The sequence below is a fragment of the Enterococcus ureilyticus genome (assembly GCF_001730315.1).
Taxonomy (GTDB): domain Bacteria; phylum Bacillota; class Bacilli; order Lactobacillales; family Enterococcaceae; genus Enterococcus_L; species Enterococcus_L ureilyticus.
In genome coordinates this window covers 57,672-173,014 of the sequence record NZ_MIKC01000041.1, presented here as the reverse complement: position 1 = coordinate 173,014, position 115,343 = coordinate 57,672, and the positions used below count along the sequence as shown (strand labels likewise).

Here is a 115,343-nt window from a genome sequence, read left to right as displayed (position 1 = left end):
CAATACCAGTGAAGAAGTTGCCTCTACTCAATTAGATAATGGCTTCAAAGTCACGGAACCAACGGTCGTCTTAGTTGATGAAGGAAGTGCCAGTGCTTCGGAAATTTTCGCAGCAGCATTAAAGGAATCAGGAGACAAAACAATTATTGGTACGAAAACATTTGGTAAAGGAACGGTTCAAACCGTTAAAAATCTTAATGGTAAAAGTGAAATCAAATTAACTGTTTTAAAATGGCTAACTCCAAACGGTGAATGGATCCATGAAAAAGGCCTAGAACCAACGATTAAAGTCGACTATCCTGACTATGCATACCTGTCTCCAATTTCTAGAGATAAGACTTTAAAACAAGGAGATTCTTCTCCTGTTGTCAAAAATGTCAATGCCTTATTAAAGGCACTCGATTATGAGGTCGATGGTCAAAGCAGTGAATTTTCTGAACAAACGAAATTAGCAGTCGAGTCCGTCCAAAAAAATAGTGAACTGCCAATTACAGGTGAGATAGACAATGAAACAGCAACTCTAATCGAAATAGCAATTGGCCAGAAAATCAAAGATAACGATGCTTTTTATGAAGCTTGTATAAAAGAACTAAAAAAAGAAAACAAATAGATTCGTAAAATTGATATAGCAAAAGTTACACGTGTATGACAATTTTAAATTTTTCACAGACAGATTCAATTTTTCCTTTAAATTAGTCGCTTTTTCTATCGTGTTTCCTTTATAATAGAATCAGTGAAAGAAAGGGAGAGAAAAAGAGTGGAAAAACGAAATTTTTATATAGGTTGCTTTATTTCTTTCATGAAATTACTCGTTCCTTCCTTAGTCTTTTTATTTATATTAAGAGGTTTTATTTTGATTCCTGTTCAAGTTGATGGTAATTCAATGGAAAAAACGCTTAGTCAAGGTGACATGATCGTGATGGAAAAGTTCTCAGCAATCAAGCGTTTTGATGTCGTGGTATTTAAGTTGCCAACAGGAGCTATTTATATCAAACGAGTCATTGGAATGCCTGGAGAGGCTGTGCGCTACGAAGATGATCAGCTCTATATAAATGAAAAGCCAATCGAAGAAGCTTTTTTAGAAAAAAATATAAAAAAGGACCACGAGCTGGCTCCTTATACAACGAATTTTGATTTAAGCAACCTTATTACAGAAGATGTTTTACCACAAGATAGTTATTTTGTATTGGGCGACAATCGACGAATGTCAAAAGACAGCCGCTCTTTTGGCGCTGTTGAAAGTAAGTATATCTTAGGCAAGGCACAATTCGTTTACTATCCAATACCACATATGAAATTTATACCAAGATAGGTGATAGAATGACAATACAATGGTTTCCAGGGCACATGGCGAAAGCCCGAAGAGAAGTATCTGAAAAAATAAAATACGTTGATATCGTTTTTGAGTTGATTGATGCTAGATTACCTCTTTCTTCTAGAAATCCAATGATGGATCAAATCGTACAGCAAAAACCACGTTTGATCTTGTTAAACAAAGGTGATTTAGCTGACAAAGAACAAAATCAGAAGTGGCAGCACTATTTTCAAGAAAAAGGCTACCATACTTTAGTAATCAACGCTCAACAAAATAAAGGTGTCAATAAAATCATACCCGAAGCGAAAAAAGCCCTAAAAGAAAAACTCGATCGAGAACGTTCAAAAGGCTTGAAGCCGCGTGCAATCCGTGCAATGTGCATTGGAATTCCTAATGTAGGAAAGTCCACATTGATGAATCGTTTAGTTGGTAAAAAAATTGCCCAAACTGGCAACAAACCCGGAGTGACAAAAGGACAGCAATGGCTTCGATCTGGAACGGATTTAGAATTACTTGATACTCCAGGAATCTTATGGCCTAAATTTGAAGATCAAGAAATCGGTAAAAAGTTGGCTTTAACTGGTGCGATTAAAGATCAATTACTTCACTTAGATGATTTGGCTATTTACGGATTAACTTTTTTTTCACGTTTTTATCCACAGCGTTTAGTTGAACGCTATCAGTTATCAAAAGAGGATACCTTTTTACCCGGAGCTGAACTTTTGATGTTGATCAGTCAAAAACGAGGATTTCGTGATGATTACGATCGTGCGAGTGAAATGATCATCCAAGAGATCCGCAGCAGCAAATTGGGACCCTATACATTAGATCGTTGGGAAGAATTAGGAGCTACAAAAGATGAAAACTGAATCAATTCAACAAATCAAAGCTCTACTGGCCACTATTGATAAAAGAGATGATGTACGGATATCGTTATGGCAAGCTGATGAACGTAGTGGGGTTCAACAAGCTCTTGCTCAATGGGATCGAAGGCTACAACGACACGAAAAAGAAGTAGCATTATTTGAAGAAATGCAACTGTTTGAAAAAAGAGCACGTGCAACCGGCCATCGATTAATTGTAGGTATAGATGAGGTAGGACGCGGTCCTTTGGCGGGACCGGTTGTTGCTGCAGCAGTGATCTTACCGGAAAATTTTCAATTACTTGGCGTAAATGATTCTAAAAAGTTATCTGCTAAAAAAAGAGCGGAACTTTATGATGAAATCCAAAACCAAGCTATTTCAATTGGAATTGGTATGGTAGATCACACTAAAATCGATGAAATCAATATTTATCAAGCCTCAAAACTAGCTATGGGTATTGCATTGGAAGACCTTTGCTTCATTCCCGATTATTTATTGATCGATGCGATGAAATTAGATGTCGACATCCCACAAGAAAGTATCATTAAAGGTGATGCGCGTTCCATATCGATTGCAGCAGCAAGTATCGTTGCTAAAGTCATTCGTGATCGATTAATGGAAGACTATGCTAAAAAGTATCCAGGCTATGGCTTTGAAAATAATGCTGGTTATGGAACCAAAGAACACTTATTAGGACTAGAGCAACACGGAATATGTACGATCCATAGAAAAACCTTTGCTCCTATCAAAGATATGTATTAAAAAATGAAAAACCCCTTTTTTTGCGGATACTTACTATAACAAGTATTTGCGAAAGAAGGTTTTTTTATGGATGTAAGACAACGAACCCTACTATTTAAATTGACAGTTTGTAACGGTATTGGCAACTTAGGTATACTAAAAGTTTTGGATTTTTCAATGAAGTACAACGACTGTACTGATTTAACGAAAGAAGAAATTATTCAGATTGCTGGTATCACAACCTACCAAAAATTATTTTCTGATTCATGGGATTACTGGACAACCAATCCTGATAAGTTGAAAAAATATCAATCTCAACACAGGTTTATTACGATTTTGGATCCCAATTACCCCTATCACTTAAAGCAAATTTATAATTGCCCAGTAGTATTATTTTATAAAGGAGATATCAAGCTATTAGAAAAAAATTGTTTATCCTTTATCGGAGCAAGAGCGGCTTCTATTTATGGAATAAATGTTGTTCGAAAACTACTTCCAGAGATAATCTGTAATGAGTTGACAATTGTAAGCGGGTTAGCTAAAGGAATCGATAGTGTCAGCCATCAAGTCACAATGCAAAATGGTGGCAATACGATCGGAGTCATCGGAACTGGTCTAGATATTTGCTATCCAAAAGAAACTGCACATATTCAACGAAAAATGATGGAAGAGCAGCTAGTCATTAGTGAATATCCTAACGGGGCAGGACCTAGAAAATATCACTTCCCGATGCGAAATAGAATTATCGCTGGTATGAGTTTGGGTACCTGTGTAATTGAAGCACGTAAAAAAAGCGGGTCTTTAATCACCGCACAGGCAGCTTTAGAGTATGGACGAGAAGTATTTGCAGTCCCTGGCAATCTATTTGATACACAATCTGACGGCTGCCATCGCCTTATTCAAGAAGGAGCAAAATGTACTATTTGTCCTCAAGATATATTAGAAGAAATTCAACTTTTTTCGATTTAACTGCATCTATCCTTGACAAACCTGTAACGAATAGATATGATGAAGTACGATTTGTGAGTTCTCTACATTTTGATATATATAATAGAAAAAACACAAAAACCGAAAGGAGCCACACGTTGAATGGCGTATAAATATCTTGTTATTGTGGAATCACCAGCTAAAGCAAAAACGATTGAAAAATACTTAGGGAAAAACTATAAGGTTGTTGCCAGTGTTGGGCATATTCGCGATTTACCAAAAAGTAAAATGGGCGTAGATACTGAAAATAATTATGAGCCACACTATATCTCTATTCGTGGTAAGGGCGACGTTATTAAAAGTTTAAAAACGGCTGCTAAAAAAGCCGAAAAAGTCTATCTCGCAGCCGATCCAGACCGAGAAGGAGAGGCTATTGCTTGGCATTTGTCTTTCCTTCTCGGCTTGGATTTAAATGATAAAAATCGAGTTGTTTTTAATGAAATTACAAAAGAAGCAGTGAAATCTGCATTTAAAGAACCACGTACGATTAATTTAGATTTAGTAGATGCACAGCAAGCGCGTCGTATTCTAGATCGTTTAGTAGGTTATTCACTAAGTCCAATTCTTTGGCGCAAAGTGAAAAAAGGCTTAAGTGCTGGTCGAGTACAGTCTGTAGCACTTAAAATTATCATTGATCGTGAAAATGATATTCGCAAATTTATTCCAGAAGAATATTGGAGCATTGATGGTAATTTTCAAAAAGCAAAGAAAAAATTTAAGGCTAATTTCTGGGGGCTGGATGGTAAAAAGAAAAAATTACCGAATGCTGAAGCAGTAAAAGAAGTAACTACTCGAATCAATGGCAAAGAATACGATGTGACAAAAGTTGAAAAGAAAGAGCGGAAACGTAATCCTGCGTTACCTTTTACAACCAGTAGTTTACAACAAGAAGCAGCCAGAAAATTAAATTTCAGAACACGAAAAACCATGATGGTTGCACAACAACTGTATGAAGGTATTGCTTTAGGCAAGCAAGGAACTGTAGGTTTAATTACCTATATGCGTACAGATTCCACTAGAATTGCAGATTCAGCGAAAGCAGAAGTAGCCGAATACATTGAAAAAAATTATGGCTCTGAATTTTCAGCACACGGCGGACGGAAAGTGAAAAATGCTCAGGGCGCTCAAGATGCCCATGAAGCCATTCGTCCTTCTAGTGTTTTACGTGCACCAAATGAAATCAAACAATACTTGGATAAAGATCAATTAAAACTCTATACGTTGATTTGGTCACGTTTAGTTGCTAGTCAAATGACACCTGCTGTTTTGGATACAATGAAAGTGACATTGGAACAAAATGGTGTGATTTTTATTGCAAATGGTGCCAAAGTGAAATTTAAAGGATTTATGCAGGTTTATGTTGAAGGCCGCGATGATGGTAAAGAAGACAAGGAAAATATTTTACCTGATCTAGTTGAAGGCGATAAAGTCAACGCTCTTGATATTGAACCAAAACAACATTTCACTCAGCCGCCAGCAAGATTTAGTGAAGCTACATTAATTCGTTCGTTAGAAGAAAATGGTGTCGGTCGTCCATCAACTTATGCGCCGACTTTAGAAACGATTCAAAGACGTTATTATGTTAAACTAACGAATAAACGATTTGAACCTACTGAATTAGGTGAAATCGTCAATTCATTGATCGTTGAATTCTTCCCACAAATTGTAGATGTTCATTTTACTGCTTCAATGGAAGGTGATTTGGACAAAATTGGTATTGGACAAGAAAAATGGGTTGAAGTAGTCGATCGTTTTTATCGTCCTTTCGAAAAAGAATTGACGAACGCAGAAGAAAAAATCGAAAAAATCCAAATCAAAGATGAACCTGCTGGTTTTGATTGTGATCTATGTGGCCATCCGATGGTCATCAAGTTAGGACGTTACGGCAAATTTTATGCATGTAGCAATTTCCCAGAGTGTCGCAATACTAAAGCAATCGTCAAAGAGATTGGTGTTACTTGTCCCGTATGTAAGGAAGGTCAAGTCATTGAACGTAAATCAAAGAAAAATCGCTTATTCTACGGCTGTAGTCGCTATCCAGACTGTGATTTCACCTCTTGGGATAAACCAATCGGGCGTCCGTGTCCCAAATGTGGGCAATATCTTGTTGAGAAGAAAGTCAAAGGTGGAAAACAAGTCGTCTGTATCAACGGTGATTATGAAGAAAACGTTCAAAAATAATAAAATTAAAAACCAGCGGACAACCCCGTTGGTTTTTTAAAGAAATGAGGAAATAGATGATTACTCCTGTAACAGTTATCGGTGCTGGCTTAGCCGGCAGTGAAGCCGCTTGGCAAGTCGCCCAAGCGGGTGTGCCAGTCACACTTTATGAAATGAGACCAGTAAAAAATACGCCTGCACATCAAACAGAAAATTTTGCTGAATTAGTTTGTTCAAACTCTCTACGAGGAAATAATTTAACGAACGCGGTTGGCGTTTTAAAAGAAGAAATGCGACGTTTAAATTCGATCATCATTAATAGTGCAGACAAAACAGCTGTTCCTGCTGGAGGGGCATTAGCTGTTGATCGTGATGATTTTTCACAAGAAATCACTGAGAAGATAAAAAATCATCCACTAATTACTGTAAAAAATGAAGAAATCACAACAATCCCTGAAGGAATCGTAATCATCGCAACAGGTCCACTAACCTCAGAAGCGTTAGCTGAACAAATCAAGGAGTTCAACGGCTCGGATGGTTTCTATTTTTATGATGCAGCGGCACCGATCGTTGACAAAGCAACGATCGATATGGATAAAGTATACTTAAAATCTCGTTACAATAAAGGAGAGGCGGCTTACTTAAACTGTCCAATGACCGAATCAGAATTTAAAGCATTTTACGAAGCCTTGATTTCAGCTGAAGTTGCACCACTCAAGTCTTTTGAAAAAGAGAAATTCTTTGAAGGATGTATGCCTATTGAAGTAATGGCTAAACGTGGAATCAAAACAATGCTATTTGGTCCCTTAAAACCAGTTGGCTTGGAAGACCCTAAGACAGGTAAACGTCCCTATGCTGTGATTCAATTACGTCAAGATAACGCAGCAGCTTCTCTATACAATCTTGTAGGATTTCAAACTCATCTAAAATGGGGAGAACAAAAGCGTGTTTTCCAAATGATTCCAGGTTTAGAAAACGCTGAGTTTGTTCGTTTTGGTGTAATGCATCGAAATAGTTTTATGAACTCACCAGAATTACTAAAACCGACATATCAGTCTCAAAAAAGAGAGAATTTATTTTTTGCTGGACAAATGACAGGTGTTGAAGGGTATGTAGAAAGTGCAGCTAGTGGTTTATTGGCCGGCATTAATGCTGCTCGTTTAGCAAAGGGAGAAGAAACGATCATTTTCCCAAGAGAAACAACTTTAGGTAGCATGGCTTATTATATTACCCATGCTGAGGGAAAACATTTCCAACCTATGAATGCTAACTTTGGACTATTCCCTGAAATGCCTGAAAGAATTCGGGATAAAAAAGAACGCTATGAAGCCATTGCAAATAGAGCATTAACGGCATTAGCACGTGTCATTGAAGAACAAAATATTATAGATCAAACAACTTAATCAAAAGACCGAAGTAAGCACAACTGTTTACTTCGGTCTTTTGATTAAGTAACAAATAAGAGGATAAAAAAATTAAATTACACCTATAATTTATGAGGATTTAAAGGCAAATATGAATAAATTGTTACCAAATTTGAAAATATTGATTAAATTCTGACAATTCATTTGTCTTTTCAAAAAGGTTATGCTAAAGTTACTTTGTAATTTATTGGAGGATGCCTACTATGCAAGAAAAAAACTGGCCTGAACTATTTTTAAGTTACTTGATCGTTGAACGAGGCTATTCTGAAAAAACCAAAATTGCTTACGAAGAAGATATCCTCAATTTCTTTGATTTTCTAAAAGATTCAGGTGAAGCAGACTATTTAAACGTCGATCATTTAGATATTCGGACGTACCTCAGTTTTCTTTATGACAAAGAATATAGTCGAAATTCTATTAGTAGAAAAATTGCCAGTCTACGATCTTTCTATCAATTTTTACTAAAAAACGAAGTAATGAAAGAAAATCCTTTTTCCTATGTACATATGAAGAAAAAGCAATTACGACTTCCACGTTTTTTCTATGAAAAGGAAATGGATGCCTTATTTGAAAGTGCGAAAGGAACAAAACCTTTAGAGCTAAGAAATCAAGCACTTCTAGAAATTCTTTATGGAACGGGGATACGTGTCAGTGAATGTACGAATTTAACCTTACAGGCAATTGATTTTTCTGCTAATGTATTACTGATTCACGGGAAAGGTAATAAAGATCGGTATGTTCCTTTTGGCTCTTTTGCACAAGATGCGCTTAAAGAGTATTTGGAAAATGGTCGAGCAGTTTTGATGAAGAAGTACCAACAAGAACATGCTTTTGTTTTTGTGAATCATCATGGTGAGCAAATCACACCAACTGGAATCGAATATGTCTTGAATCAACTTATAAAAAAAAGTTCATTGACCAGCGATATCCATCCGCATATGTTACGCCATACATTTGCGACTCACTTATTGAATCATGGTGCTGATATGCGAACTGTTCAAGAATTATTAGGTCATTCAGATTTATCGACCACACAAATTTACGCTCATGTAACAAAAGAAAGTTTACAAAAAAATTATCGAACGTTTCATCCTCGTGCATAAAAAATGATCAGCGACCCAAGCTATCTGAAAACGAGTTTGTTTTATTTTTTTAAATTATCTAGCGAAACAAATCTTTCACAATCGATTTGTTTCGCTTTGAAATCAGGAGGAATGGTAATGGTAGAATCACAATTTCATTCAACAACGATTTGCGCTGTTGAAAAAAATGGGAAATTTGCGATGGCTGGTGACGGACAAGTAACGATGGGAGAATCTGTTGTTATGAAAGGCACAGCTAAAAAAGTTCGTAGAATCTATAACGATGAAGTAGTTGTCGGCTTTGCGGGTAGTGTAGCAGATGCATTTACACTCGAAGAAAAGTTCGAAGGAAAACTAAATGAATATAACGGAAACTTAACTCGGGCGGCAGTTGAATTAGCTCAAGAGTGGCGTACTCAGCAATCTATGCAAAAATTAGAAGCAATGCTGATCGTAATGAATGATAAAGAAATGCTTTTAGTATCAGGCACGGGTGAAGTAATCACGCCTGACGATGGCATCTTAGCGATTGGCTCAGGTGGTAATTTTGCACTATCTGCGGCACGAGCAATGAAACATTATGGTGACAAAGAAATGTCAGCCAAAGATATCGCAAAAAATGCATTGAACATCGCAGCTGATATTTGTGTCTTTACCAATCACAATATCATTGTAGAAGAATTATAAATGGGGGACAACAACCATGAACGAACTAAATAAAACACCAAGAGAAATCGTTAAAGAATTAGATGACTACATTATTGGACAAGAAACAGCGAAAAAATCTGTTGCGGTAGCCTTGAGAAATAGATACCGTCGTCTACAACTCGACGAAAAAATGCAGCAAGATGTAACGCCTAAAAATATGTTGATGATCGGACCTACTGGTGTAGGGAAGACAGAAATTGCTAGACGACTAGCTAAAATCGTCAATGCTCCTTTTATCAAAGTAGAAGCAACGAAATTTACCGAAGTTGGTTATGTGGGTCGCGATGTCGAATCGATGGTCCGTGATCTTGTGGAACAAGCCATTCAAATCGTTGAGAAACAACAATATAGCCGTGTTTATTCACAAGCTTTGAAAAAAGCGAACAATCGCTTGGTAAAAGTGTTAGTACCTGGTATCAAAAAAGAGAAAAAACAAGCATCAAACAATCAATTTGAGCAAATGATGCAAATGTTCAATAGTGCACAACAACCGCAAGAAGCACAAGAAGAGGTAACGGAAGAAATCAAAGTAAACCGCAAAACGATTCTTGACCAGTTAGAAAAAGGCTTATTAAATAATCGCGAAGTTACAATTGAAATAGAAGAACCAAAAAAGACAATGCCTGCAATGAATAACGGGATGGAACAGATGGGTATTGACTTAAACGAAACGTTAGGTGCGTTATCTCCCAAGAAAAAAGTAGAGCGAACAGTAACCGTTAAAGAAGCACAAGAATTATTAGTAAAAGAAGAGTCGGCAAAAATCGTCAAAGATGCGGATATCCATAGCGAAGCCATTCGTTTAGCAGAAAGTAGTGGGATCATTTTTATCGATGAGTTTGATAAAATCACATCAAAAAGTCAGCAAAATTCCGGTGAAGTTTCTCGCGAAGGTGTTCAACGTGATATTTTGCCGATTGTAGAAGGGTCACAGGTCAATACAAAATATGGACCAATCCAAACAGATCATATTTTGTTCATTGCATCAGGTGCGTTCCATTTATCTAAACCTAGTGATTTGATTCCAGAATTACAAGGTCGTTTCCCAATCCGTGTGGAATTAGATGATTTGACAGCTGAAGATTTTATACGGATTTTAACTGAGCCAAATAACGCATTGATCAAACAGTATATTGCATTGATCGGAACTGAAAATGTCACAGTAATCTTTACTAAAGAAGCCATCGAGCGAATTGCCAATATTGCTTTCAATGTCAATCGCGACACAGACAATATCGGTGCTCGTCGTTTGCATACAATTTTAGAACGTTTATTGGAAGACTTATTGTTTGAAGCACCAGATATGCAAATGGGTGAAATAACAATCACAGAAGCATACGTAAATGAAAAATTAAACAGTATTGTTCAAAACGAGGATTTAAGCCGCTACATTTTGTAGGATGATCTGACAGTTCTTTCAGTGGTTGCTTTGAAATAGGCCGAGAAACACAACGAAGAAATGAGTGGATGTTAATTGGTAAGAGGGGAAGCAAGGTGTCATGGTATTACCATGTGTTATCTAGCTACACGAGCTACGCTTTTAAATTAGGAGGAGTAAAAATGGCTACTTTATTAGAAAAAACGCGTCAAATCAATAAGCTTTTACAACAGAAAAATACATTTGATCAAAAAGCAGAGTTACCCTACGACAAGATGGCAGTCATTTTAGGGGATGTCTTAGACAGTAATGCCTACATCATCAGTAACGAAGGAGTTCTGCTAGGGTATAACGAAAAATTAGATGTAAATAATGCACGTGTTAAACACATGTTTGAAGAAAAACGTTTTCCCCAAAGCTATACAGATGCAGCTGACAATTTAACTAAAACAGAAGCGAATATTTCAATCACCAGCGACTTAACTGCTTTTCCAGTTGAGTTACGTGAAAAATATCCCTTTGGCTTAACTACGATCGTACCAATGTTTGGTGCAGGTGAACGGTTAGGCACGATTATTTTGGCAAGAGTAGAACAATCCTTTGACGATGAAGATTTAGTTTTAGCTGAATATAGCGCAACAGTTGTTGGAATGCAAATCCTTTATCAACAATCTAGAAACATCGAAGCCAATGTTCGCAGCGCAACTGCTGTTCAAATGGCGATCAATACATTATCTTACAGCGAATTAAAAGCTGTTCAAGCAATCTTTAAAGCCTTGGACGGAGAAGAAGGTCGCTTGACTGCGTCAAGTATTGCTGATGAAATAGGGATTACTCGTTCAGTTATCGTTAATGCCTTAAGAAAATTAGAATCAGCGGGTATCATAGAATCAAGATCTCTTGGAATGAAGGGAACTTATTTGAAAGTCTTAAATAAACAATTTATCAAAGAATTGGAAAAAGATAACAAATAGGAGGCAGCAAATATGACTGTACAAATTGAAAATGAATTTCTGATTGCAACAATCGCAGAAGATGGTGCTGAATTAGTCAGCTTGAAATCAAAGAAAAATAATATTGAATACATCTGGCAAGGAGACCCAGCTTTTTGGGGACGTCATGCACCTGTCTTATTTCCAGTCGTTGGCCGTCTTAAAAATGATCAATATACTTATGAGAATCAAACGTATCCCATGGGACAGCATGGATTTGCTAGAGATGCTCTTTTTGAAGTAATCGAGCATGGAACAGAACTAGTCTCGTTATCTTTAAAAAGTAATAAAGAAACGAAGAAAGTTTATCCTTTTGATTTTGAGTTGATTCTTTCTTATGCTTTAGAAGAAGAGAGCCTAGTGGTTGGTTACCAAGTTGAAAATACAGGATCTAATGATATGTACTTCTCAATCGGTGGACATCCGGCATTCAATGTTCCACTAGAACAAGGATTAACATTCGATGATTATTATTTAAGCTTTTCACCTAAAAAATCTCGTACTCAGATCCCACTAGTTGGACCGTTTGCCGATTTTGAACACAAAACGTTGGGTCAAACAAATACAAGCCTTGATATTCGAAGAGAATTGTTTAAAGAGGATGCCATTATCTTCGAAACCAAAGGGGCCAATGCGATCACTATTGAAACTGATGAAAGCTCCCACAGTATTAGCTTAAGCTATACTGACATGCCTTATGTAGGTATTTGGTCTCCTTACCAAAAAGATGCACCCTTTGTGTGTATTGAACCTTGGTGTGGTATTGCAGACGAAGTAAATGCAACAGGAAATATTGTGAATAAAAAAGGGATCAATACATTAGCTGCATCAGAGGTATTCAAAACCCATTACACACTTACAGCTAAATAAAAATAAAAAAACTAGAACGTGAGATGTCGAAACCTCACATTCTAGTTTTTTTATTTTTTGTTTCTTTTTCAGGCTTAGAGCCTAGTCCAAAAGGTACACGACTTTCTGTGCCATCTTTGATCCGTTTTATATTATCCTTATGGCGAATAAAAATAAAAATGGTCAAAGCTAAAGCAATCGTGGTCAATAACCAATCAAATTTAGGCAATATCGCTGGAATAGCAAAGGGTAAAACGACTGTTGACAAAGTGATCAATACTGCGCTGATCATGCTAGTTAAGCTAACCATACTAGTAATGTATAACATAATAATAAAAATTAAGGCAGAATAAACAAAAAATGCTGGATTGTAAGCTAAGATCATCCCTGCACTCGTAGCAACCGCTTTTCCTCCTTTGAAATGTGCAAAAACTGGAAATGTGTGACCTAAAACAGCTGCAACACCAAATACCAACGGATTGACATTTAAAGAAAATAGAAAGGGTAAACTAGTGGCTAAAGTGCCTTTTAAGATATCCATAAACAAAACTGCAATACCAGCTTTTTTTCCCAATACTCTAAATGTATTTGTCGTTCCTGTATTGCCACTACCAAATTGACGAAGATCTTTTTTAAAAAATAGTTTTCCGACCCAAACACCGGAAGGGATAGAACCGAGTAGATAAGCTATAATCAATAACACAAAGAATTTCATTGAGCAACCTCTTTCTGTTCAAACTAGCATTTATTTTATCACGAATAGAAACAGCTAACAATAATTAAATATTCGTTGTATAATGAAAGTAAGAGAAATTAGAAAGGATGATCAAAATGCCAATAGAAAACCCATCACAAAAACAAATTTTTAATTACTTAAAACAAGCCAAACGAATCGCAGTCGTTGGACTAAGTGCCAAAGAAGACCGCACAAGTTATAAAATTGCTAGATTACTACAAGAATATGGCTATGAAATCATTCCTGTAAATCCGATTTTAGCTGGGCAAGAAGTCCTTGGCGAAAAAGTCTATGAAAAATTACAAGATGTACCAGGTCAAATTGACATTGTCGATATTTTCCGTCGAAGTGAATTTTTACCTGAAGTAGCACATGATTTCATAGAAACTGATGCAAAAGTCTTTTGGGCCCAATTAGGTTTGGAAAGTGAAGAAGCTTCGGAAATATTGAAAAATGCAGGAAGAAATGCTATTATAATGAATCGTTGCATAAAAATTGAATTAGCCGAAATGCCTAAATAGATGTAAATAATCTTAAGAAAGAGTGGCCGTTTAGGAAAGCTCTTTTTTTTTGAGAGCTTTTAGAGTATTATTGTAATGATGTGGCCTTTGGCCCTATAATTCAAGTATAAGGAGTTTTTTCTTTGGCGAAAAAAGTAAACAATGAATACAATGACGCCTCCATCCAGGTTTTAGAAGGATTGGAAGCTGTAAGAAAAAGACCAGGAATGTATATCGGCTCCACAGACAGCCGTGGATTACATCATTTAGTCTATGAGATCGTTGATAACGCAGTTGATGAAGCATTATCCGGTTATGGAAATGAAATCAGTGTCACGATCCAAAAAGACAATAGTATCAAAATCACTGACTCTGGCCGCGGAATGCCAGTTGGAATGCACGCATCTGGAATCCCAACCGTAGAAGTGATCTTTACCGTTTTACATGCAGGAGGAAAATTCGGCCAAGGCGGTTATAAAACTTCTGGCGGACTGCATGGTGTAGGTGCCAGCGTAGTAAATGCGTTATCTAGTTGGTTAGAAGTGCGCATCGTCCGTGACGGTGTTGAATACATGGAACGTTTTGAAAATGGCGGAAAACCCGTTGGAACTTTAAAAAAAGTAGGAAAAACGAATAAAAAAAATGGGACTTCTGTAATTTTTCTTCCCGATGATACTATTTTTTCTACTATCCATTTTTCATACGATACATTAGCAGAGCGATTAAGAGAATCTGCATTTCTATTAAAAGGTGTCAAAATTTCTCTAACAGATCTTAGAGGAGAAGAACCAAAAGAGGAAGTCTTCCATTATGATGAGGGAATCAAAGAATTTGTTGCCTACCTTAATGAAGAAAAAGATACATTAACACCTGTTGTTTATTTTTCAGGGGAAAAAGATGGCATCGAAGTTGAGCTTTCTTATCAATATAATGATGGCTATTCAGAAAATGTCCTTTCATTTGTCAATAATGTCCGCACAAAAGATGGTGGTACTCATGAAGTAGGGATGAAGTCTTCAATGACAAAAGCTTACAATGAGTATGCAAGAAAAGTCGGTTTGCTAAAAGAAAAAGATAAAAATCTAGAGGGTAGTGACTTCCGCGAAGGATTAGCTGCTGTATTATCGATTCGCGTTCCGGAAAACTTATTACAATTTGAAGGTCAAACCAAAGAAAAACTTGGGACGCCAATGGCGCGTAATGCAGTGGATAATGTCGTTGGAGAGCAAATGGGCTTTTATCTGCAAGAAAACAGCGAAATGAGTCAACAATTGATCCGTAAGGCGATCAAGGCTCGTGAAGCGCGTGAAGCAGCACGCAAAGCCCGTGAAGAAAGTCGAAATGGCAAAAAACGGAAAAAAGGCGAATCTCTTTTATCTGGAAAACTAACACCGGCTCAATCACGAAATCCTAAAAGAAATGAATTATATTTAGTCGAAGGAGACTCTGCCGGTGGTTCAGCTAAACAAGGACGCGACAGAAAATTCCAAGCGATTTTACCTTTACGAGGAAAAGTGCTAAATACTGAAAAAGCCAAAATGCAAGATATTTTAAAAAACGAAGAAATCAACACAATGATCTACACAATCGGTGCGGGTGTTGGTCCAGAATTTTCAATTGAAGACTGTAATTATGACAAAGTCATCATCATGACCGATGCGGATACCGATGGAGCACATATCCAAGTCTTACTGTTAACCTTTTTCTATCGCTATATGAAACCACTGATTGAAGCTGGCAAAATCTATATTGCGTTACCGCCACTTTATAAAGTATCAAAAGGAGTTGGCAAAAAAGCAGTAACAGAATATGCTTGGACAGATGAAGAATTATCTAACGTGACGGAACAAGTCGGTAAAGGCTATATGCTTCAACGCTACAAAGGTCTAGGGGAAATGAACGCTGATCAGCTGTGGGAGACTACAATGGACCCTGAGACACGTACGTTGATCCGAGTTAGAATAGATGATGCTGCACAAGCAGAACGCCGTGTAACGACACTCATGGGCGATAAAGTAGAACCAAGAAGAAAATGGATCGAACGCCATGTACAATTCACACTAGAAGAAGATGGTAGTATCTTAGATCGAAAAGATGGTGAGACGGAGATTTCTCCATCCATTTCAAATGAAGTATTAGATGAAGAAAAAAAAGAAGAAACTGAACGTAAAAATGCAGAGACAGACGCAGCAGCAGAAATCAGTTTATTCGACTTAGAGTAGGGAGTGACGAATTTGGAAAAACGCCAAGATATTCAAGAATTAACACTTGAAGAAGTAATGGGCGATCGTTTTGGAAGATATTCCAAATATATCATTCAAGAACGTGCCCTACCAGATATTCGTGATGGGTTAAAACCAGTACAACGTAGAATTTTATTCTCCATGAACAAAGATGGTAATACGTTTGAAAAAAGCTTTAGAAAATCCGCTAAATCTGTCGGAAATATCATGGGGAATTATCATCCCCATGGTGATAGCAGTATTTACGAAGCGATGGTGCGCTTAAGTCAAGACTGGAAACTTCGAGAAGTTCTGATCGAAATGCACGGAAATAATGGGAGTATGGATGGGGATCCGCCAGCTGCGATGCGTTATACAGAAGCTCGTTTATCTGAATTAAGCGGCGAGTTACTGAAAGACATCGAAAAAGAAACGGTCGATTTTGTTTGGAACTTTGATGATACGGAAAAAGAACCTACTGTTTTACCAGCGAAATATCCTAATCTACTAGTCAATGGTTCTACAGGGATTTCAGCAGGGTATGCAACGGAAATTCCGACACATAATTTAGCAGAAATCATCGATGGTACGATTTATTTGATTGATCATCCTAATGCAACCTTAGATAAACTGATGGAATTCATTCCAGGACCTGATTTCCCAACAGGTGGTATCTTACAAGGAAAAGAAGAAATCAAAAAAGCCTATGAAACAGGTCGTGGAAAAGTGATTCTGCGCTCAAAAACCAGAATCGAATCTTTAAAAGGCGGCAAACAGCAAATTATTGTGACCGAGATTCCTTATGAGGTCAACAAAGCTACCTTAGTTAAAAAGATGGATGAAGTTCGCTTAAATAAAAAAATCGACGGTATTGCTGAAGTTCGCGACGAGAGTGACCGTACAGGCTTACAGATTGCTATCGAATTGAAAAAAGATACCAACGCTGAAGGGATTCTAAATTATCTTTTCAAAAATACCGAGCTTCAAATCAATTATAATTTCAATATGGTTGCAATCGATAATATGACCCCCCAACAAGTTGGGTTAAAACGAATTTTAGACAGCTATATTGCTCACCGTAAACAAGTGATCACAAACCGAAGTCAATTTGAACTGAACAAAGCCAAAAAACGGCAGCATATTGTTGCAGGCTTAATCAAAGCGTTGTCAATTTTAGATAAAGTGATCGAAACAATACGCGGTAGTAAAGATAAAAAAGATGCGAAGATGAACTTAGTGAAAGCCTACGCCTTCACAGAGGAACAAGCTGAAGCCATTGTAACATTACAATTGTATCGTTTAACCAATACAGATATCACTCAACTTGAAAAAGAAGCTGATGAGCTAAATCAGCTCGTTACTGAATTAACTAAAATCCTAAGCGATGAAAAAGAATTATTCAACGTAATGAAAAAAGAATTGCGTGAAGTCAAAAAACAATATGGCAATCCTCGCTTAACTAAGATCGAAGATGAGATCCAAGAAATCAAGATTGATACCAAAGTTTTGATTGCCCAAGAAGATGTAATTGTTACTGTAACTCATGAAGGATACATCAAACGCAGTAGCTTACGTTCCTATAGTGCATCAAAACCAGAAGAAGTCGGGATGAAAGAAGGAGATTTCCTTCTTTATACTGGTGAAGTTAACACGTTAGATCATATTTTATTAATTACAAATAAAGCCAATGTGATCTATCGACCAATCCACGAACTTCCAGATCTAAGATGGAAGGAAATAGGAGAACATATTTCTCAAGCCATTTTAAATCTTTCAGTAGATGAATCAATCATCGCTGTTTATACTTACAAAGAACTTTCACCAACGAAAACGTTTGTCTTTATGACAAAAGAAGGTATGATCAAGCAAAGTAAGATGACTGATTTTGAACCTTGGAGAACCTATAAGAGTCGTCCAACTAACTGTATGAAATTGAAATCTGATTCCGATGAAATCGTAAATGTTTACCTAACGAATGAACAGAAAGTTTTAGATGTCTTTTTAGTTAGTCATCGTGGTTTTGGCTTACGATATCCACTAGACGAAGTACCCGTAGTGGGCGCAAAAGCAGCAGGTGTCAAAGCGATGAATCTAAAAGATCAAGACTATGTAGTCAATGGATTGCTTGTTCATGAAGACGGAGATACACCGATTGTGATTTTGACTCAACGAGGAAGCATCAAACGGATGCTTGCCCAAGAATTACCGCAATTAGGTCGTGCTAAACGTGGCCTAATGGTTCTTAGAGAATTGAAAAAAAATCCCCATCGTGTAACCTTTATGTCAGAAAGTAGCCCGTTAGAATTATTAGTTACGACACAAAACGGCAAACAATACACACTTGATTCTGAAAAGTATCCAATTAATGATCGAACATCCAATGGTTCTTTCATGCTTGATGAAAAACAAGACGGTGAAATTTTAGAAGTTCATGAGATGCATACTGCTGAATTAGAACAAAAATCAGCAGAAAATTCTAATTAAACAAGTAAGCTGTTCTATAGAATTAGCAAAAAGAGGTTTCTGTACTAGTACAGAAACCTCTTTTTATATTACAGATTTCTTACTATTTATCTTTTTATATAATAAATTAGTTAAATAGATCACAAAGATAAAACGCTGTTAAATAGGTTTTTCTGATGTATTTTAATGAAAAAATCGCTAATTAGCTCAAAAATTATTAAGGAAAGGCTTGCATAAAAATGACTATGTGTTATACTAATCACATAAAGCTGTTACAATAGATTTCAGCATACTAAGGAGGCCCCAAAATGGAGCAATGGAAAGGCTTTAAAGGCGAAAAATGGCAAACATCAGTAGACACGCGTGACTTTATTCAAAGAAACTACACTGAGTACACAGGTGATGATTCTTTTCTAGAGCCAATCGCACCTAGCACAGACAAGTTATGGACAAAATTACAGGAATTATTTGAAGTACAACATGAAAAAAATGGCGTGTACGATATGGACACAAATATTCCTGCAACAGTAACTTCTCATGAACCTGGATATTTAATCAAAGAAGAAGAAACAATCGTAGGTTTACAAACAGATGTACCATTGAAACAAGCATTCATGCCTTTTGGTGGCATTAACATGGCTAACAACTCTTTGACTTCAAATGGTTACGAAGTAGACCCAGAAATGTCTAAGATCTTTTCTGAATGGAGAAAAACTCACAACCAAGGTGTTTTTGATGCCTATACTCCAGAAATGAGATCCGCTCGTAAAAACAAAATCATCACAGGTCTTCCAGATGCTTATGGTCGTGGCCGTATCATCGGTGACTATCGTCGTATTGCATTATATGGTATGGATTTCTTGATTACTGAGAAGAAAAAAGACTTAAGTAATACTGGTAATAAAGTAATGACAGATGACGTGATTCGCTTAAGAGAAGAAATTTCTGAACAAATCAGAGCGATGGCCGATCTTAAAGAAATGGCTTCAACTTACGGTTTCGATATCTCAAAACCAGCAGCAAACGCTAAAGAAGCAATTCAATGGTTATACTTTGGTTACTTAGGTGCCATCAAATCACAAAACGGTGCAGCGATGTCTATCGGACGTATCTCTGCATTCTTAGATATCTATATTCAACGTGATTTAGAAGCAGGTGTGATCACTGAATTTGAAGCACAAGAAATGATCGATCACTTAATCATGAAATTACGTATGGTTAAATTTGCTCGTACACCTGAATACAACCAATTATTCTCAGGTTATCCAATTTGGGCTACATTATCAATCGCTGGTATGGGCTTGGATGGACGTTCATTAGTAACTAAAAATGATTTCCGAATCTTACACACACTAACAAACATGGGCCCATCTCCTGAACCTAACTTGACTGTGTTATATTCTTCACATTTACCAGTTGGATTTAGAACGTTTGCCTCTAAAATCGCAAAACAAAGTTCATCTATCCAATTCGAAAATGATGACTTATTACGCGCTAACTGGGGATCTGACGACTGCGCAATCGCATGTTGTGTGTCTGCAACAGTGATGGGTAAAGATATGCAATTCTTCGGTGCTCGTGCGAACTTAGCAAAAGCGGTTCTTTACGCAATCAACGGTGGTGTAGACGAAAAAACTAAAATGCAAGTAGCTCCTAAATTCCGCCCAATGACAGGTGATACTTTAGACTATAACGAATTCATTGATCGTTATAAAGATATTATGGATTGGTTAGCTGAATTATATGTAAATACTTTAAATGTTATCCACTACATGCATGATAAATATTCTTATGAAGCAGCACAATTAGCCTTCATGGAAAGCAACTTACAACGCACATTTGCAACTGGTATTGCAGGGATTTCACATGCTGCTGACTCAGTAATGGCAATCAAACATGGTAATGTACAAGTAATTCGTGACGAAGATGGTTTAGCAATTGATTATGTTCCTCAAAATGAGTTCCCAACTTATGGTAACGATAATGAAGAAGCAGATGCAATGGCTAACTGGATTCTTGAATACTTTATGACTCAAATCAGACGTCAACATACGTACCGTAATGCGAAACCTACAACATCACTATTAACAATCACTTCAAACGTTGTTTATGGTAAAGCAACTGGTAACACACCAGACGGACGTCGCGCGGGTAAACCATTAGCTCCTGGTGCTAACCCAAGTTACCAAGATGGTAAATTCTTAGGTGAGAAAAATGGCCTGTTAGCATCACTTAACTCAACTGCTAGATTAGAATATACAAGTGCATTAGATGGAATTTCTAACACACAAACTATCAATCCTAATGGTTTAGGTAAAGACGATGATACAAGAATCGATAACTTGCGTAACGTAATGGATGGCTACTTTGATAAAGGTGGTTATCACTTGAACGTTAATGTATTCACAAATGAATTATTGTTAGATGCACAAGCTCATCCGGAAAAATACCCGAACTTAACAATCCGAGTATCTGGATATGCCGTAAAATTCCGTGATTTAACTCCTGAACAACAAGCAGACGTTATCTCAAGAACTTCACACGACAGACTATAATAAACAAACAATTGAAGGGTTGACCTCGTGTCAGCCCTTTTTTTAAAAGAAATGAGGAACGAACAATGACAACTCCAGTTATCGGTAGAATTCACTCTACAGAAAATTTTGGGACCGTTGATGGACCCGGTGTTCGATTTATCGTATTTACACAAGGGTGCCGCATGCGCTGCCAATTTTGTCATAACCCAGATACTTGGAAAATTGGTTCTGGTGGGCGTGAAGTCACAACTGATGAAGTTTTAGATGAAGCAATTAAATATCGTTCTTATTGGGGGGAAAAAGGTGGGATCACTGTCAGTGGTGGCGAACCATTACTTCAATTAGAGTTTTTAACTGACTTATTTAAAAAGGCCAAAGAAAAAGGTATACATACGACAATCGATACTTGCGGCAAACCATTCACAAGAGAAGAACCTTTTTTTAGTGAATTTGAAGAATTAATGAACTATACTGACTTGTTGTTATTCGACATTAAACATATTGATAATGAAAAGCACAAGTTACTAACTTCATTAGGTAATGAAAATATTCTCGAAATGGCTCAATATCTTTCTGAAATTGGCAAGCCTGTTTGGATTCGTCACGTTCTAGTTCCAGAGCGTAGCGATTATGATGACTATTTAATTCGTTTAGACACCTTTATTAAAACTCTGAAGAATGTCGATAAGGTTGAAGTGTTACCGTATCATACAATGGGTAAGTACAAATGGGATGAATTAGGTTTACAGTATCCATTAGATGGGATCGAACCACCTAAAGAAGAACGCGTAGCAAATGCGAAGAAACTGCTTCATGTCAATGACTATCAAGGATATGCAGCAAGATAGTTTAGAAAAATAGAAAAGAGCGACAATTATTGTTGTTTCTTTTCTATTTTTTGTTATTATTAGTAATGAAGAAAAAATAAGGAGTGAATTAAAATTATGTCAAAAATTCTTGTTTTTGGACACCAAAATCCTGATACAGATGCAATTGGAGCAGCAATTAGCTTTGCATATTTACAAAAAGAACTAGGGAAAGATACAGAACCAGTAGCATTGGGTACACCTAGCGAAGAAACACAATATGCATTAGACTACTTCAATGTCGATGCGCCAAGAATCGTAGAAAGTGCTGCAGCGGAAACAAATCAAGTAATGCTTGTCGATCACAATGAATTTCAACAAAGCATTTCAGATATTTCTGAATTAAATATCCTTGCAGTCGTTGATCATCATCGTATTGCAAATTTCGAAACAGCAGATCCTTTGTATTATCGTGCCGAGCCAGTAGGCTGTACAAGTACGATCGTCTTAAAAATGTTTAAAGAAAACAATATTACTATTCCAAAACCAATTGCCGGAATGATGGTATCAGCAATCATTTCAGACACTTTGTTATTCAAATCACCAACCTGTACTCAAGAAGATATCGACGCAGCCAATGAGCTAGCAGACATCGCAGACATCAATTTAGATGGCTATGGTTTAGATATGTTAAAAGCTGGTACGAATTTGAGTGATAAATCAGCTGAAATATTATTAGATTTAGATGCTAAAAGTTTCCCAATGGGCGATAAAAACGTTCGTATCGCTCAAATCAATACAGTTGACCTAAATGAAGTACTAGACCGCCAAGCAGAACTAGAAGCTGCAATGAATAACGCAAATGCTGTAAATGGTTATGACCTGTTCGTATTGATCATTACAAATATTTTAAACAGCGATTCTGAGCTATTAGTTATCGGAGATTCAATTGACAAAGTAGAAGCTGCTTTCAACGTGAAACTAGACAACAACCGTACGTTCTTGAATGGTGTCGTTTCTCGTAAAAAACAAGTTGTTCCTCAATTAACTGAAGCATTTAGTTAGAAAGTTACATTTGATTTAGCCTTTTAAATAAACTACAGGTGGCGTCTTAATTACTCCAGCTGTAGTTTTATTTTATTTAATGTACAGAAAGAGTGAGTGGACCGTGACAAATACGACCTATTATTTTTCAGCAAAAAAATTTGATAGCAAGTTTGATAACATTATTTTCGATCCTTTATTCAAAAAAATAGTGCGTTATCTTTTTGATCATAAAGATACAGAAATTATTTTACGCCAAATAAAAGCAACTATTCCCACTGATGACAACATAGAATTATATTTAGATAAATTAATCAAGTATGGTCTAGTGGAACGAAAAAATAGAAGATATACTTTAACATTTCCTATCTATTCCACAGAAAAAAATATACAAATTCCTCATTCAATAATAAATACATTGCAAATCCTGACAAATGAAAGTAGCTTACAAACGAATTATTTTATTTTTGGGCAATGGTTATGGAGGTTGTTTTTTGAAGAAGAACAAAAAGAATATTTTTTTGGCGTTGTATCTTCTTCAGATAATTTTCCACTTTTTCGCAAAAGAGAGGCAGGAAACAGCGCATTACAATTTGTCTCTATATACCAAGACGACTTGATTCCATTAGACTTTGCAAACTATTTCAACATACTCTCAAAAAGACAAGTACTTCCTGAACAGTTTAATCAGTTACAACGTCTCATTGGCGATGTGGATATCAATTATTTTATCACTCAAATTCAAAAAGTGATTCGATCCGTTAAGCGAAATCCATCTAGAGTAAGAAAACAAACTATTTTCGAAGAAGCGCTGTTAACAACGGAAGATCTGCTAAGAGGTGCGGATGGGCAATTATCATTAACAGCAGTTTGTTTGGATACTATCGAAATTTCAAGAGAAACCCAACATACTTTGGATAAACTAAAAGTAGAATTGAACTTATTGTGGGGAACAATTGAAGATGTTAATCAACGTGAATATTATAAAATGCAATGCTATAGTATTCTCTTTACTACTTGTTTTCCAGATCAGAAATCTATTCAGTATTTCAAGTTTTAAGTTACAATAAATTTATTATGTAAACTTTAAACTTGAAAATCAACTAACGTCTCTTGATGTATTAAAAGTGAAGAGACGTTAGTTGATTAGGTATTTCTTTTACGAACCTTTTTAGTCCAAAAACCACCGGAAATAAACTTGGGTTCATACGAGATAATAAAAGCTCTAGGCTCTTTTTCATTGATTAGTTTATAAAGGCTACGTTCATTTTTGCGCGGTGAAAGAATCTCTAATATCATTCGTTCGCCCTCACGACCTTCACCAAAGCTTTGTGTGACACCATACCCATGATCACGTAAAATTTCCGGTAAATTCAGTTGCTCAGTGGAAGAGGGGAGGATGGCTGTAACCATGATATAACCCAGGGCCAAATAATCTTCGATTTTGATGCCCACACTAATCCCAACAGCGTACCCTAAAGCATAAACAACCAAATTTAGTGGATTATCTAAACGATTAAGAACCATGCTAAGGCCTAAGACATAAATAGTTATTTCAGCCATACTAACTAGTGGCGCAATCAAACGATACCCTTTCATAGTCAGCATAAAACGGATCGTATTTAACGTAATATAAGAAAAGTTAACTACAAATATTGTAAGAAGCATTTTGATATCCATTTTTATTAATCCCTCTTTTCCAAGTATCAGCATATTATAGTACAAGATTGGAAGAATTAGAATAGGGAAAGCTAAAATTAAATGAAATCGTTGAATACTGATTACCAACTTTTTAGCTATCGTTATTTGTTGGATGAATCAATAGTTTTTGCTATAATCAATATACTACGTAATTTAAGGGAGAAATGAAATCTGATGCAAATTTTTATCTTCATACTTGTTGGTTTATTGTTATTAAATACAACAGCAGCACTGATCACTGTTTTTAGGAAACCACGAAGTATTTCAAGTGTTTTAGCGTGGATTATGACGTTATTATTTTTACCTGGGATTGGCTTTATCATTTATATATTTTGTGGCAGAGGAATCAATGGGCAAAAAGTTTTTAACCTAACAGCCCATGACAAAGAAAAAATTTCTGAAATCAAAAGAATGGTTGATCAAGATAATCTAAAGTCTGACGGAAAATTAGATATCAATTTATTAACCGATGCACGTGTCCTGAATAAATATTTTAGAAATATGGATGCATCACCACTAAGCAAACGAAATAGTTTAAACATTTATACTGATGGCAAAGAAAAATTTGAAGCTTTATTTGAAGATATTCGCCAAGCTAAAGAAACCGTTCACGTTGAATACTATTCTTTTTTTAACGATCGCATTGGTAATCAGTTTTTAGACATATTAGGAGAGAAAGTCAAAGAGGGAGTATCTGTTCATTTGATCTATGATCCGTGGGGATCTCCAGGAGCAAACAAGAAATTTTTTGCCTCATTTGTTGCTTTAGGTGGTAAAGTAACTCCCTTTATCACCTCGAAGAATATGATCAGTAAAACTCGCTTAAACTATCATTTACATCGAAAAATCGTTGTGATCGATGGTAAAATAGGGTGGACTGGGGGATTCAACGTTGGAGACCAGTACTTAGGTGATAGTAAAAAATTTGGCTATTGGCGTGATACGCATATTCGCTTAGTCGGAACTTCAGTCTTTTCACTTCAAGAAATTTTCATTATGGACTGGAATGCTTCGGTTCAGCTTCAAACAGATAAAATGGATTATTTAGAAAACTATTTTCAGATTGCTGAAGATCATGAATTAGGCGATTTGTCATTGCAAGTTGTTTCAGATGGCCCAGACTCTGAAGAAGAAATTTTGAAAAGCGGTTTTATTAAAATGATTTTATCAGCTGAGAAATCCGTTTGGATCCAAACGCCGTATTTGATACCTGATGATAGTATGATCAATGCCTTATTGATTGCCGTTCGCTCTGGTATTGATGTTCGAATTATGATCCCATGCATGCCAGATCATCCATTTATTTATCGTGCTACACAATATTATGCAAATTATCTGCATAAACGAGGAATCAAGATTTATATGTACGAGAATGGTTTCCTGCATGCTAAAACGATGATTATTGATAATGAAATCTGCATGGTCGGGACAACCAATCAAGATATTAGAAGCTATGCATTGAATTTTGAAGTGAGTACATTTATTTACGATACACGAATTGCTTGGAAATTAACTCAAATAGTTGAACAAGATATGGCCAAAAGCACCTTGTTGACCGATAAAATTATTCAAGAACAGTCTCATTGGTTACGATTTAAACAAAACTTTTCAAGATTGTTATCCCCAATTTTATGAGATGAAAAGCTAATAAGATACGATTCATTATCTTCTTTTCATAATCGTGTTATTGATAATTTATATATTTATGTCTATATTTAACGGTTCTGTCATAACATTTTAAAACGAAAAATAACCATCTGTGAAAATAGACGTGATGGTTATTTTTCGTTTTGTTCGTGAAGGTGATAGTGATTCATTTTATTATTTTCTATTCTAGTTTACATAATATACATTATACAAAGTAGTTGGAATTCTAATTATTTAAACTTTCTGGTATTTCGATTCATACGTAATAACATCCCCTTTGATGCTAACCTAGAGTCTTCCGATGTACTGATTAGACTATAGAATCTAGTAACCATAAACTTTTATCACTTTCATCTTATTCCAATCATAGGAATAACTCCAAAAACAAGAATATTTTTTTAAAATACGATTCCCCCTATACAGGTTGAAATTTATTTTATATCATTACAGATTAAAAAAGACCATAAGGCAACGCCCATAGGCTGATATAGTTTTTATTCTATGGTTTGGGTCACTTCATTTAATTGCTTGTTGATTTGTTCTACAGTTTTTTTCTTTAGTTTTGATAAATTATAGCTCTTTATTAGATTAGTTTGCCACAACAAGCTGTTTATTTTTATCAAAAAATTTGAAAAACAACTATATTTATGATAGGAAAACAGTCTTTTAGGTATATTTATTTATTTCCTATAAAACGAGAAAGAATAACTGCTGAACTTTTTATTGTCCAAGGAGTTCAGCAGTGTTCGTTTTGTCGAAACGGATGCAATTATGTGATACTGATTACCAAATGGTGCTTTAGCACTTTAGTCATAGGTCGGTTGAGTTCGTTAAACTATGTCATAACGTGCACGACTGGCAGCCAGTATCTATCTAGTTTTCAGTTCTTAAAACAGGGTATCAAAAATATTTAATCTACAACCCAAAAACGTTTGAGCTGCTCTTTAACTTGCTTCCGTTCATCTATCTGTAAATTATGTCCAGCCGTTTCAATAATAATAAAGCTACCTTTTGAAAACATACTTCTATAGTTTAAAATATCTTGAAAGCCAACTGTCATATCTTGTGCTCCTAAAATAATCAAGCTGTCACAATCAATAGCATTAGCTAAAAGACTTTTTTCGAAACTTAAGCTATACCCACTCTCTTGAAAAGACTTTTGGAAATCATGATCACCGATATTGAGTCCGCAATAAATTTCGTTGAGGTATCTTTCATATCCCTCTTTGGTTACATTGACAACTGAATGTTTGTATTGATCGAAAATAGGATTATTAGTAACCTCAAATGAATGGGGTTGTTTTGATGGTTTCTCTGGCAATGTCCGATCTGCTGAATTTGCTTTTATAACGGGAGCTAATAAGACTAAACTTTTTACTTGATTGGAAAGCTTCTTCATCATCCCCAAGCACAGATAACCACCGTAAGAATATCCTAGCAATGAGAATGATTGATTACCGATAAGAAAATCTAAGAATTCAAATAAACTAGTAACTAAATCATCAGCATTGATCATTTTAGTCGGAGTAGGCGACTGTCCCATCCCTGGTAAATCAATATAAATTCGCTGATACTTATTAGGATCGATAGATTCTTCGACAATTCCCTTCACACCCCTGTGATCAATTGAAAAACCGTGAAGAATGAGTAAAGGATGTCCCTCACCAATAATTTCATAATAAAGTTTTATATTTTCATTCGCATAGTACATTGAGTTTTCTACTCCTAACCTTTGTGATTTCTTTAGATTGAAAAAGTTTTTTATAAATGCCTTGTAAAATAGTCTTTTATTTTATCGAGCATAAAATTTTCAATCAGTTGAACGTGATGAATGTCTCTACCTTGTTCAAGAATAGTCCTACATTTAATAAACGACCAGTTTGGTAAAGAACCTTTAAATCTTGGATCATTTGCATAAACGATACCATCAAGACCAGCCCAAACAGCTGCTGCAGAACAAAGCGGACAAGGTTCAAAAGTGGAATATAGCCAGTATCCTCTTGGTAAACTGGCTGTTTCTAGAATTTTACAAGCACTTCTAATTGCATTGATTTAAGCATGAGCTGTTGGGTCATGATCTTCAGAAACTGTTGTTTTTCCAGTAGTGATGATTTCCATTAAAATAAACAGACGCTTTTCAGTTTATTTGTTTAGACATGCTGATATCAGTTGCTACAAACCCTGTTTTTTCATATAAATGAATAGCTCCCTCATTATGAGCAAAAACGTGTAAATCAATTTGTGAAACGTCCATCTCTTTGGCTTTTTCTTCTAGACAAGCAATGGTTTGTCTACCATAACCTTGATTCCTAAATTCATCAAATATGATGAAATCATAGATAAAGAATTTTGAGTCTTGCAACGTTTTATTGATATGAACCCACAAAAAACCAACTTTTTCATCAAGAGCGTCCTCTTCAATCGAATAAAGATACTCATTATTAGTATCCTTGCCTTTTGGTAAAAGCTCATTAAAACTTTTTGTGGCTAATGAAATTGCGTCGGCTTCATTCCAAGTTCCTGCTATGATTTTATCTTGAGCATAGTCTTTAATCGCAAATGATAAGTATTTTTCAAAATCAGTTACAGTCATTTTTTTTAATTTAATTGCCATTATTTTATCCACCAATTCTAGTTATTTTCTAAATCATACCATTTTTGAAGATATAAAAAAAGTCTACAGAAAATTACTTCTCTGCAAACTTTTTCAAATTATTTATTGTTCATTTTTCAAAGCTGTTAGGGCAGCTGTATTAATGATATTCCAAGGTTTATCAAATGAGGGTTGGAAGAAAAAGTCAGCATAAGCTAAGTCTTCAATCGTCATTTTCGCCTTGATTGCAAGTGAAATCGCATTGATGTTCGCTGTTAAGTCAGCTTTTGACATCAACTGTGCCCCAAGAATTTGGGTTGTTTCAGGATCATATACTAATTTAAACCAAGCCTTTTGTTTATCCGGGTTGAAATCCATCAAATAATCTTCAACAACTAAAGTTGATTTAGTTGTTTTATTTAACTTCTTAGCCATTTCTTCATTGATTCCTGTTGAAGCAAATTTATAGTCAAAAACAGCTAATCCAGATGATCCTTGAATACCAGGGAAAGGTTTTACTGGCGCCAGTAAATTTTTCACTGCAAATCGTCCTTGCTTTCTAGCATTGGTTGCTAGAGCAATGTTGACTTCTGTTTCACCTGGATTATATTTTATCAATGTTGCATCTCCGACAGCAAAAACATCAGGAGCGCTTGTTTGCATGTACTCATCTGTTTTGATTAGTCCATTAGGATGTAGGTCTAATGTATCTTTCAACCAACCTGTATTAGGGCGGACACCCACTGCTACAACGACAAGATCAGCATCATACTCGGCTTTATCAGTTACTACCTTATTGACTGTTCCCTCACCTTTGTAACTTTGAACTGTTTCATTTGTTACTACATTGATATTGTTCGCTTCCATTTCTTCTGTTAACACATCAGTAAACTCTTTGTCTAAATAAACGCCTAACGGTCGGTCTAAAATATCAATAACCGTTACGTTTTTACCAGCTTTAGCAAATGATTCGGCCGCTTCAATACCGATATAGCCACTTCCGATAACAACAACATTATTGATAGTTGGATCAACTGTTTTTGCTTTTAATTTGATTGCCCATTTTCTGCCGCGCATTAAGTAAATATTTTCTAGATCTTTACCAGGTACATCTAATTCGAATGGAACTGCTCCTGGACTGATAATTAATTTATCATAGTTTTCAATACGCTCAGTATCTGTTAATAAATCTTTGACTACAACTTGATGAGCATCTGTTTTGATTGCAGTGATTTCTGTATTTGAAAAAACATTCACACCTCTGCTTTCCATTTTTTCACCAGTCATATATCGAACTGCGTTTACATCTTTTACTTTTCCTTCTAGATAAAGCTGCATACCACAAGATAAGAATGAAATAAAATCTCCCTTTTCGTACCATTGGATTTCTGCATCTGGGTGTAGATTTAATAATTCTTCAACAGCCTCATAACCTCCATGCGATGAACCTAAAACGATAACTTTCATTTCATATACCTCCAATATTATTTATTATATAATAAAGAGTATCATATAAAGGTATGAAATAACAAGTGATTTGAGTGATTATTCTCAATTAAATACTTTAATTGAGAATAATCGGGAGTATCTGAAAATTAGTTTACATAATATAATTATTGTTACTTCGTTAAATGAAAGTTTAGAAAAACAAAAAGCTAATTTTTTTCTAATGCTCATAAGATTGTTGTTTGTTCATGATTATTTAAAAATAGTCACTTCTTTTTTTACTTCAACTGTGATCTTTCCGTTTTTTATTACATAATTTCGTTCAGGAATATCGATGATCGCATCGGCCATGACTTTCGTATCTAACAAAACTAAATCCGCATTATTACCAACTTGAATACCATAATTTGAGAGTCCAATTGCTTTTGCTGGATTCTCTGTGATCATAGGTAAAACGGTTGGTAAGTCATCTGCGCCCCCTAGATGTCCTACAGGAATGGCTAACATTGCAATTTGCATTAAATCACCATTTCCATAAGGTGTAAATGCATTACGAATATTATTTGTTGCAAGGCAAACGTTAACACCTGCATCACGGAGTTTTCTGATAGGAGTCACAGCTCTTCTAACATTGTATGCATCATTTCTAGCACCTAAATGTAAATCTGTTGCTGGTAAGGCCATCACGCTGATTTGTGCTTCAGACATCAATACTAAAATGTCCTTTAACCGCTCAGGTTTCAAAGCATGAAGTGCGGTTAAGTGTCCTACAGAAACTCTCCCTTGATAGTTTTCAGTAATTGTTTTCTTGCACAAGTATTCTATTGAAATATCTGTGGCTTCGTCACTAAAATCTTGATGTAAGTCAATATCTTTATCATATTTCTTAGCAATCTCAAAAACTAAATCGATATGTTTATCCGCAGGTGCATCATTATAGGGGATGCCGCCGACAACATCAGCCCCCATTTCCATTGCTTCATACATCATTTTTTCTGTCCCGGGTGCTTTAAAAATTCCTTCTTGCGGAAAAGCGACAACTTGCATATCGATTAGATCTCGATACTCTTCCTTTAGTTTCATAATTGTTTTAAATCCGGAAAAGCCTTGAGCTGGATCAAATTCTGCGTGTGTTCTAACAGCGGTCACACCATGAGAAATAATCATTTCCAAAGCAGTTTTTGCTCGATGATAAATATCAGTTTCAGTAAATGTTGGCTTTAAAGCAGCTGTCACTTTGATTGCTTCTTGTAAAGTCCCTGATTTATTTGGTTTTCTATCTGCAATCAGCGCTTTATCTAAGTGAATGTGACTTTCTACTAAACCAGGTATCAGAACTCGGCCTTGAGCTTCAATTACTGTGACAGCCTTATCCGTTAAATCTCCTGAAATAGCAACAATTTTTCCGTCTTTAATCCCTACATCCTGTAACTCTTCATTATCACTTAATCTTGCTTGTTTGATCAAAATATCCATCTTGCTGCACCCTCTCTATTTTTAAATTAAATGAAGAAACCTATACCGATTAATAAAACAGCGGCCAAACTGATCCATTTAATATTTCCTTTTACTACATCTAAAATTGGAATTTGAAAACCAGAAGATAACGCTTGCATCGTGATGTTGACAAAACTCATCTGACTTCCTAACCCTACGCCAACTGCAACTAATCCCAGTCCGATAGAAGAAAAACCTAAAGAAACAGCCACAGGTAACACAAGAGTCAACACTGACCCTACATATGCGCCAGCTGGCACTCCAATTAAGATGCCGGTTAATATTGCAACTGGTACCATGATCATTGTCGGTGCAGCATTAGCAATTCCTGCTATAACAGCAAATGTACCTGTTTGAGCAATGATGTTAATAAAGGCTAGGAAAATTCCAACTTGGAATAATCTTGTCAAAATATAAGTAGAACCATCTACCATCGCTTCCACTGATTGATTCAGCGTGAAATCAGAACAAACAAAAATCAACGCTAGTGTCAAGACCATATAGACTAATGGTGTTAATAGGGGGAATCCAACGAAATCATTAACCACAGGCCCAAAAATGACGGAAAATAGTAAAAATATGGCCGGTATGGTTAATTTAAATAGAGCATTATTACTCATAGTTCCATACTCATCGTCGGTATTTTCTTTAAAACCAATCTTCCGCCGCTTCGTTCCCCAGAATGCTAGAATAATAGCTAACGCACAAAATAGCAGCCAGATCGGACGCATATCCGAAACGTACTTAGCTACACTAAAATCGCCTAATTTGGAAACAATACTTGATTCTAATGATGCTGGAGAGGTTGTAAATGAAACTGCTGCTGCCAATGACATGGCAGCGATCAACTCTGGAACTGCTCCAACTGCTACAAAGGCCAATGGAGCAATCACCATTGCACTACCACCACCAATGCCAGACATATAAGTCGCTGCAGCTAGTAAAATCACAATAAAAGCTGAGACATACTCAACTTTTCCTTTTGTTCCCCTTTTTGCTAAAGTTAAAGCCGCCGAGTATCCACCCGATTTAAAAACGGCCATTGCAATGGCCGAATTGATAATTGGTACAGTAATACCAAGCATTGTAGGAATCGTTTCTAATAGTTGCTTATTGGCTTGCTCTAATCCGATTCCACCGATAATCATAGCCAATACACCACCAACAAACCCGGCAATGATCATATCTATTTTCATAAACAATAAGACCAAAACTAAAATTAGCGGGATGACTACAATCACAGCTTTTATTCCTGTAGGCGCAGTAATTTCGCCAATTTCTTGTGCAAATGCGGGTACAAATGAAAAAAGAAATAGAGCTGAAAGTAATAGCCCACTTAAAAATCTTTTAGGTATTTTCATAATTATTCCTCCAACTTTGGCTAATTAGGCTCACTTCATTTTTAACAAGTAATAATTGCTCATTTGAAATCAGTTTTTTCAAATTGTATCTCTAATAAATAACCATTAATACTGCATAAAGATTATTTTCTTTAGAACTATTAAAATGCTACTGCCTCCTCTCTCCTTCATATAATACGTTCATTTTCAAAAAAAAGGAACGAGAATGCTTCTATAATTTATAAGATCAAAAAAAGGTAACGTTTCTGTTTCACCTTTATAGCAATAGCAAAAAAATAACTGAAACAAAATATGAATTCTATCTTGTTTCAGTTATGCCTATTTCCTATTTTTTTCTTCAAGTAATTCAGTTAAATCGTAAGGTGTATTTTGATAAACTGCATAATTTAACCAATTAGAAAATAACAATGAAGCAGCCATGTGCCATCTTAATTTTGGTTGATCAGCTAGGTTATCATTTGGGAAATAATTTTTAGGAAGGCTAGGACTTAACCCTTTTTGTTGATCACGTTTAAATTCTTGTTCTAAAGTTTCACGATCATATTCTAAATGCCCAGTTGCATAAAATGCGCGATTATTTTTATTTCCAATTAAAAAAATTCCAGCTTCTCTTGATTCAACCAAAATTTCTAGTTCTTCTATCCTATCTACATCACTTCGTTTAATTCCAGTATAACGCGAATGAGGAGCATAAAATATATCATCAAATCCTTTCAAGATACTCCACGTATGGTTCAATACATCATGTTCAAATATTCCTGTGAGTTTTTGATTTAGCAGATACTTGTCAATCTTATGATGATAATACAATCCAGCTTGTGCTCCCCAACAAATATGAAATGTTGAAAATACATGGGACTTACTCCATTCAAAAATTTCTTGTAACTCGTTCCAATAATCAACTTGCTCAAAAGGGATCTGTTCAATTGGAGCACCTGTAATAATCAAACCATCGTAGAATTCATTTCTAATTTCTTTAAATTGATGGTAAAAACGGTTCAAATGCTCGCTAGATGTATTTTTTGTTTCGTGACTACTCATATGCAAAAATTCGACATTGATTTGTAATGGTGTATTACTTAAGAGTCTCAAGAGCTGAACTTCCGTCTCATCTTTTTTTGGCATTAAATTTAAAATTAAAATTTCTAAAGGGCGAATATCTTGATGCATGGCCCGATCTTCGTCCATTACAAAAATTTTCTCTTTCTCTAATACTTTAATAGCAGGTAGCTCTTTTGGAACGCGAATCGGCATACGTATATCCTCCCTTTCTGTTTGTCTACTTTCATTTTACGATAGAAAACAGTAAAATGGAAGATTCTTTCTGAGAAAACGATAAGTAATCTTTTAATAATAAAATTTTACCTTAAAAAACATGAGGCAGGAGATAACTACCACCTCATGTTCCAACTTTTAGAAAGAAAACTTGTTATTTTTTGCATTGTTATTCTTCTTTATTTTTACGTTCGAAGGTGAAGAATACAAATAATCCTAATAATAAGGCACCCACCACTCCCCAATTATTCACAATTTCTCCGTTATTAGGAAGATTTTTTTTGTGTAGCGTTTAGGTTTTGCAAACCAGTACTTCCATTATTTCCTAAGTTTCCGCCGTTGCCAGTTCCATCAGCAGGATCAGCCGGTAGTTTAAAGTTAGCTGGTTCACTTTGGTTACCCTCACTATCTTTTTGCAATTGCAAAAAGATAGTGAGGGTAACCAATTGGAGTTTCGATAATGAAACGACCTGTTCAACACAAAGCGAGTTATAAAAGAATAAAAAAGCCTTCAAAAGTTAGGTTTTTCAAGTCTAACTTTTGAAGGCCACTACAGAATCAAAGTTTCTGATAGACTTTTTTACACTTTGTCTTTAATACTTTTTTCAATTATTGGTTCACTAACGTTTTTATTCCAAAAATCAATCAGAGGACCTGTGAAAAAGGCATTAATTATTGTTCCTATTCCCACTGGTCCACCAAAAATAAAAGCTAGTATAACAAAAATAATATCTTGTATTACCCTCACCACTCGATAAGATGCTTTTGTCCGCTCGACTATAATTGGTGCAATAGCGTCATAGGGGGCATTTCCTAATTTAGCAGACATGTAAAACGATGCGCCAAAAGTAAAGATGATGATCCCGACTATCAGCAATAAACTTTGGGAAAAAACATTGATTTTGATTGGAATAAACGTTGTATAAATCCAGGTATAAAAATCGATGAAAAAACCTGTCAGCACCATGTTGATTACTGTTCCAATCCCAATATACTGCCGTCCAAAAATAAAAACGAGCACCAATATAATGATGTTGACGATCAATTGATAGACACCGAGTGATAGCCCTAAAACAGATCCGATTCCAATATTCGCTGCTGTATATGGATCTAGCCCAACTTGCCCGATTCGTAATGTTGCAGCACCAAATGCTAAAATTGCCACTCCTATGAAAGCATAAAGAGAGCGAAAGACCAGTTCTTTTGTTCTTTTTCTTTTCATTTTTCACACCTCATTTAATTTTACTTATTAAGCATCTCAAATAAATGCTTAAAAAGCAAAATATTCCATCTTTTTGTATAAAAAAACTAGAGTTGAATCTACACTCAACTCTAGTCTTTGCTTATTTACTTTGGGCAATATCTTTTAGAGCCGCTTGAGCTAATAAGTTCAAGTAGTTCCAAGGACGATCAAAGTGTGGTTGGAAAAAGAAATCTGACAACGCAAGATCTTCAACAGTCATTTTATTTTGAACAGCTAACGAAAGTGTATTAGCTGATTGTGTAATATCATACTTAGACATTAGTTGTCCGCCTACAATGCGATTTGTTCCTTTTTCGTATACTAATTCCATCATAACATTTTCAGTAGTTGGCATAAATTCTGGACGATAGTTATCTTCAAATTGTGTTGCTGCCACATCTAAATTGTTCAATTTGGCACTTTCTAAAGTAACACCAGTTGAACCGATTTTCCAACCAAATAAATACAATCCAGAGGTTCCCTGTGTTCCGCGGTAAGCTAATTTATCTTCAGCTAAATTATGACCTACCAACATTCCTTGGCGAACCGCATTTGTTGCTAGAGGAATATAATTAGTTGTATTACTTGGATTATAGTGTACTACTGCACTATCACCTGCAGCAAAAATGTCTGGATTACTTGATTTCATATATTTATCTACAACGATTGCACCATTTGGTAACATATCTACTTTATCTTTCAGCAATGCTGTATTTGGGCTAAAGCCAACGCACATAATAACCATATCCGCTTCAAACTCTTGGCTTGGTGTAATTACTTTATTCACATGTCCGCTTGCATTTGACTGAAACTCTTGAACATTTTCTCCTAACGCTAGTGTAACACCACGATCTACAAGTTCTTTTTCTAGAACATCTGTAAATGGCTTATCTAAGTATTTGTTTAAAATACGATCTAAACCATCAATCAATGTCACTTCTTTTCCAGATTCTACAAAAGCTTCAACTAGCTCAATCCCAATATAACCACCGCCTACAACAACAACTTTTTTCGCATCTTTAGCGCGTTCAATGATGACATTTGCTTGATTAAAGTTTTTACATAGTAAGATATTTTCAGCTTCTATTCCTTTGATTGGCGGAACAATTGGCCATGAACCAGTTGTCATGACTAATTTATCGTATTCTTTTGTTTCAATTTTACCAGTGTTCAAATCTTTAGCAGTAACTGTTTTATGATTAACATCGATTGTTTCGACTTCATGTTCCATTTTAACTGTAGCACCTAGAGACGCTAGTTCTTCAGGACTTGAATAGAATAAACTGTCAGCCTCCTTTACTACTCCTCCAACATAAAGGGCAATTCCGCATGATAAAAATGATACATTATCATTTCGTTCATAAACGGTTACCTCCGCGTTTGGGTGATTTGTTAAAATACTTTTGACTGCAGCTGTTCCTGCATGCGTACATCCTACGACTACGACTTTCATTTTGTAAATCCCTTCTTTCAAGTTAAATTTTTCACCAATAAATTTAGAATAAAGTTACTGGTATATTAAAAATATAACAAAGTAAGAAAGCATATTCGAGTTCTTTGCTTGTGAATCACTAACTTATTTTTTCACAAACTTCTCTATTTTTAACTATATCCCCATCTTGATTAATGATTTCTCACTTTAAAATGCTGTTTTAACAATAAATAAAGCTGAGAAACATTAGTTTCTCAGCTTGTGAAATTAAACTACTGCTCATTTATAGATACAATAATTTCTATTTCAATCAGAACATCTTTAGGTAAACGGGCGACTTCAACGGCAGATCGTGCTGGTAATTGATTTGTAAATGATTGTGCGTAGACTTCATTAAAAGCTGCAAAATCATTCATATTTTTTAAAAAACAAGTTGTTTTTACTACATGATCGAAACTACTTCCAACCTCAGTTAAAATAGCTGCGATGTTTTTCATGACTTGCGAAGTCTGTTCTTCTATAGTTGTCCCCACAACTTCTCCGGTTCCAGGACTTAAAGGAACTTGACCTGAGGTAAATAATAAGCCGTTCACAATGTTCCCTTGTACATACGGACCAATTGCTTTTGGCGCCTTATCTGTGTGAATCGATTTCATCTGATCACTCATTTCCATTTTTTTGGTTTTTCTGACATTCTGGACATAAACCATATAGCTCTAAACGATGCTCATTGATTTCAAAACCAGTCAATTTACTTGCTGCCATCTCCACGTCTTCTAATCCTGGATAATGGAAATCAACGATCTTACCACAATTTTGACAGATCGCATGGTAATGCTTTTTAGAACTGAAATCAAAGCGACTTGATGCATCACCATAGTTCATTTCTTGTACAAAACCAATATCTGTAAACAAACGTAAATTATTATAAACAGTTGCCACACTCATATTCGGAAAACGATCTTCTAAAGAGCGGTAAATCTCATCCGCTGTCGGATGGCTGTGATTCTCAATTAGATACTCTAAAATTGCATATCTTTGAGGAGTAATACGAATATTGGCTTCTTTTAATTCTTCAAGTGCATTTTTTACCAATATGTTATCCATTTGGTTCCCCTCCCAGTCTTCTTTCTTAAATGATACTATTTCTAATGTGTATTGACAAGAATAAATAGATAAATAGTACTAAAAAGAGTAAGTTTATCTATAATTATGACAAAACAAGACACTATTATATGCTTTTTGACAACTTCACTTGTTTACACTAAAAAGGAAGTCATAAATTTAGACTTCCTTTTTAGTGTACTACTTATTCAGAAAAATTATAAAGAGCTGTTGATAAATAACGTTCGCCATTATCAGGAATAACTGTCAAAACTTTTTTTCCCTTCCCTAATTCTTTCGCCACTTCAATCGCAGCATACACAGCAGCGCCTGCTGATATTCCGACTAACAACCCTTCTTTTACTGCTAATTGACGAGCTGTTTCCATAGCAGATTCACTCGGAACAGAAATGACTCGTCCGTAAATTTCTGTCTCTAAGACTTTAGGGATAAAGCCCGCTCCAATTCCTTGGATTTTATGCGGTCCCGGCGCTCCGCCATCTAAAACTGGGGACTCCGTTGGTTCAACTGCAATGATGGAGATATTTGGATAAACTCGCTTCAATTCTTTTCCAACACCTGTAATTGTTCCACCCGTACCTACTCCAGCGACAAAAGCGTCTAAACCACTAGGACCAAAAATGTCTTGGATCTCTTTGCCCGTCGTTTTTTCATGTGTCTCTGGATTTGCGGGGTTATCAAATTGCATAGGCATAAAATAGCCATCTTTTTCAGATAGTTCTGTCGCTTTTGCAATAGCGCCTTTCATTCCTTCAGCACCTGGCGTTAACAATAATTTCGCGCCATAAGCTTGCATCAATTTCCTACGTTCTACACTCATGGTATCTGGCATAACAATCATTACATTATAACCCTTAGCAGCACCAACCATTGCCAAGCCGATTCCAGTATTTCCACTAGTTGGTTCTACGATTGTATCTCCAACTTTAATTTGTCCATTTTTTTCAGCTTTTTCGATCATACTTAATGCGATTCGATCCTTCACGCTGCCACCTGGATTAAAGAATTCTAGCTTTACAAAAACATCAGCTACTCCATCTGGGATTATGCGTCCTAATTTGACAATCGGTGTTTTACCGATTAATTCAGTTACTGAATTATAAATTTGAGTCATGATCCATTCCTCCATTTTCGTATTCGTATAAGCAAAATCTTTCTTGTGTTTATAATAGCTTATATCAAGTCATCTGGCTATCATTTTGCAATGATACTTTTTAAACAATCTTAATAACCATAATTTATTCCGATTTGTGATTCAAAAACATGGAGAAATGGCTGCAAAATATTTTAATGGCGTACTTTTTGAAATTGTCTATAATACCTACTCAATAAAGAGTGGTTATTTTAGTAGTCAAAAAAAATTAAATACACTTAATTTTTATCTAAAAGAAAGATCAGAATTACAAAATGGGATTAAAATATGATATAGTTGAAATAGGGAGATGCTTATATGTTTTACATTGAATGGATTACAGCATAAGTTCATTCCCTTAATCAAAATTAAAACGGATTGACTACATATCAGGCTAAAATAGGAAAGAAGGTGACACTATGTGGAATCCAATTACAATCGAAATACCGGATAATTTTTTAGGTGACCCGCTACTTGTATCAATATAAAGATAATTGCAAGTGCAATTATCTTTTTCGCTTCTTAATCATACTCGTCAAGAAGCTATTTAGCAATGTCTAAATGAATGAACATTAAGGACTATCCTCTCTTAACACAATTTTAATAAAAATATTGTATAGTATAAGAGACTTTAAAATTGATTATTAGGAGTTTACTCATTTATGAAAATTATAAATATTAGTCCACGTGGGTATTGTTATGGTGTTGTGGATGCTATGGTCATTGCTAGAAATGCATCTCTTGATGAAAATTTACCGCGTCCGATTTATATCTTAGGGATGATCGTTCATAACAAACATGTAACTGACGCTTTTGAAAGTATCGGGATCCATACATTAGACGGAACAAATCGTGAAGAAATTTTAGCCCAAGTTGATCGAGGAACGGTGATCTTTACAGCCCATGGCACTTCTCCAAAAGTTAAAACATTAGCTATTGAAAAAGGTTTAGCTGTTATCGATGCAACGTGCCCAGATGTTCTTATTACACATGAATTGATTGCTAAAAAAGTAGCCGAAGGTTATGAAATTATCTATATTGGCAAGAAAAATCATCCGGAGCCTGAAGGAGCACTTGGTGTTTCACCTGACCATGTTCATTTAGTATCAAATCAAGCTGATATTTCTGCTTTGACGCTAACTGCAAATAAGGTGTTTGTTACGAATCAAACGACAATGAGTCAATGGGATGTCAGCGATCTAATGGAGTTGATTGTAGCTAAATACCCTCAGGTTATTATTCATAAAGATATCTGTAAAGCAACGCAAGTCCGCCAAGAGGCTGTCGTTGAACAAGCGCAAGGTTGCGACTTAACAATCGTTGTGGGAGATCCAAAAAGTAATAATAGCAATCGTTTAGCTCAAGTTTCCATTGAACAAGCAGGTGTTGCAGCTCATCGTATTTCTGACGTTTCCCAGATAAATCCAAACTGGTTGTTGGATGTTGAGCAAGTCGCTGTCACAGCTGGAGCTTCTACCCCTACTCAAATCGTTCGTGAAGTGATCGATTATTTAAAAAAATTCGATGCAACGAATCCCGAAACATATCAAAAAAGCTCAACCACAACTGCTGAAGCGATTCTGCCTAAACCTAGGGTTAAGGATTTAACTAAAAACCGACAACGACGTTTAGAAGAATTACGCTCAGGAAAAAGATAAAAACGTTCAACGATTTGTCATGAGATTGGCAATTCGTTGAACGTTGTTTTATTATGCAACCTGTAGCGATTGTCCTACAGTAATCAATTCAGCTGTTATGCCATTTAAAGCCATAAGTTGATCAACCGAAAGTCCAAATTTTTCTGCAATCCCCCAAAGAGTATCACCTGAGACAACTGTATAAGATTGGGCTGTTACAGTTGTTGTCGCACTACTTTGACCAATTGTTGATTGATTTGCAGTTATATTTTCCTCTGACGATACAGTTCCTGCCATTTCCCAATCATAAGCAGTTAAACCGTAATTTGCAATTAACCAATTTAATTTACTGGCATAATTAGGATCTGTTGCATAACGCCCAGCTAAAGCAGCTGTAGCGTCCATATAACTAGTCGTGTTGCTTTTCCATACCCCAGAATAATGATAATCACCACTGGATGCTAAGGTTGTTTTAAGTACGTTAGCATGATCCTGGAAAGATTCAGTATATGAAGGATAACTTCTAAAAGGTTCAGTCACTGTCACCCATTGCCCATTTAAATATTCAGAAGTTGGCATATAGACTGTTTGTCCACCATAACTTCCTTTGACGCCAAATAAATTATAATTTGGTGCGGCTGCTAAACCAGATGTACCATAACTACTCTCTAATAATGCTTGAGCAATCATTACAGATGCATATAAATCATTAGCATCTGCTACAGAAGCCGCTGAATAACCAATAGAATCAATAAATGCTTGCTCTGAAATAGCTTCTTGGGTCACTGTCTCTGTGGCTTGAACACTTAGTGGCAACAAATTCCCCACAACCGGAAGAAGTACTAATGAAGTACCTATAACAGATGCAACTCGTTTTGTATTGTTTTTCAACTCTTTTTGTTGGTGTCTGCTACTTCTTGTTTTTGTCTCATTCATTCATTTGTTCCTCCTCAATAGAACATCATATCATCATTCTACTCGGGTAATTTTTTATAAACAATTATTTGATCCTCAATTTTGAAGTTTTAAAGTGGGCGTAATCCTGTTGAAATTTTTGTTTTATTAATTAAATTGTATTTGTTTCAATCAATTTACATGATGTCTGTTATTCAAACTGTTTCTTTTGGTAAATCCCTTTATTTTGTTGTTTATGTATTCGTTTTAAGAACATTACTCGATATTTCTATCATATTACATTTATTACGCAGTTATTTTGCATAAAAGTACAATTTATCCGATTTTAGCAATTTTTTCATAAATAAAAAAAGTAGACATTCATAGTTTGTGAATGTCTACTTTTTTATTAAAAACTAGTTTATTTTATAAATTAGTATACTTTGATACAACGTTATCAACTGTAAAACCAAATTCTTTCAAGACTAAATCACCTGGAGCTGAAGCACCAAAATGATCAATCGTTACAGTTGTGCCTGCAGTTCCAACATAACGTTCCCAACCAAATGGTGAAGCAGCTTCAATCGCAACTCGTTTAGTTATATCTTTAGGTAAAACAGATTCTTTGTAATCTGCTGTTTGCTTTTCAAACAAATCAAAACTTGGCATAGAAACGACAGAAACATCTTTCCCTTGTTCAGCTAATGCTTTTTGGGCTTCAATTGCTAAATTCACTTCTGAACCAGTTGCAATTAAGATCCCTTCTGGTTTTTCGCCTTTTTGTTTAGAAATGACATATGCACCTTTTTGAACAAGTGTATCAGCATGTTCTTTAGTTCCTTCAATAACTGGTAAATTTTGACGACTTAAAACTAAGACCGTTGGCGCATCTTTTGTTGTCATCGCAATTTTCCAAGCCGCAACAGTTTCGTTACCATCAGCTGGACGAATGACTTGTACACCAGGCATACAACGAATACTTGCTAATTGTTCAACAGGTTCATGTGTTGGTCCATCTTCACCCACTGCCACAGAATCATGTGTTAATACATATGTCACAGGAGTATTTTGGATTGCAGCTAAGCGGACTGCTGGGCGCAAATAATCTGTAAATACAAAGAATGTTCCGCCGTAAACGCGACTTCCACCATGTAATTGGATTCCGTTCATCGCTGCTGCCATGGCAAACTCACGGACACCAAACCAAATATTGCGACCTTCGTATTGATCAGGCTCAAAATCTTTTTCTGCAGCGACCATTGTATTATTTGAAGCAGACAAATCAGCTGAACCGCCCCAGAAACCTGGTACAGTTTTAGAAATTGCTTGAATCGTTTCTTTACTTGTCACACGACTAGCTGCACTCGAACCTATTTCATAGGTTGGTAACTCGCTATCCCAATTTTCAGGAAGTTCATCAGAAAAAGCTTGTTTAAATTGTTTTGCCAAATCAGGATGCTCTTTTGAATAATTTGCAAACATCTTATTCCATTGATCTTCTGCTTTCTCGCCTTCTTCTATCATCGTTTCTTTAAAGCGTGCAGCAACTTCATCTGGAACAGTAAAGTCTGGGTATTCCCAACCATAAACAGCTTTAGCTGCGGTAATGCCATCTGCTCCGATAGGTGCGCCATGTACAGATGAAGTACCTTCTTTTGGTGCGCCGTAGCCGATGACTGTTTTTACTTCGATCAAAGTTGGTTTATCTGATTCAGCCTTTGCAGCTTCTATCGCTTGAGAAATTTCTTCTAAATCATTACCGTCTTTCACTAAGATATGTTGCCAACCATATGCTTCATAACGAGCGCCAACATTTTCAGTAAACGCTTTTGATGTTGGACCGTCTAAAGAGATATCATTTGAATCGTATAACACGATCAGTTTACCTAATTTCATGTGTCCAGCCATTGAACTAGCTTCTTGAGAAACACCTTCCATCAAATCACCATCACCGCATAACGCAAACGTATAGTGATCTATTACAGGAAAGCTATCACGATTATAAGTCGCAGCAGTATGTGCTTCTGCCATCGCCATACCGACAGCCATTGCGATACCTTGACCTAATGGACCAGTTGTTGCTTCAACACCATCAGTATGATGTACTTCTGGATGCCCTGGTGTTCTACTATTCCATTGACGGAAATTTTTTAGATCATCCATAGTCACATCGTAGCCAGCTAAATGAAGTAAGCTGTATAACATTGCAGAACCATGACCAGCAGAAAGAATAAAACGGTCTCTATCTACCCAGTTTCTTGAAGTTTTTGGGTTTACTTTTAAGTGTTTTGTCCAAAGTGCATAAGCCATAGGTGCAGCACCCATTGGTAATCCTGGATGCCCAGAATTTGCTTTTTGTACTGCTTCAATACTTAATGTACGAATCGTGTTAACGCCTAACTGATCAGTGTTGTCGAACAAAAAAATCATCTCCTATTTAGGTTTTTTTTACCTTTATTAACTACATTTTATCGCATTTCGCTCATGAAAGCAATTACCTTTAGTAAAAAAAACTAAAATTACTTTCTATTATGCAATCCTTTAGCTTTTTGAATCTCTTTCAATTTATCTGGTGTTACATCATTTCCTTTAGGATCGACCACTTTCATTCCTTCTATATGATGGCGCATCCCACCACGAAAAGCAGCCAAATATTCTTGACGAAGTACTTTTTGCTCTTCCTTTTCTTTCGCAGTTAATTCTTTTTCTTTCGCTTTTTTAGCAAGTTCATTGATACGGTTCATTTTTTCTGTTGATAACATCTATTTTGGCCTCCTTATTTTAAAAATTTAATCGGCATATTTCAAGCTTTTTTGAAAGACTAGCCCTGTAGCTAGACAAGTTTACTTTCCATGTCTATCTTATAAGATGAGCACAAGAAATACAACTATATTCTTATTAAAAATCAGAAACGATTGTGTTTATTTATAGAAATTCCGATTCCCTAACTCAGATATTTTCCCTTGTGATTCACAGAAATATACTTTCTAAAAAAAACACGAACGCTTGTTTGATTCCTGTGTAAAACTATGGTACACTAAAAATATAAATCGAAAGAAGGTGCGGGTTGTGGTGAAACGTACAGACACAAGACAAATCGAAGTATTAAAATATATATATGAACAGGTTGAGCTTAAAGGTTATCCCCCGACCGTAAGAGAAATCGGAAAAGCAGTTGATCTTTCCTCAACCTCAACCGTTCACGGACATTTAGCACGATTAGAGAAAAAAGGACTCATTTTACGTGATCCTACAAAACCAAGGGCAATTGAATTGACCGCAGACGGACTTGAAAGAATCGGTGTGAGACCGACAGTTATCCCGATGCTTGGTGTTGTTACAGCAGGTGAGCCAATCTTAGCTGTAGAAGAAGCTTCTGACTTTTTTCCTCTTCCACCTGATTTAATGGCAGAAGAAAATGCTTTGTTCATGCTGACTATCAGAGGTGAAAGTATGATCAATGCTGGTATTTTAGACGGCGACCAAGTTATTGTTCGTAAACAAAGCGCGGCTTCAAATGGTGATATAGTGATTGCAATGACAGATGAAGATGAAGCGACGTGTAAACGATTCTTTAAAGAGGCAGACCATGTTCGTTTACAACCAGAAAATGATGCATTAAAACCGATTATTTTGAACAACGTAAGCATTTTAGGCAAAGTTGTTGGCCTATACCGCAATCATATTTAAATAACAAAAAAACATACTAACTATTAGTATGTTTTTTTGTTATCTTTTCGTTTGAATTAGACAAGATCTTTTAATCCGCTGTGACCTTACGTTGATATGTTTCAAACTGATACGCATAACCATTTGCTTCGTCTTGTTCGCCTGCGCTTAAATTAATCAATGTCCAATCATCCCAATCTACAAAAGGAAATTTTGTATCTCCATCAAACGAATGATAGATAACTGTTCTATACAATACGTCACAATATTGCAAAAAATCCTCGTATACTGCTGAACCACCCGCAATAAACGTAATACCAGAAAACGTTTTGGCATAATCAAGAACTTCATCCACAGTATGAAAAACAATGACTCCTTTTGCCTGATAGCTTTTGTCTCTAGTTAGAACAATCGTTTGACGATTTGGTAACGGCCGAGCGCCCATCCCCTCAAAAGTTTTTCTTCCCATAACAATGGTGTTGTCTTCAGTCATTTGTTTAAAAAATTTCAAATCATTTGGCAAATGCCAAGGTAATCGATTCTCTTTACCGATTGTCCCTTGCTCATCTTGTGCCCATATGGCTGCTAACATTGGAGAACCCCTTTCGAATTAAACGGCAATTGGTGCCTTGATTGCTGGATGAGGATCATATCCTTCAATTACAATATCGTCCATTTCAAATTCAAAAACTGATTTTTTATCTTGATTCAATTTTAGTGTAGGAAACGAACGAATGTCTCGAGTCAGTTGTTCATTCATTTGGTCAATATGATTCGTATATAAATGGGCATCCCCCAAAGTATGAACGAAATCGCCCACTTCCAAACCAGTTTCATGAGCAATCAAGTGAGTCAATAGTGCGTAACTAGCAATATTAAATGGAACGCCCAAAAAAACATCTCCACTACGTTGATACAACTGGCAACTTAATTTCCCATCATTTACATAAAATTGAAACATCGTGTGACATGGTGGTAATGCCATGGAAGGGACATCTTCTGGATTCCAGGCGGACACGATCAGGCGTCTAGAGTCAGGTGTTTGCTTGATCATATCGATAACATTTTTAAGTTGATCAATAAAGTTGCCTTCTTTCGTTTCCCAATGACGCCACTGAGCTCCATAAATATTACCTAATTCACCATACTTCGCTGCAAAATCATCATCAGACAACATATTATTGCAGAATTCTTTGTGCTCTTTTTCATAACTTTCTTTAAATACTTCATCCGTTAAAACACGACGACCAAAATCAGTCATATCCGGCCCATTATAGTCATCACTTTTAATATAACGCTCAAAAGCCCACTCGTCCCAAATATGGTTGTTATGCTGTAGGAGATAACGGATATTTGTATCGCCTTTTAAAAACCATAAAAGTTCGCTTTTGATTAAACCAAAAGGAACTCGTTTCGTCGTCAATAAAGGAAACCCTTTTGATAGGTCAAAACGCATTTGATGTCCAAAAATACTTCGTGTTCCTGTCCCTGTGCGATCTTCTTTTAAGTGACCATCGGTTAAAATTTTGCGACCTAATGCTAAGTAAGCCTCTTCCATAATTACTGCCTCCTAATTTTCTGCAAATTCACTCAAGTATTCCCAACGTTCCATTTTTTCCTCAAGTTCTTGTTCTACAATAGATAACTCTGATTGTAGTTCTTGCAATTTAGTAAAGTCATCCCCTTGATGGTTCATCTCTTTTGCAAGCAGAACAGCTCGATCCTCAAGTACTGCAATATCAGCTTCGATTGTTGCCCACTCTTTTTGTTCCATATAAGTTAATTTCTTTTTTTCCTTTTTTTCAGTTTCTTTAATTGGTTTCGTTTCATATTTAATAGTTTTCTTCGACTCTTCTTTATTTCCAAGTAAGTATTCACTCATAGAACCGAAATAGGTCACTATTTGACCGTCTCCCTCAAACACAAGTAATTTGTCCATTGTTTTATCAAGGAAATAACGATCATGGGAAACGGCAATTACAGCTCCTTTAAAGGTTTGGAGATAATCCTCTAGGATCGTTAGAGTATCTATGTCAAGATCATTTGTTGGTTCGTCCAATAATAACACATTTGGCTTTCCAATCAGTAGTTTTAATAAATACAAACGACGTTTTTCCCCACCAGAAAGTTTCCCAATCACTGTTCCATGCATAAAACGTGGGAATAAAAAGCGTTCTAACAATTCAGCAACACTAATTGTTGTTCCATCTATGCGCCGAACTTGTTCTGCAGCTTCCTGTAAGTATGAAATCATCCGTTGATTTGGATCCATTGCTTCATTTTGCTGTGTGTAATAGGCTAAACGAACCGTTTCTCCGATAGAGTACAGACCATTATCTAATAGCAAACGTCCAGCTAATAGATTCAAAAGAGTGGATTTACCTGCGCCATTTTTTCCCGTGATGCCTATTCGATCTTTTGCCTGAATTAGTAAATCAAAATCTTTTAAAATTGTTTTTTGTTCAATTTGATAACTGCCGGCTTTGATTTCTAAGACTTTTTTTCCCAATCTTTGTGTCGCGATATCTATCTCTAACTGGCCTTTTTGATGTACTTGGTGAAGATTTTCTTTAAGATCATGAAAACGATCTTGACGGGCTTGTTGTTTCGTGCCACGAGCTTTGACCCCCGCACGCATCCATTCTAATTCTTGCTTATATAATTGTTTTCTTTTTTCCTCTTGTTCAACACCAACACGTTCACGTTCTGCTCTAGCAATAATATAAGCTTCGTAATTGCCTTTATATTCATGTAACTTTCCAAAAGAAAGTTCAAAAATTCGATTGGTTACTCTATCTAAAAAATAACGATCATGCGTCACCATTAAAATAGCGCCACGATAGCCATTCAAAAAGCTTTCTAACCAGTTGATCGCCTCATAATCTAAATGGTTCGTTGGTTCATCCAATAGCAATAGATCAGGCGATTCAATCAAAACTTGGGCTAAACTGACCCGTTTTTTTTGTCCGCCGGATAGCTCGCCGATTTTTTTATGCAATGTTTCGATTCCTAATTTTTGTAAAATGATTTTAGCATCTGTATCAGCTGTCCACGCATCTTCGGTGTTCATTCGTTCTTCTGCTTGTGCATATTGCTTTTGTGCAGCCTCACTAAGACCATCTTCCCCTAGTGCTAGCAATGCCAGCTCATAATTTTTTACCGCCTGTATAGTCGGTGTATCACCTTGGAAAACAGCTTCTACTACTGTCAATTCAGGATTAAATTCTTTGTCTTGAGAAAGATAGCCGATTTGATAATCACTTGGTTGTTGAATGGCAGAAATATCGCCATCACCACTATCTTTGCCAGCTAGAATATTCAACAAGCTAGTTTTTCCAGTGCCATTTGTCCCAATTAAACCTATACGATCTTTATCATGGATGTAGAAAGAAATAGCATCAAATAATGTTTTTTCTCCATATGTTTTAGTTAAATTATTTACTTTTAACTCATTCATCTGCTCACGCCCTTTTCATCCTGCTTATTGTATCAAAAAAATGTAAAAAAAAGAAGCTAGTTTTCTTAGTCCGCTTCTTTTTTTAATTCTCTGGTCAACTTTCTCAATGGAACGCCACCAGAAATGTCATTTATTGAATAAGATTCAAGTAAGTTAACATTTTTTCGATATTCATTTGCTTCAAAAGAAGAAATTTTTTCAGAAATTTCATATTCATCGATCACTCGCCGCTCCTCTTGATAGCCAATTATAAGTTCTTTTACATAATTGGATTGAGAACGAACGAGAAAAGAATCAATAAAGGTACCATCTTCCAATCGATGAGCAAGTTGTAATCGTCCCTCAATGAAGAAACGAATAATTTCTTCATCATAAACACCTTTTAAGTTATCTAAACTTTTTAAGATTACTTCTGTATTTTGTAAAAAGACTTGGCGTACATTTTCCAATTCTTCTATTTGAAATTCTCGCCGATTTTCTTCATCTTTTTTAGCCCAAGATAATTTGGGATGAACAAAAAATGCTATGATTTGGCGTACAAACAATAACCAAAAACCAATAATAGAGAGCAATTGTCTCGCAATCGAACGTTCCATCCTGGAAATTAGGCGCTCATACAAACGATAGCCCTCGATTCCGATTTCCTTTTGACGAAAACTTTCTTCTAAACCATCACGTTCAATCGAGACAATTAGCGCTCGCAATTCTTGGACTTCTTGTCGTTGTTCCGATGGTAATTGCTCGGTATATAATTCTTTGACACGATCTTGATAGTTTTCGATCACAACATTCATTTCGACATGAGGATCTTCCTTGTTGATTTTTTTAAGCCGTTCAATCACGTCCTGCAACAATGTGATTCCTTGGACATTCGTGCTTTCTACTTCGTCAGATTCTGTTAAAAACGGTAAAACAAGAATACCGCCAACTAATGTGACCAAAATCACACAAGCAGTAATGAACAATAGCAGAGAACGTTCAGGAAAATCATTACCATTAATTGTCAATGGCAAAATAAAAATCGTTGCTAAACTGACGGTTCCTTTAACACCACCAAATGTTAGTATCAGCATTTCGTTCATTGATTGCCATACATTCTTTAGGCCGTTTTTTACACTATAAATCAAGAAAATAGAGAAAAAACGAGCAGCGAATAACGTGACACTTAAAATCAAAATAACGACCATCAAGAAACTATTAGAGTATGTTTCGCTATTCCAAATAGGTGAAAAAACTTGAGATAGTTCAATACCTAAGAAAAGAAAAACTAACGCATTCAAGGTAAATGTGATCGTTCCCCATGTACTTTCTGAAACATTTGAAAGTTCTGCTTCGAATAATGAAACCTTTTTAAAACTAGCAGCTTGCATAACACCTGCTACAACGGCCGCAATAATTCCAGAAACATGAAACAGCTCTGCAACCATATAAGCTAAAAAAGGGAGTAATAGTTCTAATAGTAAGTAACCCGTAACATCTCTTGCAGATGCTTTTTCTAGGATCATCACGACTTGTCGTTTGATCATTACTAAAATCGCGCCTACGATCGCACCGCCAATACTAGAGACAATTAAAGTGATACCAGCATCAGCTGCTGAAAAACTACCAGTTAATAAAGCCGCTAACGCAAATTGAAAAGCCGTAACGCCAGAAGCATCATTGATCAGTCCTTCACCTTCTAAAATATGCATTGCTTTATGCGGGATCTGAATCTTTCCAGATAAAGAACCTACAGCTACTGCATCTGTAGGCCCCAGTGCTGCACCTAAAGCGAAACAAGCTGCTATCGGCAAAGCAGGTATAACCATATGTAATGCCCACCCCACACTTACAAGTGTGATCAAAACCCCTATGAACGCTAAAAATAATATCACACTAAAATTCTTCATCGTAGCAGAAATATCATTGCGTTCTCCTTCTCGAAACAATAATGGTGCAATGATCATTACCAAAAATATTTCTGGTTCAAACGTTATTTCACGTCCCATATCTGTTACTCCAATCAAAACGCCAACAATTATTTGTACGATTGGCAATGGAATAATTGGTACAATTCGATTAAAGACATTTGAAAAAGTAATGGCTAAAACAAAAACAATAATTAAAGAAACAAACTCCATCTTGTATCCCCCTTATAAATTAATGATTGAGTTGTTTTCCTAAATACCGTAATAATTTTTCTTTTTTACAGGTAATTTTTTTCTCAATTAATCCAAGTTCTTTTTCTTTATCACATAACTCTAGCTGAGCACGACGGGCTTCTAAACGTAATAATTCAGATTTGATCAATTCTATTTTTTTATAGTTCAAAAAATTTCTCTTTTTTATATGCCGTTCCCATTCTGCTTTTTTCTCTGGGGGTAATGCTTTATATTTTTCACGTAATTCAGCAATTCGTTGCTCTATTTCTTTACTCACAACAATACTTCCTTTCAGAATTTCTCTGCACATTATAGCAAACAGTTTAAGAAATACCTACTAAAATTGACTATTATTTAAAAAAATCTTTTTGAATAGAATTTCTGCTAAAAAAATTAAACAGTAGGTGAAAATAAAGTTCTTGTGTTGTCTGTTATTTTCTTCCTATGGTCTTGATTTAAGTATCTTCTTCAACTAAAATACTGATTTCAGTCTCTTCATTCAAGCGTTCAGAAAGAAAAGCTAGTAAATCTTCTAAGGGTATAGAAAATTTCATCATCGGTCCACGACGCCCATTTTTGAAATAATTTAAACGGATTTCTTGGTTCTTAAGTAACAAAGCCATCTTATCTATATCTCGATACAACACACCGTTCCTGTCGAATGGCCCTAAAATAAGCCGATCTTCAGAAAGACCTTTTGTATCCAATAAAAAACTCAACATCAACAAACCAGAAAGAATTCCCCGAATTCTTTGATCCATTGTCTGCTCTGTTATTATTGTGATGATTAGGATAAATCCACTGCACCCAATCACTAAAGCATAAAAAATTGTTCTTTTAAGACTTTTAATCAACACACTATCTCTGACCAAATACAAATAAATATACATAATCACAACAAACGCTGCAAGTAATAAAGTAAAAAAATCTATAACCAAAATATACTCCTTTTAAAAATGAACTTTACTCTTTTTGTTTACACTAAAAACAAAGCAGATATAACTGGATGAACTAGTTAATCCTTTTTATTTAATTCTGTCAATTGCTGATTGATTTTTTTTATTTTGTCTTTACAAGCTAATATATCACGGATCATCTGATCTCTTTTAACACCAAGTGGTAAACGATTAACTACTTGATAATATGCAGCGAGTAGTTGAACTTGTTTCATTTTTTCTTTTTGTAAGCGTTCTTCAGCTAGACTCATCCACTCGCCTCCTTTTCTTTAAGTATACCTTACTTTTAAAAGAAAGTGACATTTGAATCGTTATTTTTAACAATAATCGACCAAAAAGGTCCGATTTAGTTGTTATTGTATCACATTATTGCTTTTTTGGTTATTTTACGAACATACTTTCTGTTTTGCTCATTTGATGAAGAAGAAATAAGGATGAAACAAAAGTCAAAAGTAACTTTGTTTCATCCTTATTTCTATTGTGCTGAAATACATAGCGCAATCGCTTTTTCACCTAAATGTGTCCCGATAACTGGGTTAAAATGACCAATTTCAATAATTGCATCTGGATATTTTTTTTGAAGTTTTATTTTTTCTTCTTCAGCAACCGTTAAATTATTTGCATGAATAACATATAATTTGACAGGTCTGTTGATTTCTTTGTCACGTTTGCCAATGATTTCTTCTGCACGAGCAAAGGCTTTTTTAGTTGAACGAATCTTTTCAAATAGAACGATCTTACCATCTTCAAAAGTCAAAATCGGCTTAATCTTCAATAATCCAGCAATCAAAGCCGCTCCATTTGTTAATCTACCGCCTCGTACTAGATTATTTAAATCTTCAACAATCAAATAAGCATAGGTGTTATCGCGAATAATGTCTAATTTAGCAAATATCTCTTCCAAACTAGCCTTTTCTTTCACTAAATCTAACGCAGCTTCCACCATATGCCCCATCGGTACGCTTGTGATTTTCGAATCATAGGGATAAAGTGTTATCCCTTCAATCGAATCAGTTAATGAAAATAATGTATTCACGAAACCTGAAATACCTGATGAAAGATGGATACTAATGATCGTATCATACCCTTTAGCAGCAATATCTTTGTACAATTCAATAACCTCACCTAAAGCCGGTTGAGAAGTTGTCGGAAACTCATTGCTATTATTCAATAAGTTGTAATATTCATCAGCTTCGATATCGACACCTTCGTTATATATCTTACCATCTAAAATAACAGGGATGGGAATAACAAAGAGATTGGGCGAATGCTTGATTCGCTCAGGTAAATAAGCTGTACTATCTGTCACAATAGCAATTTTCATTTTGTAACCTCGTTTCAGTAATTTTGCACAGTATAGTTAAATATAGCATAAATCAATCCAGAATTAAATAAAATACTTATTGTCCAAGGAAATTTTGAACAGCGGTTTGATTGGTTGCTAAATCAATTTCTAGCACACTTCCAGCGTAATCATAGTCAACATTGCTCCAAGAATTTTCAACTGGAATCGTTAGTCGTTCAATCCCGCTACCACCTTTTAGGATCAATGACGGTCCATTTTTCAACATGAAACTAGTAGGTACATCTGTTGACATGTAGCCAACTAAACGGCCCAATGACTCAGGAGTCCGAAGTAGTGCTAAAGGATTTTTCAATTGGCTCATCACAGCCGTCATTACTTGTTGTTGACGACGAACTCGACCAAAATCGCCTTCCTCATCTTTTCTAAAACGAGCATATTGTAAAAGTGTATGCCCATCCATTTTCTGCTCACCTTTAAAAATATCTACACCATCTAAATTCAACTCTTTTTCCGCATCCATTTTGACGCCACTCGGGAACATTGAATCAATGATCTTTTCAAATGATTGAAAATCAACTTTTGCATAATACCTACACTGAATATTAAAATTCTCTGCTAAGGTTTGACGAACTAAATCTGCTCCTCCTAGTGCGTAGGAAGCGTTGATTTTATTGGCATCATATCCAGGAATATCAACGAAAGTATCACGCATAAAGGAAATCAACTTAGGTTTTTTAGAAGGTCCGTCTAGTTGTAAAACCATGATCGTATCTGCTCGACCAGAATCTTCACCTCTCGTATCACTACCTAGAATCAAAATATTATTCGCACCATTTTCACTTTTTACACCATTAAATGTTTCAAGTGCTTCTTTAGGTAACGAGTTATCATTTTCGGCATATGATTTTCCTTTAAAAAAGAAACCTACTGCTAAAACAAGCAACAATACGAAAAATAATAAAATTCTTTTAGGCCAACTAAACCGTCGTTTTTTTCTTATTTTTTTCGGTTTCTTTCCTTTTTTAGACAGTGGGTTGGGATGCCCATTTGGATTATTATTTTGCTCGAATTGCTGATTTGGTTCATTTAATGTTTCTTGTTCGTTATAATGACTATTTCTAGGTTCTTCTGTATAATTTTTTTCTTTTCTAGGATTAAATTTATTTTTTTCTTCTACTGGTTTTGCTTTATCATGTATATGTTTATAGCGATCCACACGGCTCATTATGTCCACCTCATTTTAAATTAACAACAATTATAAGCATACCTTATTTTACTAGAAATTCCTATTAGATAGTTGAAATTTAACAAAAAATAAAAAGACCTTTTCAGATCTTTATACTCCGTTAATTGGGTGAATAGCATAATTTCCGAATATTTTCACCTTACCACCCATCAAACGTATTTCTTCTAAAGCATTTTCTATTAATTGTTGCGGTTTTTGAACATTGATATCGATCAAAAAGAAATATTCACCGAGTGTTGTTTTCAATGGTCGAGATTCGATTTTGCTTAAATCAATCTCACGCCAACTAAATACAGCTAATGCCTTATGCAAAGCACCGGGAATATTATTGGGCATCGTTAAGGCAATCGTTAATTTTTCTTCATTTGACCCGATAGGCAATTCAATTTTCTCAGCACCTATTACCCAAAAACGCGTTTGATTGATCGCAACATCCTGAATATCTGTGCCAACAATAGCTAAATCATACATTTCTGCAGAAAGTTTGGGTGCAATCGCCGCAATTTTTTGATCGGGATGACTTGCAACATAATTGGCAGCATAGGCAGTAGACGGTGTTGCTTCAAGCTCTGCCATTGGAAACTCGTTACGGATAAATTCTTGTGATTGTGCTAAAGCTTGAGGATGAGATAAAATTTTTGTTGCATCCTGCCAACTATCTTTGTTACTTCTGGCCACCATTAATTGTTGATAGATTGGTAAAACAATTTCTGCCCCTACCGGGATCGTTGTTTGGTGAAACAGATAGTCTACGGTTGTATTGACAGATCCTTCAATTGTATTTTCAATTGGGACAACCCCAAGATCAACTTCGCCAAACTCAACGCCTTTGATACAAGCTGGAATTGAATGATACGATACCAACTCTTCATCAGGAAAAGCTGTTTTAGTGGCGTTATGTGTAAAGGAAGCTTCTGGACCTAAAAAACCGACTTTCATTGTCTCACCTACTTAATATTCTCTAAAATTTCTGATACGATTTCTTCTGGTGTTCGATCATCTGTTGCAATTACTAAGCTAGCACTTTCTTCATAAAAAGGAATCCTGGGTTCAAACACTTCTCTGATCTCTTCAGGAGATTTCGATACAACCAGTGGTCTGATTGTCGTGTGATCTTGTTTCAACCTAGGAATGAACACTTCTGGCTTGGTTTGTAAATAAACAACAGGCGCCATTTGTTTTAGTAAGGTTCGATTTTCCTCTCTCATCACGATTCCACCACCTGTTGAGACTACTTGATCATGATCTAAATAGCGTTTTAAGACATTCGTTTCTTTTTCTCTAAAGGCTTCTTCACCATGTAAATCAAAATATTCTTGGATGGTCATCCCAATTTCTTCAACGATTTTATCATCAAAGTCGATATGCTCCATCCCTGTTTCTTTTGAGAGTAATTTACCTACAGTGGTTTTTCCTGCTCCCATAAAACCAATTAAAATAATCCCCTTCATCTTTGTGCCTCCATTTATTGATATAGTTTAGCCAAGTCATCAAAAAAACTTGGATAAGAAACAGAAATTGCTTCTGCTTTTTCTAATTCTACTGTGCCGTCTTTTACTAAAAGGGCGGCAATTTGCAACATCATGCCTATACGATGATCACCGTAACTCGTAACTTTTGCGTTATGTAAAGCGGTGTTACCATGAATGATCAAACCGTCTTCCGTCGGTTCGATATTGGCACCCATTTTATTTAGCTCAGTTGCAACAGCATCAATACGATTTGTTTCTTTTACTTTCAATTCTTCAGCATTGCGAATAATTGTTTTCCCCTGTGCTTGGGTAGCCAATAAAGCAATAATTGGTAATTCATCGATCAATCTAGGAATGATTTCTCCACTGATTTCGATTCCTTTCAATACACTCGTTTCCACAGTTAAAGTACCAGCTTTGTTTGCTTTATTGCCAGTTTCTTTGATTGTTAATTTCCCACCCATTTGTTGAATAACATCAATAATACCTGTCCGTGTCGGATTTAATCCGACATTATTCAAAATAATTTGACTATCTGGAATAATCAAACCAGCTACTAAGAAGAACGCCGCAGAAGAAATATCTCCTGGCACAATCACTTCTTGCCCATTTAGTTTTTGCGGCCCTTTTAGCCTAATTTCTTTTCCTAAAACAGTAATATCACCACCAAACTGACGAATCATATCTTCAGTGTGATCTCTTGTTTTTTCTTTTTCTACAATGACTGATTCACCATGGGCTTGTAGTGCAGCGAATAGAATTGCTGATTTCACTTGTGCGCTGGCAACTGGCATGTGATATTCAATTGGTTGTAAGTTTTCTGTTCCTTTGACTGTAAGTGGAGGAAATTCTGTTCCATCATGTCCTGTACAGCTTGCACCCATCTGATTGATAGGTAACATCACTCGATTCATTGGACGTTTTGCAATAGAATGATCGCCGAACAGTTCCGTAACAAAGGTTGTTCCAGCTAAAATCCCCATAATCAAGCGGATCGTAGTGCCAGAATTTCCGACATCAATTGCTTTTTTTGACTGCTTTAAACCGGAAAAACCAGTTCCATAAACAGTAATAACTTCCCCATCATCTTCGATTTCCACTCCTAAATCTTTAAAAGCTTGTAACGTGCTTAAACAGTCGTCACCACGTAAAAAGTTTTTAATCGTCGTTTTCCCTTGTGCAATGGCTCCGAACATAATGCTTCTATGAGAAATTGACTTGTCACTAGGAATATCGATACTACCATTTAAACTCACTTTATTGATTGCTAATTCCAAAAAATCCCTCCTAAATTTTAAATGTTTGTTGCCTCATTCAGCTTATTTTTCATAAGTTAGATAAGTTGTTTCCTTTTCAATCAATTCTTTTGCTCTTTCTAAATCGTCCTGTCTTTTAAAAGTTAATTGTAAGATACCATAAATATCTTCCCGAGTTTCAAGAATTTTCAAATTAATTAATGAAAGTTTTGCCTTACCCAGTAAGCCTGTAATCTCTGCAATCACCCCTGGAACATCAGGTACGTCAACAAATAAATCATAGAAGGCTGGAATTGCTCCTTCTTTATGCACAGGCATTTGATTTCTAGTTTCTTTCGCTTCATAGAAAAATTGGAAAATCGCTTCCTTATTTTCAGTCTGAAGCCAAGTTGTGACTTGCTGCATCTCTTTTTGCCAAGATATCATCAATGCTAATAAGGCTTCTTTATTACTCAATAAAATATCCGTCCACATTTGTGGATCAGAAGAAGCAATTCGAGTAATATCTCGAAAACCGCCCGCGGCTAACTGTCGTGAGCGTGGATGCGCTTCATTAAAAATCTTACTTTGGTTCACTAAGCCCGCTGCAATAATATGAGGCAAGTGACTAAGCATTCCTGTAATTTGATCATGCTCTTTGGCTGTAAGAACCACAAATTTTGCTCTTGTTCCTTGCAATAGTTTTTGCAATTCCTTGACTTGCTTTTGTTTTTCCGGTTCTGAAGAAGTTAAAATATAGTAGGCATTTTCAAATAAATTTTCATCTGCCGCAGTCACCCCAGATTTATGTGAACCCGCCATTGGATGACCACCAATGAAAGATTTTAAGCCAACTTTTCGAGCAGCTTCAATGAGTTCTAATTTAGTACTGCCGACATCAGATATAATTACGCCACTTTTTAATGGCAATGTTCCAAGTAAGCTTAATTGTTTCAACATGCTTTTAACAGGAGTACACAAAATAATAATATCTGCCTCAATCGCAGCTACTTTTATAGAGGTACCTTTTTCATCAATTATTTTTCGTTTTAAGGCAAAATCTTCCGAAGATTTTTGACTATCTATCCCTATAATTGTTACCAAAGGGTGCTCTTTTTTTATGCATAATGCTAACGAACTACCAATCAAGCCTAAACCGATGATCAATACCTTTTTATTCATTCCACGTCACTCTCCATCTTATATTTTTGATTAAAACATTTGAGTATAGCGACGGTATGATTCAACTTCCTCTTTCATTTGTTCAAAGGCATCACTACCAAATTTTTCCAGCATTGCTTGGGCAATTTCAGTTGCAACAACAGCCTCACAAACAACACTAGCAGCGGGTACTGCTGTACTATCAGAACGCTCAACGCTAGCCTTATAAGGTTCTTTTGTATCAATATTAACACTTTGCAGCGGTTTATATAAGGTTGGAATAGGCTTCATAACCCCTCTAACGACGATTGGCATACCGTTTGTCATACCTCCTTCAAAGCCGCCTAAGTTATTAGATGTTCTTGTATAACCAGTTGCTTTGTCCCAAACAATTTCATCCATAACTTGACTGCCGGGTCTGTAGCCCATTTCAAAACCAAGCCCAAATTCAACTCCTTTAAACGCGTTAATACTGGTAACAGCTTGAGCAATTTTGGCATCTAGTTTCCGATCCCATTGAACATAACTTCCTAGACCAATTGGTACGCCTCCGACCACCACTTCAACAACCCCGCCGATGGTATCCCCATTTTTCTTAGTTTTGTCAATTAGGTCGCGAATAGCTTGTTCAACGGAAGGATCAAGTACACGTACATCTGAGTTTTCAGAAATCTTTTTAATTTCTTCGACAGTTAAATTATCAGGGATCTCCGCCTTAATCCCACCTAAAATGGCAACATGCCCAGCAACCTCAATGTCCAGTTCTTTTAGTAGTTTTTTAGCAACCGCCCCGATTGCAACACGCATCGTCGTTTCACGTGCTGAAGAACGTTCTAATACATTTCTAAGATCAGTATGTTGATATTTGATACCACCAACTAAATCTGCATGGCCAGGACGTGGCTTGTTTACACGGCGGATTTTCTTCTCTTTTTCAGTGACTTCTTCAATTGACATAACAGACGTCCAATTTTTCCAGTCTTTATTTTCTACAACAAGCGTAACTGGTGAACCGAGTGTTTTTCCATGGCGAATGCCTGACGTGATTCTTACTTGATCTTTTTCAATCAACATTCTCCCGCCACGACCATAGCCACCTTGTCTTCTAGCTAATTCTAAATTAATATCTTCTGGTGATAACGGTAAGCCCGCTGGTAAGCCTTCAATAATGGCTGTTAATTCTGGGCCATGTGATTCTCCTGCAGTAATAAAACGCATCTAAATTCCTCCTAGTCTAAATAACTCTTCATTTGTTCAATTGGAATACGAACGATTTTGGCTTTTCCAATCGTTTCTAATAATATAATATTGATTTTCCCGCCACGTGCTTTTTTATCATGTGTTAATGCCAAGTACAGTTGATCTTGATCCCAAAGATCTGATTGAATCGGTAGCTGAAATTTTTGAATCATTTTATTCAATTGTTTTGTTGTACCTGTTGGCGTTAATTGCTTATTTTCGGCAATTCTTGTGATTTGGCTCATCCCGATTGCAACACCTTCACCGTGAGTTAAATTGCCATAGCCAACAGTATTCTCTAAAGCATGACCAATTGTGTGACCAAAATTCAGTAGTAGCCGAACACCATTATCAAGTTCGTCTTCTTCTACAACTTTCCGTTTGATTTTACAGCAAGCAGCGATGATTTCAGTAGCATGTACTAATAAGTCATGTTCATCCGTTAATATCTCTAATTTTTGCCATAACTCTTCATCGGCAATCGCAGCTGATTTAATGATTTCAGCAATCCCTTCTCGAACTCTTCTGACTTCTAATGTGTTTAATGTATCCGGATCAATCAAAACACCATCTGGTTGCCCAAAGGTTCCGACTAAATTTTTAGCCTTTTTCGTATTGACGGCTGTTTTTCCGCCAATACTGCTATCAACTTGAGCTAATAAGGTCGTTGGAACTTGAAGAAAGTGAATGCCACGCATATATGTCGAAGCAACAAATCCAGCCAAATCACCAACAACACCGCCACCTAAAGCGATGATGCCGTCACTTCTTGTCAGCCCTTCATCGGCAAGGAAATCATAAATTTCAGCGGCAACGCTTAAACTTTTACTTTGTTCTCCTGCATCGATTACAAAAGTCGTTGGATCAAAACCAGCTTCTTCCAAACTTTTTTTCACTTTATTTCCGTATAAAGGTTGAACATTGGAATCTGTAATGATCACGATTTTCTGCGGAGACCATAATGTTTTGGCCCACTGTCCAATACCTGACAACAACCCTTTTTCAATCGTCAAATCATAAGCATGATTTGGTAAAGTTACTGTAAGTTTCATTTTTTTCAACTCCTGTTTTTTTTATAAAAAGGATTCTAACAGATTGACATGATCAGGCGAGTGCATTGATTTCTTTCATTGCTTTTTCAATAATATGAACTTCTTCCATCATACGCATGTAAGTTTTTTCATTTAATGATTGAGGTCCATCTGACCAAGCATTGATTGGATCTGGATGGATTTCAACAATCAATCCATCAGCTCCAGCTGCTACACCAGCTCTTGCCATCGAAGGAACTAAATCCCAAATCCCTACGCCATGACTTGGATCAACAATGATTGGAAAATGGCTTAATTTTTTAATCAGTGGAACAGCACTTAAGTCAAGGGTATTCCGGGTTGCTGTTTCGTATGTGCGAATACCACGTTCAATGAATATCACATTAAAATTCCCTTGGGCAGCGATATATTCAGCTGCATTTAACCACTCATCAATTGTACCAGAAATACCACGTTTCAAACCAATTGGTTTACCTGTTTTTCCGACAGCTTGTAATAATTTGAAATTTTGCATGTTTCTAGCACCAATTTGTAAAATATCACTGTATTCAGCGATCATGTCGATGTGGGCTTCATCCATTACTTCAGTAATGACTTTCATATCAAATTCATCGGCCGCTTGACGAATATATTTTAATCCTTCTTCTTCCAATCCTTGAAAAGCATACGGGGATGTTCTTGGTTTAAATGCCCCACCACGCAAAATTGTTGCGCCTCCTGCTTTAGCGATTCTAGCACATTCGCGGATCTGATCTGAGCTTTCAATTGAACAGGGGCCTGCCATCATTGTCATACTACCGTCTCCAATTTTGACACCATCAACATTCACTACTGTATTTTCTGGATGAAACTCACGACTAGTTAATTTGTATGTCAATGAAATTCGCACTGCATTTTCAACGCCATCATAACTATTAAATGCGACATCCTGCATTTTTCGTGTGTCTCCAACCAAACCAATGATGGTTTGTTCTTTCCCTTCACTTAGGTGCACTTCCAACCCTTCTTTTTTTACTCGTTCGATCACTGATTTAATTTGTGCCATGGTTGCTTCTGATTTCATAATTACGATCATTATTTTGCTCTCCTTCAGTAAATACTAATTAGTTATTTTCAATAATTGGTTTAACAATTTCTATTGGCATTTCTTGTCCTGTCCATTTTTCAAATGCTGCGGCACCTTGATAAAGTAACATGCCTAAGCCATTATTTGTTTTCGCACCACGCAGACGAGCTTGTTTGAGAAATTCTGTTTCCCTTGGCGTGTAAATGACATCGCAAACCGCTAAATCTGGCCGTATGATTGAAAAATCTTGAATCGGCGTTTGAGTTTCTAATGGTTTCATACCTACGCCAGTTGCATTCAATAATAAGGCACTCTCACCAACATCTCTCGCAAGTGCTTGGTCATCAGATAAATCATGAAGTGTGATCATACATTGTGTATTTTCAGAGATATACGCTAGTTTTTCCATGATTTTGTCATAAAAATCATCTTTTCGATTATACACCGTAATTTCTTTCACACCATCCAAAGCCGCTTGAACGATAATAGCTGTTGCAGCTCCACCAGCACCGATGATCGTCATTTTTTTCCCAATGATATCAACCTCTATATCTTGCAAGCTTCTCATAAAACCAATACCATCTGTGTTGTGACCAGTTAATTTTCCTTGCTCATTCGTGATTGTATTGACAGCTCCAATGAGACGGGCAGCTTCACTCAGTTCATCCATATATTCAACCGCTAAGATTTTATTGGGCATTGATAGATTCGCACCGATCATTTCTAAATTTCTGATTGAATTAATGGCTTTTTCCAATCCTTGTGTATCTACCTCAAAAGCAAGGTACACAGCATCGATTCCTAACGCTTGAAAGGCTGTATTTTGAATCATAGGTGAAACACTGTGACGGATTGGTGTAGCAAATAACGCAGCTAGCTTGGTATGACCTGTGATCTTATTTTCCATCTAAAAATCCTCCTCAAAGATTTTTTTCTTCAAACAAAAAAGGTATTCACGTAAATTTTCAGAAAAATCTACAGTGAACACCTCACAAAAATTGGTAATATAAAAGCCACTATAGATTTTCTCATCTACGCGGCTGAAAGTCATCTCAAAATCCCCTAGCCATCATAGATACAAACTTGCTAGCTTGCATCCATAATGTTATGAATACAAACTCATCTAAAATAGCTAAAGTAATAATTATTCAGTTGTATTTGGTTATGCTTCATCGTTGTCATATGAATCACTCCGTAACTGATTTATTTAAGAATTGTTCTCAGTATATCTCTAAGAATGCCCAGTGTCAACCATTTTTTTCTTTTAAATTTAAAATAATCATCTTTTTTAGTGAGAAATCTTGAAAATAAAGATTTCTGACTATTATCTTTAGTCAGTTTTGTCAAAATTTATTATGGAGTAACTTTTAAAATAATCTTCCCTTTACTTTTGTTACTAGCCATATATTGATGAGCTTCTTCAACATTTTCAAGTGAAAAGATTGAATCAACTACAGGTTTTAGTATTCCTGCTTCAAATAGGTTTGCTGTTTTGTCCCAAAATTCTTTCGTTAAATCCGTTTTATAAGAATCACTTCGCGGTGTCAACAATGTGCCTTTGATTGTTATTCTTTTTTCTAACAATGTCAGCAAATCTACCTTATCTACAACGGGCCCTCCTAAAATACCGATTAAGATCAATCGTCCATCGTAAGCTAGACTAGTAAGATTTTTTTCCCAATAAGCAGCACCAATAAAATCTAAAATAACATCTGCGCCTTGTCCCGATGTTGCTTGCAACACTTTTTCTTCAAATGCTTCTTTCTTATAGTTTATAAGAACATCCGCACCTAAATTTTCACATAGTTTAAGTTTTTCAGGAGAGCTTGCTGTCACCAATATTTTGGCAGATGTTAATTGTTTTGCTAATTGAATTGCAGCTAGACCAACACCACTAGCTCCTGCATGAATCAATACATTCTGAGTAGAAGACAGTTTTCCAAGCCAAAAGAGCGTCTGGTAAGCGGTAAGAAATACTTCTGGAATCGCAGCTCCTTCTTCAAATGTCAATTGAGCTGGTAATATCATGGCATTACCTGAGTTCATTACAGCATACTCGGCATAACCGCCACCATTTACAAGCCCCATCACACGACTTCCACATGGAAAAAGCTCAGAATCACTTTCAACTACAATTCCCGAAACTTCAACTCCTAAAATAGAATTCCCTTGTGGGAGTCTGCCCGTCTCTTTAGCAAGTAAATCTGTCCGATTAATCGCTGCTGCAGCAACTTTTATCAACAGTTGATTTTCCGTTCTAGTTGGCACTTCGGTCTCTTGGGTCAGTTTTAATCGTACTTGCTCATCAAAAACTATTCTTTCTATTGCTTTCATCTTCCCACGCCTTTCTATGTCTAATAAAAAACCGTAGAATCTTTTAAAAGAAATCCACGGTCAAAATTTACTTATTAAAGTTCTTCGCCATATACATCATCAACAGTTTGCGTTGGGTCAATTATGATATATAAGCTTTTAGTTTTTTCGCTAACTTTAGTAGATTGGTAAACATTATCTAAACCTTCGTCAGTCTTATCTTTGTATGGGAAGTATACTAAATCAGGTGTACCAGTTTTGTATAAAATTTCCATACGTTCAATATCTTCATATTTTAAAGCGCGGGCGAACATGCCTAATTCAAGACCCCCAAGATTGATATCATGTGTTTGAACGTGATCTCCTTCTTGGAAGATTTCGATTTTAAACCCTTCACACGGATGAATTTCCATAAATTCACTTCCGTGAATACGTCCAAAACTAGTTGTGATTTGTTTGATCCATAAATCTCCAATAAAACGACGACCAATCGTCCAAGTTTCACCATTTCTAAAATAAAATTTTAATCCTGTCATTTCTCTACTCATAATATAAGTCTCCTTATCTAAAAATAATTTCTACAACGTTAAGTTTAGCATAACTTTTTCGCCAGGTCATCCTATTCGCCTCTTTACTTAGGAAGAGCTAATTTATCTAAAAAAACATCTGTTAAGATAACAGCTCTTTGATGAGTACCAGTAGCGATGATTTGTTCATTATCCAGAACGTTGAATGAAAAAGTAATTTTCGATTTTTCTTGTGATTCAACTTCTATTTTGACAACAATCTGCGCCCCAACTTTAGAAGGACGTAAATGCTTCGCCTCGATCCACGTTCCAACACTTGTTTCTTCAGGTGCTAGTTCTTGATGTAAATGTTCTTTAGCCGTGTTCTCCACCATTGCAAGCATTGCCGGTGTTGCCAAGACTTCTAAATCACCAGATCCGATTTCTTTTGCGGTATCCTTGGAACCAACAACAAATTCTTTTAAAAACTCTTCCATGGCTATCACTCCTTATCAATCATGTCCTTTGCAAACGCAAGCAGCACTTTCTTATTATTTATAATTTGACGATTCACAACAGCAGTTTCAATCATCTCGATCATTTCACCTACCCATTTGCCAGGTGTTTTATCGAAATAAGCTAATACATCATTCCCAGTAATAGCCAACTCTTTTCTATTATGAATGGGCAAACTTAAATAACGTTCTTTTGCTTCTTCAAGTTTACTCTTTTGCTCATAATAAAACAATAGTTTTTCTACGGATAATACCGCATCCAGTCCTAAGTTGAACAAATCAATCACTTCCCAATCACCTAATAAACGCTGATTTAAGCCATAAACCAGTTGTTGTACCTCATAGATCATTTGATTAGATTGTTTCCAAGATTTTAGAAAACTGCGAATAGCATTTTCTTTTAGACCGATTGTTTTGATCAATAGTGCCCAAGCCTGGCTTTCCGATTCGATTTGTTTATTTGGAAGTTCAGCAAAATCAAATAACATTGCACCTTTTCCTCTTAACTCTGGGCAATACTGATAGCATTCGGTTTCAATGAACGGACGTAATGCTGCACGTCTGTTTTTTCCTAATAATAATTTTATAAACTCTACGGCAATTCGTTCAACCGAGATTTTATCTAATAATGAGTGAAAATCTTCAATAGCTGATAGTGTTTCAGGCTCAATCGAAAAATCTAATTGACTGGCAAACCGCAAGCCTCGCATCATTCGCAGAGCATCTTCATGAAAACGTTCTCTAGGGTTACCGACTGCTCGAATGATTTGGTGCTCTAAATCATTTATACCGTCGAATAAGTCAATGATTTCTCCATCGACATTCATTGCTAAGGCATTGATCGTAAAGTCTCGACGTTTCAAATCTTCCTTCAATGATCGGACAAATGTTACCGTATCTGGACGTCTAAAGTCTTGATACGTTGATTCAGTTCTAAAAGTTGTGATTTCATACTGCTCTTCCCCTATTAAAACAAGAACCGTCCCATGATCGATTCCAACATCGACTGTTCGATGGAAAATTTCTTTGATTTCTTCTGGATAAGCACTTGTTGCAATATCGACATCGTGGATCGGTTGATTTAATAAGGCATCCCTAACACTTCCTCCAACAAAGTAAGCCTCAAATCCTTGTGCTTGAATCTCTCTTAAAACTCTTTCTGCCTTAGTAAATTCATCTGGTATTGTATCTAATTTCATAATAGATTTTCCAGTCCATAAACTAGTTTTTCTAATTGGACAACTTTTTTACAGCCCAAGGCAACGCCGGTCATAAACGAACTGCGATCATAAGAATCATGTCTGATCGTTAACCCTTCACCGACACCGCCAAATTGAACTTGCTGGTGTGCGATCATGCCTGGTAAGCGTACACTGTGAATTTTCATTCCTTCAAAGTCAGCGCCTCGAGCTCCTTTGATCAATTCCTGTTCTTCTGGGTGTCCTTTTTTTTTGTGTGTACGAACTTCACTCATCATTTCTGCAGTTTTGATTGCTGTTCCGCTAGGTGCATCTAATTTATTATCATGATGGAGTTCGATAATTTCAACATCAGGGAAATATTCAGCTGCTTTTTGCGCAAACTGCATCATCAAAACGGCGCCCACTGCAAAATTAGGCGCAATCAAGCCGCCAATTTTTACGGATTCTGACCGAGCGGTTAACTCAACTAGTTGTTCTTCTGTTAAACCCGTGGTGCCTACAACAGGCGCAATTTTATGGTCAATAGCGAAGCGTGTATTTTCATAGGCAACTTTTGGAATGGTGAAATCGATCCAAACATCCGGTTCAACTGAAAGAACGTCTTCTTTTTGTTTAAAAATCGGCACATCTATTTCTGGATACTCCGCCATTTGCTTAAGATTTGTGTTGTCTTCAAATGGATCTAAAACCCCCACTAGCTCGAAATCATCATGTTCTAAAACCATTTTGGTTGCAGTAGCCCCCATTTTCCCTTTAAAACCTGCGACTAAAATTTTAATCATGTCTTTGCCCATCCTTCCGCTCAAATCGATATTTATCCCTTTGATTGAATTTTTCCATATTTTTTTGAAATGCTTCAGTTAAATCTATATCTAATGAATTTGCCATGATCATTGTGACAAATAATACATCTCCTAATTCTTCAGAAACGGTTTTAGGTTGTTCATCTGTTTTTTTAGGCTTTTCACCATAATAGTGATTGATTTCTCTGGCAAGTTCACCAACTTCTTCTGTTAAGCGTGCCATTTGGCTTAATGGAGAAAAATAACCGGTTTTAAATTGCTGGATATACGTATCCACTTCTGCTTGCATAGAATGCAGAGATTGATTTTCGTCTTTCATTTTACCCCAACCTTTCTATTACATATCTTATCAAAAACTACGCCATCTGAAAAGGTTCTACTTGTTGTTTCATAATAGGAATGATAGAGTGAGTACTGGATATGGGTTTTTGGGTATAAAAGCGACCCACTATGTTTTAGGAGTGATGATTATGATTGAAGAAAAAAAGTTTTATGTGAAGGATGTCTTATTGATTTTAGCAGGCACCTGTCTTTATGGGTTTGGTTTAGTTACGTTTAATATCGCTAATGATTTAGCAGAAGGTGGCGTCACTGGGATCACTCTGATTTTACGAGCGCTTTTTTATATTGATCCAGCATATTCAACCTTAGTTATTAATATTCCTTTGATTTTGATTGGTGGGAAAGTTTTAGGGAAGCACTCATTTTATTACACTATATTAGGTACAGTATCTTTATCTGTATTTTTATGGTTATGGCAGCGATTCCCCATCGAAGTCAATTTAGATCATGATTTATTGATCGCATCTTTACTCGCTGGTTTAGCTGCAGGGATTGGTAGTGGATTAGTCTATCGTGTGGGCGGAACAACCGGTGGAACCGATGTGATCGCCCGGATTTTAGAAAAAAATTATGGTATCAGTATGGGGCGTTCTTTGCTGATCTTTGATATTTTAGTGTTGATTTTGTCTTTAAGTTATATTGATGTTAAACGAATGATGTACACCTTAATTGTTTCTTTTGTATTCAGTAAAGTTGTCGATTCAGTGTTAGATGGCGCATATGCAGCCAAAGGAATTTTGGTGATTTCGGATCATTCTGACGATATTGGCGAAGTGATCATGGCCTTATTAGAACGCGGCGTCACCTATTTAGATGGTCAAGGAGGGTATTCCCAAGTGGATAAAAAAGTCCTATATGTGGTAGTCAGCCCTAGTGAAATCATAGAGATCAAACGTATCGTCCATGAACTGGATAAGAAGGCATTTCTTTCAGTTATTAATGTCCATGAAGCTATTGGAGAAGGGTTTACCTATGCTAGACCAGCAAAAATGCTTTTTAAAAGAAAAAAACTTAATTAGAAATCAATAAAAAAGGGGAAATAGACAGCTTTCTTACTGATCTATTTCCCCTTTTTTATTAGCTTAAACGATTCAATTCGTCTGTTAACTCTAAAAATGCCTCATAATTATTATCTTCTAAAGCTAAATCAATTTGACTATACAATAAATCGATTTTGGCCTGTTTTTCTTCGTGTGCAAAGAAATCGTTGATACTTTCGACCACCTCTTCACTAACCTGTTCATTCCACCGAGCATAGGGATTATCTTCTAAAATCGATAAATATTGACTGTTTTGCCAAGATCCATCAAAAATACATTCCACGTAAAGTGCTTCTTTCCAATTCATACGAATCTCATGGAAAATCTGATCTGTGTCCGTAAATTTTTTTCCTGCTAAAAACAATCCGATCGGTTCCTTCTCTATTTCTTTTGAGGTAATTTTTAAGCCTCGAACTGTTTTATCCGCTTGCTCTATAAAATGCACATTATTTAAAATGGCTTCATGATTGATTAAATAATTTAAAATCCATAAAATTTCTCTTTGACTGAAGGAAATATTATTAACTAACCAAACTAAAAATTCCTTTTTATCAGCAACATTAACAAACATTTGATCACCTATCTTTCTTCAATATCTTCTAACAATGATTGCGCGTCATTATCACCTGGCTCGTGTTGAAGATAGTGTTGCAGCAGTTCTTTAGCCTTCTCTAATTGTCCATCTTCACGAAGAAAAACAGCATATTCCTTTAAAAATTCAGGTTCATGCGCTAATTCTTGATACGCCTGTTCATAATGTACTTTAGCTAAATCAAATTCTTCCAGTTCATTGTATGCATGTGCTAAGTTCCATTCTCCATATGGATGTCCTTGTTCTTCCATTTGTTGTACAACATCAATCACTTCGTCAAAACGCTGTTCATTCAAATATAAATTACTTAGTGTCAGTCTTGTCTCGTCTGTTTTTTCTCCAAGCTCTAAGGCTTGTTTTAATAATTGCTCCGCTTGTTTTGTATCATGTAAACGATAGGCATTTTCAGATGCAAGTTGATAAAGATCCACTTGGAACGGATTCTCCTTGATACCTTCTGCTAAAACAATTCTAGCTTCTTCAAGCTGTTCTTCTTCTTGTAATGCTGCACCTAAAGAGAAATATAAAGATTGATAATGCGGATTTAACGCTCTTAGCTGTTGCAAAAGTGCGATAGCTTTTTGGTTTTCATGTAATTGAAGATAGGTGAAGGCTAATTGGAATAAACGATCATCTGTCTGCCCTTCTTCCAAGGCTTTTTCTAGAAATGAGATCGCCTCTTCAAAATCACCTGACATGCTATATGCGCTTCCTAAACGTTCATTGATCGATACACTTGAGATTTCTGATACTTGGGCTAGAAGTAGCTCTTGATAGGCAACTGAGGCCTCTTGGAACTGTCCATTAGAAAAATACAGCTCTCCTAATGCAAATGAAATCAATGGCTCGTTTGGCATCAGACGTTTGGCTTCTTTCAATTTAGCTTCACTCACTTCTGGAATCCCGATCACTTGATATAGGTCTGCTGTTACTAGCAAACTTTGAACATAACTATCACTGTCTTTTTCTACTTTTTCTAGATAAGCGAATGCATCATCGATCAAGTTATTTTCGATTGCAATTTCAGCTAAAGGAATATTTAAGCCGTCAGCTTCTGGGAAAATCGTCACTAAATGCTCAAAAACTAATTTAGCTTCCTCTAAAAAGCCGAGGGATAACAATTCTTCCCCTAAATCAGCCAGCGTATCATCGTCATCTTTTCTAATCGCTTCTGCCAACATCAACTGCGCTTGAGCCAATTCTTCTTCATGTAATGCTTGTAGCATTTTTTCACTATAGGTTGTCATAATTTATCCTCTAATCTCTTTTAAAATAGTTTTATATTTTTCTACGGTCTTTAATAATTCTTCTACTTTAGGTTGTTGGTACTGAGCAACTTCCCCCACTTCTTCTAATAGAGCAGCCGTTTCACCACGAGTGATACATTTCACCATACCTTCTACATAATCACTAACTAAGATCTGCTCAGGAAAATCAACTGGGAAACCTAGGTGAATCAACCATATTATAAAGTTCTTATAGTGAAATGAAAACTCATTGACCTCTTGAGACCAAAGCAGCTGTAATAAACAGCCTAAAAATCGTTTCATGTGAGCGGACAATAAATGTCCATTCGCAGTTTCTAAAAACCCTTGTTCAAAAAGACGTCCAAATTGATCGATCATGTCACCGTCTTTTTCGTAATAACGAATCATTTCATCCAACATACCATTGAACGACTGTTGGTTTAATCGTGTTGTATCACTGTAATTTTTAAACAGCATTCGTAAAAAATCATGGCTACATACTAATCCGCATCTGATAAACACAAGAAAATCAACTAGTTTCCCTTCTCCTTGGTTAGTCATTAACGTATGATCATAAATAATTTTTTCTGCAAGTACGGAACTTTGTAAGACTGGCTGATTTTTGAATTCTATTTGAGCTTCTGTAATTAGGGCTTTGCTCAATGCCTGAACGGATAACGGTAATAACCAACAATCAGAAAGTAGCATCGATGTTTTATACAAAAAAGTTGTCAATTGAACGACTCCTTCGTTTCCAACACCTAAAAAAATGAACTCTTCTTGCTGATTAAACTCTGTTATAAAGTCTAATAAGTTTTTCAATTCATTTAAATTATTACAACGAGAGTCATTCTTACAAATATACCAATCTAATTCTAGTTTGTCATCAAAAAGCTGAATCAATTTGTCTGAAAATAGATCATAATATCGTTGATTCGTAATCAAAAACAGATGCTTATTGCTAACTGAAATTGATTTCAGCTGTGAAGCAAATGTTTCACCATAGATAATGCTTGTTTGTAGCTGTTTTTTATGGTAAACCCATTCCATTGACAACACTCCTTTTTATTATTTTACCATTAGTTCTAGAAAAACCAAAAGGGTGATGAACTTTATTCGTAAAAAAGCACTCATCGTCAATCAATAATGCCTGTTCTTTTAATTTTCTTAAAGAACAGGCATTATTGATTCACTGTTCTATATGTATTATTCCAATTTTATATGTAAAAAAAACTTAATTAGCAAGTATAATAAGGTTGTTTCAAGAGATAGCTGATTTTTAAGAAAAATAGCGCACTTTTTAAAAATTGTCTATTTTTAAGAAACATAAGTGATTCAGTCAAATCAGAATAACGAGCATTTTACATTGTTCATAGGTCAATCAATTTTTAACATAGCTCGTTATTCTGCATCCATTTAGTCAATCTAAAAAAGATTGGCTTTTTATCACGTCTTCTCATTTCTAAACAAAGAAAGAACCCTCGACTAGTCAAGGGTTCTAAGAACTGTCTTATTTAACAGCATCTTTCAAGGCTTTACCTGGTTTGAACGCAGGTACTTTACTTGCAGCGATTTGAATTTCTTTACCAGTTTGTGGGTTACGTCCTTTACGAGCCGCACGTTCGCGAACTTCGAAGTTACCAAAACCGATTAATTGAACTTTTTCACCTTTAGCAAGAGATTCTTGGATTGTTGAAAATACAGCATCCACTGCTGCAGTTGCGTCTTTTTTAGTTAAACCAGTTGAAGATGCAACGTTTTCGATTAATTCTGCTTTATTTGCCATGGATTATTTCACCTCCTCCACAAGGGATAGGATATCTAAAAGATATCTACTTTACGTTTATTTTTGAGTGGTCCAAAAAATCACGTACAAATATTGAAATGGATCAATATTCTGTTATCACGATATCATAGGAAGCTTGTAATAGCAAGGTTTTTGATGCGTTTTAACCAGTTTTTTCTAAAAATATCATTTTTTTTTATAACTCAATGAATTTGTTTGTACATTTGAAACAAGTATGGTAAAATGCTCTACTTTCGTCTTCTTGGGATAATCTTAATTGGTGTCCCTTCAAAGGTGAACGCTTTTCGAATTTGATTTTCTAAGAATCTAGCATATGAAAAGTGCATCAATTCCTCTTCGTTCACAAAAATAACAAAAGTTGGCGGCTTGATTGCTACCTGTGTGCCATAAAAGACTTTTAGGCGTTTTCCTTTATCCGTCGGTGTTGGATTGATTGCAATCGCATCCATCACAACATCGTTCAATAACGCAGATGGTATGCGTAGATTTTGATTCATGCTAACTAATTCAATTAGTTCTGGCAATTTATTTAACCGTTGTTTCGTTAATGCAGATACAAATATGATTGGCGCATAATCAAGATATTGGAACTCATCTCGAATTTCTTCTTCAAAATCACGCATGGTGTTCGTTTCTTTTTCAACTGTATCCCATTTATTGACTACGATAATAATACCACGTCCTGCTTCATGAGCGTATCCAGCAACTTTCTTGTCTTGTTCACGAATGCCTTCTTCGGCATTTAAAACCATCAAAACAATATCTGAGCGTTCAATAGCGCGCATGGCACGCATGACACTATATTTTTCTGTTGATTCATAGACCTTGCCACGTTTACGCATACCAGCCGTATCAATCATTAAGAATTTTTGCCCATCTTCAGATTCAAAATGAGTATCGATTGCATCACGAGTTGTTCCTTCGATTTCTGATACAATCACACGATCTTCACCTAGAATGGCATTGATCAGTGATGATTTACCAACATTCGGACGTCCAATCAAACTAAATTTGATTGTCTCGTCATCTTCTTCTTCGATTTCGGTTGAAAAATGTTTAACTGCTTCATCTAAAACATCTCCGATACCCAATCCATGGCTTCCGGAAATTGGAAATGGATCGCCTAACCCTAGAGAATAAAATTCATAAATATCATTTCTCATCTCAGGATTATCCACTTTATTGACAGCTAAAATCACTGGTTTGTTGCTTCGGTATAAAATTCTGGCTACTAATTCATCTGCATCAGTAACCCCTTCCCTACCGCTCGCTACAAAAATGATCACATCTGCTTCTTCGATTGCGATTTCAGCCTGATGTTTGATTTGCTCCATAAATGGTTCGTCACTGAGTTCGATACCACCTGTATCAATAATACTAAATTCACGCCCTAACCACTCTCCCGTGGCGTAAATACGGTCTCTTGTTACACCTGGTGTATCTTCTACAATTGAGATTCTCTCACCAGCTATACGGTTAAAAATCGTCGATTTGCCTACATTGGGACGCCCGACAATTGCAATTGTTGGATTTGCCATTCAAATTACCTCCTTGACAAGTTTTCAATCTTTACTAGTTTACCTAAAGCTTGTCTAAGATGCAAGAAAAACTAGTGAAATAAGTTAATTAAACCACTTACTTCAACAATAATATCCTGCAATTGCCACTTCAGATCATCGGCAATTACAGGATACGTTGATTTAATTCAAAATAGTTTATCTGTTTGTTTTTATTCTACACCGTAAGCAATGCGTTTTACATTCATTAAATGATGAGCTGTTACATTATCTGTTGTACTACTTCCACCCATTGCTCCACAACCTAGTGTCATTGAAGGAGCTAATTTTGTCGTCGCACCAATTGCGCCTAATGCACCTAAGGTATTGACTAAAATCCGCGATGCTCTCATCTCTAATCCAAATGTTTCGGCATTAACATCCGATGTAGTGTGGATGACAGCGGTGTGCCCTGTTCCTTCATTAACTAGTAACGCTTTACATGTTTCTACACCTGCTTCAAAAGAATCTACAGTAAATAATCCCAAAATTGGTGTTAGTTTTTCTCTTGAATAAGGATTATGGTGGCCGATTTCACTTTGTTCTGAGATCAAAATAGTTGTCTCTTCTGGGACAGAGATTCCAACTAATTTTGCGACGTCTGATGCACTTTTCCCGACAATATCAGGGTTTAATGCCCCTGTCTCTCTCAAAATAAATTTACTCACTTTTGCTGATTCGTCTTTATTCATAAAGTACGCTTTCTTCGCTTTCAGCTGCTCAATTACCTCAGCTTTTATTGAAGCATCAACAACCAATGCCTGCTCTGATGCACAAATGATTCCGTTATCGAATGTCTTGCTTCTGACCACGCAATCAATTGCCTGAGCAATATCCGCTGTTGCATCAATCAATACAGGAACATTACCAGGACCCACCCCGATGGCTGGGTTGCCTGAACTATAGGCTGCTTGAACCATCGCTTTACCACCTGTCGCAAGAATCAAGGACACATCTGTATGCTTCATCAACGCACTTGTAGCATCCAAGGTAGGCTCCTGAATTACTTGGACTAAACCTGCTGGCGCCCCCGCTTCAACAGCAGCTTGCTCAATGATTTCTGCTGCCATTAAGATTGATTTTAGTGCCTTTGGGTGTGGAGAAAAGATAATCGCATTTCTAGTTTTCAACGCAATCAACGATTTGAAGATAACCGTTGCAGTTGGATTCGTTGAAGGAATTAGACCAGCTACAACGCCTAAAGGAATACCAATCTCAATAATTTTATCCTCTTTACGGCGATTAATCACTCCAACCGTTGGCAAATCTTTAATACTGTCATATACTTGTTCACTAGCAAAAGTATTTTTAATTATTTTATCCGAAACTTTACCAAAACCAGTTTCTTTATTTGCTGAAACAGCTAATTTCTCTGCATTATCAAGTGTTTTTTGATAGATATTTTTGACGATAGCATCTACCTGCTCTTGTGTATAGTTTTCATAGTTTGCTTGGGCTTTCTTTGCTGTCGTGACTAGTGTTTCAATTTCTTTTACTTTGATGTCTTCAGTCATTTCAAACACTCCTTTATTTTTTGTGAGTTACTCTTCGCTACCTGCTATTAAAGTATACGGGATAGCAATTTTTCTTTTTAAACGCTTACAAGTCTAGTTTAATCTATTTAATTCAATATGTTAGGGAATATTTTAAGGAGATTATGGACAAAATCTACCTATTCACGATTTTTTTCACAAACAATTCCACTTGAAAGCTGATTTTATTCAGGGTATTATAGAGTAGTAGATGAAATTTCACAAAAAAAAGACTATTATATATCAAAGAAAAGAGGGTTTGCTCATGTGCCGATTATTGATTGTCAGTAATGATTTAAACGAACAAGAAACATTGCAACGTTCTATCAATGATTCATTTATGAATATAAAAGTGTTACCTCCTGCTGAAACGGAACAAGAAGCTTTGGCTATTTCTGAAAAGCTTCTACCGGAAATTCTTTTGATAGCAATCGATCATTTAGATATCGATGGTTTTGTCGTTAAACGTAAAATAGTACAGCACCTGCCAAATATTAAGGTGATAATCTTGACAAAACGAGATAACTTTCAAAGTATTCATCAAGCCTTAAGATGTGGCGTGATTGATTATTTACTAACGCCAATTGATTTTAATGAACTAAAATTTGCCATCGATCGTTGTGTGAAAGCTCTTAATCAAGTCTCTTTAATGGATGTCTTTAGCAATAAACCAACTGTTTTAGCGAAAGAACAAATCAATACGATCTTGGATTATATTCATGACCACTATAATGAAGAGATCAACTTGACGACATTAGCGGATATTATGCATTTAAACCGTCATTATGTCAGCCGCTTCTTTAAAGAGGCAGTTGGTATGAATTTTATTGACTATCTCACTGCTTATCGAATTGAAAAAGCAAAACAACTATTGATGAAAACTGAGGAATCTATTACTGAAATTTCTGGAACAGTAGGTTACATTGATTCTACCTATTTTAGTAAATTATTTAAAAAAAAAGTAGGACAATCTCCTCATCAGTTTCGTAAATATTATCGAGGAGAGCATACTCCAGCTGATTTGCGCGTAATTTATAATTAATCATCGAGTAAAATGGCTTGACTAAACCTGCTTAGTCAAGCCATTTTACTATTATCTAAGCAACAAAAAAGAACGAAGGTTCCCCTTCGTTCCATTTGATTTCATTCAAATCATTCTGAATCAGAGTCTTGTGATTTTAAAGCATCACCTAAGATATCGCCCATTGTGAAGCCAGTATTTTCTTCTGGCAACTCATATTCTTGCACATCTTTTGGTTCTTCTTGCGATTCAGGTTTTGCTTCTAACGCTTTAATACTCAATGCAATCCGATGTTCATCCGGATTAACTTCCAAGACTTTCACTTGAACTACATCGCCTTCTTGTAACACTTCGTGTGGTGTTGCAATGTGTTTATGTGAAATTTGAGAAATGTGCACCAAACCTTCCACACCAGGAAATACTTCAACAAATGCCCCAAAGCTAGTCAAACGTTTCACTGTTCCATCAAGAACAGATCCGACAGCTGCTTTGTTTTCGATATCTTCCCATGGACCAGCTAAAGTTTCTTTGATTGATAGAGAAACACGTTCTTCATCTGGATTGATTGAAAGAATCTTAACCTTTACATCATCCCCTACTGTTAACACGTCACTTGGTTTACCGACGTGTTGATGAGCAATTTCAGAAACATGAACTAACCCATCGATGCCGCCTAAATCAATAAACGCACCAAAATCAGTTAAGCGAGCAACTTTTCCGTCAACAATATCTCCATCATGAAGAGTTGCTAAGATATCTTTCTTCTTAGAATTTTTCTCTGCTGCAACAACCGCTTTATGAGATAAGATTAAACGATTTTCTGAAGGTTCGATCTCAATGATTTTGAATGTCAAGGTTTGACCTTTGTATTCAGAAAAATCAGCGACAAAATGATCTTCTACCATTGATGCCGGAACAAATCCGCGGACACCAACATCAACCACTAAACCGCCTTTTACAACGTTTGTAACGGGCGCTTCGATGATTTTGCCTGCTTGGAAGTCTTTTTCGATTTCTTCCCAAACTTTTTTAGCATCTAAACGACGTTTAGATAGTAAATAGCTGCCATTCTCTTTATCTTTACCAATTGAAGTGATGACAACTAATTCTAAAGTATCACCAACACTCACTAATTCATTGATATCTTCAACTTGTGTCGTAGATAATTCTTTTGCTGGTACCACACCTTCAACGCCAGCACCTTCAATTCCAACAATTACTTGTTTGTCTTCGACTGCTAGCACTTCACCTTTTACAATGTCGCCAACACTCACTTCTTGAAAACTGTTCATTGCATCTTCCATTGTTTCATTGCTGATTTCCACTTTTTTGTCTTCTGTCATAAATACTTATCCTCCTATGCCACCAAAAAATTCGTAAAAAACTGACCTACTCCTTTAATAGTAAGGGATTTTGCAAGAAAAATAAAGCGATTTCTCTCATTTTCTTTTTTTTCTTGCAAATAAGAGGAGATTTTCTTGCTTTAAGACAAAGAAAGTATAACTTTTACTTGAGTCATACTTTCTTGATTGCAAGTTAATTAGAACAAAGCATTTAGTTTTTGGTTGAAATAATCTCTTCAATCGCTTTGACAACTTCCTCGATGCCCATCCCAGTCGTATCGATTTTAACAGCATCAACTGCTTGTTTTAAAGGAGATACTTTTCTCGTTGAATCAAGATAATCACGTTGTTCGATTTCTTTCTTTAAGGTCTCAAAATCAGTTGAGATTCCTTTTTCTTGATTTTCTTTGTAACGTCTTTGCGCACGTTCAATCACACTAGCGACTAAGAATATTTTGACTTCTGCATCCGGCAGTACCGCTGTACCGATATCTCGTCCGTCCATCACAACACCACCTGCGCGTCCAATCATTTGCTGCAGTTCAACCATTTTTGCTCGTACAGCACCATGTTTTGCAACGATCGAAACAGCGTTCGTCACATCAGGTTGTCTGATAGCTTCTGTAACTTGCGCACGATCAATGAAAACTAATTGTTCTTTTTCCGTCTGCTCAAATGAAATCCTATGCTCAAGGCACAGATCAACTAGTGCTTTTTCATCTTCAAAATCAATATTTTTTGTAATTGCTAAATAGGTCAATGCCCGATACATTGCTCCTGTATCACAATAAATATAACCTAATTTTTTAGCCAATATCTTCGCTACTGTACTTTTTCCTGAAGAGGCTGGTCCATCGATTGCAATGCTTATCTTTTTCATGTTGAACTCCTTTATTTGTCACATAGTAAAAGAGTCTGGTACAAAACGTTGATTGTTTTGTTTCAGACCCTTAAAAGTAATCAGTCAACTGTTGCTTGATTATTATTTGACACGTAGTGATTGCCCAGGTTGTAATACAGAATCCAAGCCCAAGCCATTTAATTGTAATAATTCTTCAGTTGAGATACCATTTCTTGTCGCAACTTGATTTGGTCCTTCACCATTGAGTACCTCTGTGTAGGCTGCCGCCTCTTCTACTGAACTTGTTGGTGTTGTCTCTTCTACTCCACTATTGCTTGACTCTGAAACTTCTTGTGACGTACTTGATGATGGTTGTTCCGAACTTTCTTTTGTTGATGATTGAACAACAACAGAAGAAGATGGTTGACTCGCTTGTTTGTTATCACTCGGTTTATCTCTCATCACATAAAGGTATGTTCCGACAGGCAGAGTAATGATCAACAGTAATAAGATAACTAAAATTGTTAGGAAAACCGTATTCCCTTTTTTTTGTTGACGTTTTTCTGAGCGGGAACCCCCAGTATTTTTATCTGTATCATAGATTGACTGCTCCCAAGGTTCACGTGCACCTGATGGTTTTCTATTATCTTTTTTACTCACGTATCGTTCCTCCTAAAATTCTCTCGTTTGCTATTATACCACAGCTTTTTATCAACTGCAGTCTAAAAAAAGATTATTTTTATTCTTTAAATAATCTTATCAAAATGTCCTCCCATTGTTCGGGGATTTCTTTTTCTTCTGGTGATTGTACTATCTGTCGTTTGAAGTTGTCAAAGGATAAGCCACAACGATCACAACAACTTTCTGGTAATGATTTCGTGACCTCCTCAGAAAAATACCTCTGAATAAAGGTGCGACGGCATTTTTCTTCTTTAATGTAGTTTAGCATAACATTTAACTGCTGTTGACGTTCTTTCTCTTTTCTTAATAATCTCTGTTCTAGTTCCTCAATAGTATATTCCTTTTCCAAATATCCCTGCAGCCATTTTTGTTGAATTTCATTCAGTTCTGGCATTATTTTTTTGGAATTTTCTGTTTGGTTTACTGCTAAATCATTTAAAAGCGTGCGATCAAGCCGACTTTCTGACTGAAAATAATAGTGAATCGATTCATCCCCTTTTTGATAAAGCAAAACCGCGATGCTAGGTTGTTGATCTCGCCCGGCGCGCCCAATTTCCTGAACATAATTTTCTAGACTATCAGGACAATCATAATGGATAACAAAACGGACATCCGGTTTATCGATACCCATGCCAAAAGCATTTGTTGCACAAAGAACATCTAATTGATTCGATACAAATTGTTGCTGTAACAAACTCCGTTCATTTGTTGTCAAGCCGCCATGATAAAAAGCAGACTTCAAATCGGTTTGTTCATTAATCAGTTGATTGATCTTTTCGGTGTTTTTCCTTGTGGCACAATAAACGATTCCCTTGTTTTTCAACTGTGTTACGTATGAAAGCAACGTCTCATTTTTTTCTAGTGTTTGATTGACGATCAATCCAATGTTAGGCCGATCCACAGAGAAAACCACTTCAGAAACAGCCTTTTGCTGAGTAAATACTTGTTTGAGGATTTCTTTTTTTACATTAGGTGTTGCCGTCGCAGTCAATGCTAAGGTTAATGGAAAACCGCATTCTTCCTGTATTTTAGCCAATTTCGTATATTCGGGTCTAAAATCGACTCCCCATTGTGACACACAATGGGCTTCATCAATTACAAATAAGGCAATATTCACGTTCGCTATTTTGTTGCGAACCTCTTTTTGTGTGAGTGTTTCTGGACTGATCAAAATAAATTTATACTCACTTAAATGATTCAATACATATTGCTTTTCTAAAAATGAAAGACTGCTATTTAAAGCAATCACACGGTTTTCGCCTTTTTTTTGTAATTGAATTACTTGATCTTCCATCAAAGACAGCAATGGTGAAACAATAATAACTGTTCCTTGGACAAGTTGTCCCACCATTTGATAACATAAAGATTTGCCTGTACCTGTTGGTAAAACGGCTAGCGTGTCGTGTTTTTCCAACAAATGTTCAATTACTTCTTTTTGCCCTGGTTTAAAGCTACTGAAACCAAATTTATCATATAATAATTGCTCTAAATCAATCTTCATTAGCTATATTCTCTTTCTTCCCGAAGTTTTTGAATTTGATACAAACGAAATTCGAAGTAGTCTAGTTCTGGAAAAATATTTTTGATCGTTCGATACTCCCATTCCTGATAAGGCTTTGACTGCTCAGCTAGTATGCGACCAGTCTTATTTGATATAAATCGCTCAAAAGGAAAATCGTTGGTCAACGCCAATTCCATTAAATGATCTTTGATCGTGCTGACTTTTATGCCCCTTTGTTGCGCTAATATTTCTAGTGAACTTTCTGTTTTTAAATACATCCTAGTTTCTGCCATACTTTTATTTTCATTTTGATTGATCAGCGGTGCAACCAACCTTTTTAGGAAACTGCGTTCTGGTAGCTGCTCCATCACAAATAGTAAATGATGTAACTTTGCTTTTTTGATCAAGAACTGTTCAAACGCTTTCTGTCTGGACTCCATCAATTGAAAAGAAGCTTTACCTGTTCGTTCATAGCCAGAAAATTGTTGCGCAAAAAAATTGGCATCTTCTCGGCCTAAACAAGAAAAAATGTAATGCCATTCTTCTTTAACATTTTTGATCAGTAGTGATTTAGGCATTGATTTTATGTACATTTTCACTTGCTTTTGATACAATGGCGATTGTTCTAGTGGAATGTAGTCTTTATTTACATAGGATAGATGAGAAACGACCTGTACAGTGAACTGTAATAAGCGCCAAATTGCTTCATCGGTTTTACCGAAACGGTAATTATCGATCTGTGAAAAATCTTTATCAGCAGCTTGAACTAGCATCTCACCCTGCGCCGTAATCTGCACTTTATCGTCAGACGTTTGGTAGAGTAGTTTTTGCTCGATTAAACGAGTTATTAGTTGATTAAATTTACTTTCAGACAAGTCGGGAGTGAATTGAAAAAAACGTAAATTTTCATATAAAAAACCATAGAGTAACACTGAACTTGTGCGTTTGCCTTTTAATAAGTGATACAAAGTTGATGTTCTTACCTTGTATCCATGTTGTAACAACGCTAAAATAAAGGTGGGGTTCATCTCTTCACCTCTTTCAATGATAGAATAGGATGTGCTTATATGTTATGTAAAATAATACCTGAAAAGTGTATTGCCTGTGGATTATGCCAAGTGTATGCACCAGAAATTTTTGATTATAATGACGATGGTATCGTCATTTTAAAAAATGATCATTCTGCTTATCAAGAATTTGTTCCTGAAAAAGAAAGAAACAATGCGTTAACAGCGTACCGCAAATGTCCTGTTCGTGCAATAGAGATCGATGAAAAATAAAGAAAAGCGAATAATTTATGGGATAAAACACTGAGAAGAGAACCTCCTAAGATACAGAAGTTCTCTTCTCAGTGTTTTAGTTGATTGTTTTCAGCCATTCAATAAGTTGATACGCTATCCATTCTTGTTGCTCATCGTTATTTACTTGCGCAGATTTATCCCCTTTTTGTTCACCATAACTACCGAATCCAGCATGATTGCCTCCTGAAATTTCGTGATACATTGTTTGTTCAGGTAAATATTTTTTAGCTTTGTTATACGCATCCCAATTTAAAACACCATCTTTAGAGCCTGTTAATGAAAGAACTTGGCCTTGAAAAGATTTCAAACTCCCCTTTTCATCTGGATAGCTTGCTAAAAAAAAGACCCCTTTCAATTCATTATCCTTCATTTGTTCGGCTGCGAAGCGACTAGCCATAACTCCGCCAAGAGAATGTCCACCTATCACGTAACTCGTCAGATGATTGCTTTGAATGATCGTTTCTGCTTTATTTTGACCTAAAACAGCAAGGTTTAACGGCTCTTTTACCAGATAAACAGAAAAACCCGCCTCAGCTACTTTTTTAGCCCAAATACTGTAGCTTGTATTTTCAACCAATGCGCCTTGATAAAAAATCAGAGCTGGCTTTTCTTGATCACCTTTAAAAGCCAAAGTTCCATTTTCGACAGTTGCTTTTTCCGCACTCTCTATAGCAGCTGTCGTAGGCGTGTAGGTAATCGTTTTAATATAGAAAAGTGCAACTAGAATCAACGCAGCAATGACTCCGATTAGCCAAAGTACTCTTTTTTGCCATTTTTTCATTTTTAGTTCCCCTCCAATTTTTCGTCATTTCTATTTTATCAGAAATGCTCTAAGAGATAGACGATTTTGACTTGATCCTAAAAAAACGTGAGTGGGACATAACTCTTTGAGTCATATCCCACTCACACAGAATCCGTATAAACGGTGGGAGCAGAAGCAATCCCTTTGGAAAAAAGCTGAAATTCACAAAAATTTGAAGATCAATTTTCGTGAATCCCTTCTTATTTCTCGTGATTAAACACTTCTGTCCCAGCCTCGCTTTCCTTATTTTATTATTAAGTTATTTGATTAGCGTATTTTTATTCCCTAGCTGATATTGTTTTCTAGTAAGCCATGGTAAAAGTTTGGCATGAAGAACTAAAAAAACAGCACTTACGATTGCTCCTTTAATCAAATTAAAGGGCAAAATACCGATTGTCACATATTTCGCTAAAGACATTTGTAAGTACTCACTAGCAGATGCGCCAAATAATTTTAAGTAAATTGGTGTGATCACAAAGTAATTCGCTACACTCATAAAGACTGTCAAAGCGATGATCCCAGTTAAAACCCCTAATACTTTGTTAGAAAGCTTATTACTTCCCCGCTTGAAAAAATAATACATTGGTAAGGTGAAAACAGTTGTTGCGAAAAAGCTCGCTACATCTCCTACTAAATTTTGCGGTGATGCTCCTGTAGTGAATAGATGCAATAGTGATCGAATAAAAGCTGTTGTAATTCCTGCTAATGGTCCAAATAAAAACATACTGATCATCACTGGAATATCACTAAAATCGATTTTCAAAAAATTGAAAGTAGGGATGATCGGAAATGCCACAAATTGTAAAACGACACCGATTGCTGCTAACATTGCTACACTTACCATTTTTTGTACCTTGTTGTTCCGCATATGAAATCCTCCTGTTAAGGACCCATCTTCAAACGAACTTTTCTAAATTGACTTTTTCAGTTGATTCTTCTTGATTTGCTGTGTTTGTTTGGCTAATGTTCAACAGCCATTGAGCGTGTATTGTGCCAAAGAGTCACTCATTTTTAGTTTTTCAGTATTTTAGTATGAATGTTAGCTCTGAGAAGTACTGTTCATCATCTACTCTGATGATGCCTTTCAACCACGTATTTCTTGAGATGTTAGCTAACTGGTTGTGATTCTTTTGTATGGTCACTTCGCTCGGCTACGCTCGCCAAGTACTGTTCATCATCTACTCTGGCGAAGCCTTTCAACACGTATTTCTTGAAATGTTAGCTAACTGGTTGTGATTCTTTTGTATGGTCACTTCGCTCGGCTACGCTCGCCAAGTACTGTTTATCATCTACTCTGGCGAAGCCAGTCGTAGTGATTCACAGCAAAAACTCTATTTTCCAACAGGGAAAATAGAGTAGAGTTATCTTATCTGAAAAATGCCAATTCAAATAAGCCCTATCTTCTTTATCCAGACTTTACTGTCGGTATTGGAATTTCACCAATTCAGCCACTTCAAATGAAGTAGGTCGTGGACTATAACCACCGGTCGGGAATTTCACCCTGCCCCTGAAGACGAACCTTTATTAAATTTTTGTACAAGTTCATTATACAATGATATTACAAAAAAGCAATCTTTTAGTTTTTCAGCTGAATCTGAAAATTAAATAAACTGAACAACAAAATAATCGATCCATTTTGTTGCTCAGCCTAAATTAGACTATATTGCTAGCCGATACTCTTTAACAGATGCTTATTTTGATTGATTCAAGAGTACACTAATTTCTTTTTTATTCAAATTACGATATTCACCTGGACGTAGTCCTTTTAAGGTGAGATCACCATATTTTTCTCTTTTTAATTTTTGAACAGGGTAGCCCACTGCTTGCAACATTTTTTTCACTTGGTGATTGCGTCCCTCGTGTATTGTTAACTCTACAATACTTGTATTTGTCTTAAGGTCAACAGATATAATCTCAAAAGCCGCGGGTGCTGTTTTATAGCCTTCGATCTTCATTCCTTTAGTTAATGGAAGTAAATCATGTTTTTTCGCTAATCCCTTTACTTTTGCAACATACACTTTATCAATTTCATGGCTTGGATGGGTTAATTTTTGCGAAAATTCACCGTCATTTGTTAACAATAACAAGCCCGATGTATCATAATCCAATCGACCGACAGGATAAATCCGTTCTTTGATGTGAGAGAAAAAATCTGTAACAACTTTTCTACCTTTATCATCAGAAACAGCAGAAATGACCCCTTTTGGTTTGTAAAAAAGATAATACCCATATTCTTCTTTATAAATCGGCACATCGTCTACTTCGACTTTGTCGCTTTTTCCGACTTGCGTGCCTAATTCACGAACGATTTTACCATTTACTTTCACACGTCCATTGGCGATATACTCTTCTGCTTTTCTGCGTGATGCGATTCCTGCATGCGCAATTACTTTTTGAAGTCTTTCCATCTAGTTTTTTTCCTCCGATTCGTTTGTGTCCGTTGTTGCATCTTCTTCATTTAATTCTTTGTAACGGTCGAAAAAGAGGTCTAAAGGTAACTCTTCAGCGATTTCTTCTTCCATTTGCTGGATATCCGGTAACTCCTCTAAGTTTTTCAACCCAAAATAATCCATGAAATAAGCAGTTGTTCCATACAAAATGGCTCGACCAGGTCCGTCCACCCGGCCTTTTTCTTCAATGAGTTGACGAGCAACAAGTTTTTGCATCGAACCTGCTGACTGCACGCCTCTAATCTCATCTACTTCTACTCTTGAAATGGGTTGCTTGTACGCCACGATTGACAAGGTTTCAAGAGCAGCTTGAGATAGAGAATTTGAGATAGGTGATTGCGCATATTTTTTGAGTAACGGCGCAAATGTTTTTTTAGTAGACAATATAAAGTGATTGCCGACTTCTAAAATATTTAATGCGGTTTGTTTATCTGATTCATAGCGTTCTTTTAAAGCGGTCAATGCTTCGTATGTTTTGGCAGTAGATAATCCTAATAGAAAAGATAATTCTTCTAATCCAATTCCTTCTTCACCAACAACAAATAGAATCGCTTCGATTTGACTAACTGTGGTCACGCTGTTTCCTCCGTACTTGATTCAATCTCTTCAGATCTATTGTATAATAAAATTGTACTGTAATTGTCTTCTTGCTCTACATGAATGCGACCTTTTTTCATCAATTCCAATAAAGCCATAAAAGTGGTCACAACTTCTTGCTTAGAATACGTTGTGAAAAACGATTCAAAGTTTATCGGGGTATCTCGGTCGAGTCGAGCCATTTTATTAGCAATCGTTGTAATTTTTTCTTCGATTGACACATCATCACCAGTAACAGTTGTTTCTACCGGTTGGCGACCTTTTTTCTTTTCCAACATCGCATGAAAAGCTAAAAATAAATCAATTGTATTTAATTGGTTTGGTTCTAATAACGGGTTGTCCTCTTTATATTCATCAATATCCATCGGCTCTTTCGTGTAATAAAGACTTCTTTCCGACTCTTTTTCATGCAATAGACCAGCCGCATATTTAAATTTACGATATTCTAATAACTGGGCAACTAAAGCATCTCGCGGATCTTCGCCATCGAGAATTTCATCGTCTTCTGTCATTTCCAACTCTTGCTTTGGTAAGAGCATTTTACTTTTAATTGCCATCAATGTGGCTGCCATCACTAAATATTCACCAGCAATTTCTAACTCCAATGTTTTCATTGTATGGATATAGGTCATATACTGTTCTGTTACGGCAGCGATTGGAATATCATAAATATCGATTTCCAATTTTTGAATCAAATGTAAAAGAAGATCCAGCGGTCCTTCAAATACATCTAATTTTACATTAATTTCCTGCAAGTTCATCCAACTTTCTTTTTCAGCTCTTTAGTTTACCATAAAAATCAAGTGTTGTGTTCTTTCCACTTAGATAAATAATTAGATGTGGCCAAAGTCCCGTAAACTTTTGTTTCAGGATATAATTTTACCACTTCGTCCAGCAAATCAAATCCAAATTTTTCACCTCTAAAAGAAGGATTGATCGATATGTCATGTATTATCATCTCTTCAGACGTTTCTATTTCAAATCCAATGATTCCTTGAATATTTTGTTCACCGGTCGGAACCCAAAAAAGTAGATGTAAATTCTCTTCTGATTCATACATATCAAGTTCTTTTAAAAGCGACTGGTATTCTGTCATTTTTTGATGAAAGCTCAATAAGCCGAGCGCAATCTTTCGTTGCTCTTTTCGATAATAATTTAACATGATCTCACCTTCTTTTCGCTTTTTGATTATTAAGCTCTAGGGAAATGTTGCTTATAAACATCTGCCATTCGCTGTTTCGTAATATGAGTATAAATTTGTGTCGTCGAGATATCCGCATGTCCTAAAAGTTCCTGAACGATTCTCAAATCGGCGCCGTTTTCTAATAGATGTGTTGCAAAGCTATGTCGGAGTGTGTGAGGAGTGATATTCTTAGTGATTCCAGCAGTTTGGACAATTTGATTTAGATTTTTCCAAACACCTTGACGTGATAATGGTTTCCCATGATGATTCACAAATAAGCGGGTCTCATTTTGATTTTTTTTGATCAAAATAGGTCGTGCTTCTTCCATGTATTTTTCGATCCATTGAATTGCGTAATCTCCTAACGGAATGATGCGTTCTTTGTCTCCTTTACCAATCGTTTGCAACAAGCCAATCGATAAGTGTAAATCACCTATTTTCAAGTCTACTAATTCACTGACACGTAGTCCTGTTGCATACATTACTTCTAGGATCGTCCGATTTCTTATCCCTAAAGGTTTCGTTGTATCTGGTGTTTCAATCAATAAAGTAACTTCTTCGACCGAAAGTGTACTAGGAAGTTTTTGCGCTTTTTTAGGAGAATCAATATGTTGCATAGGGTCATGGTCGGTGATTCGTTCTTGTCTTAAGAATTGATGAAACCCTCTTAAACTTGAAATCATGCGAATAATTGTTGCTGATGAGTTATCTTCATTATGTAACTGTTGTAAGTATTCCATGACTATATAGCGATCAATTAGCTGCCAAGTATCGATTTTTTGATTTTTCAAAAATGCCAAATATTTGTTTAAGTCTCGTTCATAGCTCTTCCTAGTATTAAGAGAAAGGCCTCGTTCTATTTGTAAAAAATGCAAGTAGTCAATGATTTGTTCTTCCATCTATTTTACCTCATTTCTATTTATTATCATATCAAAGAATTCTAGCTTATGTATAGTAAAATCATAAAATTAATAAGAATAGATTGTTAGAATGAAGTTTTAGGCAAAATAAGGAAAATTTTGCATTAAAAAAGATCATCATCCAGTTTTTCAACTGAATGACGATAATTGTCAATTTACATATTTTTTTAAAAAGGCTGCAACTGTTTCTTGATAGGTTTTAGGATCGACTGTAAAGGCTTTAGCATGTGCAGCACCTGAAACAACATATTTCTCTTTTGGCCCATTTGTAGCATTATAGACGTCATCCAGCATTTCAAACGGAACAAACTTATCCGCATCACCATGAATAAACAACATCGGAAGCGTATTTTTCTTCAATTGTGCAACAGAACTGGCTTCACCAAAGAAATAGCCTGCACGAATTTTAGTGATCATACTTGTAACTGGCACTAATGGGAACGAAGGTAAATTAAACATATCTTTTAATTGATAAGCAAGTTCGCTATTGACCGTTGAGTAACCACAGTCCTCGACGATTGCTTTGACATTGTTAGGTAACGTTTCACCACTTGTCATCATAACGGTAGCACCCCCCATACTAATGCCATATAACGTGATTTGGGCTTCTTTACCATTTTCAGTTATAACTTTATCGATCCACTGAAGATAATCTTTTCTTTCAGGCCAGCCAAAGCCAATATAATCTCCTTCACTCTCACCATGCCCACGAGCATCTGGCACTAACACGTTATAACCCCAGTCGTGATACATTTTTGCAAAACTTGCCATTGTTTCAGCACTCCCCATATAGCCATGTGCCATAATAACATTTTTATCAGTTTTTGCTTCAGCAGGTAGATAGATAGCTTTCAGTTTTAAGCCGTCTTTAGAGGTCAAATCCCAATAAGAACGATTATGTTCATCTTGAAACCATTTTTCTTCTGGCTTTTTCGTTTCAACATCTGTTCCTGGTGTATCTCCAGCCAGAAAATCTTTTTGTGAGGGAACTACTGCATAATTATAGAAGTACATTCCTGCTCCTAACAAAACGATAACGATCAGTACCACCAAAGCGATTAAGATTTTTACTACACGATTCATCCAATTACTCCTTGTTAAAAAGCATCTATGTCGTTTATTTCGTATCAATTTCACTGACAAATGATGCAGATTTTTTTTCAAATCTTTAATAGTATAATGTTTTATAGGAGTTTTCGCAATATTAATCACAAACTATTTCATTCTTTTCTTTTAGATAATCAGCAAAAATCATCTGATAATTCTCCATAATCGTACGCTCTTTTGATAAAGAAAGGGTGTAAATTTCTGAAAGTGAAAAATAGCCAACATCACTTGTTTCGATTCCTGTTTGAATAGTGCCCGCAAGAGGTTCACAGCGAATAAAAAATTTATAAACATATGTTAAGGCTGGCGGATAGGGGTGTTTAGCTTTATCCAATACTGCAATTAAGCGTTTTGCTTTAACAGTGATTCCAGCTTCTTCCATCGTTTCTTTTTCTGCAATTTCTTTAGGTGAGTAGCCAATGTCGGCCCAGCCGCCGGGTAATGCCCAAGAGTGATCACTCTTCTCCTTCACTAATAATAGCTTTCCTTCTTGATTGAATACAACCGCTCGAACATCAACTTTTGGTGTTGCGTATCCTTCATCTCGGTCAACTAAAATCTCTATTTCTCGCTTTGTGACAGTTGGATAAAGACATGCCATCAGCTGTTTCGTTACTTGAGACAGTTCTTCGTAACGTTCTTGATCAAAGACATCTTTTCCATATCTTTTTCCAGTTTGAGCAATCCCTTGAAGCTTGGTTAGCAAAATGCTTAATTCTTTTTCCATGTGTTTCACCTCGTTTCTTTCCATTTTATCGAAAAAAGAGTTGTAAAGTAGATTTTAGGTAAAATCTTAAGAAAGAAAAAAATGAGCCTAAGTTAAAATGAAGATCATTTCAGCTTGTGCTCATTTCTACTATTATTTTTTATTTTCGATCAATTTAAAACTAGACCATGGTTTCAAAAAGTCTAATAAAAATAGCTCATCTTCTGAAATACGACCCACAACGTTTACACGTCCATCATTTTTCATTGGCTTTAAGGCAATTTGTGTTTCGCCTTTATATTGTCCATAATCAACATTATCGATTAATACGTCCCCTTTCGTCATATCTTTTGTATTATGAGCTGGGAAATCGCGGTCTTTAAAGTGAATACGTGTCATCGTAGAACGTAAAATATATTCAGAACGATCACCACGATAGCTATGCAGACTAGTAAACAATACTTCTTTTTCATCGTCCGTGATATCTGTTGCAACGTCCACTTTTATTGATGGATATTCTGCATTGAATGCATCCGCCATGGCTTTTAATTCGGCTTCTGAAGCATACGCATTCCCAATCAAAATATCATCGATCAAACCAGTTAAAACAAGGTGTTTCACTTGTGTCGCGATTTCTAAATCACGATGATCTTCCAATGAGCATAATCCATCTTGAGTTGGCCAAGGACCAAATGTAGCATCGTGTGAATTAACGAAAGCCATTGTATTTAAATTGTATTTTCTGAATTTTTCAGAACAGAAGACAAAATGATCATATCCCAATCCAGAATAACGATGCGGATAAAAGTTATGTGAGCCTAATAAGTTATCCGTGTTTGGTGAATAGCTCATAATATTATCGACGTAGCTAGTGCCAGTACTCATATTGATTTCGATTTTGATTCCATATGGATTACGTGTCATTTTGGCTTCTTCTGCACCAGTAAAGCCAACATCTAGACGTACGCCATAAGCGCCCATATCATCAAAGAATGACAAATCATCATAAGAAATATTTAATTGTTCAAATAAGGCAGGATTAATGTCCACCATCACTTCCATCCCTAGACTATTAGCATAATCCACAACTTTTTTAAACTCCGCCAAGACCTTTTCTTTATCGTCTGTAATTTGAAGTAAACTTGTAAAAACACGTTTAAATCCATACTTGTGTGCTAAATCGAGATATGCTTTGTCCTTTTCAAAAGTTGAACGTTCTGGATAAATAGAAATACCTAATTTTCCCATTATTACTGCCTCCTAAGATTTGTATTGATTATAATGTATCCATTTTCATTATAGCAGAATAAAAAAAAGTGGTCTACACCTTTTGTAAATCTTAAAAATTTTCCGTTTTGACTAGCAGTTCTATAAAGGATTTGTTATTATGAATTGTACCTATTTTTGAAAGGAAGACTTAACCTTATGAAAACAAAAAAATTCATTGCTGCTACAGCGCTTGTAACTTCATTACTCTTATTTGCAGCTTGCGGACCTAAGAATGAGAAAAAATCAGCGGATTCTTCTGCTACTGAAACAAAGACGTCTGAATCGGTCGATTTAAATGCATTAGACTTACCACAGTTGTCAGAAACTGTCGGTGAAGATGAAGATTTAGTAGAAATGGTCACAACTGAAGGAACAATTGAAATCAAATTATTTCCAAAATATGCACCAAAAGCAGTTGAAAACTTTATGACACATGCAAAAGATGGTTATTACGACAATGTAACATTCCATCGAATCGTGAAAGACTTTATGATTCAAAGTGGTGATCCAAAAGGTGATGGAACTGGTGGCGAGAGCATTTGGAATGAAGAATTTGCTCCAGAAATTTCACCAAATCTTTACCACTTAAATGGTGCTTTAGCAATGGCAAGAACTGGCGGTCCTGTAACGGATAAAACACAAGGAAGTCAATTCTATATTGTTCAAAATGAGGAGAATAAATCAGATGGTCTGCTTAAAGACGAGTATCCTGAAAAAATTATCGAAGCATATAAAAATGGTGGAACACCAGCCCTAGATTTTAACTACTCCGTGTTTGGACAAGTCATCAAAGGGATGGATATTGTGAACAAAATCAGTGATACTGAAACAAAAATGAATGAATCTGGTTCTGAAAAGAGCGTTCCAGTTAAAGATATTAAAATTGAAAAAATCAACATTTTACAGGAAGCAAAAAAGTAAATCGTTAAAAGAATGGTGCTTCGTTGCCATTCTTTTTTTCTTCATGGAGGTTTAAATTGAATAAAATAATGATTGTAGGTCCTGTTGGTAGTGGAAAAACGACATTTGCCAAGCAATTGTCTGCTAAAATTGCTGTTCCTTATTATGAACTAGACAATTTAATTTGGAATCGACACCCCTCAGGAGATAAACCATATTCTGAAGAAGAATCCTCAAAAAAATTACAAGTAATTTTAACAAATGATCGTTGGATTATCGAAGGTACTACTACGAAAGACTGGATCAAGGCTGCAATAGATTCTGCTGATACTATTTTTTTATTGCTACCTCCCTATTCTACTCGAGTGTATCGAATCGTTAGTCGCTATATCAAACAAATCACAAAGCAAGAAAAAGCGCATTACCAACCTTCTCCCCATTTATTAATAAAGATGTTTATTTGGAATCATCATTTTGAGCAAAAGAATATCTACGAACTACAAAAACTAACTGATTCTTCTCATAAAAAGCTAACTGTGTTAAAAAATCATAATGCTTTTTCATCTTATAGAACAAACGATTAGCAAAGAGATTGTGAAACTATTTCTTTCCATATCCTCATACTACAGTGAAATGACTATCCAATTTACGAATAAAGTGTTACTGTTAACAAAAGAGGTGAAAGCTAATGACGTTCAATCCACGAGTAGAAACGCTCATCCTTGAGGCTTCCAGTCGGAAAGCTCCTCATTTCGTAGCAAAGGTAATCAATTTTCAGCAATTTGACCAAGAAGACGTAAAAGACACTGCACAAAAATTAATTGAAGATGGCCGTATTAAGGCAACGATTCATTTTCATTATAATGATTTATGTACAATTGACTTTATACCTCAGGCTATTTGAACAAATTGATTACAGAAAAGACTGCATATATAATCGAGACATTTGTCGGATTATATATGCAGTCTTTTTATTATTTAATCTATCAGTTGCAATGCTTTCTCTGGAACTGCTTCTCTAGAAACCTCTTCGTACGTCTCTACGTGCGCACCTTTATTGTATATTTTCAGGTAACGGTCGGTGATTAATTCATGATCTGCTTTAAAGGTGATCTCTCTTTTTTTCCCATCCTTGTTTACAGCTTCTTGTGTATAGATCGTAATGCCATGTTCAATAATTTGATCTGCCTTTTTGGTTTTAACATATACCTCCCCTTTGCTAACAAGTGGGTTCAGCTGATCAATTGTTCCAGAAAGCTCATCTGATTGATTATTTGTATATACTGTTGCTCCGAAAAGAGCAGCTCCTCCAAGTAGAATAAGTAGAACGAATGCTTTGATTGTTTTCACATTATTTCCTCCATGTTTCATTTAATAAACTTATTTTAGCAGTAAAGCAAACAAAATAAATCAGTCGAATTCATGACATTCATTTAATACTTTTGGCATAGAAACTTCTCGGTCGCTGTAAATAGATGCTAGTTATACTGCGATCGTCTTTATATAAAAATATAAAAACAGTTGAGCTAAATCAACCAAAAGGCAATCTAGTTCAACTGTTTTAGTTAAATAGTACAATTTTGTTCAATTGTTTCAAAAATCACCTTTAGTTGCTCTGGTGTTCTGTCTACTATTCCAGAAAGACTTAACGAGGCTATTCCGGTGACAACAATCCATAAATCTAAATGCAGCTGCTCAAGTTGCTCTTTGGTAGCGGTTGCGTATCTCTCTTCTTTTTGAAGTGTTTTTTGAAACGCTAAAAATGATAATTCACGTAACTCTTGACCGTACGAATGTTGATCTATATATAAAGATATGTACAATTTGCTGTTTGAAGTTGCTAAATCGATATAATTTAATCCGAAATCAACAATCTGATTTGCTGTTTGCGTCTTAGATAAGAATTTGGCTTCCAAATGTTTATGAGTTGTTTTTAACAATGTCAATTTTAATTCTTCCATACTTTTGAATTCAAGATAAATAGGTTGAGTTGAAATTCCCATATACTCAGCTACATTTCGCGCAGTGATTGCTGAAAATCCGTGTTCAATCAATAGCTCTTGAGCAGCTGCTAAAATATGTTGTTTTTTGTATACTTTTTTTCTAACCAAAAAAATCACTCCTTTATCGGTTACCTTTATCCATTTTACTGGTTACTAGTACTCATTTTACACTCTTTTAACGCCTTATTTTTTCAATAATTACCACTATCTTGAAAAAAGCTGATAATTTTGAAAACTTTGTTGAAATATCATTGACCAATGAACGCTATAAAGGCTATAGTTAAGTTAATGATAGATAACGGGGGTATTTTTTTATGGCTAAAAATGATAGCCAGACACTTTTTTTACATACAGATAAAAAACAGTCAAACTTGAAAGAAAAAAATTTTAGCTATTATTTTCTGATAGGCTATTGTTTCATTTTAATTGTTATTGGATTGTTCAGTGAACCACAAGGGATCTTATGGTCAGGAATGTCACGTATTTTGACCTCACCTAGTAACTTGTTGACTGATTATATTGAACTTGGAACCTTTGGCAGTGCTTTTGTCAACAGCGGTTTGCTTACTTTGATCAGCGTTTTACTAGCTAAAAAAGAAAAAATACCAATCAACGGGCCTATGATTGCAGCATTATTTACTGTTTCTGGGTGTTCTTTTTTTGGAAAAAATTTATATAATTCGATTCCGATCATTATTGGCGGACTATTTTATGCAAAAATTGTGAAAAAACCTTTTTCACAGTTTATCGTCGTTAGCTTATTTGGCAGTGCCTTATCCCCTATTATTAGCTATCTTACATTCGGTATTTCGTTACCTTTAATCTATTCGATTCCATTAGGTTACTTAGTAGGAATTTTTATCGGCTTGATTTTACCTCCTTTAGCTTCTCATATTCTAACATTTCATCAAGGTTTTTCTTTGTATAATGTTGGCTTTACTTCGGGGCTTATTGCAATGATGTTCACTGGAATCCTCAGGATGTTTGGCTGGAAAATCGAAGGGAAAAATTTGGTTTCTACTGCGTATCATATTAGGCTTCTTTTCTTTCTGATATTTTTATTTATTCTGATGTTTTTAGTTGGTTTTTTTGTTAATCATCGTTCACTGAATGGATTAAAAGAGATCAGTAAAACGTCTGGAAAATTAATTACTGATTTCATTTCGATAGCAGGTGTTGGTGCTACTATGATGAATATGGCTCTAATGGGATTATTACTTGTTGGCTACACTCAAGTTAGTAAAACTACTCTTAATGGTCCAATTGTGGGGGCAATTTTGTCTGCTGTTGGGTTCAGTGCCTTTGGGAATCATCTTTTTAACAGTCTACCGCTACTAATCAGCGTCTATTTAACAGCTTTGTGGTCTTCGGTCTTTGAAGTTAGCCAAACAACCGTCGTAATTGCTGGCATTTTCGGGACTAGCTTAGCTCCGATTGCTGGGTATTATGGTATTACTTTTGGCCTAATTGCAGGATTTTTACATATGTCATTGGTCACAAATGTCAGCTATCTTCATGGTGGACTAAATCTTTATAATAACGGATTTTCTACTGGTTTTGTCGCAGCAGTCATGGTACCATTACTTGATAATATTTTACAGATCAGAAAGGTGAAACAACATGCAAGAAAGAGACAAGGCTAAGCGAATTATAGATGAATTATTGACTTACTTCTTTTCAAACGATATTGAAGAAATCCGAATTGGCGTAGATTTTACATTGGAAGGTTTTTATATAAGCATACAAGGGAAAACTGAACAAGAGCCTGACAATCTCCTTTATTTATTAGAGCTACTCAATACACCTAGGGATCTAAGTATTGAAAGTTATTATGATGAATTGCTTGGGATCACCCATCATGAAGAAGAAGATTATCATTTATTAGGTTTAATGATCGACGAAGCAGAAATTAGTTTTGATGCTCCTCTTTTCGAAATTAAAGTATTTAGAAAAAAGTAACGGTATCTTAAAAAGGCAGAAGAACTAGCCATTGCCTCACATTGACTAGCTTTTCTGCCTTTTTATTTATATTTCGCACAAGTCCACTACTTTCTTTGGTTTCTTGTAAGTCAAAGAAAAAACACCCAAATAATTGAGTGTTTTAATTTGAAGTTATTTACCATCTACGATATTTAAACGAACTTTTTTAGGCCCATCCACACGCACACTGTAAACAATTGTACGAATTGCTTTCGCTACACGTCCTTGTTTGCCAATGATACGGCCAATATCTTCAGGTGATACAGTCAGATTATACTCTAAAAAAACATCAGATTCTTCTATTTCTAATTTGACCATCTCAGGTTGACTGACTAATGGACGAACGATAGTTAAGACTAACTCTTTCACATCTGTCATCATCGATCACCTTATTTCTTTTCAAGTTTAGCTTCATGGTGTTTTTTCATAACGCCTTCTTTTGAAAGGATGTTACGAACTGTATCTGAAGGCTGAGCGCCTTTAGACAACCAGTCTAAAACTAAATCTTCTTTTAAAACTACTTCTGCAGGATCTTTTAAAGGATTGTAAGTTCCAACAGTTTCGATGAAACGTCCATCACGAGGAGAACGAGAATCTGCAACTACAATACGGTAAAAAGGACTTTTTTTAGAACCCATGCGTTTTAAACGAATTTTTACTGACATTTTATATATTACACCTCCATTAACTTAATCACAAATGTTAGTTTAACAGATTTCCAATCACCTGTAAAGAGTTTTTTCTTGACACCTTATAAAAACCTTTAAAGCACTGATTTTTGGCACTTTTAACTTCATATGGTATACTTATTTCACCTTGGCAGGGGCAATCAACACTTGCTTAACAAAAATAAGCTATGAACGAAAAAAGGTAATTCTTTGTCGTCGTTCGTAGCTTGTTTTTAGATTATCTTAGTCAGTTATTTCGTAAATATAGTAATCAAAAAGCGTCTGCTCCTTAAATCCTATGGAGCGATATAAATGAAGCGCTGTTTCATTCGTTGATTCTACTTCTAAATAAATGTTTTTTGCTTGTTTTTCCAGTAATTCTTGGATGGTCTGGCTGATTACTTTTCTACCTATTCCTTGATTTCGAAATTCTGATCTTACCACAAAACCGTAAAGTCCAGAAGAATTCCCTTCATTTTCTACTCTGATACTTGCGATGACTTGCTCATTTTTTCTTAGAACAAGTGTCTTTTCTAAATCTTCAGGATCTAATGGCATAGTCTCATTCGCTAGTTGATTTTCTTCTAACGAAGCAATCATCCCTGCTTCCTCTTTTTTTGCAGGTTCTAGCGAAACATTAGTAGATTTGGGCTCAAATTGATTGATTGATTACTAAAATCATTGAGTATTCTGAAAAGACATATTTATACCGATTTACCCCTTCCATATAACTCCTAAAAAAAGTATCCTTTCGATCTGTGATTAATAAAATTTTATTGATTTTTTCTTGTTGGCTAAACGTCCGTATTGTCTTATTCATTTCGTTGAGAATTTTTTGATCCGGTCTCACAATGAGTGTTACCTCTAGTGCTTCAGGATCAAAATTGCTCATCGCAGCATAGCCGACTAATTCATCTTTATCCCAGTATAACAAGTGATTTATTTTGTTATTTTGAAATTTAAAAAAACTTAAATCAAGTTTGTATTCAATAGAGTAAAGGAAGCTATTGTTTTCTTTTAATGTTTGAATAGCGCTGACTTCATATGCCTTCAGTTCTTTTTGAATCGTTTGTCTGATTGTCATACTTGCTCCTTTCCTGTCTCCTAAGTTAGGTTGATTATATAGGAACGTTCAAAGAAAAACAATGAAACATTCCATCCTCATTTTTCAATTTGTCTCTTTTCCAATCCTTGATTAATTTACGAGATTTCGTTTCAGTAACTTAACTAGATCTATCTTTCATTACTTACATAACGTAGATTGATTGCTGAGCAAAAGAGTGAATTCTTGCAAAACCAAGCTTTTAGATTTAAAATTTAATAAACTATGTTATTTATCGAATGGAGGAATAATTTATGAAGAAAAAAATTGGTTTTTTTGTCGGAAGTTTGAGAAAAGGCTCTTATAGTAAAACCGTAGCAACTGCTCTTGCCAGTTTATTCCCAGAGGATTATGAACCTATTTTTATTCATTTGGATAATTTAGAGATGTATAATCAGGATTTAGATGATGAAGGGACCCCTCCTGCAGCTTGGACAAAGTTTAGAGCAGAAGTCAAAGAACTTTCAGGACTTGTTTTTGTCACACCAGAATATAATCGCTCTGTTCCGGGCGTGTTGAAAAATGCTTTAGATGTTGGCTCACGTCCTTACGGTCAAAATGTTTGGGATGGCAAACCGGGGCTTGTTGTCAGTGTATCGCCTGGTGCTCTAAGTGCCTTCGGTGCAAACCATCATTTGCGTCAATCACTTGTTTTCCTTAATGTACCAACTTTACAACAGCCAGAAGCTTATATTGGAAATGTTGTCAGCCTAATTAATGAGGATGGAACGATTACTGAAAATACCATGAGCTTTTTCAAAACCATTGTTGACTCTTACCTTGTTCTTTTAGAAAAAAATAGGTAATCCAATAATAAATAGGCTAAATCAAAACGGTATTCAGTTTTGGTTTAGCCTATTTATTATTGGATTTCTTCATATCGAAAGCAAGTTGTTACATGATCATTGATGATGCCCACGGCTTCCAAGAAAGCATAGATAATCGTACTACCAACAAACTTAAAGCCTATTCTCTTTAAATCTTTCGTAATGGTATCAGATAAATCATTTGTTGTGGGAACTTCTGTCTGGTCAGTGTAAGCATTTTTTAAAACTTTATGCTGATTGAATGCCCATAAATAATCTGAGAACGAACCAAATTCTTTTTGAATTTCAATAACTTTTTGAGCGTTGTGAATAGTGGCTTCGATTTTCCTGCGATTACGGATGATTCCTGGATTAGTTAAAAGTTCTTCGACTTTTTTTTCATCATAAGCTGCAACTTTCTTTAAGTTAAACTCATCAAATGCCTCATCGAAATGATCTTCTTTATTTAAAATAGTTTGCCAACTTAGACCTGCTTGATTGATATCTAAACTCAACTTTCTAAATAGGCGCTGGTCGTCATATAAAGGAATACCCCAAATCGTATCATGATAGAGTTTCATTTTTTCATTTTCTTGTGCCCAAGAACATCTCTGCTTCAACTGATCCCCTCCCAAGACTTTGATTTTAGTCATTTCTCTTTATTTTACCAAAATTTCTAAAAAAATGTTTACAACCCGAACTGTACTATGTATACTAGTACACAACAAACACTCTTTTTAGAAAGGAGACATCTATGGTTTCTATTAATAAAACTAGTAGTAAACCTTATTATGAGCAATTAATGTTAGGGATCAAAGAAGATATCCTGAACGGTTTATTACAATCTGGTGACCGCCTCCCCTCCGTACGAGAAATGGCTCGTCAGCTTATGATGAACCCTAATACAGTTAGTAAGGCCTATAAACTATTAGAAGCACAAGAAGTCATCGTTACGGTTAAAGGCAAAGGCACTTATGTAAAAAAAATTGATCCAACACTCCGTGACGAATACCAAATACAAAAAATCAAAAATAAATTTAACGAGTTAATTATTGAAGCGAATTATCTAAACGTTTCTAAAGACGAATTAACGCAATGGCTGGAGGAAAGTGATCAACAGTTGAAAGGAGAATCTATATGAAAATAGAGAATTTACAAAAAGGAATTGATCAACAAGATATCTTACAAGATATCAATTTGACATTGAAACAAGGAGAAATCGTGGGCTTGATTGGTCGAAACGGTTCTGGTAAAACTACCTTCTTTAGATCTCTAGCAGGTCACTACGAGTTGGATCAAGGGAAAATCTTTATCAATCAAGAAGACATTCAAATCAATAAGATACTTAGACAAAAAATATTTTATATCGATGAACAATACAACTTTCTCTCAAACTATTCATTAAACAAACTATTGTTCTTTTATCAACATGCTTATGCCGACTTTAACAAAGAAAAATATTTAAGTTTGACTAAGAAAAACAAGCTACATCCTCACCTTAAATATCGCGCAATGTCTAAAGGAATGCAGGGACTTTATAAGACGATTTTGGCTATTTGTTCGAATGCTGAGTATCTTTTGCTAGATGAACCTTTGGATGGGCTCGATGTGATTGTTAAAAAAAATGTTTTAGGGATTCTTTTAGAAGATGTCAGTGAAAATAACCGTTCGATCATTATCTCTTCTCACAATTTAAATGAGTTAGAAAGTATTATCGATCGTGCATTGATTTTAAAACATACAAGGATTCAATTGGATTATCACCTAGAAGCATTAAGAGAGAACGCTCGCAAAATCCAACTGGTTTTCAAAACAAAAAAAGTCCCAACTCTCGTTAAAGAAAATAGTCAGCTTCTACATTTTCAAGGACGCGTTATTACAGCCATTTTTGAAAATTATACAGAAGAATTACAAACATTGATACAAGCTGAGCAACCTATCTTATTTGAGGAACTGCCCTTGACACTAGAAGATGTCTTTGAAGCAAATCTTGCCAATAAGAACGAAGTCAATTCTTTGGGAGGAGTAATTTTATGAATAAACAATTAATGATTATTTTGAAAAAACGCTATGGACTTGCTTTGATCGTTACAAGTCTCTTGATTTTAGTATTTTATGGCTATCTAGGAATTAATGACGTTAATCGCTGGAAAGCAATGGAAAGTTATTATGACTCCGAACAATACATCAAAGATTTAAATGAGATAGCAGACGAAGAAAATCCTAGATATAAAGGCTTGTCAGTAGATGAACGCCTAGCTTTAGATAAAAAAGAAGGATTAAGCTTATTTTATCAAACGAATTCTTATGATGAACAAGGAAAAATAATTTCCGATTCTGACAAAGATCAACCCTATTACTCTATGTATTTTAATGAAAACTCGCTGCTCTTAATCGCAGTTGTGTCAACAATTGGATTCTTTCTATTTTTTGCTGATTTAAAAACTTCTTTCAATGAATTTCTTTTCTCATTAGGTGTTTCTAAGCGGAGGATCTATTACTCGAAACTCGTTTTGATTGCTTTGCCAATTTTACTTAGTATCCTTTTAGCAAAAATTCTATTTGTTGGAATTATTACAACAGGAATTCCTGCTGAGTATGTGAATATTAGTATGACGGATCTCGCTAAGAATATTTTAGCCAGTTGGACCACTTGTATTCTCTATTTCTTTGTTTCGGTTTTTATTGGGCTAGTAACAGGGAACATGTTGTTAGGACCGCTTACGGCTTTTGGCTTTTGTGTGTCATTAGAGTTTTTCATCACTGGTATCACAAATGCGTGGTATTACTTCACTCACGCGACAACAGATGTATATATAACAGGAAAATTTTTCGTCTACACCGTCACAAAAGATCCGATTTCTACTGTTCCAATTATGTTAGCTGTTGTTTCATCATTACTGCTATTTGTTTTAGGTGCTATTTTATTTCCTTCCCTTACGTTGGAGAAGAGAGGAAACTATTTACTGTTTGACAAGCTGAAAATACCCTTTATTGTTGCCATGACGATTTATGTTCCAATCGTTCTTGTATTCAGTCAAGGCGTTTATTATGGTGAAGACCAGCCATCCCCTATTCCTGCTTTGTTAATTTATGGAATCATCACAGCTATGATTGGAACATATCTGGTTTTTAGAAAAGAATTTCAGGAATGGTTCAATCAGAAACAGCAAATCAAAGATAGTATTCGTATTGAATAATAGTTACTACTCTCTACAAAAATAAAGCTGTCAAAATCTTTAGATTTTGGACAGCTTTATTTTTGTCTCTATTTTTTCTTCTTTTTCTTCTTCTTGTTTTTCTTCACCATGCGATTCATGGCCATTTTTCCAAGTTTTCCTTTAATACCTCCACCAAGCATTTGATCCATGCCCGGAATATCCATGTTGCCTTTAGACATTTGCTGCATCATTTTTTTAGATTCTTTAAATTGTTTGATCATTCGATTAACTTCAACAACATTATTACCAGAACCAGCAGCAATTCGACGACGGCGGCTTGGATTCAATAGATCCGGATTTTCTCTTTCAGCAGGTGTCATTGAAAGGACCATTGCTTTTTTACGCGCTACATCTTTAGGATCGACTTTGACATTTTCTAAGCCAGGCATATTATTCATGCCGGGAATCATTTTCAATAAATCTTCAATTGGTCCCATCCCCATTACTTGGTCTAGCTGCTCAATAAAATCATTGAAGTCAAAGCTGTTTTCTTTCATTTTTACTGCAAGTTCTTCAGCTTTTTTCTCATCGTAATCTTGTTGGGCTTTTTCAATCAAGGTCAGCATATCGCCCATCCCTAAAATACGGCTGGACATACGATCTGGGTGGAAAATTTCTAAATCGGTTAGTTTTTCACCAGAACCGATAAATTTGATTGGTGCGCCCGTGACAGAACGAATAGAAAGTGCCGCACCGCCTCGCGTATCCCCATCAAGTTTAGTGATCACAACCCCTGTAATTCCTAATTGCTGATTAAAACTATCCGCAACATTGACCGCATCTTGCCCTGTCATTGCATCAACAACAAGCAAAATATCATCTGGTTGTGCGATTTCTTTAATTTGTTTTAGTTCATCCATCAACGTCTCATCAATATGTAGACGTCCAGCCGTATCGATCAGGACATAATCATTTTTCTTTTCTTTGGCTAGTTCCATTCCTTGACGAACAATTTCTACTGGACTAACCTCTGTGCCCATATCAAAAACGGGTACATCTAATTGCTGACCTAACACTTTCAATTGATCAATCGCTGCTGGACGATAAACATCGGCTGCAATCATTAATGGACGAGCCTTTTCTGTTTTAATCAAATGATTGGCTAATTTACCACCAAAAGTTGTTTTACCAGCCCCTTGTAGTCCGACCATCATGATCACTGTTGGAATGCGCTCTGACTTGTTCAAGCCTACTGTTTCTGAACCTAATGTTGCTGTTAATTCCTCATCAACAATTTTAACGATTTGTTGCGCTGGTGATAGGCTTTCAAGAACTTCGACTCCAACCGCACGTTCACGAACACGCTTAGTAAAATCTTTCACCACTTGTAAATTTACATCGGCTTCTAATAAAGCCAAACGTATTTCTCTCATCATTTCTTTTACGTCAGCTTCAGATACTTTTCCTTTACGACGTAATTTGCTCATTGCCTGTTGTAGGCGATCTGTTAAACTTTCAAAAGCCATAATCTCATTCCTCTACTTCTTGTATTTGTTCTATATATTGGACGATCGTTGTATCTTTCGGATAGGTCTCTTTCACGTACTTTTTTAAATTATCTAGTAATTCACCACGTACGATGTAATCAGAAAATAAATGAAGTTTTTTCTCATACTCTTCTAAAATTTTTTCAGTACGCTTAATATTATCATAAACTGCTTGTCGACTGATATCATATTCTTCAGCAATTTCACCTAAAGAAAAATCATCCGCGTAATACATCTCCATATAATTCATTTGTTTTTCGGTCAACAAAGTGGAGTAAAATTCAAATAAAGCATTCATTCGATTGGTTTTTTCAATTTCCATAATTGTTACTCCCATCTTCAATCCCTTTTAGGTTACCGATTTCAGAGTGATTAGTCAATAGTTCTTCTTTGATTTTCAAGGATTTTTTCAAAAGAGGAGATCAGTCGGTTATAATAACTTTGTGCATTGGTACAAAAATCTTGCTTAAAAAAGCTCTCTTCCACTATTTCTTGATGTAGATTTTTCTGTCGATACCCAGTTAAAGTCATTTTTGCACTAGGATCATTAAATAGTTTTTTTAAACTAGCCAACGAGATAGAAAATAAGCTATCTACCTCTTCTTCTTGTAATTGAAAATCTCCTAATAAGATTTCTTGTTCTACTAAGTAAACATTTGTAAATTCATTATCAATAAAGTTTTTCAAACAAATTTCAACTGGGAACACACCTAAACATTCCACTTGATCCATTGTGATCTCAATCCCTAATTCTTCCTTTACTTCTCTAAAACCATCCGTCACAGATTCTTCTGCTAATAAGTGACCAGCGGCGGTAATATCTAATTGATTAGGAAAATCTTTCTTTGTAGCTGAACGCTTTTGAAAATAAATGAAAAGTTCATGTTCTTTTATGATATAAAACCAGCAATGAAATGTTTCATGCCAGAAGCCATAAGTATGCGCCGCTTGTCTTGTTGCGGTACCAATTTGTCGATAATGGCTATCAAACGTTTTTAATACTTCATTTTCTGACATCTAAACTTCCTCACGGTCCATAACGATGCGCCAATCACTTTCTGAAACCACTTCTAGCCCTTTAAGGATAAAGTATGCAGCCGCTACTCCTGGCCCGCTTCGATGGTTGCCGGAAAATGTGCCATCGTAAATCGTATTGTTTCCACATGATGGACTGTTTTCTTTCAAAATAATCGTTGTGATCTTTTCTTCCCTCAATTTTTGATAAGCAGTGATTGCTCCTTGTTTAAATAGATCGGTCACATCTTCTCCAGTATTCGTCAAAACTTGTGCAGTATCATTCCACACATCAAATCCATCTCCACCAATAATTTCAGCAGGCTCTCTAGGTATTGGCAAGCCTCCTAAAACTTCTGGACAAACCAATATTGCTTGACCACTTGCTACTAATTTTTTTAAAGCTGAGATCTCTTTTGCTTGACCATCATAACGACAACAAACACCACCCAAGCATGCGCTGATTCCAATCATTTACTTCCCTCATTTCAGTCTTCATTATTATACCATTTCTTTTGCTTTGAAAGTAGTTTTAGAAACATTCCATAAAGTTTTTGATACCGAAGGATTTGTGATAAAATGACGTTGTATTCATTTCATATCTAAAGGAGCCAATCAATGAAAAAAGTATTAGTTGTCGATGATGAACCGTCGATTGTAACGTTGTTAACCTTTAATTTAGAAAAAGACGGCTATGAAGTGATGACCGCCTTTGATGGTGCTGTCGGCTATGAACTGGCCTTATCCAACAAATTTGATTTCATTATTTTAGATGTTATGCTGCCCAATATGGATGGTTTAGAAATCACAAAATCATTACGACGAGAAAAAATCGATACACCGATTTTGATCCTGACTGCTAAAGATGATCAAGTTGACAAGATTATCGGGTTAGAAATAGGAGCGGATGATTATTTAACAAAACCATTTAGTCCTAGAGAAGTTTTAGCGAGAATGAAAGCTATTTTTAGACGCTTAACACCAACTTCGACAAAAACAGAAGAGTTTAACGAAATGGTAAAAGCGCCTTTAACATTAGGCGAGATTGTTGTGGATGAACAAAATTATGAAGTGATTGTTCGTGGTCAAAAAATCGAATTGACCCCAAAAGAATTTGAGTTACTGGTCTACTTTATCAAACGTAAAGATCGTGTGATTGACCGTGATACTTTATTAGACCGAATTTGGAATTATGATTTTGCTGGCCAAAGTCGGATTGTTGATGTACATGTCAGCCATCTAAGAGATAAAATTGAAATTGATCCAAAACGCCCAGCCTATTTGATCACCGTTAGAGGTTTTGGTTATCGTTTTCAGGAGCCTAAAAAATGAAAAAAAGACAACGAATTGAATATTTGTTTGTTGGAATCATGATGTTGGCCTTATTTATCGGAAGTGTCTTTTTAACCAATCATTTTTTTAAGCAAGAATTACTTTCTCAACAGGAAGAATATTTACAAAAAAAAGGAATGTTGTTAATTGATCAGCTGTCTCCCAATTTATTTTTGAAACAAGATTTTTCTTCACAAGAAAAAAAACTCATTGATCATTACTCCGTTGATCAAAATGAGCGACTGACGTTGATGAATGCAGCAGGAGAAATTTTTTATGATAGTGTACCGTCTGCACTCCATGAATCACGGCGTAATCGACCTGAAATCAAGGCGATTCTTTCTGGTGCTGATTTTGGTTCTGCTTTAAGAAAAAGTGCAACGTTAAAAGAAGAATTGCTTTATCTAGCATTGCCTGTTCAGGAAAATGGCAAGCTTATCGGTATTATTCGTGTGGCAGAGGAAACAACACAATTTTCTAATAGTATTCAGTCATTTCGCCGCTACATTTTATTTACCTTAGGTATTTTATTTTTGATTATTACTGCATTTGTTTTTTTATTACTGCATCAAAAAAACGAACCTCTCGTTACAGTTTTACCAGTATTAAAAAAAATCGTGAAGTATCCTGATGAAGCTCGTTCTATCATCCAAGATTCTCCAGAGTGGAACGAACTCTATCAAACGGTTAATCTTTTGAGTCAGCAAATGAGCCAAACGTATTTAGCATATACCTCAACCGATGAACAATTCCATGCGTTGCTGGATGAATTGATGATTGGTGTATTTATTATTGATATTGACGGAAAATTACAATTGATCAATCCTAAAATGACCGATATCTTGATGCTTGATAAGAGTGATGCTGGCAAAGATTATTTTGATGTAATCAAAGAACCTGCACTCATTCATTTGATCCATCATGTTATGACAGAAAAAAACACAGTCCATCAAGAAATCAAACTAACGAACTTATTAAATGAAACGATTCTAGATATGTCTTTACGCTTCATCGAAGAAGATGGCAACGACTATCAAGTCTTAGGGATTGCCTATGATTTAACTCGTGTTCGGCAATTAGAAAAAATGCAAAAAGATTTTGTAAGCAATGTTTCTCATGAATTAAAAACGCCCGTTACTTCTCTTCTAGGTTTTACAGAAACTTTATTAGATGGTGCCAAAGAAGATCCTGAAACACTGAGACAGTTTTTAGAAATCATGCAAAAAGATGCTTTGCGTCTGCAACAATTGATTCAAGAAATTTTACAGCTTTCACGAGATGGAAAAAATATAACCTATGATGATCAGCAAGTGATGTTATTTTCTTTCACGCAAGAAATTCTGAGCTCCTATCGTAAAACAATTAAAGAGAAGAATTTGAAAATAACCATTTTAGGAGCAGATACTCTCACATATACAACAAAATATGAACTCTTTTACCCTATTGTTAAAAATTTGATTGAAAATGCGATTCAGTACTCTAAAACTGGTGGAACGATTACAATTGATTTTGGCTATAAAGAACAATTCTTTTTTATGGTGAAAGATAGCGGAATTGGGATTAGTACAAAAGATCAAGAACGGATTTTTGAACGGTTTTATCGAGTCGATAAAGCAAGAAGCCGACATTCTGGCGGTACAGGTTTAGGTTTATCGATCGTTCATAATTATACTGAACTACTAGGAGGCACCGTAACAATAGTTAGTCATTTAGGGTTAGGTTCAACTTTTACCGTGAACTTACCCAAAACAACGTAAAAAAAAAGGCGAATGTTTTTCACATTCAGCCTTTTTTGTTTGAGAAAATCTATTTCGTTGTAATCGCTCCAGAGACATCTCTTTCAACTTTCATCCCTGTCATCGGTAAGTAACCTAACTCTTTGACAACACCATCTTGTACCTCATCTGACAGCATATAATCTAAGAAGGCTTTGACATTATCATCAGGCTGCCCTTTGGTGTACATATGTTCATATGACCAAATTTTCCAAGAGTTGTCTGCAACATTCTCTTCTGTTGGTTTTACATCATCTATACTTAACGCTGTGGTAGAATCGTCCATATAAGAAAAAGCGAGGTAGCTGATGGCACCTGGTGTTTGTGCGACGATTTGGCGAACAGTTCCTGATGAATCTTGCTCTTGTGATTGTACAGCACTAGCTCCATCCAAGCCCCACTTTTCAAATGTTGCTCTTGTCCCACTTCCGCTTGGACGATTAATTACTGCAATTTCTTGATCTTTACCACCAAGCTCTTTCCAATTTTTTGTTTTTCCAGTAAAAATAGCGATCAGCTCTTGTTTACTGATATTATTTACCCCTACTTCTTTATTAACAACTGGTCCCATACCTACGACAGCAACACGATGATCAACAAGCTTAGACGCATCGACGCCAGATTTTTCTTCTGCAAAAACATCTGAATTTCCAATGGTAACAGCTCCATCGCTAACTTGAGAAAGTCCAGTGCCGCTGCCTCCACCTTGGACAGATATAGTATAGTTGGGGTGCTCCACAACAAATTGATCTTTTGCCGCATCGACTAAAGGTTGTAATGCAGTAGAGCCAACCGCCACGATTTTAACAGGTTCGCTGTTATTACTCGCGCTATCTTTCAATTTATTATTACTCTCACCAGTTGCGGCACCTTGATTGCCACAACCTGCGATTAAAAGTCCTACACTTAAAACTACTGCCGATAATAAACGTTTCTTCATTCCTACACGTCCTTTTCAATTAGTTACAAGCTTAGTTTAGCAATTGGATGTTAAGTCTACTTCAACGTTCTGTAAATAATGAGTAAAGGAATGTAAAGCTTTTGTGTACTAAAAAAGTAGCACAAAACTAAAATCTAGTTTCATACTACTTTTTTATGTGTTTAATCTAGTGCGCTGATCATATAGTTCCCAATTCTATCCATCGCTTCTCTTAATGTATCAAAATCAGCTGCATAGCTGATTCGGACATAACCTTCAGCCTCTTTACCAAAAGCAACACCTGGAATAATCGCAATGGCTTGCTTTTGGGCTAAATCTACACAAAATTTCATCGAATCTTGTTCGTAACCATTGGGAATCTTAGCAAAAATATAAAAAGCACCATTAGGTCGAGCTACTTCAAAACCAAAAGAGGTCATTTGTTCATACACAAAATCTCGCCGTTTACGGTATTCTTTTTTCATAACAGCTGCATCATCCATCCCCTCTATTAAGGCTCGAACAGCTGCTTTTTGTGAAATGGTGGATGCAGCTGTAACTAAGTATTGATGCACTTTAATGATTTCAGTAATCAACTGCTCAGGACCAAAAATAAAGCCGATTCTCCAGCCAGTCATTGCATGAGATTTTGATAGACCATTGATTAAAATTGTTTGATCTGGAATAAACTCAGCAATTGATACATGTTGCTCATCATAGGTCAACTCACTATATATTTCATCACTGATCACAAAAATCGGATAATTTTTCAGAACATCTGCAATGGCCTTCACTTCTTGTCGATCATAGGTAACACCTGTTGGATTACTTGGATAGTTTAAAATAATGGCTTTCACTTGGTTACCGTGCTCTACCATTGCGGCTTCAATCATTTCAGGAGTCAACACAAACTGGTTTGAGGTGGTATCAATATATATCGGTTCTGCTTGCGCCAAAGTAATGACAGGTTCATATCCTGGATAGATCGGAGCGGGTAATAAGACTTTATCTCCAGGCTCTAAAATAGATAATAGGCTTGCTGAAATAGCCTCAGTTGCTCCAACTGTCACTAAAACTTCTGATGTTGGTTTGTAGGATAAATTGTATTTTTCTTTGATAAAAAAAGTGGCGGCTTCACGTACATCCGTTAACCCTGCCATACCAGAATAATGGGAAAAATTATTTTTAATGGCATCATGAGCTGCCGTTTTTACATGGTCAGGCGTATTAAAATCCGGTTCTCCCAATGTCAATTTTATGATTCCTCTAATATCCGATACTTGTTCATCAAATTGACGAATCATTGAAACAGCGATCTTGTCTACTTGTTTATTAAATCTTTTTGTTAAATCCATGTAACCCTCTCCTCTTAACTGCTGATCCAACGTTCAAACTGCTGAGATCAAAGCGCTAGTATAGTCATCCTAAATTTATTAATGGATTTATAATAGCATAATTCAAGTGAAAATGAAATTTGTATTTCAAAAAACACTATTTTCTTTTCAAATTCACAGATTATACTTGCTAAACGTTTTAGTCTTCTTTATAGTTATAAGAAACGAAGGGAGCCAGCTAAATGAAAGGTATTAGAAAAATCACCCCCTATGTTCCTGGAGAGCAGCCCAATTACTCAGATATGATCAAATTAAATACAAATGAGAACCCTTACCCGCCCTCACCAAAAGTGAAGGCTGCCTTAAACAATTTTGATACTGAACAATTAAAACGATATAGCTCCATCAATAATCCGGATGTAAAAGCCGCTTTAGCAACTAAACATGGGTTATCGCCGAAGCATTTTATCATTGGTAATGGGTCTGATGAAGTCTTGGCTTTCTGTTTTCTTGCTTTTTTTAACAGTTCAGACCCACTTTTATTTCCTGATATCACCTATGGTTTTTACAAAGTTTGGGCTGATTTGTTCCACATTCCTTATAGAGAGTTGCCTTTGAATGAACAATTTGCTATTGATTTAAAGGACTATACACAAACAAATGGCGGCATCATTATTGCGAATCCAAATGCGCCAACAGGGCTATTCAAGCCAATTGCCGAAATAAAACAATTATTGGAAATGAATCCAGATGTCATCGTAATTATTGATGAGGCCTATATTGATTTTGCAACTGAATCCGCAGTTTCGTTGCTTGATAACTATCCAAACTTAGTAATCGTTCGAACCTTATCTAAATCCAGTTCTTTAGCAGGATTGCGTGTGGGCTATGCACTTGGCAACCCCATCTATATCCAAGTTGTCGAAAGTATAAAATCATCTTTTAATCCCTATTCTGTTGATATGTTAGCTGAATGTTTAGCTGTGGCAGCGCTTGAGGATGATACATACTATACAAAAATAACGAATAAGATTTGTGAAACTCGAAACTGGTTCACAACGAGCATTAGTAATCTAGGATTTCAGGCGTTATCTTCACAAACGAATTTTATACTTTTAACTCATCCAGACATAGTAATAACAGAGCTTTACCACTATCTGGAGAGCCAAGACGTTTTTGTTCGTTATTTCTCTACTATTGACCGTTTAAAAAATTATTTAAGAGTATCTATTGGAACACAAGAAGAAATGGAAAAAGTCCAGCAATTACTCGTTAATTATTTACAAAATAATGATAAATGATAAATTGTTGGATGCTTACCAGTATTTAGACCATAAAAAAATCACCCTTATCCAGGATGATTTTTTAGGGTCTATTATTTTGTGACATCTTTAATAGAATCCAATACAGATTCTAATTCTTTTCCATACTTATCTTTCTTACTATTCATTGTCCAAGCCATTCTTTGAGCATAGTGACCAGCATCTGACGCAACGACATCATAGACATAGTAGGCCTTCATTCCGTCAACTTTAGCCGTTATGAAACGACGTGTGCCTTTCCAGCCATTAAGATCGATTGGTTTTTCCGTTTCTTCTACAACATCTAAAGAAAACTCAATGGCTTCTTTATATCCGTCAAATCCATCATAGTCTTCTTCGGATTCACTTAAAACTGCCAAATAAAGAGATTTCTCTTCATTTTCAAGACCTATGTCAGCTTCATCGTTTAAATCCGTTGGTTCAATTTCTTCCCATCCATCAGGTAGCTGAACGGAAAATGTTCCGTTTTCAGTTTCAATCACTTCTTCAGATGCTTCTACCGTTGTTTTAGTCGAAGAATCGTCTTTTGCTTTGATTGGGTCTTTTTTCTTTTCAATTTTTTCAGAGTGCTTCACTTCTTGGCTCTCTTTTGCGACTGTACCACAACCGGTTAAAAGAACCCCTAATCCCAAAACAATGACAGCTTTTTCTAGTTGTTTTCTTTTCATTTGTAACTCCCCTTTACTCCTACAAAATAAAATCGGCTCATAAAGCCAATTAAATCGATTATAAATCATTACAAGTGAACATACAATACAAAATAAATCCACAACAGAGTTTAAAATAATTGCTTTAACTCTTTAATAAAGTATTGTCCAATCGTACTGATTGTTCTATTTTTTTGAGACAAAACACAGATTTTATTGTTTGGACTTTCAGCTAGTGGAACTAAACGAATTTCTTTTTTGGTAAAACCAGTGACAACACCTGAACCTGAAGCATACGCATCGGTTTCCACCAGTAAATTCATCAGGGTACCGCGATCATTTGTATAAATCACCGTTTCTTGTTCTTGATTTTCAATGAGATCTTCTGAAAAATAAGCAAAATTACTCCCTTCTTGCGTAAAACGAACTTGAGGATAACAACATAATTGTTCTAATTCGATTTTAGTTTGTTTCGCCAGAGGATGGTTTCTACCAAGAAAAATATGTGTTTTAAAACTTCCAACAACATCATATGTTAAATTTGCTTGTTCTAAATACCGCTCAATGCCCGATTGATTTTGATTGTTTAAATAAATAATTCCAAGCTCACTATGATAACTTTTCACATCTTCGATAACTTTCAGCGTTGTTGTTTCGAACACACGAAAATTTTTATATTGATCTTTGAATTGTTGGATCACTTTTCCCATTACTTCTCCTAAAAAATCATAATGTTGAGAAGAAATTGAAAAACGTTCGCTCTTCGTTACTTCTTGATAGCGATTTTCTATCATTTCCATCTGGGTCAAGATTTTTTCAGCGTGCTCTAAAAAAGTCAACCCTTCTTCAGTCAAGGAAGCTCCTTTATTCGTGCGGATAAATAAAGTGACACCGATTTCTTCTTCAAGCTCACGAATACCATTTGACAGACTGGGTTGAGTAATAAAGAGTTTTTTCGCCGCTTCTCTAAAACTACCATTGTTTGCAACAGCCACAACATATTTCATTTGTTGGATATTCATCGTTTTCCTCCACTTTATTCAGAAAAATAGATTTTGCGTCCATTCAGCGCTTGAACTGGACGATTATTGAATTTCAGCATCCCTTCATCGATCCGTTCAAAAAAATCACGATCCATTTCTTGGATAGTATCGAAAACAAACCAATGGACAGGTCCTTTTGTTGGTGGTGTTGTTAGTGACCCTAAATAATGAAAATGAGTTTTTTGTTCAGGTAAAAATATCGACGGATCGAACCATTGTTGGTGCGTTTCTAAGTTCCATTCAATCGTTGAACGCTTTTTTGAAAATTTATTGTCATGTGTTGTAATTGTAAACAAACAGCCCACAACCAAATTCTCACCAGAATTATTCATATGAACCAGATGAAACTCCAATGGCGAATGTTCTCCATCAAAAGTATGCTCACTTGGAGTATGGAAATGGATATCTGTTAAATAATATTTTTCCTCTTCAAAAATGACATAACTTTCTGTATTTGGCGGAACAAAGTGAAACGTATTTTTAAATTCTTTTTCTGTAAATTCTTCTGTTTTATAACAAAAATCAATTGCACGATTCGCAGATTGACCATTGACTAAGTCGTTCGATAAATTAATTGGTGATTGATAGGGATATTTGGCACCTGTTGAAAACCAATCACATAATGTGTGCCAATGATCTGGGCCAAGTTCCCCTTCATAGCCCCACTCTACATCCATATTTCGAATATTTCTCATCAAACCCCACCTTCTGATTTTATCATTTGAATAACTGTAGCTTATTTAGAATCAACAGTCAATTCTCAAAACTTTTTTGACATTTTTGGTAATCAAAGTATAGCATACATGGATAATTCGTGAAATCATGAAAAAACATGATCTTTGAAAAATGATCAAAAATCATGCTTGAATTCTCTTATTTATCCTATTAACCAATTTTGCGGATCTTGTTTCCAATTTTTTAATAATACAACATCTTTTTCTTCAATGTAGTTTGATTCTAAAGCTGCCTCAATCAGTGTTGAATAATTAGTCAATGTAAGCAGATCCATCTTGTGTTCTTCAAAATTTTCTTTGCCTTTAGGTAATTCATACGTAAAGATCGCAGCAACGCCTAAGACTTCGGCACCTTCACGTTTTGCTGCATCAGCTGCTTCCAATACACTGCCACCAGTTGAGATTAAATCCTCAATGATGACCATTTTTTGACCTTTGAAAATTCGGCCCTCAATTTGATTGCCTTTGCCATGTTCTTTTGCTTTACTACGAATATACACCATTGGTAAATCTAAAATATCTGCTACCCATGCTGCATGAGGAATTCCTGCTGTAGCTGTTCCAGCAATCACTTGTACATCGGGAAATGCTGTTTTTATTTTATCAGCAAGTCCTTTGGCGATATCTTTACGGACAACAGGATAACTCATTGTTATTCGATTATCACAATAGATTGGACTCTTGATTCCGCTCGCCCAAGTAAAGGGTTCATTTGGACTTAAAAATACTGCTTCAATTTCTAATAAATCTTTGGCGATGATTTTTGCTAATTCGGTCATTGGTTTACTCCATTCCATTCATTTTTGATCTGTTGATAGGCTTTATAGGGTGCTTTAGCTTGTGTGATGGGGCGACCAACTACGATATAAGTTGAACCCATTTTTTTAGCGTTTGTCGGCGTCACAATGCGTTTCTGATCTCCTACAGCACTACCGCTTGGACGAATGCCCGGCGTTAAACAAATAAATTCTTCACTCGTTGCACTATGGATATCTTGTGCTTCTAAAGCAGAGCACACAACGCCAACTAATCCTGCTTGTTCAGCACATTTTGCATAATGGATCACGCTATCTTGTAATGAGACTTTGATCAATTGATCTTGTTGCATTTCAGTTTCACTTGTTGAAGTCAATTGAGTAACAGCAATCAGTAGAGGAACCTCTGCACCTTCTTTTGTTCCCTTTAACAAACCTGCTTTGGCCGCAGCCATCATTTTTACACCACCTGCTGCATGCACATTCGTCATATCAACACCAAGCTTAGCTAAGCCGATCATTGCCTTTTCAACAGTATTTGGTATATCGTGCAACTTTAAATCAAGAAAAACAGAATGGCCTAATGTTTTTAGCCAACGAACAATTTCTGGTCCTTCTTGATAAAACAATTCCATCCCTACTTTAACAAAAAGTGACTCTTTAACAGGGAAATTTTCTAAAAAAATTTCTACTTCAACTTTTGAAGGGAAATCTAATGCGATGATTGGTCGTTGACTCATTGATTTTTTGCCTCCCTGACTTCTTTGATCAATTGTTCTAATGATTCGATCCCTAGTTCCGCCATTCGTATTGGTAATGCCTCAATTAGTTTAGGACAAATATAAGGATCCGTAAAATTGGCCGTTCCAACAGCGACTGCACTTGCTCCAGCCATAAACATTTCTAAAACATCATCTACTGTTTGAACACCACCCATACCAATAATCGGCAAGTTGGAAATCTGAGAGACCTGATGAATTAGACGAATCGCAACTGGCTTAATCGCAGGACCTGATAATCCTCCAGTTTGATTCGCTAGGATTGGACGACGTGTTTTTAAATCAATCCGCATCCCTAAGAGCGTATTGATCATTGAAAAACCATCTGCTCCACCAGCTTCTATGGCTTGTGCGATTGGAACAATATCTGTCACATTCGGAGAAAGTTTTACGTAAATCGGAACAGTCGAGACCTTTTTTACGGCTTGAGTCAACTGAAATGCGACATCTGGATCCGTTCCAAAAGCGATCCCGCCATGTTTAACATTGGGACAAGAAATATTTAATTCAATGGCTTTGACATTCGGCGCGTCACCAATTTTACTGCAAACTTC

At 35.9% G+C, this 115,343-nt stretch carries 118 protein-coding genes and 1 riboswitch (2 of these 119 cut by a window edge); of the genes, 37 read left to right on the top strand and 81 right to left on the bottom strand.

Annotated elements, in window-relative coordinates:
• From BCR24_RS15535 to BCR24_RS15480, 12 genes are all read left to right on the top strand, one after another.
• A protein-coding gene (locus BCR24_RS15535; RefSeq protein ID WP_069641405.1) for a S41 family peptidase crosses the window boundary here: on the top strand, positions 1 to 610 show its 3' end. It extends 830 nt beyond the left edge of the window; only the last 610 of its 1,440 coding nucleotides appear in the window; the start codon falls outside the window, past its left edge; its stop codon occupies positions 608 to 610.
• Between the two features lie 189 nt (positions 611 to 799).
• Positions 800 to 1,312, top strand: a complete 513-nt coding sequence (lepB, locus tag BCR24_RS15530) for a signal peptidase I (RefSeq protein WP_239574139.1) — start codon at positions 800 to 802, stop codon at positions 1,310 to 1,312.
• Between the two features lie 8 nt (positions 1,313 to 1,320).
• Positions 1,321 to 2,184 (top strand): ribosome biogenesis GTPase YlqF, encoded by an 864-nt coding sequence (gene ylqF, locus BCR24_RS15525; protein ID WP_069641403.1) that lies wholly within the window; start codon positions 1,321 to 1,323, stop codon positions 2,182 to 2,184.
• Positions 2,174 to 2,941 (top strand): ribonuclease HII, encoded by a 768-nt coding sequence (locus tag BCR24_RS15520; protein ID WP_069641402.1) that lies wholly within the window; start codon positions 2,174 to 2,176, stop codon positions 2,939 to 2,941. The genes ylqF and BCR24_RS15520 overlap by 11 nt, the downstream gene beginning before the upstream one ends.
• Positions 2,942 to 3,007: 66 nt before the next feature.
• Positions 3,008 to 3,889: a DNA-processing protein DprA gene (gene dprA / locus BCR24_RS15515; RefSeq protein ID WP_069641401.1), complete on the top strand. Its 882-nt coding sequence runs from the start codon at positions 3,008 to 3,010 to the stop codon at positions 3,887 to 3,889.
• 120 nt (positions 3,890 to 4,009) lie between these two features.
• The gene (gene topA, locus BCR24_RS15510; RefSeq protein ID WP_069641400.1) at positions 4,010 to 6,088 is read left to right on the top strand and encodes a type I DNA topoisomerase; all 2,079 of its coding nucleotides are present in this window, start codon (positions 4,010 to 4,012) and stop codon (positions 6,086 to 6,088) included.
• A 56-nt stretch (positions 6,089 to 6,144) separates the two neighbouring features.
• Entirely contained in the window at positions 6,145 to 7,470 is a 1,326-nt protein-coding gene (trmFO, locus tag BCR24_RS15505) for an FADH(2)-oxidizing methylenetetrahydrofolate--tRNA-(uracil(54)-C(5))-methyltransferase TrmFO (protein ID WP_069641399.1), read from the top strand.
• A 224-nt stretch (positions 7,471 to 7,694) separates the two neighbouring features.
• Complete coding sequence (gene xerC / locus BCR24_RS15500) at positions 7,695 to 8,594, top strand: tyrosine recombinase XerC (protein ID WP_069641398.1); 900 nt, start codon at positions 7,695 to 7,697, stop codon at positions 8,592 to 8,594.
• Between the two features lie 117 nt (positions 8,595 to 8,711).
• Positions 8,712 to 9,260, top strand: a complete 549-nt coding sequence (hslV, locus tag BCR24_RS15495; RefSeq protein WP_069641397.1) for an HslVU peptidase proteolytic subunit — start codon at positions 8,712 to 8,714, stop codon at positions 9,258 to 9,260.
• A gap of 16 nt (positions 9,261 to 9,276) precedes the next feature.
• Positions 9,277 to 10,680 (top strand): ATP-dependent protease ATPase subunit HslU, encoded by a 1,404-nt coding sequence (hslU, locus tag BCR24_RS15490; RefSeq protein ID WP_069641396.1) that lies wholly within the window; start codon positions 9,277 to 9,279, stop codon positions 10,678 to 10,680.
• A 161-nt stretch (positions 10,681 to 10,841) separates the two neighbouring features.
• Positions 10,842 to 11,633, top strand: a complete 792-nt coding sequence (codY, locus tag BCR24_RS15485) for a GTP-sensing pleiotropic transcriptional regulator CodY (RefSeq protein WP_069641395.1) — start codon at positions 10,842 to 10,844, stop codon at positions 11,631 to 11,633.
• 12 nt (positions 11,634 to 11,645) lie between these two features.
• Positions 11,646 to 12,521: an aldose 1-epimerase family protein gene (locus tag BCR24_RS15480; protein ID WP_069641394.1), complete on the top strand. Its 876-nt coding sequence runs from the start codon at positions 11,646 to 11,648 to the stop codon at positions 12,519 to 12,521.
• Positions 12,522 to 12,555: 34 nt separating this feature from the next.
• Here the strand turns inward: BCR24_RS15480 and plsY are convergent, their stop codons facing one another.
• Complete coding sequence (gene plsY, locus BCR24_RS15475) at positions 12,556 to 13,215, bottom strand: glycerol-3-phosphate 1-O-acyltransferase PlsY (protein ID WP_069641393.1); 660 nt, start codon at positions 13,213 to 13,215, stop codon at positions 12,556 to 12,558.
• A 116-nt stretch (positions 13,216 to 13,331) separates the two neighbouring features.
• On the opposite strand from plsY, the gene BCR24_RS15470 reads away from it, so the two are divergent.
• The 7 genes from BCR24_RS15470 (at position 13,332) to BCR24_RS15440 (ending at position 23,868) form a co-directional block, all read left to right on the top strand.
• Positions 13,332 to 13,757, top strand: a complete 426-nt coding sequence (locus BCR24_RS15470) for a CoA-binding protein (protein WP_069641392.1) — start codon at positions 13,332 to 13,334, stop codon at positions 13,755 to 13,757.
• A gap of 122 nt (positions 13,758 to 13,879) precedes the next feature.
• Complete coding sequence (gene parE / locus BCR24_RS15465; RefSeq protein ID WP_069641391.1) at positions 13,880 to 15,958, top strand: DNA topoisomerase IV subunit B; 2,079 nt, start codon at positions 13,880 to 13,882, stop codon at positions 15,956 to 15,958.
• A 12-nt stretch (positions 15,959 to 15,970) separates the two neighbouring features.
• Positions 15,971 to 18,442, top strand: coding sequence for a DNA topoisomerase IV subunit A (parC, locus tag BCR24_RS15460; protein WP_069641390.1), 2,472 nt, complete (start codon positions 15,971 to 15,973; stop codon positions 18,440 to 18,442).
• 287 nt (positions 18,443 to 18,729) lie between these two features.
• Entirely contained in the window at positions 18,730 to 20,976 is a 2,247-nt protein-coding gene (gene pflB / locus BCR24_RS15455; RefSeq protein ID WP_069641389.1) for a formate C-acetyltransferase, read from the top strand.
• Between the two features lie 65 nt (positions 20,977 to 21,041).
• Positions 21,042 to 21,806, top strand: a complete 765-nt coding sequence (gene pflA / locus BCR24_RS15450) for a pyruvate formate-lyase-activating protein (protein ID WP_069641388.1) — start codon at positions 21,042 to 21,044, stop codon at positions 21,804 to 21,806.
• Between the two features lie 96 nt (positions 21,807 to 21,902).
• Complete coding sequence (locus tag BCR24_RS15445) at positions 21,903 to 22,829, top strand: manganese-dependent inorganic pyrophosphatase (protein ID WP_069641387.1); 927 nt, start codon at positions 21,903 to 21,905, stop codon at positions 22,827 to 22,829.
• Positions 22,830 to 22,932: 103 nt separating this feature from the next.
• Complete coding sequence (locus tag BCR24_RS15440) at positions 22,933 to 23,868, top strand: DUF1803 domain-containing protein (protein ID WP_069641386.1); 936 nt, start codon at positions 22,933 to 22,935, stop codon at positions 23,866 to 23,868.
• 86 nt (positions 23,869 to 23,954) lie between these two features.
• On the opposite strand, the gene BCR24_RS15435 is transcribed toward BCR24_RS15440, so the two are convergent.
• Positions 23,955 to 24,494 carry a DUF2179 domain-containing protein gene (locus BCR24_RS15435; RefSeq protein WP_100630374.1) on the bottom strand — a complete coding sequence of 180 codons (540 nt, stop codon included), beginning with the start codon at positions 24,492 to 24,494 and terminating at the stop codon, positions 23,955 to 23,957.
• Positions 24,495 to 24,683: 189 nt separating this feature from the next.
• Here BCR24_RS15435 and cls point away from each other — a divergent pair, with 189 nt between their 5' ends.
• Positions 24,684 to 26,144, top strand: coding sequence for a cardiolipin synthase (cls, locus tag BCR24_RS15430; protein WP_069641384.1), 1,461 nt, complete (start codon positions 24,684 to 24,686; stop codon positions 26,142 to 26,144).
• A 922-nt stretch (positions 26,145 to 27,066) separates the two neighbouring features.
• On the opposite strand, the gene BCR24_RS15425 is transcribed toward cls, so the two are convergent.
• The 13 genes from BCR24_RS15425 to cysK all read right to left on the bottom strand — a co-directional run bounded on the left by BCR24_RS15425 (position 27,067) and on the right by cysK (position 39,242).
• On the bottom strand, positions 27,067 to 27,867 hold the full coding sequence (locus tag BCR24_RS15425; protein ID WP_069641383.1) for an alpha/beta fold hydrolase: 801 nt from the start codon (positions 27,865 to 27,867) through the stop codon (positions 27,067 to 27,069).
• Positions 27,868 to 27,917: 50 nt separating this feature from the next.
• On the bottom strand, positions 27,918 to 28,199 hold the full coding sequence (locus BCR24_RS16580; RefSeq protein WP_276308291.1) for a tRNA-specific adenosine deaminase: 282 nt from the start codon (positions 28,197 to 28,199) through the stop codon (positions 27,918 to 27,920).
• A gap of 94 nt (positions 28,200 to 28,293) precedes the next feature.
• The gene (locus BCR24_RS15420) at positions 28,294 to 28,770 is read right to left on the bottom strand and encodes a GNAT family N-acetyltransferase (protein ID WP_083244426.1); all 477 of its coding nucleotides are present in this window, start codon (positions 28,768 to 28,770) and stop codon (positions 28,294 to 28,296) included.
• A gap of 102 nt (positions 28,771 to 28,872) precedes the next feature.
• Positions 28,873 to 30,216: an FAD-dependent oxidoreductase gene (locus BCR24_RS15415; protein ID WP_069641382.1), complete on the bottom strand. Its 1,344-nt coding sequence runs from the start codon at positions 30,214 to 30,216 to the stop codon at positions 28,873 to 28,875.
• Positions 30,217 to 30,447: 231 nt separating this feature from the next.
• Positions 30,448 to 31,671: an amidohydrolase family protein gene (locus BCR24_RS15410; protein ID WP_069641381.1), complete on the bottom strand. Its 1,224-nt coding sequence runs from the start codon at positions 31,669 to 31,671 to the stop codon at positions 30,448 to 30,450.
• 26 nt (positions 31,672 to 31,697) lie between these two features.
• Entirely contained in the window at positions 31,698 to 33,053 is a 1,356-nt protein-coding gene (locus BCR24_RS15405; RefSeq protein ID WP_069641380.1) for a citrate transporter, read from the bottom strand.
• Positions 33,054 to 33,371: 318 nt separating this feature from the next.
• A complete protein-coding gene (gene metA, locus BCR24_RS15400) occupies positions 33,372 to 34,307 on the bottom strand; it encodes a homoserine O-acetyltransferase MetA (protein WP_069641379.1) in 936 nt (311 codons plus the stop codon).
• A 190-nt stretch (positions 34,308 to 34,497) separates the two neighbouring features.
• Positions 34,498 to 34,563, bottom strand: a complete 66-nt coding sequence (locus BCR24_RS17430; RefSeq protein WP_379896867.1) for a hypothetical protein — start codon at positions 34,561 to 34,563, stop codon at positions 34,498 to 34,500.
• A 345-nt stretch (positions 34,564 to 34,908) separates the two neighbouring features.
• Positions 34,909 to 35,550, bottom strand: a complete 642-nt coding sequence (locus tag BCR24_RS15390) for a YczE/YyaS/YitT family protein (RefSeq protein WP_069641377.1) — start codon at positions 35,548 to 35,550, stop codon at positions 34,909 to 34,911.
• Positions 35,551 to 35,671: 121 nt separating this feature from the next.
• Positions 35,672 to 37,024 (bottom strand): NADH oxidase, encoded by a 1,353-nt coding sequence (locus BCR24_RS15385; RefSeq protein ID WP_069641376.1) that lies wholly within the window; start codon positions 37,022 to 37,024, stop codon positions 35,672 to 35,674.
• 251 nt (positions 37,025 to 37,275) lie between these two features.
• Positions 37,276 to 37,659 (bottom strand): RidA family protein, encoded by a 384-nt coding sequence (locus BCR24_RS15380; RefSeq protein WP_069641432.1) that lies wholly within the window; start codon positions 37,657 to 37,659, stop codon positions 37,276 to 37,278.
• 4 nt (positions 37,660 to 37,663) lie between these two features.
• Positions 37,664 to 38,110: a peroxide-responsive transcriptional repressor PerR gene (perR, locus tag BCR24_RS15375; RefSeq protein ID WP_069641375.1), complete on the bottom strand. Its 447-nt coding sequence runs from the start codon at positions 38,108 to 38,110 to the stop codon at positions 37,664 to 37,666.
• A gap of 202 nt (positions 38,111 to 38,312) precedes the next feature.
• Positions 38,313 to 39,242 (bottom strand): cysteine synthase A, encoded by a 930-nt coding sequence (gene cysK, locus BCR24_RS15370; RefSeq protein ID WP_069641374.1) that lies wholly within the window; start codon positions 39,240 to 39,242, stop codon positions 38,313 to 38,315.
• Between the two features lie 680 nt (positions 39,243 to 39,922).
• Between cysK and BCR24_RS15365 the strand changes: the two genes are divergently transcribed.
• Positions 39,923 to 40,918 carry a 4-hydroxy-3-methylbut-2-enyl diphosphate reductase gene (locus BCR24_RS15365; protein ID WP_069641373.1) on the top strand — a complete coding sequence of 332 codons (996 nt, stop codon included), beginning with the start codon at positions 39,923 to 39,925 and terminating at the stop codon, positions 40,916 to 40,918.
• 51 nt (positions 40,919 to 40,969) lie between these two features.
• Here BCR24_RS15365 and BCR24_RS15360 read toward each other — a convergent pair whose 3' ends face one another.
• The 3 genes from BCR24_RS15360 to BCR24_RS15350 all read right to left on the bottom strand — a co-directional run bounded on the left by BCR24_RS15360 (position 40,970) and on the right by BCR24_RS15350 (position 44,553).
• Entirely contained in the window at positions 40,970 to 41,833 is an 864-nt protein-coding gene (locus BCR24_RS15360; protein ID WP_069641372.1) for a glucosaminidase domain-containing protein, read from the bottom strand.
• Between the two features lie 384 nt (positions 41,834 to 42,217).
• Positions 42,218 to 44,212, bottom strand: a complete 1,995-nt coding sequence (gene tkt / locus BCR24_RS15355; RefSeq protein ID WP_069641371.1) for a transketolase — start codon at positions 44,210 to 44,212, stop codon at positions 42,218 to 42,220.
• 98 nt (positions 44,213 to 44,310) lie between these two features.
• Entirely contained in the window at positions 44,311 to 44,553 is a 243-nt protein-coding gene (locus tag BCR24_RS15350) for a DUF896 family protein (RefSeq protein ID WP_069641370.1), read from the bottom strand.
• 298 nt (positions 44,554 to 44,851) lie between these two features.
• Here BCR24_RS15350 and lexA point away from each other — a divergent pair, with 298 nt between their 5' ends.
• Complete coding sequence (lexA, locus tag BCR24_RS15345) at positions 44,852 to 45,481, top strand: transcriptional repressor LexA (protein ID WP_100630371.1); 630 nt, start codon at positions 44,852 to 44,854, stop codon at positions 45,479 to 45,481.
• Positions 45,482 to 45,551: 70 nt separating this feature from the next.
• On the opposite strand, the gene BCR24_RS15340 is transcribed toward lexA, so the two are convergent.
• The 23 genes from BCR24_RS15340 to BCR24_RS15230 all read right to left on the bottom strand — a co-directional run bounded on the left by BCR24_RS15340 (position 45,552) and on the right by BCR24_RS15230 (position 67,449).
• Positions 45,552 to 46,052: a dihydrofolate reductase gene (locus BCR24_RS15340; RefSeq protein ID WP_069641368.1), complete on the bottom strand. Its 501-nt coding sequence runs from the start codon at positions 46,050 to 46,052 to the stop codon at positions 45,552 to 45,554.
• 18 nt (positions 46,053 to 46,070) lie between these two features.
• Positions 46,071 to 47,018 carry a thymidylate synthase gene (locus BCR24_RS15335; RefSeq protein WP_069641367.1) on the bottom strand — a complete coding sequence of 316 codons (948 nt, stop codon included), beginning with the start codon at positions 47,016 to 47,018 and terminating at the stop codon, positions 46,071 to 46,073.
• A 12-nt stretch (positions 47,019 to 47,030) separates the two neighbouring features.
• Positions 47,031 to 48,917, bottom strand: coding sequence for a ribosomal protection-like ABC-F family protein (gene abc-f, locus BCR24_RS15330; protein WP_069641366.1), 1,887 nt, complete (start codon positions 48,915 to 48,917; stop codon positions 47,031 to 47,033).
• Positions 48,918 to 48,982: 65 nt separating this feature from the next.
• Positions 48,983 to 51,037, bottom strand: a complete 2,055-nt coding sequence (locus tag BCR24_RS15325) for a cation:proton antiporter (protein WP_069641365.1) — start codon at positions 51,035 to 51,037, stop codon at positions 48,983 to 48,985.
• Between the two features lie 19 nt (positions 51,038 to 51,056).
• Positions 51,057 to 51,335: a hypothetical protein gene (locus tag BCR24_RS15320; RefSeq protein WP_069641364.1), complete on the bottom strand. Its 279-nt coding sequence runs from the start codon at positions 51,333 to 51,335 to the stop codon at positions 51,057 to 51,059.
• A gap of 178 nt (positions 51,336 to 51,513) precedes the next feature.
• Entirely contained in the window at positions 51,514 to 51,996 is a 483-nt protein-coding gene (locus BCR24_RS15315) for a hypothetical protein (protein ID WP_083244425.1), read from the bottom strand.
• 77 nt (positions 51,997 to 52,073) lie between these two features.
• Positions 52,074 to 52,265: a hypothetical protein gene (locus tag BCR24_RS15310; RefSeq protein WP_025868968.1), complete on the bottom strand. Its 192-nt coding sequence runs from the start codon at positions 52,263 to 52,265 to the stop codon at positions 52,074 to 52,076.
• Between the two features lie 224 nt (positions 52,266 to 52,489).
• Complete coding sequence (locus tag BCR24_RS15305; RefSeq protein WP_069641363.1) at positions 52,490 to 53,338, bottom strand: DegV family protein; 849 nt, start codon at positions 53,336 to 53,338, stop codon at positions 52,490 to 52,492.
• A 76-nt stretch (positions 53,339 to 53,414) separates the two neighbouring features.
• Positions 53,415 to 54,545, bottom strand: coding sequence for an LCP family protein (locus BCR24_RS15300; protein WP_069641362.1), 1,131 nt, complete (start codon positions 54,543 to 54,545; stop codon positions 53,415 to 53,417).
• 111 nt (positions 54,546 to 54,656) lie between these two features.
• Complete coding sequence (gene pheA, locus BCR24_RS15295; protein ID WP_069641361.1) at positions 54,657 to 55,505, bottom strand: prephenate dehydratase; 849 nt, start codon at positions 55,503 to 55,505, stop codon at positions 54,657 to 54,659.
• A gap of 8 nt (positions 55,506 to 55,513) precedes the next feature.
• The gene (locus BCR24_RS15290; protein WP_069641360.1) at positions 55,514 to 56,017 is read right to left on the bottom strand and encodes a shikimate kinase; all 504 of its coding nucleotides are present in this window, start codon (positions 56,015 to 56,017) and stop codon (positions 55,514 to 55,516) included.
• Between the two features lie 14 nt (positions 56,018 to 56,031).
• Positions 56,032 to 57,315, bottom strand: coding sequence for a 3-phosphoshikimate 1-carboxyvinyltransferase (aroA, locus tag BCR24_RS15285; RefSeq protein ID WP_069641359.1), 1,284 nt, complete (start codon positions 57,313 to 57,315; stop codon positions 56,032 to 56,034).
• 42 nt (positions 57,316 to 57,357) lie between these two features.
• Positions 57,358 to 58,455, bottom strand: a complete 1,098-nt coding sequence (locus tag BCR24_RS15280) for a prephenate dehydrogenase (protein ID WP_069641358.1) — start codon at positions 58,453 to 58,455, stop codon at positions 57,358 to 57,360.
• 30 nt (positions 58,456 to 58,485) lie between these two features.
• On the bottom strand, positions 58,486 to 59,652 hold the full coding sequence (gene aroC / locus BCR24_RS15275; protein WP_069641357.1) for a chorismate synthase: 1,167 nt from the start codon (positions 59,650 to 59,652) through the stop codon (positions 58,486 to 58,488).
• A gap of 11 nt (positions 59,653 to 59,663) precedes the next feature.
• Positions 59,664 to 60,725: a 3-dehydroquinate synthase gene (aroB, locus tag BCR24_RS15270; protein WP_069641356.1), complete on the bottom strand. Its 1,062-nt coding sequence runs from the start codon at positions 60,723 to 60,725 to the stop codon at positions 59,664 to 59,666.
• A gap of 52 nt (positions 60,726 to 60,777) precedes the next feature.
• Positions 60,778 to 61,800 (bottom strand): 3-deoxy-7-phosphoheptulonate synthase, encoded by a 1,023-nt coding sequence (aroF, locus tag BCR24_RS15265; protein ID WP_069641355.1) that lies wholly within the window; start codon positions 61,798 to 61,800, stop codon positions 60,778 to 60,780.
• A gap of 28 nt (positions 61,801 to 61,828) precedes the next feature.
• Entirely contained in the window at positions 61,829 to 62,698 is an 870-nt protein-coding gene (gene aroE / locus BCR24_RS15260; protein WP_069641354.1) for a shikimate dehydrogenase, read from the bottom strand.
• 446 nt (positions 62,699 to 63,144) lie between these two features.
• Positions 63,145 to 64,125, bottom strand: coding sequence for an NAD(P)H-quinone oxidoreductase (locus tag BCR24_RS15255; RefSeq protein ID WP_069641353.1), 981 nt, complete (start codon positions 64,123 to 64,125; stop codon positions 63,145 to 63,147).
• A gap of 74 nt (positions 64,126 to 64,199) precedes the next feature.
• Entirely contained in the window at positions 64,200 to 64,652 is a 453-nt protein-coding gene (locus BCR24_RS15250; protein ID WP_069641352.1) for a hypothetical protein, read from the bottom strand.
• Positions 64,653 to 64,735: 83 nt separating this feature from the next.
• Positions 64,736 to 65,107, bottom strand: coding sequence for a thioesterase family protein (locus BCR24_RS15245; protein WP_069641351.1), 372 nt, complete (start codon positions 65,105 to 65,107; stop codon positions 64,736 to 64,738).
• 5 nt (positions 65,108 to 65,112) lie between these two features.
• Positions 65,113 to 66,324 (bottom strand): CCA tRNA nucleotidyltransferase, encoded by a 1,212-nt coding sequence (locus tag BCR24_RS15240; RefSeq protein WP_069641350.1) that lies wholly within the window; start codon positions 66,322 to 66,324, stop codon positions 65,113 to 65,115.
• Positions 66,321 to 67,109 (bottom strand): 4-hydroxy-tetrahydrodipicolinate reductase, encoded by a 789-nt coding sequence (dapB, locus tag BCR24_RS15235; RefSeq protein WP_069641349.1) that lies wholly within the window; start codon positions 67,107 to 67,109, stop codon positions 66,321 to 66,323. Before dapB ends, BCR24_RS15240 begins: the two co-directional genes overlap by 4 nt.
• Positions 67,102 to 67,449, bottom strand: a complete 348-nt coding sequence (locus tag BCR24_RS15230; RefSeq protein WP_069641348.1) for a nucleotide pyrophosphohydrolase — start codon at positions 67,447 to 67,449, stop codon at positions 67,102 to 67,104. The genes dapB and BCR24_RS15230 overlap by 8 nt, the downstream gene beginning before the upstream one ends.
• Before the next feature lie 151 nt (positions 67,450 to 67,600).
• Here BCR24_RS15230 and BCR24_RS15225 point away from each other — a divergent pair, with 151 nt between their 5' ends.
• Positions 67,601 to 68,491, top strand: a complete 891-nt coding sequence (locus tag BCR24_RS15225; RefSeq protein ID WP_204638598.1) for a YitT family protein — start codon at positions 67,601 to 67,603, stop codon at positions 68,489 to 68,491.
• Positions 68,492 to 68,549: 58 nt separating this feature from the next.
• On the opposite strand, the gene BCR24_RS15220 is transcribed toward BCR24_RS15225, so the two are convergent.
• The 6 genes from BCR24_RS15220 to BCR24_RS15195 form a co-directional block, all read right to left on the bottom strand.
• Positions 68,550 to 69,083 carry a ReoY family proteolytic degradation factor gene (locus BCR24_RS15220; RefSeq protein ID WP_069641347.1) on the bottom strand — a complete coding sequence of 178 codons (534 nt, stop codon included), beginning with the start codon at positions 69,081 to 69,083 and terminating at the stop codon, positions 68,550 to 68,552.
• Positions 69,084 to 69,091: 8 nt separating this feature from the next.
• On the bottom strand, positions 69,092 to 70,351 hold the full coding sequence (locus tag BCR24_RS15215; protein ID WP_069641346.1) for a tetratricopeptide repeat protein: 1,260 nt from the start codon (positions 70,349 to 70,351) through the stop codon (positions 69,092 to 69,094).
• A gap of 3 nt (positions 70,352 to 70,354) precedes the next feature.
• Positions 70,355 to 71,401: a hypothetical protein gene (locus BCR24_RS15210; protein WP_069641345.1), complete on the bottom strand. Its 1,047-nt coding sequence runs from the start codon at positions 71,399 to 71,401 to the stop codon at positions 70,355 to 70,357.
• A 460-nt stretch (positions 71,402 to 71,861) separates the two neighbouring features.
• Entirely contained in the window at positions 71,862 to 72,137 is a 276-nt protein-coding gene (locus BCR24_RS15205; RefSeq protein ID WP_010761417.1) for an HU family DNA-binding protein, read from the bottom strand.
• A 248-nt stretch (positions 72,138 to 72,385) separates the two neighbouring features.
• On the bottom strand, positions 72,386 to 73,696 hold the full coding sequence (der, locus tag BCR24_RS15200; RefSeq protein ID WP_069641344.1) for a ribosome biogenesis GTPase Der: 1,311 nt from the start codon (positions 73,694 to 73,696) through the stop codon (positions 72,386 to 72,388).
• A gap of 191 nt (positions 73,697 to 73,887) precedes the next feature.
• Positions 73,888 to 75,228 carry an aldehyde dehydrogenase family protein gene (locus BCR24_RS15195; protein WP_069641343.1) on the bottom strand — a complete coding sequence of 447 codons (1,341 nt, stop codon included), beginning with the start codon at positions 75,226 to 75,228 and terminating at the stop codon, positions 73,888 to 73,890.
• Between the two features lie 283 nt (positions 75,229 to 75,511).
• Between BCR24_RS15195 and BCR24_RS15190 the strand changes: the two genes are divergently transcribed.
• Positions 75,512 to 76,288: a helix-turn-helix transcriptional regulator gene (locus BCR24_RS15190; RefSeq protein ID WP_069641342.1), complete on the top strand. Its 777-nt coding sequence runs from the start codon at positions 75,512 to 75,514 to the stop codon at positions 76,286 to 76,288.
• Positions 76,289 to 76,398: 110 nt separating this feature from the next.
• On the opposite strand, the gene rpsA is transcribed toward BCR24_RS15190, so the two are convergent.
• The 5 genes from rpsA to BCR24_RS15165 all read right to left on the bottom strand — a co-directional run bounded on the left by rpsA (position 76,399) and on the right by BCR24_RS15165 (position 81,661).
• A complete protein-coding gene (gene rpsA, locus BCR24_RS15185) occupies positions 76,399 to 77,610 on the bottom strand; it encodes a 30S ribosomal protein S1 (protein WP_069641341.1) in 1,212 nt (403 codons plus the stop codon).
• Positions 77,611 to 77,821: 211 nt separating this feature from the next.
• Positions 77,822 to 78,490 carry a (d)CMP kinase gene (gene cmk / locus BCR24_RS15180; RefSeq protein WP_069641340.1) on the bottom strand — a complete coding sequence of 223 codons (669 nt, stop codon included), beginning with the start codon at positions 78,488 to 78,490 and terminating at the stop codon, positions 77,822 to 77,824.
• 102 nt (positions 78,491 to 78,592) lie between these two features.
• The gene (locus tag BCR24_RS15175) at positions 78,593 to 79,111 is read right to left on the bottom strand and encodes an SAG1386/EF1546 family surface-associated protein (protein WP_069641339.1); all 519 of its coding nucleotides are present in this window, start codon (positions 79,109 to 79,111) and stop codon (positions 78,593 to 78,595) included.
• A gap of 79 nt (positions 79,112 to 79,190) precedes the next feature.
• Complete coding sequence (locus BCR24_RS15170) at positions 79,191 to 80,633, bottom strand: RecQ family ATP-dependent DNA helicase (protein WP_069641338.1); 1,443 nt, start codon at positions 80,631 to 80,633, stop codon at positions 79,191 to 79,193.
• Complete coding sequence (locus tag BCR24_RS15165; protein ID WP_069641337.1) at positions 80,633 to 81,661, bottom strand: helix-turn-helix domain-containing protein; 1,029 nt, start codon at positions 81,659 to 81,661, stop codon at positions 80,633 to 80,635. Before BCR24_RS15165 ends, BCR24_RS15170 begins: the two co-directional genes overlap by 1 nt.
• Before the next feature lie 39 nt (positions 81,662 to 81,700).
• Between BCR24_RS15165 and BCR24_RS15160 the strand changes: the two genes are divergently transcribed.
• Positions 81,701 to 81,913, top strand: coding sequence for a ferredoxin (locus tag BCR24_RS15160; protein ID WP_069641336.1), 213 nt, complete (start codon positions 81,701 to 81,703; stop codon positions 81,911 to 81,913).
• A 76-nt stretch (positions 81,914 to 81,989) separates the two neighbouring features.
• Here the strand turns inward: BCR24_RS15160 and BCR24_RS15155 are convergent, their stop codons facing one another.
• From BCR24_RS15155 to BCR24_RS15110, 10 genes are all read right to left on the bottom strand, one after another.
• Positions 81,990 to 82,715: an alpha/beta hydrolase gene (locus tag BCR24_RS15155; protein ID WP_069641335.1), complete on the bottom strand. Its 726-nt coding sequence runs from the start codon at positions 82,713 to 82,715 to the stop codon at positions 81,990 to 81,992.
• 280 nt (positions 82,716 to 82,995) lie between these two features.
• Positions 82,996 to 83,604 (bottom strand): ECF transporter S component, encoded by a 609-nt coding sequence (locus BCR24_RS15150; RefSeq protein WP_069641334.1) that lies wholly within the window; start codon positions 83,602 to 83,604, stop codon positions 82,996 to 82,998.
• A gap of 526 nt (positions 83,605 to 84,130) precedes the next feature.
• Positions 84,131 to 84,255: riboswitch (FMN riboswitch) on the bottom strand.
• A 172-nt stretch (positions 84,256 to 84,427) separates the two neighbouring features.
• Positions 84,428 to 85,144 carry a pseudouridine synthase gene (locus tag BCR24_RS15145; RefSeq protein WP_069641333.1) on the bottom strand — a complete coding sequence of 239 codons (717 nt, stop codon included), beginning with the start codon at positions 85,142 to 85,144 and terminating at the stop codon, positions 84,428 to 84,430.
• Positions 85,145 to 85,762, bottom strand: coding sequence for an SMC-Scp complex subunit ScpB (gene scpB / locus BCR24_RS15140; protein ID WP_069641332.1), 618 nt, complete (start codon positions 85,760 to 85,762; stop codon positions 85,145 to 85,147).
• A complete protein-coding gene (locus BCR24_RS15135) occupies positions 85,759 to 86,538 on the bottom strand; it encodes a segregation/condensation protein A (RefSeq protein ID WP_069641429.1) in 780 nt (259 codons plus the stop codon). The genes scpB and BCR24_RS15135 overlap by 4 nt, the downstream gene beginning before the upstream one ends.
• A gap of 44 nt (positions 86,539 to 86,582) precedes the next feature.
• Positions 86,583 to 86,945, bottom strand: a complete 363-nt coding sequence (locus BCR24_RS15130; protein ID WP_069641331.1) for a GNAT family N-acetyltransferase — start codon at positions 86,943 to 86,945, stop codon at positions 86,583 to 86,585.
• 29 nt (positions 86,946 to 86,974) lie between these two features.
• Complete coding sequence (gene xerD / locus BCR24_RS15125) at positions 86,975 to 87,865, bottom strand: site-specific tyrosine recombinase XerD (RefSeq protein WP_069641330.1); 891 nt, start codon at positions 87,863 to 87,865, stop codon at positions 86,975 to 86,977.
• Positions 87,866 to 88,036: 171 nt separating this feature from the next.
• Entirely contained in the window at positions 88,037 to 88,969 is a 933-nt protein-coding gene (locus BCR24_RS15120) for an alpha/beta hydrolase (RefSeq protein ID WP_069641329.1), read from the bottom strand.
• Between the two features lie 121 nt (positions 88,970 to 89,090).
• A complete protein-coding gene (locus BCR24_RS15115; RefSeq protein WP_069641328.1) occupies positions 89,091 to 89,720 on the bottom strand; it encodes an NUDIX hydrolase in 630 nt (209 codons plus the stop codon).
• 132 nt (positions 89,721 to 89,852) lie between these two features.
• Complete coding sequence (locus tag BCR24_RS15110) at positions 89,853 to 90,947, bottom strand: DUF871 domain-containing protein (RefSeq protein WP_069641327.1); 1,095 nt, start codon at positions 90,945 to 90,947, stop codon at positions 89,853 to 89,855.
• 177 nt (positions 90,948 to 91,124) lie between these two features.
• Between BCR24_RS15110 and BCR24_RS15105 the strand changes: the two genes are divergently transcribed.
• The 3 genes from BCR24_RS15105 to BCR24_RS15095 all read left to right on the top strand — a co-directional run bounded on the left by BCR24_RS15105 (position 91,125) and on the right by BCR24_RS15095 (position 92,772).
• Positions 91,125 to 91,889 (top strand): peptidylprolyl isomerase, encoded by a 765-nt coding sequence (locus tag BCR24_RS15105; protein ID WP_069641326.1) that lies wholly within the window; start codon positions 91,125 to 91,127, stop codon positions 91,887 to 91,889.
• 56 nt (positions 91,890 to 91,945) lie between these two features.
• A complete protein-coding gene (locus tag BCR24_RS15100; protein ID WP_069641325.1) occupies positions 91,946 to 92,452 on the top strand; it encodes a P-loop NTPase family protein in 507 nt (168 codons plus the stop codon).
• Positions 92,453 to 92,556: 104 nt separating this feature from the next.
• Entirely contained in the window at positions 92,557 to 92,772 is a 216-nt protein-coding gene (locus BCR24_RS15095; protein ID WP_069641324.1) for a hypothetical protein, read from the top strand.
• A 74-nt stretch (positions 92,773 to 92,846) separates the two neighbouring features.
• On the opposite strand, the gene BCR24_RS15090 is transcribed toward BCR24_RS15095, so the two are convergent.
• Together BCR24_RS15090 and BCR24_RS15085 are read right to left on the bottom strand one after the other, a co-directional pair.
• Positions 92,847 to 93,218, bottom strand: coding sequence for a YxeA family protein (locus tag BCR24_RS15090; protein WP_069641323.1), 372 nt, complete (start codon positions 93,216 to 93,218; stop codon positions 92,847 to 92,849).
• A gap of 215 nt (positions 93,219 to 93,433) precedes the next feature.
• Complete coding sequence (locus BCR24_RS15085) at positions 93,434 to 93,988, bottom strand: TetR/AcrR family transcriptional regulator (RefSeq protein ID WP_240604495.1); 555 nt, start codon at positions 93,986 to 93,988, stop codon at positions 93,434 to 93,436.
• Between the two features lie 197 nt (positions 93,989 to 94,185).
• Between BCR24_RS15085 and BCR24_RS15080 the strand changes: the two genes are divergently transcribed.
• Entirely contained in the window at positions 94,186 to 95,514 is a 1,329-nt protein-coding gene (locus BCR24_RS15080) for a DUF1576 domain-containing protein (RefSeq protein ID WP_069641321.1), read from the top strand.
• Complete coding sequence (locus BCR24_RS15075; protein ID WP_069641320.1) at positions 95,492 to 95,830, top strand: hypothetical protein; 339 nt, start codon at positions 95,492 to 95,494, stop codon at positions 95,828 to 95,830. Before BCR24_RS15080 ends, BCR24_RS15075 begins: the two co-directional genes overlap by 23 nt.
• A 153-nt stretch (positions 95,831 to 95,983) precedes the next feature.
• Here BCR24_RS15075 and BCR24_RS15070 read toward each other — a convergent pair whose 3' ends face one another.
• The 4 genes from BCR24_RS15070 to BCR24_RS17215 form a co-directional block, all read right to left on the bottom strand.
• Positions 95,984 to 96,229: a KH domain-containing protein gene (locus BCR24_RS15070; RefSeq protein ID WP_069641319.1), complete on the bottom strand. Its 246-nt coding sequence runs from the start codon at positions 96,227 to 96,229 to the stop codon at positions 95,984 to 95,986.
• Between the two features lie 11 nt (positions 96,230 to 96,240).
• Complete coding sequence (gene rpsP, locus BCR24_RS15065) at positions 96,241 to 96,516, bottom strand: 30S ribosomal protein S16 (protein ID WP_010761445.1); 276 nt, start codon at positions 96,514 to 96,516, stop codon at positions 96,241 to 96,243.
• A gap of 246 nt (positions 96,517 to 96,762) precedes the next feature.
• Positions 96,763 to 97,119, bottom strand: a complete 357-nt coding sequence (locus BCR24_RS17220) for a GNAT family N-acetyltransferase (RefSeq protein WP_239574137.1) — start codon at positions 97,117 to 97,119, stop codon at positions 96,763 to 96,765.
• 52 nt (positions 97,120 to 97,171) lie between these two features.
• Positions 97,172 to 97,603 carry a hypothetical protein gene (locus BCR24_RS17215; protein ID WP_239574138.1) on the bottom strand — a complete coding sequence of 144 codons (432 nt, stop codon included), beginning with the start codon at positions 97,601 to 97,603 and terminating at the stop codon, positions 97,172 to 97,174.
• Between the two features lie 272 nt (positions 97,604 to 97,875).
• Here BCR24_RS17215 and BCR24_RS15055 point away from each other — a divergent pair, with 272 nt between their 5' ends.
• Positions 97,876 to 98,427 (top strand): NADPH-dependent FMN reductase, encoded by a 552-nt coding sequence (locus BCR24_RS15055; RefSeq protein ID WP_069641318.1) that lies wholly within the window; start codon positions 97,876 to 97,878, stop codon positions 98,425 to 98,427.
• A gap of 56 nt (positions 98,428 to 98,483) precedes the next feature.
• Here BCR24_RS15055 and BCR24_RS15050 read toward each other — a convergent pair whose 3' ends face one another.
• Positions 98,484 to 99,080 carry a DNA-3-methyladenine glycosylase I gene (locus BCR24_RS15050; RefSeq protein WP_069641317.1) on the bottom strand — a complete coding sequence of 199 codons (597 nt, stop codon included), beginning with the start codon at positions 99,078 to 99,080 and terminating at the stop codon, positions 98,484 to 98,486.
• A gap of 101 nt (positions 99,081 to 99,181) precedes the next feature.
• Between BCR24_RS15050 and BCR24_RS15045 the strand changes: the two genes are divergently transcribed.
• The 3 genes from BCR24_RS15045 to BCR24_RS15035 are packed head-to-tail and all read left to right on the top strand — an operon-like array spanning position 99,182 to position 101,627.
• Positions 99,182 to 99,568 (top strand): GntR family transcriptional regulator, encoded by a 387-nt coding sequence (locus tag BCR24_RS15045; protein ID WP_069641316.1) that lies wholly within the window; start codon positions 99,182 to 99,184, stop codon positions 99,566 to 99,568.
• Entirely contained in the window at positions 99,565 to 100,464 is a 900-nt protein-coding gene (locus tag BCR24_RS15040) for an ATP-binding cassette domain-containing protein (RefSeq protein ID WP_069641315.1), read from the top strand. Before BCR24_RS15045 ends, BCR24_RS15040 begins: the two co-directional genes overlap by 4 nt.
• Positions 100,461 to 101,627 (top strand): ABC transporter permease, encoded by a 1,167-nt coding sequence (locus BCR24_RS15035; protein WP_069641314.1) that lies wholly within the window; start codon positions 100,461 to 100,463, stop codon positions 101,625 to 101,627. The genes BCR24_RS15040 and BCR24_RS15035 overlap by 4 nt, the downstream gene beginning before the upstream one ends.
• A 68-nt stretch (positions 101,628 to 101,695) precedes the next feature.
• Here the strand turns inward: BCR24_RS15035 and ffh are convergent, their stop codons facing one another.
• From ffh to BCR24_RS15015, 4 genes are read right to left on the bottom strand one after another with little or no spacing between them, the layout of a single operon-like run.
• The gene (gene ffh / locus BCR24_RS15030) at positions 101,696 to 103,114 is read right to left on the bottom strand and encodes a signal recognition particle protein (RefSeq protein WP_069641313.1); all 1,419 of its coding nucleotides are present in this window, start codon (positions 103,112 to 103,114) and stop codon (positions 101,696 to 101,698) included.
• A 4-nt stretch (positions 103,115 to 103,118) separates the two neighbouring features.
• A complete protein-coding gene (locus tag BCR24_RS15025) occupies positions 103,119 to 103,457 on the bottom strand; it encodes a putative DNA-binding protein (protein WP_069641312.1) in 339 nt (112 codons plus the stop codon).
• A gap of 50 nt (positions 103,458 to 103,507) precedes the next feature.
• Positions 103,508 to 104,152 (bottom strand): NUDIX hydrolase, encoded by a 645-nt coding sequence (locus BCR24_RS15020; RefSeq protein ID WP_069641311.1) that lies wholly within the window; start codon positions 104,150 to 104,152, stop codon positions 103,508 to 103,510.
• The gene (locus BCR24_RS15015; RefSeq protein ID WP_069641310.1) at positions 104,153 to 104,623 is read right to left on the bottom strand and encodes a 2-thiouracil desulfurase family protein; all 471 of its coding nucleotides are present in this window, start codon (positions 104,621 to 104,623) and stop codon (positions 104,153 to 104,155) included.
• A gap of 144 nt (positions 104,624 to 104,767) precedes the next feature.
• Between BCR24_RS15015 and BCR24_RS15010 the strand changes: the two genes are divergently transcribed.
• Positions 104,768 to 105,481, top strand: coding sequence for a response regulator transcription factor (locus BCR24_RS15010; protein ID WP_069641309.1), 714 nt, complete (start codon positions 104,768 to 104,770; stop codon positions 105,479 to 105,481).
• The gene (locus BCR24_RS15005; RefSeq protein WP_069641308.1) at positions 105,478 to 107,238 is read left to right on the top strand and encodes a sensor histidine kinase; all 1,761 of its coding nucleotides are present in this window, start codon (positions 105,478 to 105,480) and stop codon (positions 107,236 to 107,238) included. Before BCR24_RS15010 ends, BCR24_RS15005 begins: the two co-directional genes overlap by 4 nt.
• 49 nt (positions 107,239 to 107,287) lie before the next feature.
• On the opposite strand, the gene BCR24_RS15000 is transcribed toward BCR24_RS15005, so the two are convergent.
• A complete protein-coding gene (locus tag BCR24_RS15000) occupies positions 107,288 to 108,196 on the bottom strand; it encodes a phosphate ABC transporter substrate-binding protein PstS family protein (protein WP_069641307.1) in 909 nt (302 codons plus the stop codon).
• 161 nt (positions 108,197 to 108,357) lie between these two features.
• On the bottom strand, positions 108,358 to 109,530 hold the full coding sequence (locus BCR24_RS14995) for a pyridoxal phosphate-dependent aminotransferase (protein WP_069641306.1): 1,173 nt from the start codon (positions 109,528 to 109,530) through the stop codon (positions 108,358 to 108,360).
• A 221-nt stretch (positions 109,531 to 109,751) separates the two neighbouring features.
• Between BCR24_RS14995 and hisC the strand changes: the two genes are divergently transcribed.
• The gene (gene hisC, locus BCR24_RS14990; RefSeq protein WP_069641305.1) at positions 109,752 to 110,810 is read left to right on the top strand and encodes a histidinol-phosphate transaminase; all 1,059 of its coding nucleotides are present in this window, start codon (positions 109,752 to 109,754) and stop codon (positions 110,808 to 110,810) included.
• A gap of 74 nt (positions 110,811 to 110,884) precedes the next feature.
• Here hisC and BCR24_RS14985 read toward each other — a convergent pair whose 3' ends face one another.
• The 6 genes from BCR24_RS14985 to BCR24_RS14960 form a co-directional block, all read right to left on the bottom strand.
• Complete coding sequence (locus tag BCR24_RS14985; protein WP_069641304.1) at positions 110,885 to 111,499, bottom strand: hypothetical protein; 615 nt, start codon at positions 111,497 to 111,499, stop codon at positions 110,885 to 110,887.
• Between the two features lie 110 nt (positions 111,500 to 111,609).
• Positions 111,610 to 112,500, bottom strand: coding sequence for a LysR family transcriptional regulator (locus BCR24_RS14980; RefSeq protein WP_069641303.1), 891 nt, complete (start codon positions 112,498 to 112,500; stop codon positions 111,610 to 111,612).
• Positions 112,501 to 112,514: 14 nt separating this feature from the next.
• A complete protein-coding gene (locus tag BCR24_RS14975; RefSeq protein ID WP_069641302.1) occupies positions 112,515 to 113,216 on the bottom strand; it encodes a carbonic anhydrase family protein in 702 nt (233 codons plus the stop codon).
• A gap of 182 nt (positions 113,217 to 113,398) precedes the next feature.
• Complete coding sequence (gene pyrE, locus BCR24_RS14970; RefSeq protein WP_069641301.1) at positions 113,399 to 114,034, bottom strand: orotate phosphoribosyltransferase; 636 nt, start codon at positions 114,032 to 114,034, stop codon at positions 113,399 to 113,401.
• A complete protein-coding gene (gene pyrF, locus BCR24_RS14965) occupies positions 114,031 to 114,750 on the bottom strand; it encodes an orotidine-5'-phosphate decarboxylase (protein ID WP_069641300.1) in 720 nt (239 codons plus the stop codon). Before pyrF ends, pyrE begins: the two co-directional genes overlap by 4 nt.
• Positions 114,747 to 115,343 carry the 3' portion of a dihydroorotate dehydrogenase gene (locus BCR24_RS14960; RefSeq protein WP_069641299.1) on the bottom strand. Its footprint extends 330 nt past the window's final position, so only the last 597 of its 927 coding nucleotides appear in the window; the start codon falls outside the window, past its right edge — the gene reads right to left on this strand; the stop codon is at positions 114,747 to 114,749. The genes pyrF and BCR24_RS14960 overlap by 4 nt, the downstream gene beginning before the upstream one ends.

Bases quoted from the DNA above. Each gene is read 5' to 3' on its own strand.
- lepB (WP_239574139.1), top strand. From the start codon at position 800: ATGAAATTACTCGTTCCTTCCTTAGTCTTTTTATTTATATTAAGAGGT.
- ylqF (WP_069641403.1), top strand. From the start codon at position 1,321: ATGACAATACAATGGTTTCCAGGGCACATGGCGAAAGCCCGAAGAGAA.
- BCR24_RS15520 (WP_069641402.1), top strand. From the start codon at position 2,174: ATGAAAACTGAATCAATTCAACAAATCAAAGCTCTACTGGCCACTATT.
- dprA (WP_069641401.1), top strand. From the start codon at position 3,008: ATGGATGTAAGACAACGAACCCTACTATTTAAATTGACAGTTTGTAAC.
- topA (WP_069641400.1), top strand. From the start codon at position 4,010: ATGGCGTATAAATATCTTGTTATTGTGGAATCACCAGCTAAAGCAAAA.
- trmFO (WP_069641399.1), top strand. From the start codon at position 6,145: ATGATTACTCCTGTAACAGTTATCGGTGCTGGCTTAGCCGGCAGTGAA.
- xerC (WP_069641398.1), top strand. From the start codon at position 7,695: ATGCAAGAAAAAAACTGGCCTGAACTATTTTTAAGTTACTTGATCGTT.
- hslV (WP_069641397.1), top strand. From the start codon at position 8,712: ATGGTAGAATCACAATTTCATTCAACAACGATTTGCGCTGTTGAAAAA.
- hslU (WP_069641396.1), top strand. From the start codon at position 9,277: ATGAACGAACTAAATAAAACACCAAGAGAAATCGTTAAAGAATTAGAT.
- codY (WP_069641395.1), top strand. From the start codon at position 10,842: ATGGCTACTTTATTAGAAAAAACGCGTCAAATCAATAAGCTTTTACAA.
- BCR24_RS15480 (WP_069641394.1), top strand. From the start codon at position 11,646: ATGACTGTACAAATTGAAAATGAATTTCTGATTGCAACAATCGCAGAA.
- plsY (WP_069641393.1), bottom strand. From the start codon at position 13,215: ATGAAATTCTTTGTGTTATTGATTATAGCTTATCTACTCGGTTCTATC.
- BCR24_RS15470 (WP_069641392.1), top strand. From the start codon at position 13,332: ATGCCAATAGAAAACCCATCACAAAAACAAATTTTTAATTACTTAAAA.
- pflB (WP_069641389.1), top strand. From the start codon at position 18,730: ATGGAGCAATGGAAAGGCTTTAAAGGCGAAAAATGGCAAACATCAGTA.
- pflA (WP_069641388.1), top strand. From the start codon at position 21,042: ATGACAACTCCAGTTATCGGTAGAATTCACTCTACAGAAAATTTTGGG.
- BCR24_RS15445 (WP_069641387.1), top strand. From the start codon at position 21,903: ATGTCAAAAATTCTTGTTTTTGGACACCAAAATCCTGATACAGATGCA.
- cls (WP_069641384.1), top strand. From the start codon at position 24,684: ATGCAAATTTTTATCTTCATACTTGTTGGTTTATTGTTATTAAATACA.
- BCR24_RS15425 (WP_069641383.1), bottom strand. From the start codon at position 27,867: ATGTACTATGCGAATGAAAATATAAAACTTTATTATGAAATTATTGGT.
- BCR24_RS15420 (WP_083244426.1), bottom strand. From the start codon at position 28,770: ATGGCAATTAAATTAAAAAAAATGACTGTAACTGATTTTGAAAAATAC.
- BCR24_RS15415 (WP_069641382.1), bottom strand. From the start codon at position 30,216: ATGAAAGTTATCGTTTTAGGTTCATCGCATGGAGGTTATGAGGCTGTT.
- BCR24_RS15410 (WP_069641381.1), bottom strand. From the start codon at position 31,671: ATGGATATTTTGATCAAACAAGCAAGATTAAGTGATAATGAAGAGTTA.
- BCR24_RS15405 (WP_069641380.1), bottom strand. From the start codon at position 33,053: ATGAAAATACCTAAAAGATTTTTAAGTGGGCTATTACTTTCAGCTCTA.
- metA (WP_069641379.1), bottom strand. From the start codon at position 34,307: ATGCCGATTCGCGTTCCAAAAGAGCTACCTGCTATTAAAGTATTAGAG.
- BCR24_RS15390 (WP_069641377.1), bottom strand. From the start codon at position 35,550: ATGAAAAGAAAAAGAACAAAAGAACTGGTCTTTCGCTCTCTTTATGCT.
- BCR24_RS15385 (WP_069641376.1), bottom strand. From the start codon at position 37,024: ATGAAAGTCGTAGTCGTAGGATGTACGCATGCAGGAACAGCTGCAGTC.
- BCR24_RS15380 (WP_069641432.1), bottom strand. From the start codon at position 37,659: ATGAAATCGATTCACACAGATAAGGCGCCAAAAGCAATTGGTCCGTAT.
- perR (WP_069641375.1), bottom strand. From the start codon at position 38,110: ATGGATAACATATTGGTAAAAAATGCACTTGAAGAATTAAAAGAAGCC.
- cysK (WP_069641374.1), bottom strand. From the start codon at position 39,242: ATGACTCAAATTTATAATTCAGTAACTGAATTAATCGGTAAAACACCG.
- BCR24_RS15365 (WP_069641373.1), top strand. From the start codon at position 39,923: ATGAAAATTATAAATATTAGTCCACGTGGGTATTGTTATGGTGTTGTG.
- BCR24_RS15360 (WP_069641372.1), bottom strand. From the start codon at position 41,833: ATGAATGAGACAAAAACAAGAAGTAGCAGACACCAACAAAAAGAGTTG.
- BCR24_RS15350 (WP_069641370.1), bottom strand. From the start codon at position 44,553: ATGTTATCAACAGAAAAAATGAACCGTATCAATGAACTTGCTAAAAAA.
- BCR24_RS15340 (WP_069641368.1), bottom strand. From the start codon at position 46,052: ATGTTAGCAGCCATATGGGCACAAGATGAGCAAGGGACAATCGGTAAA.
- BCR24_RS15335 (WP_069641367.1), bottom strand. From the start codon at position 47,018: ATGGAAGAGGCTTACTTAGCATTAGGTCGCAAAATTTTAACCGATGGT.
- abc-f (WP_069641366.1), bottom strand. From the start codon at position 48,917: ATGAATGAGTTAAAAGTAAATAATTTAACTAAAACATATGGAGAAAAA.
- BCR24_RS15325 (WP_069641365.1), bottom strand. From the start codon at position 51,037: ATGGAGTTTGTTTCTTTAATTATTGTTTTTGTTTTAGCCATTACTTTT.
- BCR24_RS15310 (WP_025868968.1), bottom strand. From the start codon at position 52,265: ATGAGTCTAGCTGAAGAACGCTTACAAAAAGAAAAAATGAAACAAGTT.
- BCR24_RS15305 (WP_069641363.1), bottom strand. From the start codon at position 53,338: ATGAAAATTGCTATTGTGACAGATAGTACAGCTTATTTACCTGAGCGA.
- BCR24_RS15300 (WP_069641362.1), bottom strand. From the start codon at position 54,545: ATGAGCCGTGTGGATCGCTATAAACATATACATGATAAAGCAAAACCA.
- pheA (WP_069641361.1), bottom strand. From the start codon at position 55,505: ATGAAAGTCGGTTTTTTAGGTCCAGAAGCTTCCTTTACACATAACGCC.
- BCR24_RS15290 (WP_069641360.1), bottom strand. From the start codon at position 56,017: ATGAAGGGGATTATTTTAATTGGTTTTATGGGAGCAGGAAAAACCACT.
- BCR24_RS15280 (WP_069641358.1), bottom strand. From the start codon at position 58,455: ATGAATAAAAAGGTATTGATCATCGGTTTAGGCTTGATTGGTAGTTCG.
- aroC (WP_069641357.1), bottom strand. From the start codon at position 59,652: ATGCGTTTTATTACTGCAGGAGAATCACATGGCCCAGAATTAACAGCC.
- aroB (WP_069641356.1), bottom strand. From the start codon at position 60,725: ATGAAACTTACAGTAACTTTACCAAATCATGCTTATGATTTGACGATT.
- aroF (WP_069641355.1), bottom strand. From the start codon at position 61,800: ATGATCGTAATTATGAAATCAGAAGCAACCATGGCACAAATTAAATCA.
- aroE (WP_069641354.1), bottom strand. From the start codon at position 62,698: ATGGAAAATAAGATCACAGGTCATACCAAGCTAGCTGCGTTATTTGCT.
- BCR24_RS15255 (WP_069641353.1), bottom strand. From the start codon at position 64,125: ATGAAAGCAATAGAAAGAATAGTTTTTGATGAGCAAGTACGATTAAAA.
- BCR24_RS15250 (WP_069641352.1), bottom strand. From the start codon at position 64,652: ATGAGTAGAGAAATGACAGGATTAAAATTTTATTTTAGAAATGGTGAA.
- BCR24_RS15245 (WP_069641351.1), bottom strand. From the start codon at position 65,107: ATGGAAGAGTTTTTAAAAGAATTTGTTGTTGGTTCCAAGGATACCGCA.
- BCR24_RS15240 (WP_069641350.1), bottom strand. From the start codon at position 66,324: ATGAAATTAGATACAATACCAGATGAATTTACTAAGGCAGAAAGAGTT.
- dapB (WP_069641349.1), bottom strand. From the start codon at position 67,109: ATGATTAAAATTTTAGTCGCAGGTTTTAAAGGGAAAATGGGGGCTACT.
- BCR24_RS15230 (WP_069641348.1), bottom strand. From the start codon at position 67,449: ATGAAAGACGAAAATCAATCTCTGCATTCTATGCAAGCAGAAGTGGAT.
- BCR24_RS15225 (WP_204638598.1), top strand. From the start codon at position 67,601: ATGATTGAAGAAAAAAAGTTTTATGTGAAGGATGTCTTATTGATTTTA.
- BCR24_RS15220 (WP_069641347.1), bottom strand. From the start codon at position 69,083: ATGTTTGTTAATGTTGCTGATAAAAAGGAATTTTTAGTTTGGTTAGTT.
- BCR24_RS15215 (WP_069641346.1), bottom strand. From the start codon at position 70,351: ATGACAACCTATAGTGAAAAAATGCTACAAGCATTACATGAAGAAGAA.
- BCR24_RS15210 (WP_069641345.1), bottom strand. From the start codon at position 71,401: ATGGAATGGGTTTACCATAAAAAACAGCTACAAACAAGCATTATCTAT.
- BCR24_RS15205 (WP_010761417.1), bottom strand. From the start codon at position 72,137: ATGGCAAATAAAGCAGAATTAATCGAAAACGTTGCATCTTCAACTGGT.
- der (WP_069641344.1), bottom strand. From the start codon at position 73,696: ATGGCAAATCCAACAATTGCAATTGTCGGGCGTCCCAATGTAGGCAAA.
- BCR24_RS15195 (WP_069641343.1), bottom strand. From the start codon at position 75,228: ATGACTGAAGACATCAAAGTAAAAGAAATTGAAACACTAGTCACGACA.
- BCR24_RS15190 (WP_069641342.1), top strand. From the start codon at position 75,512: ATGTGCCGATTATTGATTGTCAGTAATGATTTAAACGAACAAGAAACA.
- rpsA (WP_069641341.1), bottom strand. From the start codon at position 77,610: ATGACAGAAGACAAAAAAGTGGAAATCAGCAATGAAACAATGGAAGAT.
- cmk (WP_069641340.1), bottom strand. From the start codon at position 78,490: ATGAAAAAGATAAGCATTGCAATCGATGGACCAGCCTCTTCAGGAAAA.
- BCR24_RS15170 (WP_069641338.1), bottom strand. From the start codon at position 80,633: ATGAAGATTGATTTAGAGCAATTATTATATGATAAATTTGGTTTCAGT.
- BCR24_RS15165 (WP_069641337.1), bottom strand. From the start codon at position 81,661: ATGAACCCCACCTTTATTTTAGCGTTGTTACAACATGGATACAAGGTA.
- BCR24_RS15160 (WP_069641336.1), top strand. From the start codon at position 81,701: ATGTTATGTAAAATAATACCTGAAAAGTGTATTGCCTGTGGATTATGC.
- BCR24_RS15155 (WP_069641335.1), bottom strand. From the start codon at position 82,715: ATGAAAAAATGGCAAAAAAGAGTACTTTGGCTAATCGGAGTCATTGCT.
- BCR24_RS15150 (WP_069641334.1), bottom strand. From the start codon at position 83,604: ATGCGGAACAACAAGGTACAAAAAATGGTAAGTGTAGCAATGTTAGCA.
- BCR24_RS15145 (WP_069641333.1), bottom strand. From the start codon at position 85,144: ATGGAAAGACTTCAAAAAGTAATTGCGCATGCAGGAATCGCATCACGC.
- BCR24_RS15130 (WP_069641331.1), bottom strand. From the start codon at position 86,945: ATGTTAAATTATTATCGAAAAGAGCAACGAAAGATTGCGCTCGGCTTA.
- xerD (WP_069641330.1), bottom strand. From the start codon at position 87,865: ATGGAAGAACAAATCATTGACTACTTGCATTTTTTACAAATAGAACGA.
- BCR24_RS15120 (WP_069641329.1), bottom strand. From the start codon at position 88,969: ATGAATCGTGTAGTAAAAATCTTAATCGCTTTGGTGGTACTGATCGTT.
- BCR24_RS15115 (WP_069641328.1), bottom strand. From the start codon at position 89,720: ATGGAAAAAGAATTAAGCATTTTGCTAACCAAGCTTCAAGGGATTGCT.
- BCR24_RS15110 (WP_069641327.1), bottom strand. From the start codon at position 90,947: ATGGGAAAATTAGGTATTTCTATTTATCCAGAACGTTCAACTTTTGAA.
- BCR24_RS15105 (WP_069641326.1), top strand. From the start codon at position 91,125: ATGAAAACAAAAAAATTCATTGCTGCTACAGCGCTTGTAACTTCATTA.
- BCR24_RS15095 (WP_069641324.1), top strand. From the start codon at position 92,557: ATGACGTTCAATCCACGAGTAGAAACGCTCATCCTTGAGGCTTCCAGT.
- BCR24_RS15080 (WP_069641321.1), top strand. From the start codon at position 94,186: ATGGCTAAAAATGATAGCCAGACACTTTTTTTACATACAGATAAAAAA.
- BCR24_RS15075 (WP_069641320.1), top strand. From the start codon at position 95,492: ATGCAAGAAAGAGACAAGGCTAAGCGAATTATAGATGAATTATTGACT.
- BCR24_RS15070 (WP_069641319.1), bottom strand. From the start codon at position 96,229: ATGACAGATGTGAAAGAGTTAGTCTTAACTATCGTTCGTCCATTAGTC.
- rpsP (WP_010761445.1), bottom strand. From the start codon at position 96,516: ATGTCAGTAAAAATTCGTTTAAAACGCATGGGTTCTAAAAAAAGTCCT.
- BCR24_RS17220 (WP_239574137.1), bottom strand. From the start codon at position 97,119: ATGATTGCTTCGTTAGAAGAAAATCAACTAGCGAATGAGACTATGCCA.
- BCR24_RS17215 (WP_239574138.1), bottom strand. From the start codon at position 97,603: ATGACAATCAGACAAACGATTCAAAAAGAACTGAAGGCATATGAAGTC.
- BCR24_RS15055 (WP_069641318.1), top strand. From the start codon at position 97,876: ATGAAGAAAAAAATTGGTTTTTTTGTCGGAAGTTTGAGAAAAGGCTCT.
- BCR24_RS15050 (WP_069641317.1), bottom strand. From the start codon at position 99,080: ATGACTAAAATCAAAGTCTTGGGAGGGGATCAGTTGAAGCAGAGATGT.
- BCR24_RS15045 (WP_069641316.1), top strand. From the start codon at position 99,182: ATGGTTTCTATTAATAAAACTAGTAGTAAACCTTATTATGAGCAATTA.
- BCR24_RS15040 (WP_069641315.1), top strand. From the start codon at position 99,565: ATGAAAATAGAGAATTTACAAAAAGGAATTGATCAACAAGATATCTTA.
- BCR24_RS15035 (WP_069641314.1), top strand. From the start codon at position 100,461: ATGAATAAACAATTAATGATTATTTTGAAAAAACGCTATGGACTTGCT.
- ffh (WP_069641313.1), bottom strand. From the start codon at position 103,114: ATGGCTTTTGAAAGTTTAACAGATCGCCTACAACAGGCAATGAGCAAA.
- BCR24_RS15025 (WP_069641312.1), bottom strand. From the start codon at position 103,457: ATGGAAATTGAAAAAACCAATCGAATGAATGCTTTATTTGAATTTTAC.
- BCR24_RS15020 (WP_069641311.1), bottom strand. From the start codon at position 104,152: ATGTCAGAAAATGAAGTATTAAAAACGTTTGATAGCCATTATCGACAA.
- BCR24_RS15015 (WP_069641310.1), bottom strand. From the start codon at position 104,623: ATGATTGGAATCAGCGCATGCTTGGGTGGTGTTTGTTGTCGTTATGAT.
- BCR24_RS15010 (WP_069641309.1), top strand. From the start codon at position 104,768: ATGAAAAAAGTATTAGTTGTCGATGATGAACCGTCGATTGTAACGTTG.
- BCR24_RS15005 (WP_069641308.1), top strand. From the start codon at position 105,478: ATGAAAAAAAGACAACGAATTGAATATTTGTTTGTTGGAATCATGATG.
- BCR24_RS15000 (WP_069641307.1), bottom strand. From the start codon at position 108,196: ATGAAGAAACGTTTATTATCGGCAGTAGTTTTAAGTGTAGGACTTTTA.
- BCR24_RS14995 (WP_069641306.1), bottom strand. From the start codon at position 109,530: ATGGATTTAACAAAAAGATTTAATAAACAAGTAGACAAGATCGCTGTT.
- hisC (WP_069641305.1), top strand. From the start codon at position 109,752: ATGAAAGGTATTAGAAAAATCACCCCCTATGTTCCTGGAGAGCAGCCC.
- BCR24_RS14985 (WP_069641304.1), bottom strand. From the start codon at position 111,499: ATGAAAAGAAAACAACTAGAAAAAGCTGTCATTGTTTTGGGATTAGGG.
- BCR24_RS14980 (WP_069641303.1), bottom strand. From the start codon at position 112,500: ATGAATATCCAACAAATGAAATATGTTGTGGCTGTTGCAAACAATGGT.
- BCR24_RS14975 (WP_069641302.1), bottom strand. From the start codon at position 113,216: ATGAGAAATATTCGAAATATGGATGTAGAGTGGGGCTATGAAGGGGAA.
- pyrE (WP_069641301.1), bottom strand. From the start codon at position 114,034: ATGACCGAATTAGCAAAAATCATCGCCAAAGATTTATTAGAAATTGAA.
- pyrF (WP_069641300.1), bottom strand. From the start codon at position 114,750: ATGAGTCAACGACCAATCATCGCATTAGATTTCCCTTCAAAAGTTGAA.